Here is a 111,083-nt window from a genome sequence, read left to right as displayed (position 1 = left end):
AGACCGCCGGCTCCTTGCTCGCGGCGACCGAGACGTTGATCTGCTTGCCGGAGAGCGACATCGTCACCGGCACGCTCATCACGCCGGTGCCCTTGTCGGTCTTGCCGATCGCGCTTTCGATGCCGGCGCGATCGCTGCCGATGACATGCGTGGAGCCATTCACCACGACCTGCGGTGTGTAGACCTCGCGGTCACCCCGCATGCGTGAATAGGCACGCTGCCGTGCAGAGAAACGCGAATCCGCCAGCGTGTCCTTCCACCCAAGATAGTCCCAATAATCGATCGGCATGCTCAGCGCGATGATCGACGGGTCGCTGGAGAGATCGCCGATGATCTTGTCGGCGGGCGGGCAGGACGAGCAGCCCTGCGAGGTAAACAATTCGACAACGGCGCGGGGATCGGCGTGGGCGGGACGGATGACGGCGACGATTGCACAGATGCCGAGTGCTCCCGTCCAGAGGGCACCGGACCAACGTGAAATCAGATGAGAAGCCGTCATTGTTGTCATGTCGAACGCCGCACACCAAAGCTCGTGGGAGGGGGAATCTTACCGATTGATGGTCACCGCAGTCTTACGGGGCGCGACCTGCTCAACCATCCAGGAAACCGTGCCAAGCCGATTTTCCGCCGGATGGGCCCATCCAAAGCATGCCGCAAACGCGCGAAGGCGGCCTTGTGATAGGCCGCCTTCGTTTAACCTTCTACTCACGTAGCGGTGAGCCACCGTTCACAAATTCGCGCTTAGGCCGCGAGCTTGCGCAGCACGTAGTGCAGAATACCGCCGTTGCGGTAGTAGTCGAGCTCGTCCAGCGTATCGATGCGGCAGAGCAGCGAAACGCGCTGCAGCGAACCGTCGCCGGAGACGATCTCCGCGGTCAACTTCTGGCGCGGCTTGAGGTCGCCGACGAGGCCGCGCAGCGTGACCTTCTCGTCGCCCTTCAGGCCGAGCGAGGACCAGGAGGTGCCTTCCTCGAAGGTCAGCGGCAGCACGCCCATGCCGACCAGGTTGGAGCGATGGATGCGCTCGAAGCTCTGGCAGATCACGGCGCGCACGCCGAGCAGACGGGTGCCCTTCGCGGCCCAGTCGCGCGAGGAGCCGTTGCCGTATTCGGCGCCGGCGAACACCACCAGCGGCACCTGTTCCTGCTGGTACTTCATCGCAGCGTCATAGATCGACATCTGCTCGCCATCGGGCCAGTGCTTGGTGAGGCCGCCTTCCGGGATGTTGCCATCCGCGCCCTTCAGCATGAAGTTCTTGATGCGGATGTTGGCGAAGGTGCCGCGCATCATCACTTCGTGGTTGCCGCGACGCGTGCCGTACTGGTTGAAGTCGGCGGGGCGCACCTGGTGCTCGCTGAGATATTTGCCCGCGGGCGAGGTGAGCTTGATCGAACCGGCCGGCGAGATGTGGTCGGTGGTGATCTTGTCGCCGAACATGGCGAGGATGCGGGCCTCGACGATGTCGGTGACCGGCTCCGGCTCCTTCTTCATGCCTTCGAAATAGGGCGGGTTCTGCACATAGGTCGAAGACATGTTCCAGCGATAGGTCTCGCTCTCGGTGGTCTTGATCTTGCGCCAGTTGGTGTCGCCCTTGAACACGTCGGCATACTTCTTCTTGAAGATCGACGCGGTCACGAACTTCTTCATGAAGGCGTTGATCTCCTTCGTGGTCGGCCAGATGTCCTTGAGGTACACCGGCTTGCCGTCCTTGCCTTCGCCGAGCGGCTCGACGGCGAGGTTCTTCGTCACGCTGCCCGCGAGCGCGTGCGCGACGACCAGCGGCGGCGAGGCCAGATAGTTCGCCTGCACGTCCGGCGAGACGCGGCCTTCGAAATTGCGGTTACCGGACAGCACGGCGGCGGCGACGATGCCGTTGTCGTTGATCGACTTCGAGATCTCCTCCGGCAGCGGACCGGAATTGCCGATGCAGGTGGTGCAGCCGAAGCCGACCAGGTTGAAGCCGACCTTGTCGAGATCCTTCTGCAGGCCGGAATCGGCGAGATAGCCCGCGACCACCTGGCTGCCCGGGGCGAGCGAGGTCTTCACCCACGGTTTTGCCTTCAGGCCCTTCGCAGCGGCGTTGCGCGCGAGCAGGCCGGCGCCGATCAGAACGCTCGGATTCGAGGTGTTGGTGCAGGAGGTGATCGCCGCGATCACGACATCGCCGTGACCGATCTCGAAGTCCTTGCCCTCGACGGCAAAGCGCTTCTCCGGCTCCTCGGCCTTCTTGTACTCGCTGCTGAGCGCGACCGAGAAGCCTTCGGCGACCGAGGGCAGCGCGATGCGGCCTTCGGGACGCTTCGGGCCGGCCATCGACGGCACGACGTCGGCGAGGTCGAGCGTCAGCGTCTCCGTGAACACCGGATCGGCCGACTTGGCGGTGCGGAACAGGCCTTGCGCCTTGGCATAGGCCTGCACCAGCGCAACGCGCGGCGCCGCGCGGCCGGAGGTCTTGAGATAGTCGATCGCGGCGGCGTCGACCGGGAAGAAGCCGCAGGTCGCGCCATATTCGGGCGCCATGTTGGCGATTGTCGCCTTGTCGGCAACCGAGAGATTGTCGAGACCGGGGCCGAAGAACTCGACGAACTTGCCGACCACGCCGAGCTTGCGCAGCATCTGCGTCACGGTCAGCACGAGGTCGGTCGCGGTGACGCCTTCCTTCATTGCGCCCTTCAGCTTGAAGCCGACGACGTTGGGCAGCAGCATCGACAGCGGCTGGCCGAGCATGCAGGCTTCCGCCTCGATGCCGCCGACGCCCCAGCCGAGCACGGCGAGACCGTTGACCATGGTGGTGTGGGAGTCGGTGCCGACCAGCGAGTCAGGGTAGGCGACCTCGAAGGTGCCGGTCTTCTTGCCGACCGTCATCTTCTCCTTCTTGGTCCAGACCGTCTGGGAGAGATATTCGAGATTGACCTGGTGGCAGATGCCGGTGCCGGGCGGCACGACGGAGAAGTTCGAGAACGCCTTCTGGCCCCACTTCAGGAACTCGTAGCGTTCCTGGTTCTGCTTGTATTCCTCGGTGACGTTCTTGGCGAAGGCCTTGTTGTCGCCGAAGAAGTTCACGATCACGGAGTGGTCGATGACGAGGTCGACCGGCACCAGCGGATTGATCTTCTCGGCGTCACCACCGAGCTTCTGCATCGCATTACGCATCGCGGCGAGGTCAACGACGGCGGGCACGCCCGTAAAATCCTGCATCAGCACGCGGGCCGGGCGGAAGGCGATCTCATGCTCCAGCGACTTCTTGCGCAGCCACTTCGACACCGCGACGATGTCTTCCTTCTTGACCGAGCGGCCGTCCTCGTTGCGCAGGAGGTTCTCGAGCAGGACCTTCATCGAATAGGGAAGCTTGGAGATTCCCTTCAGACCATTCTTCTCGGCCGTGGGCAGGCTGTAATAGACATAGGTCTTGGCGCCGACCTTGAGGGTCTTTTTGCATTTGAAGCTGTCGAGCGAGGTCATGTAGGAAATCCCAATTGTTAGTTATACCCGGCAGGGTATTTTAACACCGTCAGCGTAGCAGGCTGGGTCGCTTGCAGGGGCAGGTTGAGTTGCTGCATCAAGTAGTTCCGGGCTTATAGAAGCTTTCTAACCGCGCCGCCACAGCCACAATCGTGCTGCAGCAATTGCCGAGCCAAAAATTCCCATGCGCTACCCCAAGATTTCCTGAGGCCTGGCTTTGAGCGGATTGGACCAAGGCAAGATGCAGCTGTCCGGACGCGGGGTCGCCTGCGTGCGCGGCGGCCGTGAGGTGTTCGCCGGGCTCGATTTCGCGGCCGTCTCCGGCGAGGCGGTGGCGGTGATGGGTCGCAACGGATCGGGCAAGACCTCGCTGCTGCGGCTGATCGCAGGCCTGCTCATTCCGGCCGGCGGCACGATCGTACTGGACGGGGGCGACGCCGAAATGACGCTGCCCGAGCAATGCCACTATCTCGGCCATCGCGACGCCCTGAAGCCGGCGCTGAGCGTTGAGGAAAACCTGGCATTCTGGGCCGATTTTCTCGGCGGCGAGCGTTTTGACGCCGCCGCTAGCCTCACGGCCGTCGGCCTCGACCATGCCGCCCATCTGCCCGCGGCCTTCCTGTCCGCCGGCCAGCGCCGCCGGCTCTCGCTGGCCCGGCTGCTGACCGTCCGGCGCCGGATCTGGCTGCTGGACGAGCCGACCACGGCCCTGGACGTGGCCGGCCAGGACATGTTCGGCGGCCTGATGCGCGAGCACCTCGCCCGCGGCGGCCTGATCATCGCGGCGACCCACGCGCCGCTGGGGATCGAATCGCGGGAGCTTAGGATCGGGGGTGCGACGTGAAACGAGCTGACCCTCAGCTTTCCAAGCGGCCGATTGCCGGCCTCTCCGTTCCCTCCCCCCTCTCGTCCGCCGCAAGGGCCGCCCGATGACCGCCCTGTCCGCCCTGATCCGCCGGGACATCAGGATCGCGCTCCGCGTCGGCGGCGGGGCGCTGATCGGGGTGCTGTTCTTCCTGACCGTGGTGGTGCTGATGCCGTTCGCGGTCGGGCCGGACCTGGCGCTGCTGTCGCGGCTGGGACCGGCGATCCTGTGGCTCGGCGCGCTGCTGGCGAGCCTGCTCACCCTCGACCGGTTGTTTATGGCCGACCACGAAGACGGCTCGCTCGACCTGATCACCATGAGCCGGACGCCGCTGGAACTGGCCTGCGCCGCCAAGGCGCTGGCGCATTGGCTGGCCGCCGGCCTGCCGCTGATTGTCGCAACCCCCGTGCTGGGCCTGTTGCTGAACCTCGACATGGTCGCAACCGGCGCGGTGGCCCTGACGCTCCTGGCGGGCACGCCGGCGCTGACGTTTACCGGCATGATCGGCGCGGGGCTGGCAGTGACGCTGCATCGCGGCGGACTGTTGATGGCCGTGCTGGTGCTGCCGCTGTCGATTCCCGTGCTGATCTTCGGCGTTGCGGCCTCGCAGGCCGCGATCGTTGGTCCCATGACGTTCGGGGCGCCGTTCTCGATCCTGTGCGCGCTGTCGCTGGTCAGCCTCGTGGTCGGGCCCTTTGCAGCCGCGGCGAGCCTGCGGCATGGACTGGACTGAAATGGGCTCGGCTGCCTTGACCCCGATCAACTTTCGCTGCCCGCTTTTATGCTGATTGCGTGAGCAGCCCCCGGTGATTATCAGGATACCATGTCGCTGATCGACCTCGCCAACCCCACGCGGTTCCTCGCGCTGACAGCGCGGGTGTTGCCATGGCTTGCGGGTGCGACCGTCATCCTGCTCGCCATCGGCCTCTATCAATCCGCTCTTGCGCCCGACGACTACCAGCAGGGCGCGACCGTCAAGATCATGTTCATCCACGTGCCCAATGCTTGGCTGTCGATGTTCGTCTGGGGCGTGATGAGCATCGCCTCGCTGGGCACGCTGGTGTGGCGGCATCCGCTCGCCGACGTCGCCGCGAAAGCGGCAGCTCCGATCGGCGCCAGCTTCACTTTCCTCGCGCTGCTGACGGGCTCGCTGTGGGGCCGGCCGATGTGGGGCACCTATTGGGAATGGGACGCGCGGCTGACTTCGGTGCTGATCCTGTTCCTGATGTATCTCGGCCTGATGGCGCTGTGGCGCGCGGTCGACGATCCCTCGCGCGCGGCGCGCGCCGCGGCGGTGCTGACGCTGGTCGGCGCGATCAATCTTCCGATCATCAAGTTCTCGGTCGACTGGTGGAACACGCTGCACCAGCCAGCGTCCGTGATGCGCATGGGCGGCTCGACGCTCGACAAATCCTTTCTGATCCCGCTGCTGCTGATGGCGATCGCCTTCACGCTGCTGTTCGTCACGCTGCATCTGGCGGCGATGCGCAACGAGATCCTGCGCCGCCGCGTCCGCTCGCTGCAGATGATGCAGGCGAGCCGCGTCGCGTTTTCGAGCGAAGTGGGCACCGGTTCGCGTCAGGAAAACGCGTCAACAGGGGCGGCGTGATCATGTCGCTCGGTCCCTACGCATCCTTCATCGTGACGTCCTATGCCGCTGCGGCGCTGGTGATCGTGATCCTGATCGGCTGGATCGTGCTCGACTATCGCAACCAGACCCGGCGCCTGCGCGAGCTCGACCGTAGCGGCGTCACCCGCCGCTCGGGCCGCAGCGCGATGGACGCGTCATGAGCAATCCATCGACCTCCGTCCCGCCGCAGCGCCGCACCTTCCTGGTGCTGCTGCCGCTGATCGCCTTCATTGGGCTGGCGCTGCTGTTCTGGTTCCGGCTCGGCAGCGGCGATCCCTCGCGCATTCCTTCGGCGCTGATCGGCCGGCCGGCACCGCAGACCGTGCTGTCGCAGCTGGAGGGATTGCAGGACAACGGCACGCAGGTGCCGGGGCTCGATCCCGCCGCGTTCAAGGGCAAGGTCAGCCTCGTCAATGTCTGGGCGTCCTGGTGCGTGCCTTGTCATGACGAAGCGCCGCTCCTGACCGAACTGGCAAAAGACAAGCGCTTCCAGCTCGTCGGCATCAACTACAAGGACGCAGCCGACAACGCGCGCCGCTTCCTCGGGCGCTACGGCAACCCGTTCAGCCGGGTCGGCGTCGACGCCAACGGCCGCGCCTCGATCGAATGGGGCGTCTACGGCGTGCCGGAGACGTTCGTCGTCGGACGCGAGGGCACCATCGTCTACAAGCTGGTCGGCCCGATCACGCCGGACAATCTGCAGAAGGTGCTGTTACCGCAGATGGAGAAAGCGCTGAAGTAACCACTGTCATTCCGGGGCGATGCGACAGCATCGAACCCGGAATCTCGAGGTTCCGGGTTCGGCTCTGCGAGCCGCCCCGGAACGACGTCAGCCCTTCCTCACATCCCCCGCGTCAGCCTCGCTCGCTTCCAGCGACGCCGGCTCGATCCCGTAGCGCTTGGTCAGCGGCATCTGGGCGATGGCGAAGATCATGGTGATCGGGGTGACGCCGAATACCTTGAAGTTCACCCAGAAATCCGTGCTCTGGGTGCGCCAGACGATCTCGTTCAGCACCGCCATGCCGGCGAAGAACAGCGCCCAGCGCAGCGTGAGGATGCGCCAGCCCTGCGGCGTCAGGTTGAACATCTGGTCGAACATCACGGCGATGAAGGAGCGGCCGAACAATAGCCCGCCGCCGAGGATCGCGGCGAACAGGCCGTAGATGATGGTCGGCTTGACCTTGATGAAGGTCTCGTCGTGCAGCACCAGGGTCAGCGTGCCGAACACCAGCACGATCACGCCGGTCACGATCGCCATGATCGGGATGTGGCGCGTCACCACGTAGGAGGCGGCCATCGCCGCGACGATCGCGACCATGAATGCGCCGGTCGCGGCGAACAAATTGAACTTCGCATTGACGAAGAAGAACACGAGCAGCGGACCGAGTTCGGTCGCAAGCTTGAACAGCGGATGCGGCTGGGTCTTGTCCATTACCTGACCTTTGTTGCTGTCATGCCCCGCCTTGTGCGCAATTGCGCACTGGGGCGGGGCATCCAGTACGCCGCGCCGCTCGTTGTAAGCCACAGGCGCCTCGGAATACTGGATCCCCCGCCTGCGCGGGGGATGACGAAAGAAACCTATGACTCGATTCCGGCGATGGCGCGGGCGAAATCGCGCGCGGTGAACGGCGCGAGATCGTCGACGCCTTCGCCGACGCCGATGAAATGCACCGGCAGTTTAAACTTCTCCGCGAGCGCCACCAGGATGCCGCCGCGGGCGGTGCCGTCGAGCTTGGTCATCACGAGGCCGGTGACCCCGGCGGTGCGATGGAAGGCCTCGACCTGCGACAGCGCGTTCTGGCCCACGGTGGCGTCGAGCACAAGCAGCACCGCATGCGGCGCAGTGTCATCCACCTTGCGGATCACGCGCACGACCTTCTCGAGCTCGTTCATCAGCTCGGCCTTGTTCTGCAGCCGGCCGGCGGTGTCGATCAGGAGCACGTCGATGTTCTGCTCCTTCGCCGCGGTGAGCGCATTGAAGGCAAGGCTGGCCGAATCCGAGCCTTGCGCGCCGGCGATGACCGGCGTCTTCGTCCGCTCGCCCCAGACCTTGAGCTGTTCGATCGCGGCTGCGCGAAACGTGTCGCCGGCGGCCAGCATCACCTTGCGGCCTTCGGAGGCGAATTTCTGCGAGAGTTTTCCGATGGTCGTGGTCTTGCCGGAGCCGTTGACGCCGACCACGAGAATGACGAACGGCTTCCTGGCCGCATCGATCTCGAGGGGCTTTGCCACCGGCGACAGCACCTTCTCGACCTCGGTCGCGACGACGTCCTTGACCTCGTCCGCTGAGATCGCCTTGTCGTAGCGCCCCGCGCCGACGGCATCCGCGATCCGCACTGCGACGGAGGTACCGAGGTCGGCGCGCAAGAGCACATCCTCGATGTCGTCGAGCATGGCGCGGTCGAGCTTGCGCTTGGTGACGAGGTCGGCGACCGCGGTCCCGAGCGAGGACGAGGTGCGCTTCAGCCCGTTGGACAGACGGCGCCACCAGCTCAGCTTGGGGGTTTCGGAGGTGGTATCGTTCATGGTGGCGTGTTAGCCGTTCCGGCTCGCAAACGAAAGCCTTGACCGAAAGCCTTGCAATTGCTCGATGTTCCCGAATTGACCGCCGACGAGATCCAGGCCCGCGTGCTCCATCGCGACGGGCTGATGCTGATCATCGACAAGCCGGCCGGCCTGCCGGTGCATCGCGGCCCCAAGGGCGGCGCCAATCTGGAGGATTCCTTCGACGCGCTCCGATTCGGCCTGCCGCGGCCGCCGGTGCTGGCCCACCGGCTGGACAAGGACACTTCCGGTTGTCTCGTGCTCGGGCGCCATCGCAAGGCGACCGCATCACTGGGCCTGCTGTTCAAGCACGGCAAGATCGGCAAAACTTACTGGACCGTGGTCGAGGGCGGCCCTGCCGAAGATGAGGGCACGATCGACATGCCGCTCGGCCGGCTCAATGCCGAACGCGGCTGGTGGCAGAAGCCCGACCCCGAGGGGCAGAAGGCGATCACCAACTGGAAAGTGATGGGCCGGGGCGACGGTTTCACCTGGCTTGCCATGGAACCGGTGACCGGGCGGACCCATCAATTGCGGGTGCATTCGGCCGAGAGCGGATGGCCGATCTTCGGCGATAACATTTACGGCAACGGCCCGCGCTTCGGCGAGCCGCGCCTGCATCTGCATTCCCGCGAGATCGTGGTGCCGATCTCCCGGAACAAGGAGCCGGTCCGCGTGGTGGCGCCCGCCCCGCCGCATATGCACGAGAAGCTCCGCGCCTGCGGGTGGAATGGGGAGTAGCGCTGTGCGTCTTTCATGGTGAGGAGCCGTGCTCGGCTACCGTGCCATGGTTTACGAAACGTTCAGTGCTCGCCTCTAATGATAACGGTTGCTTAGAACAAGCTTCCGTCAATCCGCTCAGGACGAGCCGCGCGTCATGCCCAAGGCCGAGCTATCGATCATCGACGAGGTCGAATCCGCACTTCGGATCGGCTCGCCGGAAAAGGGCCTGGAAACGGTGCGGCGCGTCACCGACCTGTTCCTGGCCTCCGCCGGCAGTTTCAGCGACGAGCAGATCGCGCTGTTCGACGACGTGCTCGAACGCCTGATCAGCACCATCGAGCTGCGCGCGATCGCCGACATGGGTGCACGCGTCGCGCTGGCCGAGATCAGCGCGCAGCTGGCGCCGATCGCGCAGGCGCCGCCGTCCGTGATCCGCCGCCTCGCCAACAATGACGAGATCCGCATCGCCGGTCCCGTGCTGCAGGAATCCGCACGCCTCGACGATGGCGAGCTGGTGAAGATCGCCTCCAGCAAGGGCGAGCCGCATCTGCTCGCGGTCGCCGGCCGCTGGTGGCTGAAGGAGATCGTCACCGACGCGCTGCTGGCGCGCCGCTATCCCAGCGTTAGCCGGCGCCTCGCCGCCAATCCCGGCGCGCGCGTCTCCGGAAATGGATTTGCGCTCATCGTCGGGCAGGCCGAAAGCGACCCCGAACTCGCCGTGAGCGTCGGCATCCGTGTCGACCTCCCGTCGGAGCTGCGCCGCCGGCTGCTGCGTTCGGCAACGGATGCAGTGCGCACGCGCCTGTTGTCGCGCGCGCCGCCGCATCTGTTCGAGGAGATCCAGAGCGCGATTGCCGCCGTCACCGTCGGCGTCGAGCGCGAGATGTCGGGCGTCCGCGATTTCGAAGGCGCCAAACGCGCCATCGCCCATCTCAAGGCTACCGGCCAGCTCAATGAGGCAACGCTGCTCGGCTTTGCCAAGCAGCGGCGCTATGAAGAGACCGCCGCTGCCCTGGCGGCGTTGTCCGGATCGACCGTCGAGGTGATTCGTCCGCTGATGCAGAGCCTGCGCGAGGACGGCCTCTTGGTGCCGTGCAAGGCGGCGCAGCTCAGCTGGGAAACCACAGCCGCCGTGCTCGAAAGCCGTTTTGCAACAGGTGCGATGAAGCCGGCCGACCTTGCCAAGGCGCAAGGCCATTACGCGCGCGTGACGCCGGAGAACGCAAGGCGGACGCTGCGGTTCTGGCAGGTCAGGGCGTCGTAAACGGTTCTGGGCGCGCTGCGGACCAAATATTCCGCTGTCGTCCTGGCGAAAGCCAGGACCCATTACCACCGGCCCTGGTTTTCCGGAGGCTAGTGGTTATCAATCGCGTACAACAACTACTCCCTGGGGTAATGGGTCCTGGCTTTCGCCAGGACGACGTCGGGGAGGCAGTTGTGGAATTGCAGCGATTTACGTCGTCAGCCGCTCGCCATCACTGCCGGCGATTCTGCGCGGCACGACACTTCCCACCCGCTCGCCTGCAATCGCCACCGGCAGATAGTGCTCCGTGCGACCCTGCCCCTCGCTCTCGATCAGCACATCGCGCGTCGCGCCGATCTCGGCTTGCAGCCGCTGTCGCAGCGCCGCCTCTCCCGCAGCACGCAAGCGCTTCGCGCGGTCCTTGATCACGCCACCCCCAACCTGCGGCATTCGTGCGGCGGGCGTGCCCGGGCGCGGGGAATAGGGGAAGACGTGCAGGAACGTCAGGCCGCATTCTTCGACCAGATCGAGCGAGCGCGCGAACATCTCCTCGGTCTCGGTCGGAAAGCCCGCGATGATGTCGGCGCCGAAGGCGATGTCCGGGCGCAGGCGGCGCACCTGGTTACAGAAGGCGATCGCATCCTGCCGCAGGTGCCGCCGCTTCATGCGCTTCAGAATCATGTCGTCGCCTGACTGCAGCGACAGGTGCAGATGCGGCATCAGGCGCGCATCATCGGCGATGGCGTCGAGCAGATCGCCATCGGCCTCGATCGAATCGATCGAGGAGATGCGCAGGCGCTTGAGTTCAGGCACATGCCGCAGGATCTGCTTCGTCAGCATGCCGAGCTTGGGCGCGCCGGGCAGGTCCGTGCCGTAGCTGGTGAGATCGACGCCGGTCAGCACGATCTCGGCATGGCCGCGCTCGGCCAGCACCCGCACCTGCTCGACCACCGCGCCCATCGGCACCGAGCGTGAATTGCCGCGGCCGAACGGAATGATGCAGAAGGTGCAGCGATGGTCGCAGCCGTTCTGCACCTGCACGAACACGCGCGGCAGGCCGCTGGCAAAGCCGTCGACGAGATGCGGCGCCATCTCCCTGATAGCCATGATGTCGCTGACGGCGATCTTTTCACTGGCACCGAGATCAAACGCCGCCCGCGCATCGCGCCAAGCTTCGCTGCGCATCTTGTCGCCATTGCCGACGACGCGATCGACCTCGGCCATATCGGCGAACATCTGGCTCTGCGTCTGCGCTGCGCAGCCGGTGACGACGATGCGCGCCTCGGGGCGCTCGCGCTTCAATTTGCGGATCGACTGACGCGCCTGCGCGACCGCCTCGTTGGTGACGGCGCAGCTGTTGATGACGACGGTATCGGAAAGCCCTGCGCCTTCCGCTTTGCTGCGCATCACCTCGGCCTCAAAAGCATTGAGGCGACAGCCAAAGGTGACGATCTCGACAGTCATTACCCGACCGGCGCGAACAGCGCCGGATCGAAATTGCCCTCATATTCGAAGGTCGCCGTCCCCGTCATCAGCACGTGGTCGTCGCGCTCGCGCCATTCGATGCTGAGCTTGCCGCCGGGCAGCGTAATCTCGACCTTGCGCTCGGCACGCTTCAGCCGCGCCGCGGCGACCGCCGTGGCGCAAGCGGCCGAGCCGCAGGCCCGGGTCAGGCCGGCACCGCGCTCCCAGGTCCGGATCGTGATATGCTCGCGATCGACGATATGGGCGAGCGTGATGTTGGCGCGCTCGGGGAAGATCGGATGATTTTCGAGCAGCGGACCGAAGCGGCCGAGATCGTAGGCGTTGACGTCGTCGACCCAGAACACCGCGTGCGGATTGCCCATGCTCACCGCTGACGGCGAATGCAGGATCGGATTGTCGATCGGACCGATCTGCAATTCGATATAGCGGGTGTCGCGAAACTCTTCCGCCAGCGGAATGTCCTGCCAGCCGAATTTGGGCGCGCCCATGTCCACCGTGTAGAGATCGGCCGCCGGACCCTGCCAGGCATTGAGCAGGCCCGCGGCGGTCTCGAACGTCGCCGTGGTCTGTCCGGTCTTCTCGAAGATGCGGCGGACCACGCAGCGCATGCCGTTGCCGCAGGCGCCGGCTTCCGAGCCGTCGTTGTTGTAGATGCTGATGAAGGCCTCGGTGCCGTCGAGCCGCGGCTTCTGCAGCACCATGAGCTGGTCATAAGACACGCCGCCGTGCGTGGACGCCACCGCGCGGGCGTCGTCCGGCGTCACCCGGCCTGCGGAATCGCGCATGTCGACAACGACGATCTCGTTGCCGATGCCGTTCATCTTGGCAAATGCGTGGTTGGCCAGCGCGCTCATGAAAATTCCCGAATTTCGCCTGCCTTATATGGCGATCCTTGCCCGCTTGGCCAGTGATTTGCCACCGCGAGCAGGACATCTGCCATGACGCATCTGTCATGGGACGAATTCGGCGCTCGCGTGTTAGAACGGCGCGGTTCGCGCGAACCGGGACGCGCGGCCGGGTTAAGGCCTTGGTGGCTAAGGTCTTGATGAATTAAGGCCCTGGCGAACCAGGGCCTTGGGGAGAAAAAAATGACCAGATTTCGTCGTCTTGTTCTGGCCGCGCTGATCCCGGCTGCGGCCTTGTCGCTTGGGCTATCAGGCGCTCTGGCGCAGTCCCCGAGCCCGGCACCGGCTGCCTCCGCGAGCCCTTCGCCTGCGCCATCGGCCTCGCCCTCCCCGGCCGCGAGCGCGTCGCCCGCACCCGTCGCCACGCCGTCGCCGGCGGCCAGCGCCTCGCCCTCACCGAGCCCGACGGCTCCACCGGCTGCGGCCGCCACCCCTGCCCCGGTGCAGACCGCCGATCCCTTCGGCCTCGAGACCATGCTCGAGCCGAAGAAGGTCGTGATGGTCAAGGGCACCGCCAATTGGGATTCCGCCTTCGACACACTCATCGACGCTTTCAAGGCGCTTAACACGCTGCTGGACAAGCAAGGCATCAAGCACGCCGGCAACTCGATGATCGTCTACACCTCGACTGACGACACCGGCTTCACCTTCCTCGCCGAGATCCCGGTCGAACAGGACCCGAAGAACCTGCCAAAGGACATGAGCATCGGCAAATCGCCGGAGGGCAAGGCGCTGAAATTCGTCCATCGCGGCTCCTACGACAACATGGACAACACCTATGAGGCGATCACCAATCACCTCGACGACAAGAGGCTGGAAGCCAAGGACACCTTCATCGAGGAATACCTCACCGATCCCCTGAAGACGGCCGAGGACAAGCTCGTGATCAATGTTTTCGTGCCGCTGAAGTGAGATTGATGAAAAAGCCTGCCGTACTCGCCGCCGTTTTCGCCACCGCCCTGCTCGCAGGGCCTGCACGCGCCGACGACTTCCCCTCCGCGATCTCGGTGAGCGGCGAAGCTTCCGTGTCCGCGGCGCCCGACCTCGCGCAGCTCGATGCCGGTGTCGCCAATGATGCCAAGACGGCAAAGGAAGCTTCCGACGCCAACAACGCCGCGATGGGCAAGGTGCTGCTGGCGCTGAAGGGCGCCGGCATCGCCGAGAAGGACTACCAGACCTCGCGGCTGTCGCTGCAGCCGCAATACGGCCAGAACAAAACCACCGGCGCCTCGCCCGTAACAGGCTTCCGCGCCTCCAACCGCGTCACCGTCAAGATCCGCGATGTGACCAAATTGGCCGGCATCATCGACACGCTGGTCAGCGCCGGCGCCAACGACATCGGCAACATTTCCTTCGAGGTGACGCAGGCATCAAAACTGCTCGACGATGCACGCGAGCAGGCGGTGGCCGATGCGCGCCGCAAGGCCGAGATTTACGCCAGGGCGACCGGCGTGACGCTGGGCGCGCCGCTCAGTGTGTCCGAGGGCGGCGCGCCGGTGCCGCTGTTCAAGGCACGAGTCGCAGCAGCGCCGATGGCCGCGCCTGCCGCCGTCGCACCGGGCGAGGAGACCCTGTCGGTGACGGTGAATGTGAGCTGGGCGATCAAGGCGGGGCAGTAACCTCTTTCGTAAGAGGCACATCGCCGCAACACCTAATCAATCATTCGCGCTGATATTAGTAAAAAGGAACCCCGCCGGCGTCTTGGTAAAGACGAAGATGAGCTCGCCGCAGAAGACGAAGTAACTGTCGTTCTTATAATCATCGCGATCGTAGACGGCCTTGCCGCGCTGGATACACGCGCGATTTTTTGCCGTGAACGAGGTCCGATAGGTCTTGGCGCCAAATTGCGCGGCGTCGCGAATTGCGTTGTCGTTCATGAACGGCAATCGTGTCATACCGGCGACGGCGGCGGAATCGTTTGCCTTCAGCGCCGCGCGAAACTTCTCGATGAAGCCATCGAATTCCTTCTGCAAGGCAGGAGAAGCGACGGCATTCTTCGCCTGGGCGACGGCTGGAGCGAGGTTCACAAGAGCGGTTGCAAGCACAATTCTCAGCAAAAATCCCACAGGCCGGCTCCATCCATCGATCAATCAAGGTCTTCCGACCGAAAGAAATTCATGGTGTTTTGTTGCGTCAGGGGCTTTCTGGTTCAACGGCGCAGAGCCGCACGCACTTGTCGCGATAGGAGCAAAGCGGACATTGCTTTCGTCGCATCACGCGCCGGGTTTATGGGGACACGACCTAAATCTCCACCACCTGCCCCGGCTTCATCGCCACGAACTTCTCCTGCGGAATCTTTGCCGCTTCGAGCGCCTCTACCAGCGCCTTGGCCGGCGCGTCGATTGCTTCGTCCGTCAACTGGAACGTGCCGTGATGATGTCCGAGCGCGGCCTCGGCGCCGCAATCGGCCAGTGCCTTCACGGCGTCCTCCGGGTTCATGTGCTGGTCGCGCATGAACCAGCGCGGCTCGTAGGCGCCGATGGGGAGGATCGCGAGGCGCAGCTTCCCGTGCTTCTCGGCGACGCGGCGGAAATGCCGACCGTCGCCATAGCCGGAATCGCAGACCACGTAGATTTTCCCGGCCGGCGTCTCCAATACAAAACTCGCCCACAGCGCCTTGTTGCGGTCGAACAGGCCGCGCGCGGTCCAGTGCCGGGTCGGCACCAGATGCACGGCGATGCCTTCGCCGAGCTCGACGCGGTCGTGCCAGTCGAACGCTTCCGCCCTGATCGTGGGATCGACGCCGCGCATCGTCACGTCGTTGCCGAGCGGGGTGACCACGCGCGGGGCAAAATTCTTGGTGAGCCGCGACAATGTCGCGATGTCGAGATGGTCGTAATGGCCGTGCGAGACCAGCACGACGTCGATCTTCGGCAGCTTCTCGAAGGCGATGCCGGGATCGTTGTGCCGCTTCGGTCCGGCCCAGCCGACCGGCGAGACCCGCGCGGACCAGACGGGATCGACGAGGATGTTGAGGCCGCCGGCCTGGATCAGCCAGCTGGCGTGGCCGACGAAGGAGAGCCGGACCTTGTCGCCGTCGACCCGCTCCGGCGGGGTGTCGGCATGCGGGCTCGGAACCCAGTCCGGCCAGGCCGCCCGCTGCCGCTTGCCGCTGAACTGCCAGCGCAGCACCTCACGAAGCGACTTTGGCGGCGCCCCGTCCGGATCGAAGAAGTGCAGGCCATTGAAATGGTCGGAGGCGGGGCCGTCATAGGTCTTCATGCTAGATATCCAGAGGGAGGGGACGCCGACCATACCTCCGGCTCCGGCAAGCAGTCCGAAAAGGCGGCGGCGGGTGACCGGCACGGGCGGGCTTCTAGGGATGGTCGGAGTGGTAAGACATCACCGCCTATATGGGCGGGGCCGGCGGAAAAGGAACCCATCGAAAAAAGGGGCATATTTTCAGAGCCTTGCCCTACCAGAGGCGGCCCGGCACCCTAACTTTCCTTGACTTTTGGGTGGGAGCGGCGTTTAACCCCGCCACTTTCTCGGAAAGGCTTTCTTTTCGACCCGCCGACCGGCCCTCGAGGCCGGAGGTCAACGCCCGACAGCGCTGTGCGCCCTCGGGCGCAAAGGTGTTTGGAACTACGTCTTGGGGCAATGCGCCAAGGCACATTCAGGGTCATCCCCCGCGAAGGCGGGGGATCCAGTATTCCAGAGGCGTCTCGGCTAGGGCCGAAAAGCTGCAGCATACTGGATGCCCCGCCTTCGCGGGGCATGACAGCGGTAAGTAACGGAGCGCTCTTCCCGTCGGGAAGACAGCAACAGGACAACGGCATTGTTCGACAATCTGTCGGAACGGCTTGGTGGCATTCTCGATCGTCTGACGGGGCGCGGTGCGCTGACCGAAAAGGACGTCGACGCCGCGATGCGCGAGGTGCGCCGCGCGCTGCTGGAGGCCGACGTTGCGCTCGAAGTCGTGCGCAGCTTCACCGAGCGCGTGCGCGAGCAGGCGATCGGCGCCACCGTCGTCAAGTCGGTGACCCCCGGCCAGATGGTGGTCAAGATCGTCCATGACGAGCTGATCAACACGCTCGGCGCCGAAGGCCAGACCATCGACGTCAATGCCGTGCCGCCGGTGCCGATCATGATGGTCGGCCTGCAGGGCTCCGGTAAGACCACCACCACCGCGAAGCTCGCCCGCCGCTTGGTCCAGCGCGACAAGCGCAAGGTGCTGATGGCCTCGCTCGACGTCTATCGCCCGGCGGCGATGGAGCAGCTGGCCGTGCTCGGCCGCGATCTCGACATTCCGACCCTGCCGATCGTGGCGGGCCAGCAGCCGCCGCAGATTGCAAAGCGCGCGCTCGAAGCCGGCAAGCTCGGCGGCTACGACATCGTGCTGCTCGACACTGCCGGCCGCACCACGCTCGACGAAGAGATGATGGCGGAGGCAGCGGCGATCAAAGCCGCAGCCAACCCGCATGAAGTGCTGCTGGTCGCAGACAGCCTCACCGGCCAGGATGCGGTGAACCTCGCGCGCTCGTTCGATCAGCGCGTCGGCCTCACCGGCATCGTGCTGACCCGCGTCGACGGCGACGGCCGCGGCGGCGCCGCGCTGTCGATGCGCGCCGTCACCGGCAAGCCGATCAAGCTGATCGGCACCGGCGAAAAGACCGATGCGCTGGAGGATTTCCACCCCGACCGTATCGCCGGCCGCATCCTCGGCATGGGTGACGTGGTGTCGCTGGTCGAGCGCGCCGCCGCCAACATCGACGCCGAGAAGGCCGCGCGCACCGCCGAGCGCATGCGCAAGGGTCAGTTCGACCTCAACGACATGCGCGAGCAGCTGCTGCAGATGTCCAACATGGGCGGCATCAGCGGGCTGATGGGCATGATGCCCGGCATCTCGAAGATGAAGAACCAGATCGCGGCGGCCGGCATCGACGACAAGATTTTGAAGCGCCAGGTCGCGATCATCGATTCCATGACGCGCGACGAGCGCCGTCACCCGGACCTGCTGAAAGCAAGCCGCAAGAAGCGCATTGCGGCCGGCAGCGGCCAGAGCGTCGAGCACGTCAACAAGCTGCTCAAGATGCACCGGAACATGGCCGACGTGATGAAGGCCATGGGCTCGGGCAAGCGCGGCCCGCTCGCCGGCATCGCGCAGGCGATGGGCTTTGGCGGCGGCATGAAGATGCCCTCGCCGGAAGAGATGAAGGCGATGCAGGAAAAGATGCAGGCCGGCGGCGGTGGCCTGCCGAATCTGCCGAAGGATCTGCCGCCCGGTCTTCGCACCGGTCTGCCGAACCTTCCCGGACTGACCGGGCTGAGCGGCAAGCCGACGCTGCCGGGCCTCGGCGGTTTCCCGGGCAAGAAGAAATGAGGAATTCGTCGCGGGGGATCGCACCGGTCCCGCGTGACGCGGAATACCAATCAACCGAACAAACTGTACTTTGCAAACCGTACTTCGAAGGAGAACTGAATGTCCGTCGTTATCCGCCTCGCCCGCGCAGGCACCAAGAAGCGTCCCGTCTATCACGTCGTCGTCGCCGACTCGCGCTTCCCTCGCGATGGCCGCTTCATCGAACGTCTCGGCTATTTCAACCCGCTGCTGCCGAAGGACAACGAGACCCGCCTCAAGCTCGACATGGACAAGGTGAAGTCCTGGCTTGCCAAGGGCGCGCAGCCGTCGGACCGCGTGATGCGTTTCCTCGATGCCGCCGGCGTCAAGAAGCGCGAAGCGCGCAACAACCCCGAGAAGGCCGTGCCGCGCAAGGAGCGCAAGGCGCAGGCCGAAGCCGCCGCCAAGGGCTAAGGCTAGATCATGTCGGCGCTGGTCTGCGTCGCGCGGATCGGCGCCGCGCATGGTGTGCGCGGTGCGGTCAAACTATGGACCTTCACCGAAGATCCCTTCGCCGTCAGGCGCTACGGTCCGCTTCTCGCTAAGGACGGCAAGCGTCAATTCGAGGTCGCGACGGCGCGCGAGGCGAAAGATCACCTGGTCGCGACGTTCAAGGGCGTCACGACCCGCGATGAGGCCGAGCGCCTCAACGGCATCGAACTCTATGTCCCGCGCGAAAAACTGCCCGCGACGGACGAGGACGAATATTACCACACCGATCTGATCGGGCTCGACGCCGTCACCACCGACGGCGACGCACTCGGCCGCGTGCTCGCGATCCATAATTTCGGCGCCGGCGACATCATCGAGATCGCGCCCCTCAAGGGCGCAACGATGCTGCTGCCGTTCTCGAATGCGGTGGTGCCGGAGGTCGATGTTGCGGGCGGGCGCGTGGTGATCGCGCTGCCGCAGGAGATCGAGGGCGAGGAGCGCGATGCTTCCTCCGCGAGTCGTCCCGGCCTAGTGCGCAAAGCGCACGGGAGCCGGGACCCATAACCACAGGGCGTGTTTTTTGGCTAAGCTGGCAACTCCAGTCGTCGCACAACTAAGTGCGGTGGCTATGGGTCCCGGATCTGCGCGCGCTTTTGGCGCGCTTGTCCGGGACGACGAGAACTGAGATCGAATGACCAACCCCTCACCCTGGCGCGCGACGGTGCTGACGCTGTTTCCGGAGATGTTTCCGGGGCCGCTCGGCGTGAGCCTGGCCGGCCGGGCGCTGGCCTCGGGACTGTGGGAGATCGAGGCGCGGGACATCCGGGCCTCCGCCACAGACCGCCACCGCAGCGTCGACGACACCCCCGCAGGCGGCGGGCCGGGCATGGTGCTGCGGGCGGATGTTTTGGCCGCCGCCATCGATGCCGCCGGGATCGGGCCTGAGCGGCCGCGCCTGCTGATGAGCCCCAGGGGTCGGCCATTGACCCAGGCCCGCGTCACCGAACTTGCACAGGGCCCCGGTCCACTGATCGTCTGCGGGCGGTTCGAGGGGATCGACCAGCGCGTGATCGACGCTCGGGGCCTGGAGGAGGTCTCGATCGGCGATTACGTGCTCTCCGGGGGCGAGATCGCAGCGTTGGCCCTGATCGACGCCTGCGTCCGGCTGCTACCGGGGGTGATGGGCAAAGAGGCCTCGGGAACCGAGGAGAGCTTTTCCGACGGCTTGCTCGAATACCCCCAATATACCCGCCCCCAGCTGTTCGAGGGGGTTCCGATCCCTGAGATCCTGACCTCCGGCGACCACGCCAAGGTCGCGGCCTGGCGGCGGGCTGAATCCGAGGCGCTGACGGCGGCCCGGCGGCCGGATTTATGGGCCCAAATCCCGCCCAAGGCCCCGAATCGGGCCGGACGCCAAAAAACGCCAAAAAACAAGACAGACGGGTGACAAACGCTCCGGCTTGCCTTATAGGAGCGGCCACATCCGCAATAGCTGGATAGACGAATTTCGCGCAGCCCCCGATCTGCGGCTGGGCGCGCCGATGGAGATTACCCCATGAACCTGATCCAACAGCTTGAAAAAGAGCAGTTCGAGAAGCTCTCCGCCACTAAGGAGATCCCGGAATTCGCTCCCGGCGACACCGTGATCGTCAACGTGAAGGTCGTCGAAGGCGACCGCACCCGCGTGCAGGCCTATGAGGGCGTCTGCATCGGCCGTTCCGGCGGTGGCCTCAACGAGAGCTTCACCGTCCGCAAGATCTCCTATGGCGAGGGCGTCGAGCGCGTGTTCCCGCTGCTCTCCCCGATGATCGACTCGATCAAGGTGGTGCGCCGCGGCAAGGTGCGTCGCGCCAAGCTCTATTACCTCCGCAACCTTCGCGGCAAGTCGGCTCGCATCGTCGAGAAGCAGGACCGTCAGGCTGCCGTCGGCGAGTAAGCCTTCGCCACCAGGCAAGCTTTTCAAAAGCGCGGGGCTCGGCTCCGCGCTTTTTTGTTGCGTCAGCCGTGCGCGTCAAACCTCTCGCGCTTCCAATTCGGCCTGCTATATAGCTTCTAGAATGTTTCCAGATCTGACCAGCCCCTCGTCCGTCCAGCGCATCGTCATCGACGATCGCTCGCGGCTGCCTGGACGATTCTTCGGACGCTTCGCGACCTCGGCAACGTCAGAGCTTACGCGCGCAGCCTAAAAGCTGCGCTGACGATTTTGTTGCCTGCGCGCGAGGCGCGCAATCCGCTTACACAACATTCCCGGAGCTCAAGCTCATGTCCAAGCCGACCACTCTGTACGACAAGATCTGGAACGACCATCTGGTGCACGAAGCCGACGACGGCACCTGCCTGCTCTATATCGACCGCCATCTGGTGCACGAGGTGACCTCGCCGCAGGCGTTCGAAGGCCTGCGCGCGACGGGGCGCAAGGTCCACGCGCCCGAGAAGACGCTTGCGGTCGTCGACCACAACGTGCCGACCACCGACCGCACCAAGCCGAACCCCGATCCTGAGAGCATCGAGCAGATCAAGGCGCTGGCCGAGAACGCCAAGGAATTCGGCATCGAATATTACAACGAGTTCGACAAGCGCCAGGGCATCGTCCACGTCATCGGCCCCGAGCAGGGCTTTACGCTGCCCGGCACAACCATCGTCTGCGGTGACAGCCACACCTCGACGCACGGCGCGTTCGGCGCGCTCGCGCACGGCATCGGCACCTCCGAGGTCGAGCACGTGCTGGCGACGCAGACGCTGATCCAGAAGAAGGCCAAGAACATGCGTGTCACCGTCGACGGCAAGTTGCCGGAGGGCGTGACGGGCAAGGACATCATCCTCGCCATCATCGGCGAGATCGGCACCGCGGGCGGTACCGGCTACGTGCTGGAATATGCGGGCGACGCGATCCGCGCGCTCTCGATGGAAGGCCGCATGACGGTCTGCAACATGTCGATCGAAGGCGGCGCGCGCGCCGGCCTCGTTGCGCCCGACCAGAAGGCTTACGACTTCCTGCGTGATCGCCCGAAGTCGCCGAAGGGCGCGGCCTGGGACGCTGCGATGCGCTATTGGGAAAAACTGCGCTCCGACGAAGGCGCGCATTTCGACCACGAGCTGCGCCTCGATGCTGCAAAACTGCCGCCGATCGTGACCTGGGGCACGTCTCCTGAGGACGTGATCTCGGTGACCGGCATCGTGCCCGACCCCGACAAGATCGCGGACGAGGCCAAGCGCATCTCCAAGCATCGCGCGCTGAAATATATGGGCCTGACCGCGGGCACGAAGATCACCGACATCAAGCTCGATCGCGTCTTCATCGGCTCCTGCACCAACGGCCGCATCGAGGATCTTCGCGCGGCAGCGAAGATTGCCGAAGGCAAGACCGTTTCAGCGAATGTCAACGCGATGGTCGTGCCGGGCTCCGGCATCGTGAAGGAGCAGGCCGAGGCTGAAGGTCTGGACAAGATCTTCATCAAGGCCGGCTTCGAATGGCGCGAGCCGGGCTGCTCGATGTGCCTCGCCATGAACCCGGACAAGCTGAAGCCGGAAGAGCGCTGCGCCTCGACCTCGAACCGCAACTTCGAGGGCCGCCAGGGTTTCAAGGGCCGCACGCATCTGGTGTCGCCGGCGATGGCGGCGGCCGCCGCGATCGCGGGTCACTTCGTCGACGTCCGGGACTGGCGCTGAGCCGGTTCCTGCAATTGTAGCGATCGCGGCAAACCGCCGTTAAGCGCCCACGACGACACTGCGTCCTCGCGACGGTTCGCGAGGACGCCCCATGGCCAACAAGCCTGAATATGTCGATCTGATCAGCGAGGCGACGCGCCAGCACCGCCGGCGCGCGACGCCGCTTCGCATCGTCGCCAAGCCCGAGATCGAGGAGACCTCGAAGCTCAGCCGCTGGCCGCCGGCGATGTTTCGGCAGTGGAAGCTCGAGACGCTGATGCGCTGGAAGTCGGCGTCGTGGAAGCTGAAGGATTGGCTTTAGCAACAGCGTCATTCCGGAGCGCCCGAAGGGCGAACTACGGTGCGCAATTGCGCACCTGAGAATCTCGAGATTCCGGGTCTGGCGCTTGCGCGCCATCCCGGAATGACGGTGCTAGTTCATATCACCAATAGCGGTACGGATAGTGCCAGCGGCAGATGCGGCGCGGGCCGTAATAGGTCCAGATGATCCGGCAGCGGCGCGGATAATGGTAGTAGGGATAGTAGCCGCCGTAATAATAGCGGCGGTGGAAGTGGCGATAGCCGTAATGGGGGCGATAGCCCCAGTGGCGGTGATAGCCGCCGTAGCGAATGCCTCCGCCGTGAAAGGCCGGCGCGGCGCGGAAGCCGCCGCCATGAAAGCCGCCGCCGCGGAAGCCGCCGATATGTCCGCCGCCACCACGGAAGCCACCGCCGCCGTGAAAATGTCCGCCGCCACCATGCCCGCCGCCGCCGTGCCGGACCTGCGTGACGAGGTCGTCGGCCGCAGCTTTCGTCGCGGGTGACGTCGCCGGATTGATCAAGGTGAGCGCTTCAGCGCGATGCGCCGTCCCAGCCGTCAGCATCAGCGTCGCGGCAGCCGCAATCCCGAGCAAGCGCATCGGGCTTGCCCTGAGACCCAAACTCCTCAGCATGGACTTCTCCCTGAATGTGGACAGCGGCATTGCGGCGCCGCGTCACGCGCCGCCGCTGTTCATTTGCAGTTGCTCCCGCGATTTAATTACGGACAGCGACGTGAACGCGCTATGAATGAATGAAATTGCTGAGGTCGCGTGACGACGTCACCACCACGGCCCGTAGCCGAACACGAAGGGTGCGGGCACGCCGTAGGGATAGGGACGATAGGTGACGGGCCGCGCGTAATAGCGTGGATCATGGCGAGCCGCAGGCCGCACGATGTCATGGGGGCGCGCGTGTCGTCGCGCATCGAAAACCGCGATCCCCGCCGAGGCCTCGGGCACCGTCACCCTTGATGCCGCGGACGCGCGAGACAGGCCGGCGGCAAGCGCGACGGCAACGACTAGATCAATCCATCTCGCCATGACGACCCTCACGAGGCCACCGCGCTGCTCGCGTCAGCCCCGGCGCCAGTAGCAGCTCATATGCGGCGTGATCACCGTGCCGCTGGGCCTGTGTTCCTGCACATAGGCGACGTTGCATTCGCGGACGGCATCGGGACCGGGATTGTAGCGCGGATAGACGCCATCAGGGGTGTAATAGGGCGTGACCCGCAGGCGCGCCGGGGGCCGCCTGCGCGGTGGAGGGACATCATCGGGCGAGACCGCCTGGGCCAGCCGGATCTCGGGCCCGGCCGTCTGGGCATTGGCCTCTGCGCCAACAAAAAAAGTCGAAAACAACCCCATGCACAGTAGAACCGGTACTGCTGTTCCCGCCCGCATCACGTCACCACTGACCCTTGCCAACCCCTTGATGCGCCGTACGCTCCTCGTTTTCGCGCGCGGCGTCAACGTCCCATCCTATAAAGCCGGATGCATCGCCGCGGAACAGGCGGTATGAGGGTCTCATGTGGACGGAATTGAAAGCGCCCTCGCTGGCCGAGATGGAAGCGACGGCCCATGACATCTTCGAGCGCCTGCCGGCGGAGTTTCGCAAGCTGTGCGAGGGCGTGATCCTCCGCGTCGACGACTTCCCGACCGATGAGGTCCTGGACGAGATGGAATGCGAGAGCGAGTTCGACCTGCTCGGCCTGTTCCAGGGCGTCGGCCTGCCCCAGCAGAGCCTTGGCGACGTGGCGCGGCTGCCCAACATGGTCTGGCTCTATCGCCGCCCGATCCTGGATTACTGGGCCGAACACGACGAAAGCCTCGGCCATATCGTCCGCCACGTCCTGATCCACGAGATCGGCCACCATTTCGGCCTCTCGGACGACGATATGGCCGCGATTGAGGCCAAGGCAGACTAGCTCTGCACTGCTTCACCTCTCCCCAGCGGGGAGAGGTCGATTTGCGTCAGCAAATCGGGTGAGGGGGCGCTGCCCCAAGTGACACCGTAAACCCTCACCCGGCGCTACGCGCCGACCTCTCCCAAGGGAGAGGTGGAATTCCGACGCCGCGCCAGACCCGCTAAACAGACTAGATCTGCCGATTTCGGCCTAGGATTCCCGGCCCGATCGCGATAAATAGCCGGTTCCCTGAACCACGTGCGGGAAAGCGCAACCATGGACAAGTTCACCACGCTGGAAGGCGTCGCGGCGCCGCTGAAGATCATCAATGTCGACACCGACATGATCATTCCGAAGCAGTACCTCAAGACCATCAAGCGCACCGGCCTTGGCAAGGGGCTCTTCTCCGAGCAGCGCTACAAGGACGACGGCAGCGAGAACCCCGATTTCGTCCTCAACCAGCCCGCCTATCGCAACGCGAAGGTGCTGGTCGCCGGCGACAATTTCGGCTGCGGCTCGAGCCGCGAGCACGCGCCCTGGGCGCTGCTCGATTTCGGCATCCGCTGCGTGATCTCGACCTCGTTCGGCGACATCTTCTACAACAACTGCTTCAAGAACGGCATTCTGCCGATCCGCGTTGCCCAAGAAGACCTCGACAAGCTGTTCGACGACGCCGAGCGCGGCGCCAACGCGACGCTGACGATCGACCTGCCGAACCAGGAGATCCGCGGCCCCGACGGCGGCAAGGTCAAGTTCGAGATCGACCCGTTCCGCAAGCACTGCCTGATCAACGGCCTCGACGACATCGGTCTCACGATGGAGAAGAAGGCCTCAATCGACACCTATGAAGACAAGCTCAAGCGCGAACGCGCCTGGGCCTGAGATCGCTCTTTGCTTCGAGCCCCGGTGCTGTCAGTGCCGGGGCTTTTTCTTTGTTCTGATTACCCCGTATAGCTGCACCCATGCTGCCCGAGATCGTCACATTCTGGCATGGCCCGATGGACGCACTGCGCCAGACCTGTCTGCGCTCGCAGCTCGCTGCCGGGCACAAGGTCACGGTCTACAGCTTCGACACCATTCCCGGCCTGCCCGCGGGCGTCGAGAATGCCGAGGCCGAAGCGATCCTGCCGCATGCGTTTTCGGAACGGTTGCGGCCGCCGCAGCCGGACGGCAGCTGGCGCGACTGGACCACGCTGCAGTTCAGCGACTTCTTCCGCATGAAGCTGATGGCGAAGGGCCTCGGCCTCTGGCTCGATGCCGACGTGCTGCTCTTGCGGCCGGTCGAGATCGATCCGGCAAAACCCTACTTCGCCTGGGAGCGGCCGCGCCAGCTCGGCAATTCCGTGATCTACCTGCCGCCGGAGCACGGCATCGTGCGCGCGTTCGAGGAGCTGATGGAGCAGGAGGAGCTGACGCCGAACTGGCTGTCGCTGCGCCATCGCATCACCTTCATGATGCGCCGCCTGCGCGGGGGCTCGAACCGGCTCTCGGATATTCGCGTCGCGATCTACGGGCCCGCGGCGCTCACCGCGCTCGCGCGCCGTTCCGGTGAATTGGAATGCGCACTGCCGAAGCAGTCGTTCTACGCCGTACATGCCGAGCCGAAATTGTTCTTCGACCCCTCGAGCTATCTCGGCCTCGTCACCAACCCCGAGATCATCGGCCTGCACATCTCGCCAAAAGGCCGCGGCGGCGAGAAGCCGATTCCGGGCAGCCTGTATGCGTGGGCGGCGGAGCGGTTTGGCTGAGCGACCATTCTCCGCCGTCGTCCCGGCGAAGGCCGGGACCCATAACCCCAGGACGCAGTTTGGCGAAGACTCGTCGTTCGGTACCACGACCATTCGCAATCGATAGATCACGCGGTATGGGTCCCGGCCTTCGCCGGGACGACGACGGTGGTTGTTCACGCTGCAGCGCGTCCGGGACGCGAGACGGGTTTCCTCGACCCATTCTCAATTTGATCCAGCGCAACGCGCTCCTGCACCATTGTGCCTAATCTGGCTGCAATTCCACGACCCCAAGAGGAGCCTGGCATGAGCACGGCAAGCAGGCCTTATCCCATCGTTCAGGATCTCATCGAGACCTTTGCGAACTGGCTGAAGCATCGCCGCGAGATGAACGAGATGCGGCAACTCGACCGCGCCGATTTCGACCGGATCGCGGCCGATCTCAGAATCGCGCCTGATGATCTCGAAGAGCTGGTCCGCCACGGCAGGCACGCCGCCGACGAGCTCCCGAAGATGCTGCAGCAGCTCGGCATCAGCGCGGAGCGGCTCGGGCAGGCGCAGCCCCTGCTGCTGCGCGACATGGAGCGGACCTGCTCGCTCTGCAATCACAAGGGAGAGTGCGACCGCGATCTCGCCGAGGGCACCGCCGCGGAGAACTATCACGGCTATTGCGCCAATGCCGCAACGCTGGAGTCGCTCGATCGCGCCGATCTCGCGCCGCGCTAGGAACGGGAGACGATTCTTTTCTCTTCCTGACTCGCACTTCCGTTTACCGAACGTTAGCGGCTCGCCAGACACAACCGAGAGATGTAGGCGCCGATGCGGGGCATTTCCCGTTCTGCGTTCGCAACAAGGTTCAGGCGAGTTCACTGGAGGACGGCGGCATGCGGCAGGCGAAATTTCTTCTCGGCGTTATCAGTGCATCAATCATAAGCCTTTCTTCGCCGAACCTGTCCGCGGAAGAACGACGCGAGGAGCCGCTCCGGGTTCAGGTCAGCGTGAGCGTGTTCTTTCCTGGCCCGACCGGCGACAGCGACGAAGCCGTGAAGCTCAGGGAACGTGCGCGGCGATCGATCTACGAGATGGCGGCCGGCGAATGCGCTCTGACGGATCAGGTTCTGACGAAGAACTGCAGGCTCGAATCCGTCAACGTCAACGTGAACGCCAATCGTCAGTCCAACGGACAGACCGAAGGCTACGCGGCGACCGGGAACTTCGCTTTGCGCGCGACCCCGAAATAGCTCAGTTGATCACCGCCAGGGTCGCGTCGCGACGGACCTCGTAGACGTAGCTCTGGAGCTTCGCGGACACGCCCGGGCGGTCCGGGCGGTCAACAAGCACGCAGGCAGCATAGTCCGGCGGCGCCTCGCGGTCGGTCGCCGAGACGCGGCCGATCGCCTTGGACGTCAGCCATCGGCAAAGCCGGCGCGTGAACGGCCGCATCCAGGGATCCCCGTCGGCCACCACGACCCCGATCAGCATCGAGCCGGGCGCGCTGCCCTTCCAGAATTGAACGCAGAATGCGCCGTTCCGGAGGACATGGAGCTGGCCGGGCCATCCGAAGTCGGACGATGAGATCGTCACGCAGGTATCCGTCACCACGTCGCGATCATCGAAATCGAGGTATTTTGCGGGGAGTCTGTTTCCCCAGCGGGTTTTCAGATAGCCGACGCCCAACCCTCCCTGCTGGCCGAACTCCGGCGGCTTCGCAGGATCGATCGCGAACGGAAAGGTGCTCGCGGCACCCTCTCGTCCGACCAGGAAGAATCCCCGCGCGTCGGAAAACCAGCTTGGCGCCCGCCTGTCTTCGACGAGCTTGCCGTCGATCTTCGTTGTCATGCGGGACGATTGGAGATCGAGGATCGTCGCCGCGTTCGGTCCGTACTTCTTCTCCATCTCCGCTGCGAAAGCGTTGTAATCGGCAGTCCGGACCGTCAGGGTCGTGGTGATCGCGTGCATCTGGTGCAGCTCCGATCGCGGGGCCCGCAGATCGAAGATGAACTCGCCCGCGGCGACCGCCACCGGCACGATTGCGATCACGATCACGACCAGCCATTTCAAGCGCGGCTGCATATTTTCCAAAACTTCCGAATCAAGTCTTTTGAATAGAGCGCACGCGTGCGGTCTCCGGCGACGTGCACGCTAGAGGCGAGACATTGCCGCATCCGGAAGAAGGCGGATCAAATTGCAGCTAAACCTTGCAGCTTGCGTCAATGCCCCGCCGGCGATCGGCCGGGCTCGGACGCGCACAGCCGCTGTTGCTGCGCGACATGGAGCGGGTCTGCTCGCTCTGCAATCACAAGGGAGAATGCGACCGCGATCTCGCTGAGGGCACCGCCGCGGAGAACTATCACGGCTACTGCGCCAACGCCGCGACGCTGGAATCGCTGGACCGCGCCGACGTCGCGCCCCCGCTGATCGAAAATTTGTTGTCCGGACGCGCGCAGCCGCTGCTGTTGCCGCGACATGGAGCGGTTCTGTCCCGCTCTGCGGTCACAAGGAATAGTGCGGCCGCGATCTTGCCAGCGCTACCGTCACCGAGAAAGACCCGACCATCTGCCGGACCGCTGATGGCGGCGGACAGCAGAGAGCTCCCACCTTGTGCGCACCTCGCCCGGGTGGCACCGGGCGTTAATAGTATGACTGTTTGCGCGGCGAGGATGCGGGAAAGCTCACCGCAATTATCCGTGCTTGATCTCGACTATTGGCTCTGTTTGGATCATTGCCGTTCGGGGATTTCGTATTTCGGATAATCATGGCAAATGAAGATGGATACCGTCGGTCATTGGGTGCTCGTCCGCAAGACGACATCGTGACCGCCCAGCGCAAGGGCATCGGGAATCGGCTATTGGCAGCATTGCCGCCGGCGGATCTCGGTTTGCTCACGCCCCACCTCCAGAAGGTCTCGTTCGAACCCGATGCCGTCCTGGTGCGATCGGGCGATGAGCTCGACCCGGTCTATTTTCCCCATAGCGGCGCAATCGCCTTCATGCTCGATATGCCGGACGGGCAGACGGTCGCGACCACCTTGATGGGACGGGAGGGCGCTTTGGCCTCGTTCTCCGTGCTCGGCCCGTCGCCTTCATCCGTGACCGCGATTGCCCGCATAGCCGGCACGGCATCGCTGATTTCCGCCGCCAGATTTCGCGCTGCCTATGCGCAAAGTGCGGCCATCAGGAATGTCGTGCAGGTCCACGCCCGCGCCGTGCTGTTGCAGCTCCAGCACGTCGCCGCCTGCAACGCACTGCACCGGGTGGACGGCCGCATGGCGCGGTGGCTCCTGCAGCTTCACGACCGCGTTCCCGAGGACCTGCTTCCAGTGACGCACGAGACGCTGGCGCAATTGGTTGGGGTGCGGCGGCCGACAGTGACCCTGACGATGAGCAAGCTACGTGAGGCCGGCGCCGTCCCCGCCGAGCGGCGTGGGTTTGTCGAGATCCATCGGGCGCGGCTCGAGAGGATCGCATGCGATTGCTATGGGCTCATGCAGCGCAAGATCGATCGGATGTATTGCCAGGAATTGGCGCCGCCGCGTCCCACCGATACGCCGTCCCGGGAACGCGCGATGACCGCTTGATCCTCCACCTGGACGGACAGGAGGCTTCCTCGTGGCGCGGAAAAGCGGATATCGCTTTTTAGAGTTAACGCCTCAGCCCTTCCCCATCGCCGCAATCGCATCCGCGATCTCGATCGTGCGCCGCGCCATGTCGGCGTGGAGCCGCTCGACCATCGCACCATCCAGACGGATCGCGCCGCGCGAGACGTTCTCCGGCAATTCGAACGCCGCAATGATTTTTCGCGCGCGCGCGACTTCCTCCTCGGGAGGGGTAAAGATCGCGTTGCAGGCGTCGATCTGCGAGGGATGGATCAGCGTCTTGCCGTCGAAGCCGAGGTCGCGCGCTTGCGCGCATTCGGTGGCGAAGCCGTCGGAATTGGCGATGTCGCTGTAGGGGCCGTCGAGGATTTCGAGGCCATGAGCGCGCGTCGCCAGGATGCAATGGGTGATCATCGGAATCATCGCGGCGCGGCCGGGCAGCATCCGGATGCGCGTCTCGCGCGAGATGTCGTTCGGACCGAACACGAAACCGGACAGGCGGCTCGATGGATCGCGGCCGGCGGCGGCCAGCTCCTCGGCATGCAGTACGGCCCGCGCGGTCTCGATCATGGCCCAGACTTTGACGGTGGGCGCGGCACCGAGCTCGGCGAGGCGGCGGCCGATGGTGTCGAGATCTTCGATGCTTGAAACTTTTGGAACCAGGATGCCGTCGGGCGAGGCCTTGGCCGCCATCGCGACGTCATCGGCCCACCAGGGCGTATCGAGGCCGTTGGTCCGGATCAGGACCTCGCGCTTGCCGAACCCCTTGGCCGCGATCGCGGCGGCGATCCCGTCGCGGGCCACCGCCTTGGCATCGGGCGCAACGGAATCCTCGAGGTCCAGGATCAGGCCGTCGGCGGCCAGATTCCGCGCCTTTTCCAGCGCGCGGGGGTTGGAGCCGGGCATGAACAGATGGCTGCGGCGCGGGCGGGTCATGCGATCGTTCCTTCCTGTTTCCTCGTCTCTCTTCTGACCGATGCCGATAGCATTTGGCCTGCCCATTCGAAAGGCTTGTTCGCTCCCGGGCTCTATGGTTAGGCATAGGCCATGACGACATTCCCAGAGCATTTGCTGGAAGGCTACAGGGCCTTCGCCACCCAGCGGCTGCCGACCGAGCAGACCCGCTACCGCGAGCTGTCGGTGAAGGGGCAGTCGCCGGAAGTGATGGTGATCGGCTGCTGCGACAGCCGCGTCTCGCCCGAGGTGATCTTCGATGTTGGTCCGGGCGAGCTGTTCGTCGTGCGCAACATCGCCAACCTGGTGCCGGTGTATCAACCCGACGGCAATGCGCATGGTGTCTCGGCCGCGCTGGAATATGCGGTGACGGTGCTGAAGGTGAAGCACATCGTCGTGCTCGGCCACGCGCAATGCGGCGGCATCCGCGCCTTCGTCGACAAGATCGAGCCGCTGACGCCGGGCGACTTCATCGGCAAATGGATGCAGATGTTCATCAAGCCCGGCGAGGTGGTCGAGCAGCGCCACCACGAGTCGATGGCGCAGTTCGTCGAGCGCATCGAGAAGGCCGCGGTGTTCCGCAGCCTTGAAAACCTGATGACGTTCCCGTTCGTGCGCAAGGCCGTGGATGCCGGCCAGATGCAGACCCACGGCGCCTATTTCGGCGTCGCGGAGGGATCGCTGTTCGTGCTGGACAAGGTTGCGAAGGAATTTCGCAACGCGCGCGGCGAGGCTTGAGCGGTTTCGTATACTGCCGCATCAAACGAGATCGTCGTCCCGGACAAGCGGAGCTCTTGGCAACGCGCAGCGTTGTCCAGAGCGGAGCGCAGATCCGGGACCCATAACCACAGGACGTTGTTTGGCAAAGACTCGTGGTTGCCAGCTCGCGCAACAACGCGGGCCTGTGACTATGGGTCCCGGATCTGCGCGCGCTTTGGGCGCGCTTGTCCGGGACGACGAGAGGGTTGTGATGGCCGAAGGAAGGCCTACGCCGCCTTCTTCTTCGCGGTGATCAGCTTGCGGTTGATCAGGACTTCCGCGATCTGGATGGCGTTGAGGGCTGCGCCCTTGCGCAAATTGTCGGACACGCACCAGAGCACGAGGCCGTTCTCCACCGTCGCGTCCTCGCGGATGCGGCTGATATAGGTGGCGTCCTCGCCGGCCGCTTCATACGGCGTGGCGTAGCCGCCGGGCTCCTGCTTGTCGATGACGAGGCAGCCGGGCGCCTTGCGCAGGATCTCGCGGGCTTCGTCCGCGCTGATCGGATTCTCGAACTCGATGTTGACGGCTTCGGAGTGGCCGACGAACACGGGCACGCGGACGCAGGTCGCGGAGAGCTTGATCTTGGGATCAAGGATCTTCTTGGTCTCCGCCATCATCTTCCACTCTTCCTTGGTGTAGCCGTCCTCCATGAAGACGTCGATGTGGGGGATGACGTTGAAGGCGATGCGCTTCGGAAACTTCTTCGCGACCAGCTCGTCATTGGTGTAGACGGCCTTGGTCTGCGAGAACAATTCGTCCATCGCGTCCTTGCCGGCGCCCGACACCGATTGATAGGTCGAGACCACGACGCGCTTGATCGTCGCCTTGTCGTGCAGCGGCTTCAGCGCGACGACGAGCTGCGCGGTCGAGCAGTTCGGATTGGCGATGATGTTCTTCTTCTTGAAGCCTGCGGTCGCGGCCGCGTTCACCTCCGGCACGATCAGCGGCACGTCCGGGTCCATGCGCCAGGCCGAGGAATTGTCGATCACGACCGCGCCGGCGGCGCCGATCTGCGGCGACCATTCCTTCGACACCGAGCCGCCCGCCGACATCAGGCAGATGTCGACGTCGGAGAAGTCGTAATGCTCGAGCGCTTTGACCTTCAGGGTGCGGTCGCCATAGGAGACCTCGACGCCGACGCTGCGGCGTGACGCCAGGGCCACGACCTCGTCCGCGGGGAATTTGCGCTCATCGAGGATGTTGAGCATTTCCCGTCCGACATTGCCGGTCGCGCCGACGACTGCGACTTTGTAACCCATCGTTCACTCTCCGATGAAAAAGCCCGTTCCTGAAGCTGACGCTTAAACAGGAAGAGCAGCGCTTCTATGCGAGAACCGGCCTCAAGACAACGTTGGACCATGCCCGAAGGCCGTGGATGCAGTCGCCTGAGGCCAGGACGGCCGTTAGCCCTACCCAGATCCATCTGACGCTCGCAGCCTTCGCCGACGAGGTGGTCGGCACGGTGGCACGCCTGTTCGCCTATGTGGGGGCGCTGCTTCTCTTTGCCATCCTGGGCCTCGCCGCCCTCGGCCAGCTGCCTTCCTTGCGCGACGATGAGCCCGCCGCAAAGCCCGGCTGGAGCATCGCCGACCGCTCGCATCCCGCCTTCGCCCTCAGCCGGCTCGATTCAGCTGAGAAAACAGCCACTTACACGATCCTCCGGCATCCCGAAGGCGGCCGCAAGGACGTGATGCGCTGGCCGAGCGAGGCGGACAAGCCGCTGGCCCAGCTCGAGATCTACCGGCAGGGCGGCGAATTCGACGTGGCGCGCCCGGCTGCGGCCGACCTCACGGTCCAGATGGGGCTGGGTGCGGACACTCCGCTCGAGCAGGCCGGCCTGATCGACACCAAATTCGGTCCGGTCGCCCTGTTCCGGCCGACCGGCACGGCGAAGGCAGCCTGCCTCTTCTACCTCAAGCGCAGCGAGGAGCCGGCGCTGCAGATCTCCGGCTTCTCCTGCCAGGGCGACACCCTGCCGGCCCGGCGCGCGGCAATCGCCTGCACGCTGAACCGGCTGACGCTGCTCACCTCCGGCAACGAGCCGAAGCTGGCGGAATTGTTCGCCCGTGCCGAGCTCAAGCGCCGGGGTTGCGAGCCCCAGGGATCGCCGGACTGGCTGCTCGGCGCTGCGAACGCGCAATTGCGCGGGGCGCTTTGACCTGCATCAAGGATCTGCATCAAGCTCAAGTGGCTGGTAATCATGCAACTTTTGCCGGCACGCCCGATTATTCCGCCCTGGTGTGACCCAATAGACCTAGTTGCAGCCGCCCCGGCCGGGCTAGTATGGGGCGAAATCGACTGGCGGCTTGCCGCCTGAAGGGGACGTGATGAGCTCGAATTTCTCTGCGGCGAACAAACTGGCGACGTTGCTTGCGGCGGGCGCCGCGATTGCCATGGTCTTCGCGACGCCGGCTGCGGCCGACACCAAGACCAAGCGCTATGACGATCGCGGCCGGCCCTATTACGGCCCGAGCGGCCCCAACGCGGTCTATCAGCAGGGCCGCACCCGCATCTATGTGAGCAAGCGCTCCTGGCTCGACGGCGGCACCGAGGTCAATCCGGGCGACCGCAAGTTCACCGATTACGCCTTCCCACCGGAGATCGGCTATCCGACCTTCGCACGCGAGAACAACAACCGGCCGATCGATCGCCAGCCGCTCTCCACGCCGGCCGACGTCGGCGGCTATCCGCGGAATTTCCCGCTGTACTGAGCGGATCAGCAGCGAATCAAAATGGCCGGGCTCACGCCCGGCCATTTTTGTTTTTGCGATGTGTTCGCTTTATGTATTGGCTGCCGGGTCGTAACGCCGGCAAAATTCCTCGATCGCTTCCGAGCGGAAATCGGCCATGCGCTCGAAGATGAGCGCATCCGGCCAATCCCACCAGGCGATGCGGCGCAGGCTTGCCGCGATGGAATCATCAAAGCGCTTGCGGATGGGGCGCGCGGGAACGCCGCCGACGATGGTGTAGGGCTCGACATCGCGGCTGACGACTGCGCCTGCGGCGATCACCGCGCCGTCGCCGACCTTCACGCCCGGCAGCAGGATGGCGGCGTGGCCGATCCAGACATCATTGCCGACGATGACGCGGTCGCCGCGGCGATCGGCGAAGAAGTCGCGGTCACGCGTCGCGTCCGCCTCGTAATATTCGGGGACATAGGTGAAGCGATGCTGGGACGGACGGCCCATCGGATGGTTGGGCGCACCGATCCGCACCGAATTGGCGATCGCGGTGAACTTGCCGATGGCCGCATCGGCGACGTCGCAATTCTCGCCGAGATAGGAGTAGTCGCCGAGCGCGGCATATTCGATGCGGGTGTTGGCGAGGATTTCGCAACGCCGCCCGATCTGCGCCTCGCGCCGGCGCACCGTTTCATGGATGATGGTTTCCGCGATCTTGCGGCGGGGCGAATCCATGAGACGGTTTCCAATGATGTCGTAGCCCGGGTGAGCGAAGCGATACCCGGGAACACTGCATGCAAAGGTCCCGGATATCGCTGCGCTCATCCGGGCTACGATTGCGGTGCTTACCGCTACGCGTGCAGCTTCTGCAATTCCTTCAGGATCGCTTCGCCCATCTGCGTGGTCGAGGCGGCCGTAGTGCCTTCCGACTTGATGTCGGCGGTGCGCAGGCCGCTGGCGAGCACCGCGGCAATCGCGGCGTCGACCTTGTCGGCGAGATCGCCCATGTCGAAGGAGTAGCGCAGCGCCATGCCGAAGGACGAGATCATCGCGATCGGGTTGGCGAGGCCCTTGCCGGCAATGTCGGGCGCCGAGCCGTGCACCGGTTCGTACAGCGCCTTGCGCTTCTTGGTCTTGACGTCGACCTCGCCGAGCGAGGCCGAGGGCAGCATGCCGAGCGAGCCGGTCAGCATCGCCGCGATGTCGGACAGCATGTCGCCGAACAGATTGTCGGTGACGATGACGTCGAACTGCTTCGGCCATTTCACCAGCATCATGCCGCCGGAATCGGCGAGCTGATGCTCGAGCGTGACGTCGGGATATTCGCGCTTGTGGACCTGGGTCATGACCTCGTTCCAGAGCACGCCCGACTTCATGACGTTGCGCTTCTCCATCGACGTCACCTTGTTCTTGCGCTTCCTGGCAAGCTCGAAGGCGACGCGGCCGATGCGCTCGATCTCATAGGTGTCGTAGACCTGGGTATCGATGGCGCGCTTCTGGCCGTTGCCGAGATCGGTGATGGTCTTGGGCTCGCCGAAATAGACGCCGCCGGTGAGCTCGCGCACGATGACGATGTCGAGGCCCTCGACCGCCTCGCGCTTCAGGCTCGAGGCATCCGCCAGCGCCGGGTAGCACACCGCGGGGCGGAGGTTGGCGAACAGAGCGAGATCCTTGCGCAGGCGCAGCAGGCCGGCTTCCGGGCGCACCTCGTAAGGCACCGCGTCCCACTTCGGGCCGCCGACGGCGCCGAAGATGATCGCATCGGCCGCAAGCGCCTTGGCCATGTCGCCCTCGGAGATCGACACCTTGTGGGCGTCATAGGCGGAGCCGCCGACGAGGCCGGTGTCGGTCTCGAACTTGGCGATCCCGGCCGAATTGAGCCAATCAATCAGCCGCTTCACTTCGCCCATCACCTCGGGGCCGATACCGTCGCCGGGGAGCAGCAGCAATTTGTGGGTCGCCATGGTCGTTTCCTCTCAATAACAGCTCGTCATTCCGGGACGCGCCTTCTTAGGCGCGGGCCCGGAATCCATACTCCCGATCGTGGTTATGGATTCCGGGCTCGCGCTTTGCGCGCCCCGGAATGACGGTCGGCCGGAGTGCTAGAGCGGCGTTGCGCGCTTGGCAAGACACCATTGCCGCGCCGCGGCTGTGCAAGACCGGCGGGGCCTGCCACAGTGCGGGCTGCCGGAGTATCCCTTGCACGCCCCTGATCGCCCCCAGCTAGATGTACATCCTGCGCGGCTGATCCTGACCCTGTCGCTGGCGGCGACGGTCGGGCTCGGCATCGGCCGTTTTGCCTATGCGCTGGTGCTGCCGGACATGCGGGAGGATCTCGGCTGGTCCTACTCGGCGGCCGGTTTCATGAACACGATCAACGCCGTCGGCTACCTCGTGGGCGCGCTGGTGGCGTCCCGGCTGATCCGGCGCGTCGGCTGGTCGGCCGCGATCCGCGGCGGAACCCTCGCCTGCGTCGCCGCGCTCGCAACTTGCGCGCTGACCGGCAATTTCGTCGCGCTGAGCCTGGCCCGCCTCGTGCTGGGCCTGGGTGCTGCGGCCGGCTTCGTCGCCGGCGGCGCGCTGGCCGCGGCGATCGCGCAGTCGCGCCCCGAACGGGCCAATTTCCTGCTCAGCCTGTTCTATGCCGGCCCCGGCATCGGCATTCTCGCCTCCGGGCTGATCGCCCCGTTCACGCTGCAATATTTCGGGCCGGGCTCGTGGTGGCTGGTGTGGTGGGCGCTGACACTGCTGTCCGTTGCGATGACGATCCCGCTGTTCCTGATCCGCATCGAGAGCCGGGTGCGGTTCTCGGAAGGCAGCCACGCCGCCTTCGCGATTCTGCCCGTACTGATCTATCTGGCCGGCTACTTCCTGTTCGGCGCGGGCTACATCGCCTACATGACCTTCATGATCGCCTATGTGCGCGACGGCGGCGGCGGCGCCGCGGCACAGGCAGCGTTCTGGAGCCTGATCGGCCTGTCCGCCTTCGTCACGCCCTGGGCCTGGCGCGGCGTGCTGGCGCTCGACCGCGGCGGTCTCGCCACAGCGATTATCCTCGGCACCAACGCGCTTGGCGCGGCCCTGCCGATATTCGGACATTCGCCGGCCTGGCTCGCGGTGTCGGCAGTGGTGTTCGGCGTCGCCTTCTTCGCCGTGGTCGGCTCGACCACCGCCTTCGTGCGCTTCAACTATCCGCCCGAGGTTTGGCCAACGGCGATCGCGGCGATGACGATCTCGTTCGGCGTCGGCCAGACGCTCGGGCCGATCGTGGTCGGCGCGATCACGGATGCGCTGGGGAGCCTGAGTTACGCGCTCAATGTCTCGGCGGCGCTGCTGGCGCTCGGGGCGGTGGCGGCGCTGTGTCAAAGGAAGGTGCGGCCGAAGGCCTAGCCGTCATTCCGGGGCGTGCGTAGCGCGAACCCGGAATCCAGAGATTGCGGCGCGAGATTCCGGGTTCTCGCTTCGCGAGCCCCGGAATGACTGCCTCAATCAGCTCCCACTGAACGAATTGTACCCCTGGTCTTCCCAGTAGCCGCCCTTGTAGTCGTTGGTGACTTCCATCGAGACCACGTATTTCGGGTTCTTGAAGCCGAGTTTTGTCGGCACGCGGATCTTCATCGGGAAGCCGTAGGCGCGTGGCAGAATTTCGTTGGCGTATTTGAACGTCATCTGCGTCTGCGGATGCAGCGCGCTGCGCATGTCGAGCGGCGAGTTGTAGCCGTCCTTATCGGCGCACTGGAACCAGACATATTTCGCGCGCGTGTCGGCGCCGATCAGCTTGAGGAAATCGCGGAGCGGCGTGCCGGTCCAGCTGCCGATCGCGCTCCAGCCCTCGACGCAGATGTGACGGGTGATCTGCGTCACCTGCGGCAGCTTGTAGAGCTCGTCCAGCGTCCAGGACTTCTTGTTGTCGACGAGCCCGCGCACTTCGAGCTTCCAGTCTTTGCCGTCGACGTCGGGCGCATCGTCGAGATCGTAATAAGCGTTGAACGGGAACGGTTTTGTGATCGCGCTCTCGGGGAAGGTCGGCGCCAGCGCGTCCGGATTGAAGATGAAGGCCTGCACCGCGTCGTTGAATTTCGAGACCTGCGCCAGCAGCGTATCGGCCGAGGACGAGTCCACAACGTCGCAGCCGGTCAGCAGCGTCAGCGCCCCCAGGCTGGCGCCGCCCGCAATGAAGCGGCGACGGGTAAAATCCGGCATCGTCTTGATGGCGTCCTTGATGAGCAACCGCTTGTCGACGCCGGGGATCAGGAATGAGCGCTTGGCCATAGCTATTCTCCCTTATCGCCCGATGATCATCGCGCGCAGGCTCTTCGGCACCAGCAGCGCGAGCAGGACATGAATGACGAGGAAGGCGCAGATCGCGGCCATGCAGAAGAAGTGCACGTAGCGCGCGGTCGGATAGTCGCCGAACAGCATGACGAGATAATAGAGCTGCACCGGCTTCCACATGCCGAGGCCGGAGAGCACGATCAGCACGCCGACCACGATGATGCCGGCATAGAGCAGCCGCTGCACGTAATTGTAGACGGTGAGGTCGTCATGGCCGAGCTTGAAGGTCAGGGCAGCCCTGACGTCGTGGAGCACGCCGGATGGCGTGATCGGCAGCAGCTTCTTGCGGAAGCGGCCGGTGGCGATGCCGGTGACGAGATAGGCGAGGCCGTTGATCATCAACAGCCACATCGCCGCAAAGTGCCAGAGCAGGCCGCCGCCGAGCCAGCCGCCGAGCGTGTACTCGCGCGGGAAGCTGAAGCCGAACAGCGGCGAGGCGTTGTAGATCTGCCAGCCCGACAGGATCATCAGGATCATGGCGAGCGCGTTGATCCAATGCATGACGCGGACCCAGGCCGGCTGGATCATTTTGGCCGGAGTGGCGCTGACCTGCTCGTCGGTGACTGTGAGGCTCGACATGGTGGTTCCGTCCTGGCGATCGTGTGACAGCAATTATACGCCGGTGCGTGAGCTTTCGTTACGCCCCTGCGGCCATCGAATCGATGCCCGCAGGCTATGGCGGTCACAAAAAAGCGAGCCGGGCACCCCCGGCTCGCCGTCTCAAAGCACCCTGTCCGGGGGATGAAACAGGGGTGCGCGGTGTTACGTCGCCGGCATCAGCACGGTGTCGACCACATGGATGACGCCGTTCGACTGGTTGACGTTGGTGATCGTCACCATCGAGGTGCCGCCCTTGGCGTCGACGATCCAGGTCTTGCCGTCCATCTTCTTCACCGTCAGCTCCTCGCCCTCGGCGGTCTTCAGCTTCTTGCCGTCGGTGAGGTCGGAGGCCTCGAGCTTGCCGGGCACGACATGGTAGGTGAGGATCTTCGTCAGCGTCGCCTTGTTCTCGGGCTTGACCAAATTGTCGACGGTGCCGGCCGGCAGCTTGCCGAAGGCGGCGTTGGTCGGCGCGAACACCGTGAACGGGCCCTTGCTTTCCAGCGTCGGCACCAGGCCCGCGGCCTTCACCGCCGCCACCAGCGTGGTGTGATCCTTCGAGTTGACCGCGTTCTGGACGATGTTCTTGGACGGGAACATCGCGGCGCCGCCGACCATGACGGTCTTCTCCTCGGCACGCACAGGCGCGACGACGGTCGCGGTGATGGCGAGGGCGCTGAAGGCGGCGGCAGCGAGATAGGCAATGCGCTTCGACATGGAGAGTCTCCCGATTGAATTGAGACCGGCACTCGCCGGTGCTTGAGTTGGGGCAACAACGGTGCTTGCGACCTCTTGGCGTGAAGCAGCAGCGCCGTCGTTGGACCGAATTACGGGAGGGTTTGCGATGCGGTTTCGGGGAAAAATTCTTTGTGATGGGTGAAACTATGCGGGGGGATGTTCGTGGGGGGCTTCCACCGTCGTCCTGGCGAAAGCCAGGACCCATTACCCCAGGGAGAAGTTGCAGCGCGACGCTGGCAACTCCAAGTCTTCGCCAAACTGCTCCCTGGGGTAATGGGTCCTGGATCTGCGCTCCGCTTCGCTGCGCTTGTCCAGGACGACGAGTCGGAAAGTTTCGTCCCTCAATCCCTGCTCAGTGGCGTCTGGATGAACCCGCGATTATGCGTCGGGCTGATCAGCAGCTCGTTGATGCAAACGCGCGGCGGCATGCTGGCGATGAAAGCGATGGTGCGCCCCAAGTCCTCGGGCTGCAGCATCCTGGCCTGCTCCCCTTCACTCGGCACCACCGGGCGCAGTTTGAGGATCGGAGTTGCCACCTCGCCCGGCATCAGGCAGCAGGCGCGCAGGCCGTTGACGCATTCGTCCATGTTGAAGGAATGGGTCAGTGCCAGGACCGCATGCTTGGTAGTGGTGTAGGCAGGGCCCGGCATCTTCGAGACGTGGCGGCCAGCCCAGGACGAGACGTTGATGATCGAGCCGTCCTGCTGCTTGCGCATCGTCGGCAGGACCGCGCGCATGCAATAGAGCACACCGTTGAGATTGACCTGGACCAGCTTATCCCAGCCCTCCTGTTCCATGTCCTTCCAGCTGCGCTTGGGAACATTGATGCCGGCATTGTTCACGAGCAGGTCGATGCGGCCGTGCTTGGCGACGATCTGATCGGCCGCCTTCTGGGCCTGCGCGGCGTCGGATACGTCGAGTACAATGGCCTCGGCAGCCCCACCCGCCTCCGTGATCTTGGCAACCACGGTATCCAGGGCGTCCTTGCGGCGACCGGACACCACCACCGTCCAGCCGTCGGCCGCAAGCGCCTCGGCGCCGGCCTCCCCGATCCCGCTGCCGCCGCCCGTCACCCAGGCCACGCGTTTCCCATTTTTTGACATGCAAACTGTCTCCGTTGCTTCATCGGGGCGGTTTTTGCTAATCCAGCCCTCGGTTTTGACCGGCCGTGTCCTACAAGCCTTGCGGTCCAGGAAATCTTGCATGAACCAAGCTGCCAACGCCAACCTGTTTTCCCGTCTGTTCGACGGCCTGGACGATCCCAAACGCCTCGCAATCGAGACGCATGACGGCGCCCATATCAGCTATGGCGATCTGATCGCGCGCGCCGGGCAGATGGCGAACGTGTTGGTCGCCCGCGGCGTGAAGCCCGGCGACCGCGTCGCGGTGCAGGTCGAGAAATCCGTCGCCAATATCGTGCTCTATCTCGCCACGGTGCGGGCCGGCGCGGTCTATCTGCCGCTGAACACGGCCTATACGCTGAACGAGCTCGATTACTTCATCGGTGATGCCGAGCCGTCGCTGGTGGTCTGCGATCCCGCCAAGGCGGAAGGTCTCGCGCCGATCGCCGCCAAGGTGAAGGCCAAGGTCGAGACGCTCGGGCCCGACGGCAAGGGCTCGCTGACGGAGGCCGCCGACAAGGCGAGCAGCGAGTTCACGACCGTTTCGCGCACGAGCGATGATCTCGCCGCGATCCTCTACACCTCGGGCACGACCGGCCGCTCCAAGGGCGCGATGCTCACCCACGACAATCTCGCGTCGAACTCGCTCTCGCTCGTCGGCTACTGGCGCTTCACCGACAAGGACGTCCTGATCCACGCGCTGCCGATCTACCACACCCACGGCCTGTTCGTGGCGACCAACGTGACGCTGTTCGCCCGCGCGTCGATGATCTTCCTGCCGAAGCTCGATCCGGACCTGATCATCAAGCTGATGGCGCGCGCCACGGTGCTGATGGGCGTGCCGACCTTCTACACCCGCCTGCTGCAGAACCCCGCCCTGTCGCGCGAGACCACGAAACACATGCGGCTGTTCATCTCGGGCTCGGCGCCGCTGCTCGCCGACACCCATCGCGAATGGTCGGCGCGCACGGGCCATGCCGTGCTCGAGCGCTACGGCATGACCGAAACCAACATGAACACGTCGAACCCTTACGACGGCGAGCGCGTGCCCGGCGCGGTCGGCTTCCCCCTTCCCGGCGTCTCGGTGCGCGTCACCGAACCCGAGACCGGCAAGGAGCTGCCGCGCGAAGAAATCGGCATGATCGAGGTGAAGGGCCCGAACGTATTCAAGGGCTACTGGCGCATGCCGGAGAAGACCAAGTCTGAATTCCGGCCCGACGGCTTCTTCATCACCGGCGACCTCGGCAAGATCGACGACAAGGGCTACGTCCACATTCTCGGCCGCGGTAAGGATCTCGTGATCTCCGGTGGCTTCAACGTCTACCCCAAGGAGATCGAGAGCGAGATCGACGCCATGCCGGGCGTGGTCGAATCCGCCGTGATCGGCGTGCCACACGCCGATTTCGGCGAGGGCGTCACCGCGGTTCTGGTCTGCAACGAGGGCGCCGACGTCAGCGAAGCCTCGGTGCTGAAGGCGCTCGACGGCCGGCTCGCCAAATTCAAGATGCCCAAGCGCGTCTTCGTCGTCGACGAGCTGCCGCGCAACACGATGGGCAAGGTGCAGAAGAACGTGCTGCGCGATACGTACAAGGATATTTACGCGAAGAAATAGACGTCGCGCAGCTCCAAACCGCGTCACGCACTCACTGTCGTCCTGGCGAAAGCCAGGACCCATTACCCCAGGGAGAAGTTGCAGCGCAAAGCTGGCAACCACGAGTCTTCGTCAAACTACTCCCTGGGGTAATGGGTCCTGGATCGGCGCTCGCTGCGCGAGCTTGTCCAGGACGACGCTGGAGTTGATATCGAGCACGTTATCTCGCCTCGTCATTGCGAGGAGTCATCACGCAGTACGCTGTCATGCCCCGCGACCCGGCTACGCCAAGGCTTCGCCGGGGTAGAGGTCCAGGGGCGCCGAAGCTTTAGCGTAGGCGGCAGGCGGGGCATCCAGTACGCCGCGGCCTCTCGGCTCAATTACTGCTGTCTCTGGAATACTGGATCGCCCGCCTTCGCGGGCGATGACAGCGGAGTGGGTGGCGCGGACTTCGCCTCAAGCCATCACTGTCCGCCTACCAAGCTCATGACAAACCTGCTGCCCACGATAAACAAATAACACCCGAACGCGGCCTCCAGCGTCCGTTTCGACATCGCATGCGCGGCTCTGACGCCGAACGGCGCCGTGACGAGGCTCATCGGCATCACCAGCACGGCGCCGATCAGCGAGACGTAACCGAGCGCGAACGGGATTTGCAGCGCTGCGACGGCGGGATAGGTCGTCGCCGCAGGCCAGCCGGCATAGATGTAGCCGAGCGCGCCGGGGATCGAGATCAGCACCGCGAGCGCTGACGAGGTCGCGACCGCCTGGTGGATCGGACGGCTATAGAAGGTCATCAGCAGGTTCGAGAACAGGCCGCCGCCGATGCCCATCAGCGTCGACAAAATGCCGACGCAGAAGCCGTAGACGCGCATCAACGGACCCTTCGGCAGATCGTCACCGAACGTCCAGCCTTCGCGCGCAAGGATGAGCCGCGCCGACGCGGAATAGGCGACGGCGACGAACACGATCTTGAACAGCCGTTCCGGCGCAACGCGCGCGACCATGCTGCCGGCGACGACGCCGATCGCGATCGGCAGCCACCAGACGCGCAGGATCGTCATATCGACCGCGCCGCGCTTGTAGTGCGCCTGGAACGAGCGGATCGAGGTCGGGATGATCACGGCGAGCGAGGTGCCGACGCAGAGCGGCATGCGCACCTCCAGCGGCACGCCGGCGATGCGGAAGCATTCGTAGAACACCGGCACGAGAATCGCGCCGCCGCCGATGCCGAACACGCCGGCCAGAAATCCCGAGAGCGCGCCGGTTGCGATCAGCAGCAGCGCGAGCTCGACGACGTCAAAAATCTCGAGGCCGTTCATCAGCGGCGATCCGCCGCCAGCTCTTGCGGATGCGCGATGGACGTCAGGCTGACATGGGTGGGCATGGATAAGTCCCGGAGTACTCGGATTCGGTCAAGCTAGACCCTTCCATTTTTCGGCGCTATCTCTGGCAGATGGGATAGTCCCTTGCGAATTACGGAAGGATGGCGATGGACCAGCTTGCGGCGATGGCGACCTTCGTGCGGGCCGTGGACGCCGGCAGCCTGTCGGCGGCGGCGCGATCATTGCCGAGCTCGCTGACCTCGGTGAGCCGGCAGATTTCCGCGCTCGAGCGGCATTTCGGCACGCGCCTCTTGATGCGGACGACGCGACAGCTCGCACTCACCGAGGATGGGCGCATGCTCTACGAGCGCGCCAAATCGATCCTGGGCGAGCTGAAGGAAATCGAAGAGGGGCTGGCCGGCAATCGCCGCGAGCCGTCGGGACGACTGCGCGTCAGCGCGCCGACTTTGATGGGACGCCTGCTGATCGCGCCGCTGCTCGGCGATTTCCTGCGCGCCTACCCATCACTCGCCGTGGACCTGCTGCTGGTCGATCGCAATGTCGATTTGATCGAGGAGGACGTCCACCTGGCGCTTCGAGTCGGGCGCATGCCGGATTCGCAGCTGGTGATGCGAAAGCTCGCGGAGGTGCAGATGATTCACTGTGCCTCGCCCGATTATCTCGCACGCCGCGGCGAACCAGATACGCCTGCCGACCTGGCGCAGCATGATTGCCTGGTGTTTTCGGACGCGCCGGGCGCGGCAACCTGGCGATTCGGCCGCGAGGCAAAGGGCGGAATGCGAGTCCGCATCTCGGGGCGGCTCTGGGTCAACAACCTCGATGCGCTCGCCGCGGCCGCCGAGAACGGCGCAGGCATCGTCCGCGTGCCGTCATGGCAGGTGGAGAAGCAGTTGGCCGAAGGACGCCTGCGGCGCCTGCTGCGCGCGCACGAGCCGGCGCCGGCGCCGCTGCATGCGCTGTATCAGCCGTCGCGGCTCGGCTCGACGAAGATTCGCGCCTTCATCGATTTCCTGGTCGAGCGGTGGCGCGGGAGCGATCCGCTCAGCCGGTGATCGCTGTGGCGGGGTGGAATGCAGGGTGCGCATATCCGGGCCGGATCAAATCAGATGGCGAGGAGGAGCGTTGGCGCCCGGGTGAATTAGCGCTGGCGAGGCCTTTGGCCGATCTCTGCCCGGATTGGACGGCATGGTCCGTTTAGAGGTGTTCCAATAGCAATTTCAACGCGCCTCGACCTCTTTGGAAGAGGTGAATCTTTATTCGCTTGTTTGTTGGCGGACCGACGCCCTGGTATACCAAGCCTCTGATTGGCCTTGTTTCATCAAGGCTGTAGAGCTGAACCCAGGTTCGATTTATGGCGAATTGGTGATTGCGCAGGCGAAATCGACTCCGTAAATAGAGCCGACCTTTCGCGATCCCCGCGCGCGCCCTCAAGGGCCGCCATACAACATCAAAGCCCATGACCGCACGGATCGAACGACCGCTTTCACCACACATGCAAGTCTACCGCTGGACGCTGACGATGGCTCTGTCCATCGTCCATCGCGCCACCGGTATCGCCCTTTACGTCGGAACCCTGCTGCTGGCCTGGTGGCTGATCGCAGCGGCCTCGGGCCCTGCCGCCTATGCCTATGTCCAGGCTTTCTCGGGCAGCATCATCGGCCGGCTGATCGTGTTCGGCTACACCTGGGCGCTGATGCACCATATGCTGAGCGGCATCCGGCATTTCGTCTGGGACCTCGGCTACGGCTTCAAGGCCAATGAGCGCGAAGCGCTGACCTGGGGCGCCCTGATCGGCGGCATCGCGTTGACGGTGCTGATCTGGATCATCGCCTATGCGACCGGAGGCGGACGATGAGCGCGAGCGATACGCCCAAGCGCAGCATGCGCACCCCGCTCGGCCGCGTCCGCAATCTCGGCGCCGCGCATTCCGGCACCGGCGACTTCTGGCGCCAGCGCGTCACTGCGGTGGCGATGGTGTTGCTGATGATCCCGGTGGTCGTCGTCATCATGATGCTGCTCGGCCGCAACCAGGCCGGCGCCAAGCAGATCCTCGGCTCGCTGCCGGTCGCCATCATCATGGTCCTCTTCATCGTCGCCAGCGCCTGGCACATGAAGATCGGCATGCAGGTCGTGATCGAGGACTACGTCCATAACGAGAAGCTGAAGCTTACCGCGATCATGCTCAACAATTTCTTCTCGATCGCGGTCGCGCTCGCCTCGATCTACGCGATTCTCCAACTGTCATCCGGAGTGTAACCCATGGCCAACGAGACGAATGGCAAGGGCAACGGCGCTCCCGCCACCAACGGCAAGGCCTATCCGATCGAAGACCACACCTATGACGTCGTCGTGGTCGGTGCCGGCGGCGCGGGCCTGCGCGCCGTGGTCGGCTGCAGCGAGGCCGGTCTTCGCACCGCCTGCATCACCAAGGTGTTTCCGACCCGCTCGCACACGGTCGCTGCGCAGGGCGGCATCTCGGCCTCGCTCGGCAACATGCACAAGGACGACTGGCGCTGGCACATGTACGACACCGTGAAGGGGTCGGACTGGCTCGGTGACCAGGACGCGATCGAATACATGGTGCGCAACGCGCCCGACGCGGTCTACGAGCTCGAGCATTGGGGCGTGCCGTTCTCGCGCACCGAGGACGGCAAGATCTACCAGCGCCCGTTCGGCGGCATGACCATGGACTACGGCAAGGGCCAGGCGCAGCGCACCTGCGCCGCCGCCGACCGCACCGGCCATGCCATGCTGCACACGATGTACGGCCAGTCGCTGCGTCACGCGGCCGAGTTCTTCATCGAGTTCTTCGCCATCGACCTGATCATGGACGACCAGGGCACCTGCCGCGGCGTCATCGCGCTCAAGCTCGACGACGGCACACTGCACCGCTTCCGCGCCCAGACCGTGATTCTCGCCACCGGCGGCTACGGCCGCGCCTACGCCTCCTGCACCTCGGCGCACACTTGCACCGGCGACGGCGGCGGCATGGTGCTGCGCGCCGGCCTGCCGCTGCAGGACATGGAGTTCGTGCAATTCCACCCGACCGGCATCTACGGCTCGGGCTGTCTCGTCACCGAAGGCGCGCGCGGCGAAGGCGGCTATCTCGTCAACTCCGAGGGCGAGCGCTTCATGGAGCGCTACGCGCCGTCGGCGAAGGACCTCGCCTCGCGCGACGTCGTCTCGCGTGCGATGACCATCGAGATCCGCGAAGGCCGCGGCGTCGGCAAGAAGAAGGACCACATCTTCCTGCATCTCGACCATCTCGATCCCGCGGTGCTCGCCGAGCGCCTGCCGGGCATCTCCGAATCCGCCAAGATCTTCGCCAATGTCGACGTGACTCGCGAGCCGATCCCGATCGTACCGACCGTGCACTACAACATGGGCGGCATCCCCACGAATTATCACGGCGAAGTGCTGACCAAGAAGGACGGCGACGACAACGCGGTGATCCCCGGCCTGATGGCGATCGGCGAAGCCGCCTGCGTCTCCGTGCACGGTGCCAACCGCCTCGGCTCCAACTCGCTGATCGATCTCGTCGTGTTCGGCCGCGCCGCCGCGCTCCGCCTCGCCGAGAAGCTCACGGCCAACGCCGAGCAGCCGGAGCTGCCGGCGAATTCGGCCGAGATGGCGCTCGGCCGCCTCGACCATTTCCGCTATGCTTCCGGCGGTACCCCGACCGCGAAGCTGCGCGAAGGCATGCAGCACGTGATGCAGAACAACTGCGCCGTGTTCCGCACCGGCGAGGTCCTGAGCGAAGGCCAGAACCTGATCCAGAAGGTCCACAGCGGCATCACCGACATTGCCGTGTCCGACCGCTCGCTGGTGTGGAATTCGGACCTCGTCGAGACGCTGGAGTTCGACAATCTGATCTCGCAGGCGGTGGTGACGATGAACTCGGCCGCCAACCGCACCGAGAGCCGCGGCGCGCACGCCCGCGAGGACTTCTCCGAGCGCGACGACAAGAACTGGATGAAGCACACGCTGGCCTGGCTGGACGATGCCGGCAAGGTCAAGATCGAGTACCGCCCGGTTCACAACTACACCATGACCAACGACGTGCAGTACATCCCGCCCAAGGCGCGCGTGTATTGATCGAACAATCATTCCGGGGCGACGCGCAGCATCGAACTATGGTGCGCAATTGCGCACCTGAGAATCTCGAGATTCCGGGTCTGGTCCTTCGGACCATCCCGGAATGACGAAAGGTTAGAGCAATGGTTGAATTCGCACTTCCGAAGAACTCCAAGATCACTGGCGGCAAGACCTGGCCGAAGCCCGCGGGCGCGACCGAGCTGCGCGAGTTCAAGGTCTATCGCTGGAATCCGGACGACGGCAAGAATCCGAGCGTCGACACCTATTACGTCGACACCAATGATTGCGGTCCGATGGTGCTGGACGGCCTGATCTGGATCAAGAACCACATCGATCCGTCGCTGACCTTCCGCCGCTCCTGCCGCGAAGGCGTCTGCGGCTCCTGCGCCATGAACATCGACGGCCAGAACACGCTGGCCTGCACGCGCTCGATGCACGACGTCAAGGACGGCGCGGTGAAGATCAATCCGCTGCCGCACCAGCCGGTGGTGAAGGACCTCGTCCCCGACCTCACCAATTTCTACGCGCAGTACGCCTCGGTCGAGCCGTGGCTGAAGACGACCTCGCCGACGCCGCAGAAGGAATGGCGCCAGAGCCACGAGGATCGCGAGAAGCTCGACGGCCTCTACGAGTGCATCCTCTGCGCCTGCTGCTCGACCTCCTGCCCGAGCTATTGGTGGAACAGTGAGCGCTATCTCGGTCCCGCCGCGCTGCTCCAGGCCAACCGCTGGGTCTCCGATTCGCGCGACGAGGCGACCGGCGAACGTCTCGACAATCTCGAGGATCCGTTTCGGCTCTATCGCTGCCACACCATCATGAACTGCGCCAAGGCCTGCCCGAAGGGGTTGAACCCGGCCGAAGCCATCGCCGAGCTGAAGCTCAAGATGGTCGAGCGTCAGGTCTAGCATCGTTCATGCTACGGCCCCCGGCCACCGCGGCCGGGGCATGCCACGATCGGCGTCAGTTTGAGTAGAATTTGCCGCAACGCGCATGGCGGGCGATTCGACGGAATACAACCCAAGATTATAGCGACAAGCTGCTTCCTTCCTGGCGGGAAATTCAAGTAAGCTCTCCGGTCTGGGACCGGAGCGACCGTGCAGGGAGCGCAACGCAATTCGCTGAGACTTTTGCAGTGGATGATGGTTGCATCCCTGACGCTGCCGATTGCGCTGTTCGCGATCGCCTCCACGATCTCCTACACCTCGACCAAGGACATCGCCGACCGCGAGATCGAGCGCACGCTCGATGTCGCCCATGAGCATGCGCTCAAGGTGTTCGAGACCATCGACCGCAGCCTGTCCGAGCTCAACGAGGTCGTGCGCGGCCTTCCCGACGAGATCATCCGCGCGCGCGAAGCGGCGCTGCACCGCCGGCTGAAGCGGCTGACCGATTCGCTGCCGCAGCTCAAATCGGCCTGGATCTTCGACGCGGATGGAAAAGCACTGGTCAACAGCCTGGTTTCGCCGCCGCCGGAGCTGCGCTTCGCGGACCGCGACTATTTCTACGCCCATGTCGACCAGACCATCGGCACCTTCATCGGCATGCCGCTGACGCCGCGTCCGCCCTATCAGGGCGCGCGCTTCTTCGGCATGAGCCGCCGCCGCGATACCGACGACGGCAGCTTCATCGGCGTGATCCAGGCCTCCGTGCTGCCGGAATATTTCGAGAGCTTCTACGCCAGGATCGGGTCGGATCCCGGCAGCTTCTTCGCAATGGGTCGCACCGACGGCGTGGTGCTGGCGCATTTCCCGCGGCTCGACCGTGACCTCCGCCTCGATCCGGGCGGCCCGGTCGGCCGCGAGATCGCCGCGCACCCGACGCGCGGGCTCATGACCATCGCCTGGCCCTCGGACGGGATCGAGCGCCGCATCGGCTACAGGCGCGTCGCCGAGTATCCGATCTATGTCAGCGCAGGGCTCGAGACCGCGGCGATCCGCGCGCGCTGGTTCGCGACCATAGGCCAGCATCTGGTGTTCGGCATTCCCGCCACGGCGCTGCTGTTCCTGCTGCTCGCATTCGCGTTCCGGCGGACCCAGCATCTGCAGATGGAAGCCGCAAAGCGGCGCGAGGCCGAGGAGGCGCTCAAGCACAGCCAGCGCCTGGAGGCGCTCGGCCAGCTCACCGGCGGCGTCGCCCACGACTTCAACAACCTCCTGACCGTGATCCGCGCCTCGGTCGATCTGTTGAACCGCCCGCAGCTGAGCGAAGAGCGACGTCAGCGCTACATCACGGCGATTGCGGACGCGGTGGCGCGCGCGGCCAAGCTGACCTCGCAGCTGCTCGCCTTTGCGCGGCGCCAGACCCTGAAGCCGGAAGTGTTCGACGTCGGCGAGCGGTTGCAGTCGCTGCACGACATGCTCGCCACGCTGCTTGGCCCCGCCATCGAGATCGCGATGCGGCTGCCGGCGGAGCCGTGCCTCGTCAATGCCGATGCCAGCCAGTTCGAGACCGCGCTGATCAACATGGCGACCAATGCGCGCGATGCCATGCAGGGCAAGGGCAGGATCAGCTTCACCGTCAAGGCGGCGACCACCATTCCCGACACGCTGGCGCAGGTCTCGCACAGCCATATCCCGGGAAGCCTAGGCTTTGTCGGCGTCATCGTCAGCGACACCGGCGTAGGCATTCCCGCCGCGCGGCTCGGGCGGATCTTCGAGCCGTTCTTCACCACCAAGCAGGTCGGCCACGGCACCGGCCTTGGCCTGTCCCAGGTGTTCGGTTTCGCCCGGCAATCCGGCGGCGAGGTGACCGTCACGAGCGAAGTCGGCCAGGGCAGCACCTTCTCGCTCTATCTCCCGCGCGTGCCCGCGGACCTCTTGCCGCAGCGGCAGGCGCCGAACACCGCGCCTGCGGTGGCCGGCAGCGGCATGTCGGTGCTGCTGGTCGAGGACAATATCGAGCTCGCCAATTTCGCCGCCGACGGCCTCACCGCGCTCGGCTACAGCATCACGCTGGTCGACAATGCCGCCGATGCGCTTGCCGAGCTTGTCGTGGACGCGGATCGTTTCGACGTTGTGTTCTCCGACATCGTGATGCCCGGGATGACCGGGCTCGATCTGGCGCGGGCGATCCGCGATCGCGGCATCGGCGTGCCGGTCGTGCTGACCACCGGCTACAGCCAGGCCCTGTCCCAGGAAAGCAGCCTCGGTTTCGATCTCGTGCAAAAGCCCTATACGATCGAAGAGCTGTCGCGCGTGCTCCACCGGGCTGCGCGGCCGCGGCGGGTGCGCGACGGTGCCGCCGAATAGGCTATTCGGGAACCGACGGGAACCGGCTGATTTTTCTCGCGTTATCCGGCCATGCAAAAGCCAGCCGGGAAGCGCGACCAGGGCAAGACGCCACCCATTGTCGAGATCAAAGGCGAGAACGGCGAGGAGGTCGCTCCGCCGCCCGAGGTGCTGGAACCCGATCCCGAGCTGTCGCCCGAAGAGGCCGAGCAGGCCCGCAAGGACTATCTGCTGACGCGGTTCTGGATCAGCGCGCGCGGCTTCTGGGGCCGCAACGGCGACCGTCTCGCCTGGCCGTTCTCGATCGGCCTCGGCGTGCTGATCATCCTCACCGTCTGCTTCCAATACGGCATCAATGTCTGGAATCGCGCGATCTTCGATGCCATCGAGCAGCGCGACGCGACGAGCGTCTTCCATCTCACCGCGATATTCTTCCCGCTCGCGATCGGCAGCATCGTGCTCGGCGTGGTGCAGGTGTTCGCGCGCATGAGCATCCAGCGGCGCTGGCGGGCCTGGCTCACGGGCAGCGTGCTGACACGCTGGCTCGCCAACGGACGCTACTACCAGCTCAACCTCGTCGGCGGCGACCACGAGAATCCGGAATACCGGATCGCAGAGGACTTACGCATTGCGACCGACGCGCCGGTCGATTTCCTCGCCGGCGTCACCTCGGCGCTGCTGTCGGCCGCGACCTTCATCGTCGTGCTCTGGACCATCGGCGGCGCGCTCACCATCACGCTCGGCGGCTCGTCGGTGACCATTCCCGGCTTCCTGGTGATCGCCGCGGTGCTCTACGCCGCGATCGCATCCGGATCGATCACGGTGATCGGCCGGCGCTTCGTGCAGGTCTCGGAAGACAAGAACCAGGCCGAGGCCGATTTCCGCTACACCCTGACGCGCGTGCGCGAGAACGGCGAAAGCATCGCGCTGCTCGGTGGCGAGGAGGAGGAGCGCGACGGCCTCGACCGCAACTTCGCCAGCGTCTTGCGGCAATGGGCACGGCTCGCCGGGCAACACATGCGCACCACGCTGGTGTCGCAAGGGTCGGGCCTCGTTGCACCGGTCGTGCCGCTCCTGCTCTGCGCGCCAAAATTCCTCGACGGCAGCATGACGCTGGGGCAGGTGATGCAGGCGGCCTCCGCCTTCACCATCGTGCAGAGCGCGTTCGGCTGGCTGGTCGACAATTATCCGCGGCTCGCCGACTGGAATGCCTGCGCGCGCCGCATCGCCTCGCTGATGATGTCGCTCGACGGCCTCGAACGCGCCGAGCAGGGCGACGGCCTCGGCCGCATCCAGCGCGGCGAGACGCACAACGAGGCGATGCTGGAGCTGCGTGATCTCTCGGTCACGCTCGATGACGGCACTGCGGTGGTCGGCGAGACCGAGGTGGTGATTGAGCCGGGCGAGCGGCTGCTGGTCGCCGGCGAGTCCGGCACCGGCAAGAGCACGCTGGTGCGCGCAATTGCGGGGCTATGGCCGTGGGGCGACGGCAGCGTCAACTTCCATCCCGACCGGCGGCTGTTCATGCTGCCGCAGCGGCCCTACGTACCCACCGGATCGCTGCGCCGCGCCGTCGCCTATCCCGGAGCCGCAGAGGACTGGACCGTCGGGGAGATCGGGGAAGCCCTGCACAAGGTCGGCCTCGACCATCTCAAGGAGAAGATCGAGGAGGAGGGGCCGTGGGACCAGACGCTGTCGGGCGGCGAGAAGCAGCGCCTCGCCTTCGCGCGGCTGCTGCTGCACAAGCCCGACATCGTCGTGCTCGATGAATCGACCTCGGCGCTCGACGAGAAGAGCCAGGACAAGATGATGAAAATGGTCATCGACGAGCTGCCGAAGGCGACCATCGTCAGCGTCGCGCATCGCGTCGAGCTGGAAGCCTTTCACAGCCGCAAGATCGTGCTGGAGCGCCGCAAGGGCGGCGCCAAGCTCGTCAGCGACGTCGACCTGATCCCGCGCAAGGGCCGGCGCAGGCTGCTCGGCCGCTTCCTGCGGCAGCGCAAGGCGCCGAAGAAGGCGGCGTGAGGCACTCTCCGTCGTCCCGGGCAAGCGCGCCAAAAGCGCGCGCGGATCCGGGACCCATAGCCACAGGATTGAGTTTGGCGAAGACTCGGAGTTGCCAACTCGCACCCAACCACGCCCTGTGGTTATGGGTCCCGGATCTGCGCTTACGCTTGTCCGGGACGACAGCGAAATTGTGGCCCCCCGCAAAACCGGCTATGCATGCGCCGCTTGCCACGAGGACCTGCTGCTTGACGCCCGACAACGCCCCATCGACCGCGCCGTTCGGCGCGTTTGCGCCGAACGCGGCGCAGGCCGCGATCATCAGCCTCGCGACGCGATCGGGGCTGAAGCGCGGCGCATTCCGGCCCTGGCTGTCGCGGCTGGTCAATCTGCTCCGCGGCGGACCGGTCGATGTGCAGTATCAGGGCGCCTCGTTCCGCTTCTATCACCAGGGCAGCGCGACCGAGCGCGGTGCGCTGTTCAATCCCGACTACAATCTCGACGAGCTCGACTTCCTGCGCCAGCACACGCCTGCGGGCGGCGTGTTCGTCGATGTCGGCGCCAATGTCGGCACGTTTGCACTGGTGATGGCGCGGCAGGTCGGCACCCAAGGCAAGGTGGTCGCGATCGAGCCACATCCGCTGACCTTTGGACGGTTATCCTTCAACCATGCCGCATCGAAGGCGACGCAGGTGCGGCTGGTTCAGGCCGCGGCGGGCGACAGCGACGGCGAGCTGATGATCGAGAGCGGCGGCGGCAATCTCGGCGCCACGCATGTCGTGACCGGCGCGGCCAGCGCTGACGCCATCAAGGTGCCGTCGCTGCGCTTGATGCGCATTCTCGACGAGGCCGGCGTCGGCCAAGTCGATTCGCTCAAGATCGACGTCGAGGGTTTTGAGGACCGCGTGCTGATCGGCTTCTTCCGCGACGCACCGCAATCGCTGTGGCCGCGCGCGGTCGTGATCGAACACCTGTCACAAAACGAATGGCAGCAGGATTGTATTGCCGACATGGTCGCACGCGGCTTTGCGATTGCGCGCAAGACGCGAAGCAATACGTTCCTGTCACGCTGACGGACGAACAACGGAGGTTTACGATGATCGACCATCTCGGATTCTCGGTCTCCGATTACGAGCGCGCCAAGCAGTTCTATACCAAGGCGCTGGCGCCGCTCGGCTACGGCCTGATCATGGAGGTCACGGCGGAGCAGACCGGCCACGCGGCGGCCGCAGGTTTCGGCGCCGACGGCAAGCCGGACTTCTGGATCGGCGGCGAAGGCGCCATGAACAAGCCGGTGCATGTCGCGATCGCGGCCAAGGACCGCGCCACGGTCGACGCGTTCTACAAGGCGGCGATCGCGGCCGGCGGCCGCGACAACGGTCCGCCGGGTATCCGCCCGCATTATCACGCGAACTATTATGGCGCGTTCGTGCTCGATCCCGATGGCCACAACATCGAGGCCGTCTGTCATCTGCCCGAATAGGGCGCTTCGAGGCGATGCGACAGGGAACATCGGCACGGCATCGTCGTTATCGTTCTCTGGACAACGATCTCGATGATGCCGATGCCGATCGAACCGCCCGAAATTCCACCGGCAACACCGGGGACTCCCACCGAACCGCCACCGGGAATTCCACCCGGCAATCCGCAACCCGACATCACGCCGCCGGTGCGTGAGCCCGGCGAATCACCACGGCCCGACGAATTGCCGGGTAGCGTGCCTGAAGAGATTCCATCGCGCGGGCCGGGCGGTCCGCTCACGCCCAATCCTGCGACTGACGCAACACCGCCGCGAAAGCACATGTGAGGCGACGCACCATGTGTGAGGCGATTGCAAGGAGCGTCTGAATGCGCAATGAACGTCGCCATAGTGAGATGATTTGCGTGCAGAAATAAATCGGGCCGCGACCGCTTCGCCTGCCACAATCCGGCCTAACGCGTAGCTGTTCATCCCACCACTTCGTCAAAGAACCTTCCGGGGAAGTTCACCACCATGACCAACCTTCGTTTCGTGCTGCTTGCGACGACGGCTCTCACCGCGATGCAATTGGCCAACACCGCATCGCATGCGCAAAGCGCTTCGCCGCTCGTGGTCGCGCAGGCCCAGCCGCAAGAGACGGGCCCTGACGGAAAACCGAAGCAGCCGCCGAAGGGCCCGCCAGCGGCCGCGCCGCCTGCCGCGCCCGCGCGCCCGGCCGCACCGCCGCCCGCCGCTGCACCGCCTCACCCGCCTGCTGCGCCGCCGCCGGCAGCCGCACCGGCGCGCCCTGCAGCGCCGCCACCGCCGCCGCCTCCTCCTGCGGCCCGCCCGGCTCCGCCGCCGCCACCACCGCCGCCTGCCGCTCCGAAGCCTGCTGCACCGCCTCCGGCTGCGGCCCCGCAGCAGCACGCCCCGACACCGCCGCCGCCAACGCCGCCTGCAGCACGACCGGCGCCCACGCCGCCGGCACCGCCTCCCGCCGCAGCTCCGCAGCACGCGCCGACGACTCCGCCTCCTGCGGCGCGTCCGGCTGCGCCGCCTCCGCCGCCGCCCGCAGCGGCTCCTGCGGGGCGGCCCACGCCCGCGCCCACGGCGACACCAACACCCACGGCGCCCGCTCCCGCAGCGCCGACGGCCCGCCCGGGCTCGCCTGCGCCGGCAGCCACTCCCGCTCCGACAGCGACACCCGCACCGGCGACGACACCTGCGCCAACCGCGACGCCGGCTCCGGGCAGCACGCCCGGCGCACCGCCGGCTGGCCGCCCCGGCGCACCGCCGCCCGGCGCACGTCCCGGCTCGCCTCCGGCGGCCGGAACGCCGGCGCCCGGTGCTGCGCCCGCTCCAACGGCAACGCCGGCCCCCGGTGGCACTGCGACGCCGCTGCCCGGACGTCCGGGATCGGCGACCCCGGCTCCCGGCACGACCCCAGCTCCCGGCGCGGCCCCTGCCCCGACGGCGACGCCAACTCCCGGCCAACAGGGTGGAACGCCTCCTGCCGGCGCGCCCGCTGCCGGAACTCCGGCTGCGCCGCCCCAGGCCGGCACCCTGCCGCCCCGGCCCGCGGCGCCTGCCGGCGCTGCAGCTCCGACGGTCGTCCCCGGCTCGCCCGCGGCAGCACCGCCGCCGAACCGGGCGCAGTACGCACCGCCGACGGTCGCACCGGCCTTCCGCGCCGCGCCGACGGTCGCTGCACCCTTGCCGCCGCCACCCCGCCCGCCGCAGCGTGACCTGACGCCGCTGGCGATCGGTGCCGGCGTCGTGGCCGGTGCCGTGATCGGCGCGACCATCGCCGACCTCCACAACCAGCGGCGCGAGGTCGTCGAAGGCGGCCGCACCATCTACAACGAGCCCGACCGCATCATCATCCGCGATCCCGGCGGGCAGGCCTATGTCCGCGGCAACGATCTCTATCGCTTCCGTTACGGCGCCCGCGACATCCGCACCGACACCGTCGGCGGCGAAACCCGCACCGTCGTGATCCGTCCCGATGGCAGCGAGGTGATCACCGTGGTCGGTCCGGACGGTTCGCTGCTGCGACGAATCCGCAGGGACCCCGGCGGGCGCGAGATCGTCATCATCGACAACAGCTACCGCGATCCGCGCTCGGTCGGCGGTTTCTATGTCGACGTGCCGCCGCCGGTCGTGAACATTCCCTACGATCGCTACATCGTCGACGCGCAGGAGGCGTCGCCGGACGTGATCTACGCGACCATGCAGGCACCGCCGGTGCAGCGGATCGATCGGCGCTACTCGCTCGACGAGATCCGCTACAGCCCGAATGTTCGCATGCAGATGCCGAGCATCGACGTCAACACGATCAACTTCGAGACGGGATCGTGGACCATCCCGCCGGACCAGGCGGCCCGGCTGCAGGTGATCGCCGACGGCCTCAACCAGGCGATCCAGCGCAACCCGCGCGAGGTGTTCCTGATCGAGGGCCACACCGACGCGGTCGGCAACGAGGTCGACAATCTGTCGCTGTCGGACCGCCGTGCGCAGGCCGCGGCCGAATTGCTGACGCAGCAGTTCAATGTGCCGGCGGAGAACCTGACGTCGCAGGGCTATGGCGAGCAGTACCTGAAGGAGCAGACGCAGGGACCGAGCCTGATCAACCGGCGCGTCACCATCCGCCGCATCACGCCGCTGCTCAACGGCGGCCAGGCCTCGCTGCCGCCGCCCCCGCCCGGCACCGCGCCGCCGCGGTAACGGCACGCACAAACGCAAATGGCCGGGAGCGATCCCGGCCATTTTTGTTTTCGGTGTTTGCCCATGTAGCCCGGATGGAGCGCAGCGCAATCCGGGAATCTATCGGCTCGGCGAAAAGGTCCCGGATTTCGCTGCGCTCCATCCGGGCTACGAAGGTCTCAGCCCTTGTCGCTCTCGAGCTTGAAGATCTGCGAGCCTTCGCTGCCCGACAGTAAACCGGTCTTCGAATAGAGACCGAGCTTCGTCCGCGTGTCGGCGATGTCGAGATTGCGCATGGTGAGCTGGCCGATGCGGTCGGCCGGCGTGAAGGCGGCGTCCTCGACCTTCTCCATGCTGAGCCGTTCCGGCGCATAAGTGAGGTTCGGGCTCTCGGTGTTGAGGATCGAATAGTCGTTGCCGCGGCGCAGCTCCAGCGTGACCTCGCCGGTGACGGCGCGCGCGACCCAGCGCTGTGCGGTCTCGCGCAGCATCAGGGCCTGCGAATCGAACCAGCGGCCCTGATAGAGCAGGCGTCCCAGGCGCATGCCGCTGATGCGGTACTGCTCGATGGTGTCCTCGTTGTGGATGCCGGTGACGAGACGCTCATAGGCGATGTGCAAGAGCGCCATGCCGGGCGCCTCGTAGATGCCGCGGCTCTTGGCCTCGATGATGCGGTTCTCGATCTGGTCGCTCATGCCGAGACCATGACGGCCGCCGATCGCGTTGGCTTCGAGGAACAGCGCGACCGGATCAGAGAAGGTCTGGCCGTTCAGTGCCGTGGGCTGGCCTTCCTCGAACCGCACCACGACCTTCTCGGCCTTCACCGCGCAATCGTCGCGCCAGAACGGCACGCCCATGATCGGGTTGACGATCTTGATGCCACTGTCGAGGCTTTCAAGATCCTTCGCCTCGTGGGTGGCGCCGAGCAGATTGCTGTCGGTCGAATACGCCTTCTCGGCGCTCATCTTGTAAGCAAAGCCCTGCGCGGTCATGAACGCCGACATCTCGGCGCGGCCGCCGAGCTCGTCGATGAACTGCTGGTCGAGCCAGGGCTTGTAGATCTTCAGGCCCGGATTGGTGAGCAGGCCGTAGCGGTAGAAGCGCTCGATGTCGTTGCCCTTGAAGGTCGAGCCGTCGCCCCAGATGTTGACGCCGTCTTCCTTCATCGCTGCAACCAGCATCGTGCCGGTGACGGCGCGCCCGAGCGGCGTGGTGTTGAAATAGGTGATGCCGCCGGTCGAGATGTGGAAGGCGCCGGACTGGATCGCGGCGATGCCTTCATGGACCAGCTGCGTGCGGCAATCGACGAGGCGCGCCTTCTCGGCGCCGAACTCCATCGCCTTGCGCGGGATCTCGTTGTAGTCGGCCTCATCGGGCTGGCCGAGATTGGCGGTGTAGGCGTAGCAGCGCGCGCCCTTCTGCTTCATCCAGAGCAGCGCCGCGCTGGTGTCGAGACCGCCCGAAAAAGCGATGCCGACTTTCTCACCCTTGGGCAGGCTTTTCAGGATCGTGGTCATGGGGCTTCCAATCGGGTCTCAAAGGGTCTGATGTCGGGGCGAACTTGACCGCGCGAATATCAAATTTCGCGGGGCTGGGCACGCATTTAATGGCTCAAATCGACGGCGCGGGGCCGGTCTTGCCGCCAAACAGGCGCTGGCGGAGCCGGTAACCGGGCAAGGCCAGCCGGGTCAGCGCGGCGTCCACCGCCTCGTCCGAAAACCGGGTCCGCGGCCAGCGGTAGATCAGTGCGTAGGCGAACCAGATCACGACGAAGGTCACGAGGCCGGCGATCGAGACATCGGTAAAGAAATGCCCGCCGAAGGCCATGCGCAGCCCTGACGTCACGACGCCGAAAATAACCGCGCCGGCATAAGCCAGCGGCCGCCATGCCGGCGGGGCCAGCGCGGCAGGGGCCAGTGTCCAGAACGCGGTCGCGCCCTCGCCCGAGAAGAACGAGCAATTGCGCGCGCAGCCGCCGCGCGGATCCCACCACGGCACGAATTGCTGGTCGCCGGCGAACTCCGTCACCACCACCGGGCGCGGCCGGCCCCAATAGGTCTTGAAGGTGAGATTGGTGAGGATGCCGGCCGACAGGATGATCGTCACCAGCAGGAACGCGATCGCGCGCCCCGACACCATCAGCGGCCGGTCGGGCCGGATCATCTTGACCACTAACGCCACCAGCGAGGGCAGCACAAACGCCCAGGCGATCCACATCGCCGCGTCCCGCGCGATGGCGGCCCAGTCGTTCAGCTTGAGCGGAAACGTCTTCGTCTCAGGATCGAAGAACAGCGACGCCAGCTTGAGATCGAGCTCGGGATAGAGGCCGAAAACGACGCCAATCACGAGCCACAGCGCCAGGGCGATGAAGAGTCCAGTCCGGTTCATGGCGCGCGGTTTAGCGGAGTGGGGCGGGGATGGGAACCCTTGCGACCGTCATTCCGGGGCGGTGCGCAGCACCGAACCCGGAATCTCGAGATTCCGGGTCTGGTCCTTCGGACCATCCCGGAATGACAGCTCAAACTATCTCGCATCCGGCCGCGAATTCGCCGGCAATGGCGGAGGCGGCTGGCGCGGGGGCGGCGGGTTGCGCCAGGCGCCGGCGTTGCGGCCGGCGATCAGCCAGTAGACGACGCCGGCAACGATGCCGGCCCCTGTCATGATTTCCAGGTGACGCCGCACGATGCCTTCGAACTGCAGCGTGTCGGAGTGGAAGGGAACGAGGCCGAGATAGCAGGCGAGCCCGACAAGGCCGCCGCCGACGGCATAGGCGAGCGCGCCGCGGATGTAGAGCGCTTCGGTGATCGCGACGATCACCGCCGCCGGCACCAGCGCGAAGCCCGAGACGAAGATAAAGCCGAAGCCAAGCAGGATATCGATCGCGCCCTGGTCGACGGGACCTGCGCCGAGATCTGCGAATTCCGGAAACAGCAGCGCGACCACCACGATCATGCCGCCGACGAAGCAGGCGGCGAGGAAGCCGATGAAGATGACGATGAGGCGGCCGATCAGGGGCATCTGAGGGACCTGTTGAGTGTCATCGTCATTCCGGAGCGGTGCGCAGCACCGAATCCGGAATCTCGAGATTCCGGGTTCGCGCTACGCGCGCCCCGGAATGACGGCTCATAAACGCAGATGGCCGGGTCAAGCCCGGCCATGACGAGAGTACGCAAGGCACGCATTCATCAATCCGTCATCGCCATGGCGCGCAGCGCCTGGCGTTCGCGCGCCGAGAGTTTTTCGGTCTCCGACTTGAGCTGGCCGCAGGCGGCGAGGATGTCGCGGCCACGCGGGGTGCGCACCGGCGAGGAATAACCGGCGTTGAAGATGTATTCGGAGAATTTCTCGATCTGGTCCCAGTCCGAGCATTCATAGGCGGTGCCGGGCCAGGGATTGAACGGGATCAGGTTGATCTTGGCCGGAATGCCCTTGAGCATCTTCACCAGCAGTCTTGCATCGTCGAGCGAATCGTTGACGCCCTTGAGCATCACATATTCGAAGGTGATGCGGCGCGCGTTCGAGGCGCCCGGATAGTCGCGGCAGGCCTGCAACAGCTCCTTGATCGGATATTTGCGGTTGAGCGGCACCAGCTCGTTGCGCAGCTCGTCGCGCACGGCGTGCAGCGAGATCGCAAGCATGACGCCGATCTCCTCGCCGGCGCGCACGATGTTCGGCACCACGCCCGAGGTCGACAGCGTGATGCGGCGGCGGGAGATGCCGATGCCTTCATTGTCGCCGACGATCAGCAGCGCATCGCGCACCGCGTCGAAATTGTAGAGCGGCTCGCCCATGCCCATCATCACGATGTTGGTAACGCGGCGCGTGCCGTCCTCGCGATCGGCCCAGTCGTTCAGGCGATCGCGCGCGACCATCACCTGGCCTACGATCTCGCCGGCGGTGAGGTTGCGCACCAGGCGCTGCGTGCCGGTGTGGCAGAAGGCGCAATTGAGCGTGCAGCCGACCTGCGAGGAGACGCAGAGCGTGCCGCGGTCGGTCTCGGGGATATAGACGCACTCGACTTCATGCGCCTTCTCGACATTGTCGCCGCTCGGCAGCCGCAGCAGCCATTTGCGGGTGCCGTCGTTGGAGATCTGCTCGGCCACGACTTCGGGACGGTCGACGGTGAAATGCTGGGCGAGATCGGCGCGGATGCCCTTCGAGATCGAGGTCATCTCGTCAAAACTCTGGGCGCCGCGGAAATAGATCCAGTGCCACAGCTGCTGCACGCGCATCTTGCGCTGCCCCGGCGCGACCCCGATGTCGCCGAGGCGATCGGCAAGCTCGGTGCGCGACAGGCCGATCAGCGACGGTTTTGCCGGCGGCACATAGGTTTCGAGTGGAGTCTTCTCCACCAATGTTGCGTTGTGCGGCTCGGTCGTCGGTTGCATTGAATGGACCTGATGGCTTTGGTCGTTCCGGGGCGACGCGAAGCGTTGAACCCGGAACCTCGAGATTCCGGGTCTGGTCCTTCGGACCATCCCGGATTGACGGAAAAACTTGGAACCGCCCCTATATAGCAACCGGAACCGCCGATTGCGACCTTATCGGCCGCAGCCTTAACGCCGGCAATCTTAACGCCTGCAGTCTTGCGCGATCTTGTCGAGCGCCTGGGCGAGACCCTTCAGCGAAAACGTGTCGGTCGTCTCCGTTCCCTTGGCCGAGACGCCCTTGACCACGAGATCGGCGGATTTGCGCATGGCTTCGACCATCCGCTCCTCCTCGGCCGCGTTCTTGATCCAGAGGCCGTCGCCCTGCGTATACATCGCAAAGGCGGCGCCGCCGACCTCGACCGAGGATTCCGAGCCCGGCTTCAGCGCGTAGCCGATCATGACCGAGACTTCGTTGTTCACCTTTTCCGCCGGCCGGGTCGAGACGAAGGCATAGGCGGGATCGCGCGGCCGATTCGGCGGGTTGGTCTTCGACGACGAAGGCTTTGCCAGCGCGAAACAGACCTTCTTGCCGTTGGGCGTCGCCGAATAGGCGCCCCAGGTGCCGAACTGGCCGATCAGGGTCGGCTCCGCGCCACCGGCAACCGCCGCAGCCGGGGCCGCCGGCTTGCTCTCGGGCTTTGCTGCCGTCTTTGCCGCCGGCGCAGCCGCTTTCGGTGCATTCTTCGCCGCCGGTTGCGCCGTCTGCGCCCGCGCGAGATCGGCGATCCCGCACGTCGTCATGCCGACCATCAAAACAAAAGATAGCACCCGCCACATGCTGGAGTGGTTCCCTCAATATTGTGACTGGAAGATGGCTCGGCCGCGCTTTGTCCCCGCAGCAGGGATAACCGGGAAAGTTCAATTTGGGAAGGCAGTTAGGGGACGTGGCGACGATCAGGTCCTGGATCGCGCGGCGCGCTGGGCGACCCATTGCGCGTCGGTCCAGCCGAGCAGGTCCTCGGCACCGGAACTGCGCAAATGCGCGCCGCCGTCGATCACCACCATCTCGCCATTGATGTAGGCGGCGCGGTCGGAGACGAGGAAGCTCGCGAGATCGGCGAGTTCGCTATGCTCCCCGGTGCGCCCCATTGGGTTGCGCGCGGTCCAGCCTTCGTCGCGACCTTCGGGGCGGAGCTGCCCCGATGCGCCCGCGGTCGGGAACGGCCCCGGCGCGATCGCGACGGTGCGGATGCCCTTCGGACCCCACTCGACCGCGAGGCTTTTGGTCATCGCCAGCACCGCCGATTTCGCCATCGCCGAGGGAACCGTGAAGGCGCGGCCGGTGATGGTCGAGGTCGAGAGGATCGAGAGCACCACGCCGCCATGCTTGCCCTCGATCCAGCGCCGGCCGGCGGCGAGCGAGCAATACATCGCGCCATGCAGCGTCGGCGCCAGGATCGCATCCGCGGCGCGGAAGGAGAGATGCTCGCTCTGCGCGATGAAGGTGGCGGCGGCATTGTTGACGAGGATGTCCAGCGGCGCCTCGCGCCAGATCGCGTCCATCATGCCGTCGACGGCCGCACCGTCGCGGATATCGCAGGCGATCGTTGCGACCTTGCCGCCGGTCTCTGCGCGCATCTCGCCCGCCGTGGCCTCGAGCCGGTCGAGCTTGCGGCCGCAGATCACAAGCTCGGCGCCGAGCGCGAGGAAACGGCGTCCCATCGCAGCGCCGAGGCCCGATCCGCCACCGGTGACGAGGATGCGCTTGCCCCCAAGCAGACCCGTTTCAAACATCGTTTGAATCCTTTCTCATCGAACGCCATCGCGACGAAGCAAAGACTCTCATCTCTCGTCGTCCTGGCGAAAGCCAGGACCCATTACCACCACGAGAAGTTTGACGAAGATAATCCGCCACGCGGCAAATGCGCTGGCAGCCTGCGCCCAACTTCGAGATGGGGTAATGGGTCCTGGCTTTCGCCAGGACGACGTCGGGGAGAGACCAGAGCGCAACCGACAAAGAATCCGGATTGTCGCCACTGCCTAAATCCGGCAAAACCGACCCAACCAAAATTCCACTCGAAACGCCCCAAGGTGCTGCCATGAAAGCCATCCTCTGCTCGCAATATTGCCAGCCCGACGATCTCGTGCTGGCCGAAGTGCCGGATCCGGTGGCGGGCCCCGGCGAAGCCGTGATCGCGATCAAGGCGGCGGCGCTGAACTTCTTCGACATCCTGATGATCCAGGGCAAGTACCAGATCAAGCCGCCGTTCCCGTTCTCGCCCGCCGCGGAAGTCGCCGGCGTGATCGAGAGCATCGGCCCCGGCGTGACTGACCTGAAGGTCGGCGATCGCGTCGTCGCCTCCTGCGGCCACAACGGCGCGCGCGAGAAGATCGCGCTGCCGGCGGCCTCGATCGTCAAGATCCCCGACAATCTCGATTACGACCGCGCGGCCGGCATCATCATCATCTACGGCACCGCGCTGCATGCGCTGGAGGATCGCGCGAGCCCGAAGCCGGGCGAGACGCTCGCGGTGCTCGGCGCCGCCGGCGGCACCGGCCTTGCCGCCTGCGAGCTCGGCAAGCTGATGGGCCTGAAGGTGATCGCCTGCGCCTCGTCCGACGAGAAGCTCGAATTCGCAAAGGCGCATGGCGCCGAGCTGACGCTGAACTACGGCAAGGAAGATTTGAAGGAAGGCCTGCGCAAGCTGACGGGCGGCAAGGGCGTCGACATCATCTTCGATCCCGTGGGTGGTGCCTACGCCGAGCAGGCGCTGCGCTCGATCGCCTGGGAAGGCCGCTTCCTCGTGATCGGCTTTGCCGCCGGCGACATCCCGAAGATGCCGCTGAACCTCGCGCTCTTGAAGGGCTGCGATATCCGCGGCGTGTTCTGGGGCGCCTGGACGAGACTCAACCCGGCGAAGAACCGCGCCAATCTCGAGAAGCTCGTGAAGTGGACCGCGGAAGGAAAGATTTCATCGCATGTCGACCGCACCTTCCCGCTGGCGCAGACCGCCGATGCGCTGAAGGTGCTGGCGGGACGCCAGGCCATGGGCAAGGTGATCCTGCATCCGTGAGGATGTTCTGGCGATGCCATCGCACAAGCACGCTCGCCACACACTCAACCGTCATCGCCCGGCTTGACCGGGCGATCCAGTATTCCAGAGAGGCCAGTGGTTTAGCCGAGAAGCCGCGGCGTACTGGATGCCCCGCCTTCGCGGGGCATGACAGCGGTGGACGTCGCGGGGCAACGTCAACGACCGCAGCATCGCGATGTCGTACCGCCGCACCCTCAGTAAAATCCCCCGTCAACCATTACCGCCAAAATTGCGGTGCATTCCCCTGCGCCGCCGTAATCAAACCCAAATATCTCCAGATTCGCGCAAACCGCCGTCGTTTTTTGGGCTGAATCGGACGGCGATTTACCGGTTCCAGTTTGCGGGGCGCTTCTGGACAACAACAAGAAGACTGAAGCCGGGACTGCCCCTGCGTTGCGTCAGTAATGGGGAGCATCACACCATGGAGACGACGGCCTACCGTCCGTCGAAGGAGTCGCGCGCGCTCGATTCCGATCGATCTGCATCACATTCGTCCACCGCGGACTACATCCGTGCGCGCGCCAGGCGCGCCGAGCTTCCACAGGACGATCCAATTCCACTGTTTCTGTCCGACCCGCGCGGAGCACCGGAGCCACGGGAATATGCGTCGCTGGCACTGCGCCCCAGAACCAGGGTCGCGCCTCTTGTCGCTGCCGGGCTTGCGATATCCGCCGCGGCGATCGTAGCCGTGCTGTTTCAGTCCGACCTGCGCGGCCTCATCGCCGACTATGCCGGCAGCGCAACAGGCGCAGCTCAGGCCAATCTGCCGACCGCACCCCAGGCCCCGCTCAAGGATCCGGCCCGCGTGACCAACGCGATGCTGGCGAGCGCCGACAAGAAAGAGCTTCCGGTGGCTTCGACGCCAAGCCGCGAAGCGATCGCGACCGCCTACCAGACTGCGCTGCAAGCCCAAAGCCAAGTTGAAGTGCCGGCGCCCGTCGCGGCACAGCCTGCACCGCCCGAGCCTGCCAGGACGCTCGATGCAGATACGCTGGCGGGGTTGATGTCGCGCGCGAAAAGCCTGATCGGCGTGGGCGATATCGCCGCCGCACGCCTGCTGCTCGAACGCGCCGCCAATGCGAAAGACGCAACGGCCGCGCTGCTGCTGGCGCAGACCTACGATCCGGCAGTGCTCGGCACCAGCGATGCGCGGAGGGTCACTGCCGACGCGGCAGCCGCACGCGACTGGTACCAGCGCGCGGCCAGCCTCGGATCAGCGGAGGCGCGCAAGCGCCTCGCCCAGCTCTCGAACTAGACCACTTCAGGGGACATCATGCGCAACGTTCTGAAAATGGCGCTTGCCGCCATCGCGACCATCTGTGCCTTCGCGGCCCATGCCGAGCAGGGCGAATACGATCCGGCCAAGGTCTCCGACAGCCTGAAGGCCATCTTCCAGTTCGGCTCGAGCTCGACCAAGCAGTCGCTGAATGCGAACACCGTCACACTGATCACGGGCACGATCGGCGGCACCTATGTGCAGTTCGGCGCCGATCTCGCCTCGGTGCTCGACGACGGCAACAAGATCCGCGTGCTGCCGATCGTCGGCCGCGGCTCGGTGCAAAGCGTCGCCGACATCCTGTTCCTGCAGGGCGTCGATCTCGGCATCGTGCGCGCCGACACGCTCGACTATCTCGAGCGCAAGGGTTTTGCCAAGGACATCAAGAAGCAGTTCACCTATGTGACCAAGCTCTACAACGAAGAGATGCAGGTGATCGCGCCGAAGTCGATCGCCACGCTGAGGGATCTCGAAGGCAAGACGGTCAGCGTCGACCTGCCGAACGGCGGCACCTTCGTCACCGCGCTCACCGTGTTCGAGCGGCTCGGGATCAAGGCGAAATTCGTCTATGTCGAGCAGCGCATCGCGATGGAGAAGCTGAAGGCCGGCGAGATCGACGCCGTCATCGTGGTCGGGGGCAAGCCGTACAAGTCGGTCTCGACCTTCGGCAATGACGGCCGCTTCCATCTCGCGAAGGTGGACTATGCCAAGCCGCTGCAGAGCGATTATCTGCCGGCGACGCTGACCACGAAGGACTATCCGAACCTGATCAAGGAGGGCGAGAGCGTCGACACGATCGCCGTGCCTGCGGTGCTCGCGGCCTATAATTGGGCGCCCAACACCGAGCGCTATCGCAAGCTCCAGCTGTTCGTGGACGCATTCTTCACGAAATTCCCCGCGCTGCAGAACCCGCCCTTCCATCCCAAGTGGAAGGAGGTCTCGCTCGCGGCGCCGCTGTCCGGCTGGAACAGATTGCCGGTGGCGCAGCAATGGCTCGACAAGCATGGCGTCGAGCCAGTGACGCGCCAGCGCTTCGAGGCGTTCCTGAAGCAGAGTCCCTCGGCAGCGAACGTGTCCGATGCGGACAGGGAAACGCTGTTCAAGCAATTCCAGGCGTGGGACGCGGAGAAAGCGCGGGCGGAAAAGAAGTAGCCCCTCCCCGATGTCGTCCTGGCGAAAGCCAGGACCCATTACCACCGAGAGGCGTTTGGCGAAGACACGGAGTGAGCACCGCCCGCAACCATTACCACGCGGGGTAATGGGTCCTGGCTTTCGCCAGGACGACACGGAGGATGTGGCTACGGGGTGCCGTCAACAAACGGCTATTGCGCCGCCTCCCCCTCCTCCACACCGCGCTTCAGCGCGGCGCGGGCGGCTTCGCGGTGCTCGGCCGTGATGTGGGTGGCGACCATGCGGATGGCGGTGGCGAGCACGGCGGCGTCATCGGCGAACCCGAGGATCGGCATCACATCAGCGACGAAGTCGAACGGCAGGATGAAATAGGCGATCGCCCCCAGCAGCGACGCCTGGACATGGCGCGGCGTCTGCCGGTCGAAGGCGCAGTAATAGGCCGCCAGGAGATCCTCGGCGAATGGCAGTTGCGCGGCGACGCGCTTCAGCTTGCGCCAGAAGCGGCGGCGGACGCTCTCACGATCCTCCGCGAGCCGATCGGCCGGCTCGAAGCCGACGCTGTGCTCGGCAGCCATGCTCCAAAACTCCCCGTTCAGCCAGGAGCGGCGGATCGCCGCATGTCCCGCTGATCACAAGATGGGGATGCGGCCGGGCGCTGCAAGATGTCAGCCAGGTGTCAGCTAACCCGTCAGCTAACCCGTCAGCTTGGCGATGGCGTTCATCGCCTTGGCGAGCTCGATGTCGCGCGCCGTGACGCCGCCGGCATCATGGGTCGACAGCACCACCTCCACGGTCTTGTAGACGTTACGCCATTCTGGGTGATGGTCCATTTTCTCGGCGACCAGTGCCGCGCGGGTCATGAAGCCGAACGCCTCGTTGAAATCCTTGAAGACAAAGGTTTTCGCGATCGCGTCGCGCCCGCCGACCTCGCTCCAGCCCGGGATACCACCCAGTGCCTGCTTGCGTGCTTCCGCCGCCAGCCGTTCTGCCATGATCGTCTCCATGCTTCAGGGGAACTTTACCCTAACACCGTGCTTACGGTCCGGGTTCACGAGGGGGATTTTCCTCCATCCGCTAACCATGACGGAGATGTAACCCCGCCGGACAAGAAATTTGCTACAATTGCGGGCCTAAATCGCCGGCCGAGATGAAGCTGAGCCTGAAACGCCTGTTTGGGAGATCGATGACCGGGGGTATGGACTTGGCCGAAGCGCCCACTCCGCCTTCGCCGCGATCAGCGGCGCGGAAGACGGCGCTCGTGTCCCTCGCGCTGGTGCTTGCGATCATCGGCGCGCTGGTCGGCGGCTATTATTTCGCGATGCGTCCGGTGACGCTGAAGGTTGCGGTCGGCCCCGCCAATAGCGACGACGTCAAGGTCGTGCAGACGCTGACGCAGGCCTTCTCACAGAACAAGAGCTATGTGCGGCTGCGCCCGATCCAGACCGATGGCGCCACCGCCAGCGCCGAGGCGCTCGCGGAGGGCAAGGTCGATCTTGCCATCGTGCGCGGCGACGTCGATGTGCCGAAGAACGCGCAGGCGGTCGCGACCCTGCGCAAGAACGTCGTGGTGCTGTGGTCGGTCCAGGGCAAGGGCAAGAAGAAGGGCGCCAAGATCACCAAGATCGCGCAGCTTGCCGGCCATCGCGTCGGCGTGGTCGGCCGCACCCAGGCCAACGTCAATCTGCTCAAGGTGATCCTGCAGCAATACGGCGTCGATCCCGCCAAGGTCGAGATCATCCAGTTCCCGGCCAACGAAGCCGCCGAGGCGATCAAGTCCCAGAAGGCCGATGTCTATCTCGCGGCCGGTCCCGTCAACAGCAAGATCACGGCGGACGCCATCGCCGCCTCCACCAAGGATTTCGGCACGCCGACCTTCCTCGCGATCGACTCGGCGGATGCGATCGCGCAGAATCATCCGGTCTATGAAGCCTCCGAGATTCCCGCCGGCACCTATGGCGGCTCGCCCGATCGTCCCGATGACGAGGTCAAGACCATCAGCTTCTCGCATCACATCGTGGCGCGCAAAGGCGTATCCGAAACCACCATCGCGGCGTTCACGCGCCAGCTGTTCGCCGTGCGGCAGCAACTGGTGACGGAATTCCCGCTGGCGGCCAAGATCGAAACGCCCGACACCGACAAGGACGCCGTGATCCCGGTGCATCCGGGCGCGGCCGCCTTCGTCGACGGCGAGGAGAAGACCTTCCTCGACAAATACAGTGATTACATCTGGTGGAGCCTGATGGCGCTCTCCGCCATGGGCTCGATCGGTGCCTGGTTTGCGGGTTACCTCAAGAAGGACGAGCGCGACAACAACAGCCATCTGCGCGAACGCCTGCTCGACATGATCGCCGCGGCGCGCAAGAGCGAGACGGCGGAAGAGCTCGACCAGATGCAGACCGAGGCCGACGAGATCCTGCGCGACACGCTGCACTGCTTCGATCACGGCGCAATCGAGGAAGGCGGGCTCACGGCCTTCAACATCGCACTCGACCAGTTCCACGCCGCCGTCGCCGACCGCAAGGCGGTGCTGATGAGCCTGCCGCAAAACCTGCAACGCGCGGGCGCGCAGTTCAGGGCCGCCGGCAACGCGTAAAGGCTTGCCCGCGTTATTGCTGCGTCACATTGCCTCAATATAGACCTTACCGTCATTCCGGAGCGCGCGAAGCGCGAATCCGGAATCTCGAGATTCCGGGTCCGGTCCTTCGGACCGTCCCGGAATGACGGCGCTAGATGCGCCTAATACAACCGGCGAATCCACCATGAACATCAAATTCTCCCGCCGCCGTTTCCTCGCGACCGGCGCCGGCGCGCTCGGCGCCGTCGCAATGCCCTATCTGTCGCGCGCAGCCGACCGGCCGGCGGTGACGCATGGCGTGCAGTCGGGCGACGTCACCGTCGACGGCGGCGTGGTGTGGGCGCGCGCCGACCGTCCAGCGCAGATGCTGGTCGAAGTGGCGACGACCGAGTCCTTCAAGGATGCCCGCGCACTGCCGCCGATCGCGGCGCTGCCCGAAAGCGACTTCACCGCAAAGATGCTGATCGAGAACCTGCCGGGCGGACAGGACATCTTCTATCGGGTTCGCTTCCGCGATCTCTCACACAGCGCGATCGAAGGCGAGCCGGTGACCGGCCGCTTCCGCACCGCGCCGGCGGACCGCCGCGACGTCAGCTTCGTCTGGGGCGGCGACGTCGCAGGCCAGGGCTGGGGCATCAACCCTGACGACGGCGGCATGTTCACCTTCTCCGCGATGCGCAAGCACCGGCCGGATTTCTTCCTGCACTCGGGCGACACGATCTACGCCGACGGTCCCATCCAGTCCGAAGTAAAACTCGCCGACGGCAAGATCTGGAGGAACGTCACGATTCCCGAGAAGGCCAAGGTTGCCGAGACGCTGGACGAGTACCGCGCTGCGCACAAATACAATCTCACCGACGACAATCTCCGTGCCTTCAATGCCGAGGTGCCGATCTTCGTGCAGTGGGACGACCACGAGGTGACCAACAACTGGTCGCTGTCGAAGGAGCTGCCGGCCGCCTACAAGGTGCGCGACATCTCGCTGCTCGCCGCCCGCGCCGGTCGCGCTTTCCACGAGATGTACCCGATGCGCGAGAGCATCGTTGAGCCCGGCCGCGTCTATCGCCAGATCTCCTATGGCCCGCATCTCGACGTGTTCGTGCTCGACGAGCGCAGCTATCGCGGCCCGAACGGCGCCAATCTCGAGACCGCTTACGGCCCGGCGAGTTACTTCCTCGGGCCGGACCAGATCGCCTGGCTCAAGCGCGGCCTCCTGAATTCGCGCGCGACATGGAAGGTGATCGCCTCGGACATGCCGATCAGCCTGATCGTCTCGGACACGCCGAAAGGCGGCTCGGAAGCCATTGCGCAGGGCGACGGCCCGGTGCGCGGCCGCGAGTTCGAGATCGCCGACATCCTCCGCTTCATCAAGATGGCGCCGATCAGCAACACGGTGTGGCTGACGGCGGACGTGCATTACGCGGCCGCGTACTATTACGATCCGAACAGGGCGCAATTCCAGGAGTTCGAGCCGTTTTGGGAATTCGTCTCGGGCCCGCTGCACGCTGGCACTTTCGGACCCAACGCGCTCGACAACACGTTTGGGCCCGAAGTGCGCTTCGTCAAGGCGCCCGGTGCCGACAAGCAGAATCTGCCGCCGTCAGCCGGCATGCAGTTCTTCGGTCACGTCAAGATCGATGGCGCCTCCGGCCAGATGACGGTGACCTTGCGCGACCGCGCCGACATCGCACTGTGGTCGACCACGCTCGATCCCAGGCAGGCCTGACGCTATTCCATGGCACCTATCTGAAGCGCCGCCTCGAGCGCGTCGCTCGAGCACGGCTTCTGCAAGCGCGGCTGGCCGGCGAATTCGGACGGTATCCGCGCGTCGGCATCGTGGCCGGTGACGAAGACGAACGGGATCTTGAGCGCGACCAGCCGCTCGGCGATCGCAAAGCTCGTCTCGCGGATCAGCTCGACATCGAGCAGTGCGAAGTCGGGGGCGCGCTTCGCGATCGCCTCCAGCGCCTGCGTCACCGAGCCGACGGTCCGCACGCTCGTCACACCGAATCCGATGAGGCGATCCTCGAAATCGATCGCAATGATCGGATCGTCCTCGACGATCAGAATATCAGCAGGCCGGCCTGAGCCATTGGAGAATGCGGGTGCCATGATCACATCTTCTGCGTGAGGTTTTGTCGGATCAGGACTGCCGCGACACGATGCCTGCGCCCAGCGCACCGGAGGGTTCCTGGAACGAAACCCACCACATCGCCGTTCCCCAGTCTGTCCACTTGTGCACACAGCAGATGGACGGAACTCGCTAATGTCGAGAGGAGGACAGGGGGTTCACGATGGATGCGCGCATCGACAAGACGAGCGAGGTCGAGAGCCGACCGGCCAACAATCTGCTGCGGCGCTTGAGCCAGGCGGACTATGCGCTGCTCGCACCCTATGTGACCGTCGAAGACTCCGCGGCAGGCGAACTGCTCTACAATCCCGGCGACGACGTTCAGGTCGTCCATTTCCCCTGCGGTCCGGCGCTCGCAACCTTTCTGGTGCCCAATGAGGACGGCCGGGATGTCGAGACCATCCTGGTCGGCCGCGAGGGCGCGGTAGGCGGCATCGTCAGCGAAGGATTCCTGCCGGCCTACACTCGCATCTGCGTCAAATTTGGCGGTCCCTTTGCGCGCATTCATGTCGGCAAGCTCGAGGCAGCCAAGCTGCGCTCGGCGTCGCTGCGCAACATATTTGTGCGCTACGCCGACTGCATGCTGGCGCAGATCTTCCAGTCCACCGCCTGCAACGCCATTCACTCGATCGAGCAGCGCACGGCGAAATGGATTCTGGCGGCGATGGAGCGGACCGGCGACGAGAGCAGCGTGCCGCTGACGCATGAGCAGCTTGCAACGCTGCTCGGGGTCGGGCGCAGCTATGCGAGCCGCGTGCTCCAGTCGTTCAGGGCCGAAGGCGTGCTCGACACAAGGCGCGGATCGATCCTGGTCCGCAACCGCGATGGCCTGCGGCTGCGGGCTTGCCGGTGCAACGACGCCGTGAAGATGCACTTCGAGGAAGTGCTGCGCGGGGTGTATCCGACCGAGGAGCGGGAGGCCGGGTAGAGGCGCAATCTTGCTTCTTCCTTCTCCCCTTGCGGGAGAAGGTGGCGCGAAGCGCCGGATGAGGGGTTCTCTCCACGAGTTCGTCCGCCGAGAGAGACCCCTCACCCCAATGAGCTTGTGGCTAATGGCGGAGCTGCCCTCTCCCGCAGGGGGAGAGGGCACAGTAACGCGCGGCGCGCTTTTCTGAACGTCGCCGTGCTATACTCTTCCCCGCATGAGCGGGGCACTCCTTCACACGGTCTTCGACATTGCGGCGTGGCTGGCGGCGGCGGCCGCGCTGTCCTGGCTGTCGCGACGGGGATTGCAGTTTCCGGCGCAATCCTTCGAGCTGCCCTATATCGCCGCGCTGGTGTTCGGCGCCGGCGTTGGCGCCTATCTGTTCGGGTCCGCCAATCTGTGGTTGTCGGGTCAGAGCGGCATTGCGCGCTCGGTCGAGGGCGCGCTGGCCGGTGGCATCGTGGCGATCGAGCTCTACAAATGGTCCGCAGGGATCACGGTCCGAACCGGCGCCCGGTTTGCGCTGCCGCTGGCGCTCGGCATCGCGATCGGCCGGCTCGGCTGCTATTTCGCGGGCCTCGACGACTTCACCTACGGCACGCCGACGGCGCTGCCCTTCGGCCATGACTTCGGCGACGGCGTTCTCCGCCATCCCGTGCAGCTCTACGAGAGCGCGGCCATGGCCCTATTCGCGCTTGTCTATGTGCTGGCGGTCTTGAACCGGAACGCATTCACGATCACCAATGGTTTCTACCTGGTGCTCGCCTGTTACGGAGCGCAACGCTTCCTGTGGGAATTCCTCAAGCCTTACGGCACGCTGATCGGCCCCTTCACCCTGTTTCACCTGCTGTCGCTGTCCATCCTGCTCTATGCCGCCGTCATGCTGGCGACGGCGCCCAAAGCGAGACCCGTGCATGAACGCGCCGTTGCGTAAGTCGCGTCCCTACATCTTCTGGGGCCAGACCCAATCCCTCTGCGAGACCTGCCTGAAGCTGGTGCCGACCAAGATACAGATCCAGGGCAACGAGGTCTGGTACGAAAAGCGCTGCAAGGAGCATGGCGTGCAGTCGACGCTGGTGTCGACGGACGCCGCCTATTGGCGCCTGTGCAAGGATTTCATCAAGCCGGGCGACCGGCCGCTGCAATTCCAGCAGCGCACCGAATTCGGCTGTCCCTATGATTGCGGCCTCTGTCCCGACCACGAGCAGCATTCCTGCCTGGCGCTGATCGAGATCACCGAGCACTGCAACCTCACCTGCCCGGTCTGCTTCGCCGAATCTTCGCCCGCACGAACGAAATTCACGCCGCTCGCGACGGTCGAGAAGATGCTCGACGCGCTGGTCGCGAGCGAAGGCGAGCCCGACCTCGTACAGATTTCCGGCGGCGAGCCGACGCTGCATCCTGATTTCTTCGAGATCCTGGACGCCGTGCGCGCCCGCCCGATCCGCCACGTCATGATCAACACCAACGGCCTGCGCATCGCCCGCGAAAAGGACTTTGTGGCGCGGCTCGCCGAGAACAGGCGCGGGCTGGAGGTCTATCTCCAGTTCGATTCGCTTCAGCGCGATGCGCTGATCAATCTGCGCGGCGCGGATTTACGAAAAATCCGCCAGCAGGCGCTGGAGAATCTCGAGCATTTTGGCGTCTCGACCACGCTGGTCGCGACCATCAAGCGCGGCGTCAACGATGCCGAGATCGGCGACATCGTTCGCCACGCCCTGACCTGGAAATGCGTGCGCGGCGTCACGTTGCAGCCGGTGCAGGATGCCGGCCGCAACGAGCATTTCGACAAGACCACCGACCGCATCATGCTGTCGGAGATCCGCAAGCGCGTGGTCGAGACCGGCGTGTTCGGCGACAAGGACATGATCCCGCTGCCCTGCAACCCCGAAAGCATCTCGATCGGCTATGGCCTGCGCAATGGCGAGAAGGTGCTGCCGCTGACCTCGCTGATCCCGCAGGAGCAACTGGTTGCGGTGATGCCCAACACCATCAGCCCGGAAAAATATCCGATGCTGCGGGAAAAATTCATCGACCTGTTCTCGCTGTCGTCGGGCCCGCTCAACACCTCCGAGCGCGTCTGCGAACTCTTGTGCTGCCTGCCGAGCTTTCAGGTGCCGGAAGGGCTCTCTTACGAGAACGTTTTCCGCGTCACCATCGTGCAGTTTCTCGACCGCTTCAATTTCTGCGTCGGCAACGTCAAGCGCAGCTGCATCCATTTCGTGACGGAGCAGGGCGCGATCATTCCGTTCGACACCTACAACCTGTTCTACCGCAATGGAAAGATCGACAGCATCCGCGCGGCGCTGGCCGGGCAGACCTATCGCGAGGTGAGGCAGGGCGAAGGGGTGCCGCGGTGAGCGATGCCGGCACTCCACCTCCGCCTGATCGATCTCAGCCGCAGGCGCCCTGGATAGATTCGCCCAGTGGATGTCTAACATTGTTTCTCGTCATTGCAGGAATTGTCTTGCTCCTGCCTGGGCTTTGCACGGGAGTCTTGTTTTACTCTGAACTCAAAAAGCCGAACGCCACCTCCGATCCTTTTGTGATTGTTGTTTTGGGCATCCCCCTCGTGGGAGCCGCACTTGCCGTTCTGGGCGTTGTGATTGGAATAAAAAGCTTTGCGCGCCGCCGTTAACACGGGATCTCCACCTTGAGCGATACGCCACGGCCTAACCTCCCCCCCATTCCAACGGCCCATCAGGCGCGCAGCGGCTGCCTGACTGCGCTCATGGTGGTCTCAGGCATCATCCTGCTGCTGCCGGGCCTCTGCGCAGTCCTGTTCGGCGGAATCTCGATATCCGAGAGCGGCCGGATCGAGTCCGACATCGCCCCGCTGGTCTTTCTGGGCGTGGTCGTCGGCATCGGAGGCGTTGTCCTGATCTGGGCGGCGATCAAGGGGCGAAAGGCCCCCGCCCACCCCGGAACCCAGCCTTAAGCCCCGGGAATTCCCGGACAAAATTCAGTCAACCAAGGGCCAAAGAACACATTGTTTTTTGGCGGTTTTTGCATATATTGCGCCGCAAACGCGTAGGGTGCCCGGTCGAGCTGACCGGGCTTCCTTTTTGGGCGAAGCAGGCCCCGTTTTCCACGTTTCCAGCGTTGTCCGTGAAGAGGTCCCGGTCTGGCCGGCGAGATCGCGCTTAACCCATTGTTCGACCGCAAAGAAGCTCACACATGAACCTTCGTAACGTCGCCATCATCGCCCACGTCGACCACGGCAAGACGACCCTGGTCGACAAACTTCTCCAGCAGTCCGGCACGTTCCGCGAGAACCAGAAGGTGACCGATCGCGCCATGGACTCCAACGACCTGGAGCGTGAGCGCGGCATCACCATCCTGGCCAAGGCGGCCTCGGTGCAGTGGAAGGACACCCGCATCAACATCGTCGACACCCCCGGCCACGCCGATTTCGGCGGCGAGGTCGAGCGCATCCTGAACATGGTGGATGGCGCCCTGGTGCTGGTCGACGCAGCCGAAGGCCCGCTGCCGCAGACCAAATTCGTGGTCTCCAAGGCGCTCAAGGTCGGCCTCAAGCCGATCGTCGTCATCAACAAGGTCGACCGCCCCGACGCGCGCCCGACCGAGGTCATCAACGAGGTGTTCGACCTGTTCGCGGCGCTCGATGCCAGCGAGGAGCAGCTCGACTTCCCGATCCTGTACGGGTCGGCCAAGCAAGGCTGGATGGCCGATAGCCCTGAAGGCCCGCAAGACAAGGGCATGGAGCCGCTGTTCGACCTGGTCCTGCGCCACGTCGCGCCGCCGAAGGTCGAGGAAGGCCCGTTCAAGATGATCGGCACGATCCTCGAGGCCAACCCCTATCTCGGCCGCATCATCACCGGCCGCATCTCGTCCGGCACGCTGAAGCCGAACCAGCAGGTCAAGGTGCTGAACGCCGACGGCAAGCTGGTCGAGTCCGGGCGCATCACCAAGATCCTGGCCTTCCGCGGTCTCGAGCGCACCCCGCTCGAGGAAGCTGAAGCCGGCGACATCGTCGCGATTGCGGGCCTGACCAAGGGCACCGTCGCCGACACCTTCTGCGATCCGACCGTCGAAGTGCCGCTGCCGGCACAGCCGATCGATCCGCCGACCGTGTCGATGTCGTTCATCGTCAACAACTCCCCGCTCGCCGGCACCGAAGGCGACAAGGTGACGAGCCGCATGATCCGCGACCGTCTCTTGCGCGAAGCCGAGGGCAATGTCGCGCTGCGCGTCGTCGAAGCCGCCGACAAGGACGCGATGGAAGTGTCGGGCCGCGGCGAACTGCAGCTCGCGATCCTGATCGAGACCATGCGCCGCGAAGGTTTTGAGCTCTCGGTGTCGCGCCCGCGCGTCGTGTTCCAGAAGGACGAAGCGACCGGCGCCACCATGGAGCCGATCGAGGAAGTCGTGATCGACGTCGACGAGGAGCATTCCGGCGTCGTCGTGCAGAAGATGAGCGAGCGCAAGTCCGAGCTGATCGAGATGAAGCCGTCCGGCGGCAACCGTCAGCGCCTGGTGTTCTACGCGCCGACCCGCGGCCTGATCGGCTATCAGGGCGAGCTGCTCACCGACACCCGCGGCACCGCGATCATGAACCGCCTGTTCCACGGCTATGCGCCGTACAAGGGCGAGATCCAGGGCCGCCGCAACGGCGTCCTGATCTCCAACGACCAGGGCGAAGCGGTGGCCTACGCCATGTTCAAGCTGGAAGACCGCGGCCCGATGATGATCGAGCCGGGCTGGAAGGTCTACAAGGGCATGATCGTCGGCGAGCACACCCGCGACAACGATCTCGAGATCAACGTGCTCAAGGGTAAGCAGCTTACCAACATCCGCACGACCTCGAAGGACGAAGCCGTGCGCCTGACCCCGCCGATCCGCATGACCCTGGAAAAGGCGCTCGCCTATATCGAGGACGACGAGCTCGTCGAGGTCACCCCGAAGTCGATCCGCCTGCGCAAGAAGCACCTCGATCCGAACGAGCGCAAGCGCGCGGAAAAGGCCAAGGAAGCGGTGGCGTAAGGCCACCGCTCTCGCTCGCTGTCATTCCCCGCGAAGGCGGGGAATCCAGTACGCCGCGGCTTCTCGGCTCTACAACGACCGTCTCTGGAATACTGGTCGCCCGGTCATGCCGAGCGATGACAGTTGTGCGCGTGGCGGCTTCAGCACTCTTCACGAACGTGCTAGAGCCCGCCCATGACCTCCCTGCCCTCCTCCGTCGACGTCGCGATCATCGGCGCCGGTGCCGCCGGCCTCGGCGCAGCGCATGCGCTGCACGGCTCCGGTCTCTCGGTAATCGTGCTGGAGGCTCGCGACCGGCTCGGCGGCCGGGCCTGGACCGTCCAGGCCTCGCCTGACGTGACCTTCGACGTCGGCTGCGGCTGGCTGCATTCGGCGGACAAAAACTCCTTCGTCGAAATCGCCAAACAGCTCGGTTTCGAACTCAACAAGGACCTGCCGCCCTGGCGCGAGCGCGCCTTCGGCAATGCCTTTCCGCAAAGCGAGCGCGACGATTTCATGCGCGCGATGGATGCGTTCTATGAACGTCTCTGGCAGGCGGCACAGAAGGGCAAGGACGAGCCCGCGAGCCTGAGTCTGGAGCCGGGCAATCGCTGGAATCCGATGATCGACGCGATCTCGACCTATATCAACGGCTGCGAACTGAAGGACATGTCCACGCTGGACTGGGACGCCTATGAGGACACGAACCTCAATTGGCGCGTCCGTCGCGGCTATGGCTCGCTTGTTACGGCCTATGGTGCGCCCTGCCCGGTGGCGCTGAACTGCAGCGTCACGCTGATCGATCATTCGGGCAAGCGCATCCGCATCGAGACGTCGCGGGGCACACTGGATGCCAGCAAGGTGATCGTCACCGTCCCGACAAATCTGATCGCCGATGAGGCGATCCGCTTCTCGCCGCCACTCCCCGCCAAGGTCGATGCCGCGGCCGGCCTGCCGCTCGGCGTCGACGACAAGGTGACGCTGGCGCTGAGTGATGCCGAAGCTTTTCCAAAAGAAGGCAATTTGCGCGGCGCCACCATGCGCACGGAGATGGGCACTTACCACATCCGCCCGTTCGGCCAGCCCTGCATCGAAGGCTTTTTCGGCGGCAGCTTTGCGCGCGACCTTGAAGACGCCGGCGAAGGCGCCATCGCCGCGCACAGCATCGACGAGATCGCGGGCTTCCTCGGCAACGATATCCGCCGCAAGCTGAAGCCGCTGTACGAGTCGCGCTGGGCCCGTGATCCCTATGCGCGAGGATCCTATTCGCATGCGCTGCCAGGGCATGCGGGCGATCGTGCCGTACTGGCTGCGCCGGTGGATGGGCGATTGTTCTTCGCAGGCGAAGCGACGTCGCCCACCTTCTTCACGACGGCGCATGGCGCGCGGGATAGTGGCGAGCGGGCGGCGAAGGAAGTGCTGGCGGCAATGGATAAGCACTGACTGAACGCCGTCGATGCGGCGTCATACTCCAGCGTCGTCCCGGCGAAGGCCGGGACCCATACCGCGTGATTTCTCAATGAACCACGGTGCTCGTACCGCGGATTGATCCCTTTACTTCCAGTCTTCGCCAAACTGCGCCCTGTGGTTATGGGTCCCGGCCTCCGCCGGGACGACACCGAATTTGCGGGTGCCGCTACGCTCGCAATGACGAACTACTCGATCACCCGCGCCCGCAAATCCGCATCAGGCACGAAGCAGGCATCATACTTCCCGAAGATGCGATAGCGGTTGCGCGCGATGAGGTTGTAGACGGGGTCCCGCAGCGGCTTTGGCACGACGAACAATGCGCGCACCCAGCCCCAGCCGGGGAGCTGTGACAACACCGTCAGCGCAGCATCCGACTTCATGAACACTTCGCCGCCATGGACCACCGCGTTGGTATCAGGATCATCCGGATCGATGCCGAACGTGCGCGCCAAGCGCGCCCCGTAATCCGACTGGATCGGCGTGAAGCGAAATCGCTTCGCCGTATCGCGCCTGGCGACGAAGCGCACCCAGCGTGAGCAGAAGATGCAGACGCCGTCGAACAGGATGACGTCATCGTCCGGCCATTTGCTCATCAGCTTCTCTTCTTGACGCGTTTTCTTCACGCGACCCGGAATCCACTTCGCGCGAAAACGCTATCGGTTATCCAGCATAAGCAGTGCCACCAGCATCAGTACGATGGCTGGTCCGGTCTTCACCAGCGCGCCGAGCGGCTCGATCCAGAGGTCGGGCGTGAGAATCGCCGCGCCGAACATGTAGCCGAGCGAGGCCAAAATGCCCGCGACCAAGCCTACGGCCGCCGTGCGGCGGAAGGCAATCAGCACGCCGATGCTCATGTCCATCAGGCTGGTGCCGATGGTGATGGGATCGACCAGCGCGGGCGGAAAGTTGTGCGTGCTCAAGATGCCGGCGGCGGCGCGATGGGACACGAACAGCGCGATGAAGCCGGAGACGATCCAGAACGCGACCAGGCTCGCGAAGATCAGCGCCTTCGCAAGGAACAGCCGCGCGAACCATTTGTCCTGGATGGTGGCGGGGTGGCGTCCGATCGTCTCAGCCAGCGTCTTCGGCGTGATGCCTGTCGCAGCGATCCAGGCGGACGGATCGCCCATCACGCCGCGGCGGAGCTCGGCAATGGCAGTGGAGCGCATCGGCGGCATCCAGCCGAGATAACTGGCGAAATCGCCGATCTTTGCCCCGAGGCCGAGCATGAAGGTCGGCATTGGGAGGCGCGGCCAGCCGGCTGTGCCGAATGCGAGGCGAAACTGCTTGATGACGCCAGCCATGGTAGCCGGCTCAACCTGCATCAGGTCCCAAGCCACGGCTTCGACGGAGGCATCGTCGATGTCGCGCGCGGCCAGCCAGGCGATGGTGGCCGAGATATCCTCGACCGCAACGGGCTGAAATGGCGTCGCCATCTCCTTTTCCGGCGGGTCCAGCGGAAAGGCAGCGAGCGCGCGGAGCATCGCACTGCCGCCATAGGCGGACGGTGCGACCACGAAGCCGGGGCGCAGGATGGCATAGGGAATGCCTGATGCCGCGATCAGCCGTTCGGCCTCGCGCTTGGTCGTCGCAAAGGCCGTCCGATCGGCATCAGCGGTGCCGGGAATCGAGATGTGGACCAGCCGGACCGCACGGCCGCTGCCGGCGACGGCCTGAAGCAGCCGCGCGACGAAATCGCGATGCACGGCGCCCGTGTTGCGACCCGGACCATCCTGGAGCACGCCGAGGCAGTTCACGACGAGATCGACGGAATGCTCGCTCAGGAGCCGTTTCAGCGCCGCCGCATCGAGCGAGAGGATCGGCAATTCGAGATCCAGCGCGCTCATCCTCTGCGCCGGCGACAGGCTGCGGGCGACACCGATCACGCGAAAACCCCGCGCACGCAGATCATCGGTGACGAAGCGGCCGATCAGGCCGGAGGCGCCGAGCACCAAGATGGTTTTTCGGGTCATCGCGTCCCTCAAAACGGCTTTGCGACCATCAGCCAGAGGATCAGCATCGTCGCACCGAAGCCGGGGAAGCCGAACGCGAACCAGCGGCGGAATAGCACGAAATAGCGTTCCGGCAGCGCCGTGCGCTGATCGGCAGCCTTGCGCGCGAGATCGCGCATCTCGATCTGCATGAAGACGACCGGCACCCAGAACAAGCCGGCAATGGCATAGAGCGCGAGTGAGGCCAGCAGCCAGCGCTCCGTGATCGACGTCGCGGAGAGCATCATCAGCACGCCGCCGCTGACCGGCTGGAGAACCACGGCCGACAGCGTGAAGATCGCATCCGCGATCACCACGACCGAAGCGGTGCGTGCGACGAACTCCGCATCCTGCGTGCGATGCGCCATCAGCATGAAGAAGGCGATGCCGGTCCCGGTGCCGAGAATGACGATGGCGCCGAGCACATGGAAGAATTTGACCAGGAAATACAGCGTCATGGTTTCTTGGTCGCCATTGGTTTCGGCTGGTTCAGCGTACGTTCGAGTTCGATGCCAGCGGCTTTCACGCCGGCTTCGGTCTCGATCATCCAGTGCCCCTCGGTGCCGACCGCCGGCAATGCGCGGAAATCGACTTTGCCGCCGGCGCTGCGAAAGGCATCCGCCAACGATTTCGAGAATGCCGGCGCAAAATAGCTGTCATTGCTTGCGACGAACCATGTGACGGGAATCCGCGCCGCCTTGCCGAATTCGGTCGCCGCCGCCAGAAGCGCATCTGGCGCACAGATCCGGCTCGGCTCGTCATTGGCGTGGCCGCCGCGCCCGGGCGCAAACGCGATGATGGCGGAAATCGCCTTTGGATCGGCATTGGCAAACGCCAGCGCGCCCCATCCACCGGCGGAATGGCCGATCACGATCGCGGCATCCTTGCGGATGAAATCCTGCTTGCGCAAATGGTCCAGCGCGAGCGAGATTTCTTCGGCCGTCGCGCGGCCGGAGTGCAGATAGTCCGCCTCGTCGCAACCACCCTGGTCCTCGACATAGCGCCCGCCGGTCGCACCATGGCCGAGCCGCTCCGGCACCAGCACGGCAAATCCGCGCGAGACGAGGAACGCTGCGAGCACGCGATACTCCGGTTGCGGCATCTGCGCACGACGCAACGTGTTCTGCGTCGAAGCGTGCGCGATGACCGCAAGCCGGAACGGACCGGCGCCAGCGGGCCGAAACAGCAGCGCGTGCGCAGCGATGCCGGCGTCCGGCGAGGGCACACGCCACTCCTGCCGACGAAATGGCTCGCCTTCCGCACCCGATGCACCGAACGTGACCTGAGCGCACAGGGGCGACGCGGTCACCAGGGCCAGCAGAGGCAGAAGCGCAAGGATGTTGAAGAGCCGCATGAATGGCCAAAGGCGAGCACGGACAGCGACTGCCAGACTAGTAGGAACGAATCATTCCGGGCGGACTTTCTGCGCTGCCATTGCCGTTCATTGGTTGCCGCGACGCAGTTTTGCACCGACGCGTGGCAGGGGGCTGCCGTTCAAGGCAGCGGCTTGTCCTCTTTCGGTACAACATGGCCATAATACTGATGCAGAAAGTCCACAGGTTAACCGATAATTAACGATAGGTCTTGCCGCCGGCGCGGCGACTTGATTTGATCGCGTCCATGAGCACAACCCTGATCGAGGTCCGGCCGGCCAAAGCCGCAGATGCAACTGCGGTGGCGTCGACCCATGACGAAGCCTGGCGTTCGGCCTATCAGGGCATCATTCCCGGCGCCGAGCTGGAGAAGCTGATCAACCGCCGCGGTCCGCAATGGTGGGACAGCGCGATTCGCAAGGGCAGCCGCGTCAGTGTGCTGGTGTTCGGCGACAAGATCGCGGGCTATGCCAATTACGGCCGCAACCGCGCGCGCAGCCTGCACTTCGACGGCGAGATCTACGAGCTCTATCTGCGTCCCGAGTTTCAGGGCCTCGGCTTCGGCCGCAGGCTGTTCGCCGCCGCCCGCCGCGACCTGATGCAGAGCGGCCTGAAGAGCATGGTGGTGTGGGCGCTCTCGGACAACGATCCGGCAACCGAGTTCTACCGTGCGTTGGGCGGCCGCATGGTGGCGCGCTCCTCGGAGCGGTTCGGGCCGAAGTCGCTCGACAAGGTTGCCTTCGCTTGGACCAATTGAGCTGCTGAAGTCCGGCCGGCAGCGCTTTCCTTCCTTCGATACCGCCCGCCGCTTGCGCCGGTGATCGCTGGATTCATTATTTCAAAAAAACACGATGGATTGGCGGGCCAAGCCCGCGTATGACAGCGCCAAAATCGCTGCCGGGCGCGATTTAACCTCGGCAACAACGGAGCCTTGAATGCGTATCGATGCGGTCTCGATCGGAAAAAACGTCCCCCACGACGTCAACGTCATCATCGAAGTCCCCGTGGGCGGCGAACCGATCAAGTACGAGATGGACAAGGAGGCCGGCACGCTGGTGGTCGACCGCTTCCTGTACACGCCGATGCGTTACCCCGGTAACTACGGCTTCATCCCGCACACGCTGTCCGACGACGGCGACCCCTGCGACGTGCTGATCATCAACACCCGCGCCATCATCCCCGGCGCCGTCATGAGCGTGCGCCCGGTCGGCGTGCTGTTCATGGAGGACGAAGCCGGCGGCGACGAGAAGATCCTGGCGGTGCCGTCGTCGAAGCTGACGCAGCGCTACGACAAGGTGAAGTCGTACTCCGACCTGCCCGACATCACGCTGCAGCAGATCCAGCACTTCTTCGAGCACTACAAGGATCTCGAGAAGGGCAAGTGGGTGAAGATCCTGCGCTGGGGCGGCCCGGAGGAGGCGCACAAGCTGATCCTCGAGGGCATCGAGCGCGAGAAGAAGAAGAGGGGCTGATCGTCATTCCGGGGCGATGCGTCAGCATCGAACTACGGTGCGCAATTGCGCACCTGAGAATCTCGAGGTTCCGGGTTCGCACTTCGTGCGCCCCGGAACGACGATCGGCTACACCGCCGGCTTCGGCAGCCCTGCAATCGCGCACGCAGCGCGCAGCGTATTCACCAGGAGACACGCCACCGTCATCTGGCCGACACCACCCGGCACCGGCGTGATGGCACCGGCCACGCCAAGCGCTTCCTGATAGGCGACATCACCGACGAGGCGCGTCTTGCCGTCCTCCTTCGGGATGCGATTGATGCCGACATCGATCACGGTCGCGCCCGGCTTCAGCCAGTCCGCGCGCACCATCTCAGGCTTGCCGACGGCGGCATAGACGAGGTCGGCGCGCTTGACGAGCCCGGGCAGATCGCGCGAGCGCGAATGCGCGATCGTCACCGTGGCGTTCTCGTTCAGCAGCAATTGCACCAGCGGGCGGCCAACCAGGTTGGAGCGACCGAGCACGATGGCATTCATGCCTTCGAGCGAAGCATGCACGCTTTTGGTCAAAATGATGCAACCGAGCGGCGTGCAGGGCGACAGCGCCTCGAGGCCGCCGGCGAGCCGGCCGGCATTGCTCGGATGCAGGCCGTCGACATCCTTGGCGGGATCGATGGCGTTGATGACGGCCTCGGTGTTCAGCCCCTTTGGCAGCGGCAATTGCACGAGAATGCCGTGCACGGCGGGATCGCGGTTGAGCTTTGCGACGAGCGCCAGCAGATCTGCTTGCGACACGTCGGCCGGCAGCCTGTGCTCGAACGAGGCCATGCCGGCGGCTTGCGTCTGGGTGTGCTTGGAGCGGACATAGACCTCGCTGGCGGCGTCGTTGCCGACCAGCACCACCGCAAGGCCCGGCACCAGATTGTGCTCGCGCTTGACCCGGGCAACCTCGTCGGCGACGCGGGCGCGGAGTTCCGCGGCGATGACTTTTCCATCAATGATCTTGGCGGTCATGTCAGTTCCTCAGTCTGTCGATTTGTCTGCCGCTTTGGCTTGGACGAGCTGGCGCAGGGCTTCACCCAGCCGCACCGGATCGCCGTCGACCGCGATCTGCTTCAGCCGCGACGTGGCTCCGGATAGCAGTTTTACGCTGGCTTTGGACACCCCGAGCGATTTCGCGAGCAGGAGCAAAACGGCCTTGTTGGCCTCGCCGCCATCGGCAATGGCGCGCACCCGCACCTTGAGCACGTTGCGCCCGTCGGCCAATTGCTCGATCCCGTCGATGTCGTCGCGGCCGCCGCGCGGCGTCACCCGCAGCGCGATGCTGATTCCCGAGGCCGAGTAACGCCAGGGTTCCTTGCCAGCCTCTTTCGCGACCAAGGCGCTCCAGCCTGCTCAGATCACGTTCGGGTAGATGTAGTACAGGATCACCCGCTCGATGAACATGATGATCAGGATCAGGATGATCGGCGAGATGTCGAGGCCGCCTAGGCTGGGCAGGAAATTGCGAATCGGCGCCAGCAGCGGCTCGGTGATCCGGTACAGGAACTCCGCCACCGCTGACACGAATTGGTTGCGCGTGTTCACGACGTTGAAGGCGATCAGCCAGGACAGGATCGCGGAGGCGATCAGCAGCCAGACGTAGAGGTCGAGCACGATGATGACGATGTCGAGAACGGCACGCATGGCTTATGAGGCCTCTGGCTTTTGGGAAATTTCTGGCTTCGGTCGGGAGTGACGCCTTTTGCTAGATATCGGTTCCCCCCGGCCCAAACAAGGGAAGTTCGGGCACCGAAATGGCTAAAACCGGGTTACGCCCGTCCTTGACTTGACCTTGGCAGGGACTTAAATGGCGCCCGGTTGTCGGCCGCGTTTACCAGAGCGGCCAGCAAAGGGGCCATAGCTCAGCTGGGAGAGCGCGTCGTTCGCAATGACGAGGTCGGCGGTTCGATCCCGCCTGGCTCCACCAGCCTTCGCTCGCTTCGCGAGCTTCGGCTAGGCAAGCCAGCCCTGCTCTCTCGTAGCGAAGTGAGCGAAGGCTGTCCCGCCATAGCCCGAAGGGCGACGGCGGACTTTTCCCCCAGATCGCCCCCTACCTCCCCGTAAACCGCGGCGGCCGTTTCTCCATGAAGCTCGCGACCCCCTCCCTGAAATCACTCCCGTTCAGCGCCACCATCATCTCCCTGTTGGCTTCGATCGTCGCTTCCGCCAGCGTCTGGAACGGGACCTCGTAGAGCTGGCGCTTGATCACGGCCATCGCACTCGGCGAGACGAAATCGGCGAGGTCGCGCGCATAGGCGTAGGTCTCCTCGCGCAGCTTGTCGGGCGAGCAGAGCCGGTTCACCAGTCCGATCCGCAGCGATTCCTCGCTCGAAACGCGGCGCGCCGAAAGCAACAGGTCCATCGCATTGGCGTGGCCGACGATGCGCGGCAGCATCCAGCTGATGCCGTGCTCGGCGATCAGGCCGCGCCGCGCGAACGCCGTTGTGAACACGGTGTTGTCGGCGGCAAAGCGCAGGTCGCAATAGAGCGCATGGACGAGACCGATGCCGGCGGTCGCGCCGTTGAGCATGGCGATGACGGGCTTCTTGATCGACGGATAGAAGCCGTAGCGCGTCTGCCAGTCGGGCCGGCGATTCATGTCGAACGGCGGCAGGTTCGAGGCGCGTCTGACGTCATCGGGATCGAGCCCCTTCAGCGCATCCATGTCAGCGCCGGCGCAGAAGGCGCGGCCCGCGCCGGTGAGCACGATGACGCGGACGTTGTCGTCGGCGCTTGACGCTTCCATCGCATGACGCACGTCGCGCTCCATGATCGGCGTCCAGGCATTCATGCGATCGGGGCGATTGAGCGTGATGGTCGCGATCTTGTCGCTCACCTCATAGAGAATGTGTTCATAGGCCACGGCGCTCTCCCTTGATCTGCCGGCACGCGTTTGCGCGCGCTCGTTAGGAACGAGCCTAGCATATCCAGGGATGAGAGAAGAACTTGCGCCAAGGACCTGCGCGAAGGCGGCGCAGGTTACTCGGCGGCTTGCGCCAGCACCGGCCGGCGCGCCAGCCAGCCGTCGATGAAATGGTCGAGCCAGGCGCGTTCCGCCGCGTCATACACGGCACGATCCGCAAAGTGATGATGCCGCTCGCGCGCGCCGGGTGCGCTCAGGCCGTCATAGCCGCGCGTGGTCCAGCAATGCATCATCGCGTAGGTCACGTCAGGATGAAACTGCACGCCGAAGGCATTGCCGGCGCGATAGGCCTGAATCGGAAAGTCATCGCCTTCCGCCAGCAGATCGGCACCGACGGGCAACGTGAACCCCTCGCGGTGCCAGTGATAGACCTGCGCCGGCCAGTGCGGGCATAGCGCGTGTCCCGCCGCCGTCGGGCGAATCGGGTAATAGCCGATCTGGGTCAGCGCCTCCGCATGCGGCGCGACGCGGGCCCCGAGCTGCATCGCCAGCATCTGCGCGCCCAGGCAGATGCCGAGGAACGGCCGCTGTTCGCGAAGCGGAATTTCGATCCAGTCGATCTCGCGGCGAATGTAGTCGTCGGGATCGTTGGCGCTCATCGGACCACCGAAGAACACGGCGCCGGCATGCTGATCGAGGGTTTCGGGCAGGGGATCGCCGAAGCGGGGACGGCGGATGTCCAGGCGATGGCCGAGCGCGCGCAGCGCATTGCCGACGCGGCCGGGTGTCGAGGATTCCTGGTGCAGGACGATCAGAACCGGCAACCGGTTTTCGGAGGCGGCGGCGCTCGGCACCCTCCTTCGGAAGGGCACCAATTCTGCGCCACCAAACCTGTCCGTCCGGAACGACATGGCCTCTGCGAGTGCTATCAGTTCAGACCGCCAGCATAGCTAAGCGATGGTTAACATCGTGTGAGTTTGCGCACACACGCCACACCGTCGAAGCAAGCTCCGGGCCACTACGGTCGCTTCAGGCTGTCTTCAAAGCGTTTTCGAGCGAAGTGGATACCGGTTCGCGTAAAGAAAACGCGTCAAAACAAGAAATCTAGAGTCCAGTTCCGATTTCATCGGAACGGGGCTCTAGTGCCTCTGCCGCTGGAACCGGCTGGTGGCGTACAGGATGAAGCTGCGCGGAAAGAACCGCAGCGCGAACGGCACAATCTTGATGCCGAGCCCCGGAAGCACTGCCCGTTTGTTGGCCATCAGGCCCTGATAGGCCTGCCTGGCAACATCGGGAGCCGAAACGTTGAGAAGCGCCGTATTGTGCCCGGACCCGACACCGGCACGGGCCTGGAATTCGGTGGGCACCGGACCCGGACAAAGCACGGTGACACGAACGCCGCGCGGCGCGAGCTCTGCCCGCAGTGCCTCGGTGAGGGAAATCACATAGGCCTTGGAGGCGTAGTAGACGGCCATTCCGGGGCCGGGCAGAAAGCCGGCGACCGATCCGACATTCAAAAGTCCACCCTTGTTCCTGATGAGCTGATCGGCAAAGCGCAGCGACAGATCGGTCAATGCCCGCACGTTGACATCGACGATGCCGACCTGATCGGCGCGATCGCACTCGATGGCATCGCCGAACACACCGAAGCCGGCATTGTTGACGAGATGATCGAGCTCGACGCCTTCGGCTTTGAGCGCTGCGGCGATCTTATCGCCGGCGCCAGCGTCCTGAAGATCGCACGTGATTACGATCGGCTTCTTGCCGCCCTTGGCGGCGAGCTCACTCGCGAGCGCCTCCAGCCGGTCTGCCCGTCGCGCCGTCAGCGCGAGGCGGTGTCCATTGGCGGCAAATACACGCGCCAGCTCCGTGCCTATGCCCGCCGAGGCACCGGTGATCAACGTTACCCGCTCAGTCACGATCGATGTCTCTTGAATTGAAGTTTTTTGGTCCCGCAATGGCGGAACGAGAGCATAGGCTGTGCGCGACAGGCAAGCGTCGCCAGCCGCATGGCCGCTTGAGCGGACATCAGGGAAAGCAGAAAACCCGGAAATTTACGGGCAAATATGGGTGAACATCATCCACATTAAAGTTTCGTCATGTGATCAGCACAACCGGCCGCCAGCCGGTTTGCGCGGATCAACCGCCGACGGCGCTGTCCTGCACCTGCCCACCGGCATGCTCCGCAACGGCATGCTTGAGCTCGATCCGGTCGCGCTGGGAAATCCCGAGCAGGTCGGAGGCGCGCCAGACGACGTTGTCCTCGAACTCCGAGACCTGGCCGTCGGCATAAACCAGCTCCCACATCATCTGCACGATGCGCTTGCGGCCCACTTCATCGAGCGAGCGCATGATGACACTGGTGAAATGATAGAGATCGACGGCCTCGCCCTCGACCTCGGTCGCATCGGCGATCAGGCGATCGGCCTTGCCGCGATCGAGCCCGAAATGGCTCTCGATCAGGCCGTGCAGCTTGCGCTGCTCGGCAGCGCTCGGCTGGCCGTCCAGCGAGACCACGTGGACCAGCAACGCAGTGGCCGCGAGCCGATAGTCGCTGTCGCCGAATGCGCGGTCCTGAGCCTGGGGGGCAACAATGTCGGCGATGAATTGGCGCAGGCCGTCGAGCATAAGGTCCTACCGAAATCGATGCCGCCGCGGGGTGCGGCGGCTACCGGCATTATATGAGCGGGAAACTCAACCGGCGCAACGTGCGTCAGTTCGGCGCGCGCATTACGTTTCTGCAATCTGGGCGGGCTGATGGCCGACTCCACCGATGTCGTCCTGGCGAAAGCCAGGACCCATACCGCGGAATCTATCGAGTGTACGCGGTAGAAGTACCGAACCACGAGTCTTCGCCAAACAACTCCCTGGGGTAATGGGTCCTGGCTTTCGCCAGGACGACATCAACTATTACGGTATCTCGTACACCACCATCTTGTCGGCGATGCCGCGTAGCGCGGCCTGTTTCTGGATCGGCTTGATCTCGCGCTGCTGGAGCAGTTCGGCGACCGCCGGCGCATCCGCCACTGGCCCGGTGATGTGGATCTCCCGCGCGGTCGACAGGCTCTGCACGCGCGCGGCGATGTTGACGGTCTGGCCGAAATAATCCTGCCGCTCGTTGAGCATCACCGCGAGGCACGGCCCCTCGTGGATGCCGATCTTGACGATGAGGTCGGTGGTGCCGCGCTGCTTGTTGAGCTCGTCCATCGCCGCGCGCATCCGCAGGCCAGCGACGATCGCATGCTCGGGACGGATGAAGGTCGCCATCACGGCATCGCCGATGGTCTTCACCACCGCGCCCTTCTCCGAGGAGATGATTTCGAGCAGCGCATGGAAATGCGCGCGCACGAGGTCGAAGGCGGCGAGATCGCCGACGCGCTCGTAGAGCGCGGTCGAGCCCTTCAGATCGGTGAACAGGAAAGTCAGCGAGGTGATCTGGAGCCGCTGGTCGAGACTGAGATTATCCGCCTTGAACACGTCGCGAAACGTCTGGTTCGACAGCATCCGCTTGGCGGTGAGGAACGGCTTGCGCTTGCCAATGAGATGATGGAGTGCCTCGGCCGCGATGAACACCGACGGCAGCACGCGCACGCCGGCTTGGTTCTCCAGCGACAATCGCAGCGGACCCGGCCGCATGGTCGTGGTCCCCGTCGGCGCCTGCACCTTGTTGTACATGATGGCGAGCTGCTGGCGGTCCTTGGTCGGCTCGCCCTGGACGTCGATGAAATGGGCGGCGTGCGTCACCGGCTCGAAGATGATGACGAAGTCGTTTGGCAATTGCAGCGACATGGTCGCCTTCTCGCCGGCCGGCAGCTCCATCGTATCCAGCGTCACCTCGTTGGCGAGCGTCGCAAACGATTCCTTGTTGAAGTCGACGCCGGAGCTCCAGAACACCTGCTTGAAATATTCCCACACCGGAAGCGTGTCGGGATCGTGCGCCGCAATGCGCCGCACGCGCGGGTTCACGGTGAAGGAGACCTCGACCTGGTCATCGACCGAGGCCTTGTAGCCGCAGGCGCAGAGCGCGCAGTGGTAATCATCGGGCTTGAGTGCCTTTAAGGTCGAGTGCGCCCCGAGCACGCCGCCGCAGCCCGGACACAGCACGTTCCAGCCGAGATCGAACAGCCCGAGCCGCGCCGAATGCAGGAAGGCAGAGATCACGCGCTCCTCGTCGAGACTGTGCTGCGTGGAGAAATCAAGCACATTGACGCGGTTGAGCTCGTGATCCTCGCCATGCTCGATAAGATCTGCAATCGCATCGACCACCTTCGCATCGGCGGTCTGCTTCAGAACGGAAAACTGGGCCTGGATGTCGCTCATGGCGGGGCTCTATCTCTGTTGAATCACGCCATCGGTAGGACGAGCGCCTGTCATCGACGCGTGATGCGGAACATGGGTGAGTGATCCGGCTGGGTCGTGACGACGCCATGCGGAATCACGGGAGTCGTGTCGGCCAATTCGACCCGGAAGGCGCCGATCAGCCGAGCCAGCGCCAGCACGGATTCGGCCTGCGCAAACGGCGCGCCGATGCACACGCGCGGGCCCGCGCCGAACGGCAGATAGGCGAAGCGGTCGGGCGGCTCTTTCGACATGAAGCGTTTGGGAATGAACGCGTTTGGTTGATCCCACAGCTTTTCGTGCCGGTGCAGCAACCACGGCGCGATCATGATGACGTCGCCCTTGCCGATCTCGACGCCGGCGGCATTGTCCTTTTCGCGCGCGGCCCGCGCGACCAGGAACGCGGACGGATAAAGCCGCATCGTCTCATCGATTACGGCGCGGGTGAATTTCTGGCGGTCGATATCGGCCATGCTGTCGAGATGCTCGCCCCGCGTCTCGGAGGCGACTTCCTCCTGCGTCTCCGGATCGAGCGCGAGCAGATAGAGCGCCCAGAACAGCGCCGTCGCCGTGGTCTCGTGCCCCGCGAGAATCATGGTCGCGACCTCGTCGATGAGCTGCGCGTCGGAAAAGCCCTTGCCCGTTTCGGGATCGCGCGCCTCGTCCATGAGATCGAACAGATCGCGCGGCGGCGCACCGTCCTTCTTGCCCATCTTGCGCCGCTCGGCGATCAGCATCGAAACGAATTCGGTCCAGCGCTTGCGGAAGCGGGCGCGGGCACGATCCATCGGGGTCGGCCAGGACACCGGCAGCAGCATGTCGAGGAAATACGGACGTCCGAGCCGCTCGCCATATTCCATGACGAAATTGCGCAAGGTCGCGCCGTGCCGGTCCATGCCGAACGAGAACATCGTGCGCCCGGCGATCTCGAGCGTCATGCGCTGCATGATCTCGCGCAGGTCGACCGGCTCGCTCGTGCGCGCATCGAGCTTGGCGATGGTCTCGTCGAGCACCGCGGTCATGTGCGGGACGAGATTTGCGGTCGCGCGCGGCGTGAACGCCGGCGCGAGCGTGCGGCGCTGAAAGGTCCAGGAGTGCCCTTCCGCGATCAGAAGACCTTCGCCGAGCACCGGACGCAGCATGCGGATGGCGGCCGGCGTGCGCGTGTAATTCTCGTAATTGGTGAGCAGGACATGCCGGATCGCGTCCGGCTGGTTCAGGATGAAACTGTTGCGGAAGAGGAAGCGGCCCTTGATGACGTCTTCCTCATAGGCGCGCTGCGCCCAGGTCGCGATCATGTTCTGCCGGATCACCGCGAGCTTACCAAGGAACGACATGTCGTCCGGCGCACGCGGCGGCGCCGGGGGGACGATGGGCCGACGTACGCTGGCGATATTCATGGCTCGCTCCCGCAGATCTGGCGCAGATGAATAGCTAGTAAGTCAGCTCGGCAATCGCAATCCTGTTCTCGGCGGCCGGCCAGAGGCGTGCCACAATCCGTTCTTCGCCGAACTGGGCCACGATGTTACGCCCGATCTCTGCGGCCGGAAGCCGCAATGTTGCTGCCGCATCGGTGGGCACGCCTGGTTTGACGTCGGCGGGCTCCTTGCCGTCGAACAGCACCACGTCCCGCGGCAGGCCGAAATAGCCGCGCGGACGCGACATGATCACGACAGCGCCGGCGTCCTTGTCCGCCGGCCCGAGCGGGCGCGCGGGCCGGAGGTGCACGACGTCGGACGAGCGCGGGAAGGGCGAACGATAGATGTGCGTGGTCGGCGCATCCGGCGCCGCCAGGACGAATTCGAGCGACCAGGTCGGATCGACCTGCGCCGGCCCCCAGCGGCCGTCGGCGCCGGTCTTGGCGCTGTGCACGGCACTGCCCTTGCGCTCACCGGTATCAGGATCGACGCGGAAGATCTCGACGGTTGCACCCGTGACCGGGCGATTGGTCGACACACCGCCGGGCGTGCCGGTGACGAGTCCACTTAGCAAGACGCTCTGTGCCGGCACGATTGCGATGCGCGTGGGCTCGCGGCCGGCGATGAACTTGTAGATCTCGCGGAAGGCGCGCGGGTGGAACGCCACCTCGCGGTGGTCGAGCGCGCCGAGCACGAGATTAGTGGCACCCTTCAGCTCGGGCCCCTCGGCCGTGACATTGGTCGGCGTTCCCGGCTTGCCGATGAAGCGGCCGTCGCTCTGCGCATATTTGTCCATGCCGTCGCTGCGCAGCGTGAGGAAGGCAACACCCGGCGTCACCTCGCTCTCGCCCTCGTTCAGGCCGCGCAGGAACGCGCCGCGGCCGTTGAACTCGTTGTTGGGCTGGTCGTCGGTCGCGAACACGCCGTGATTGGGCGTGCCGCACAGCACGGCGTGGCTGACATCGCCGGCGCCGCCGCTTCTGATCACATTGCGGATCGCATTGCCGCCGCGCGAGCTGCCGACCAGGGCCACGCGCGGAACTCCGGTCCGGCGCTTCAGTTCAGTGATGGCCGCGGCGAGCTCGCGGCGCTGGTCCTCGGTCGAGGAGCGGTTCGCCTGCTCGACCTTGTCGTCGCTGCGCGCCAGCGGATCGGTGAAATTGATCGCCATCATGCGATCGCGCGCGATGCCGTTGGATTCCATCCGCCACAGCGTCGTCATCCAGAGCGCGTCGTAATCGCCATTGCCGTGGACAAACAGGATCGGCGGCACGTCAGCGTTTTGCGCTGCGGGCGCCGTCTGGGCCAGCGCGCCCGTCCGCAAGCTCGCAGCCGCGAAAGGCAAGGTGCCCGCTCCCAGCAGGATCGTCCGTCGCGACAGCCTCATCTGTTCCTCCCCGGCAAAACCATCTTTGCACCGCTTATACCGGCCTAACCACTGGACAGCGAAGGACTTTCGCGGGCATCACTGACTTTGCCGGAATCACCCGAAGACCACTCCAAGCCCACTTCTGCCAGCCCATATGGAAGGGGATATGACCGAGCAGCCGAACCGTCAGAAATTCGCCGGCGAGGGCATCGCCGCCCCCCTGCGGTTCACCGTATTCCGGCGCATCTGGCTCGCCAGCCTGCTCTCCAATCTCGGTCTCTTGATCCAGGGCGTGGGCGCGGCCTGGGCGATGACGCAGATGGCGGCCTCGGCGGACAAGGTGGCGCTGGTGCAGACCGCACTTATGCTGCCGATCATGCTGATCTCGATGCCGGCCGGCGCCATCGCCGACATGTATGACCGCCGCACCGTCACCCTGGTCTCGCTCGCGATCGCGCTGACCGGCGCGAGCGCGCTGACGATCCTGGCCGGCCTCAAGCTGATCACGCCGGAAACGCTGCTCGCCTTCTGCTTCGTCGTCGGCAGCGGCAACGCGCTGTTCGGGCCGGCCTGGCAATCCTCGGTCAGCGAGCAGGTGCCGCCGGAAGCCCTGCCGTCCGCGGTCGCGCTGAACGGCATCAGCTACAATATCGCGCGCAGCTTCGGCCCCGCAGTCGGCGGCGTCATCGTCGCCGCGCTCGGCGCAGTGGCGGCGTTTGCCTGCAATGCAATCCTCTACCTGCCGCTGCTGGTGGTGCTGCTGCTCTGGCGCCGCTCGGTGGAGCCGTCGCGCCTGCCGCGGGAAAAACTCAACCGCGCCATGGTGTCGGGCTTCCGCTACATCACCAATTCGCCGCCAATCAAGATCGTGCTGCTGCGCACGCTGGTGATGGGCCTGATCGGCGGGGCCATCATGGCGCTGATGCCGCTGGTGGCGCGCGACCTCCTGCATGGCGGCGCGCAGACTTACGGCATCATGCTCGGCGCGTTCGGCATGGGCGCGGTGGTCGGCGCGCTCAACATCCACGAATTGCGCAAGCGCATGAGCGGCGAGGCCGCGATCCGCGCCTGCACCATCTCGATGGCGTTTGCGATGGCCGCCCTCGCCGTGAGCACCGAGCCGGTGCTGACGGCCACCGCGCTGGTGCTCGCCGGCGCGGTCTGGATGGCGGCGGTGGCGCTGTTCAATATCGGCGTGCAGCTGTCGGCGCCGCGCTGGGTCGCGGGCCGCTCGCTGGCGGCGTTCCAGGCCTCGATCTCCGGCGGCATCGCGATCGGCGCCTGGGGCTGGGGCCATCTCACCGACTATGCCGGCGTCGAGGTCGCGCTGCTCGTTGCCGCCGGCCTGATGCTGCTCTCGCCGCTGCTCGGAATCTGGCTCACCATGCCGCGCGTCGGCGCCCGCAACGAGGATGCCGAGGTGCTCGCCGATCCCGAGGTGAGGCTGTCGCTCACCGGCCGCAGCGGACCGCTGGTGGTCGAGATCGAGTATCGCGTCGCCCAGGAGAACGCGCGCGCCTTCCACAATGTGATGCAGGACGTGCAGCTCTCGAGGCAGCGCAACGGCGCCTATGGCTGGTCGATCGCGCGCGACATCGCCGACCCCGAATTGTGGACCGAGCGCTATCACTGCCCAACCTGGTTCGACTACTTGCGCCAGCGCAACCGCTCGACCCTGTCCGAACGCGCGCTGCATCAGCAGGCGATCGATTTCCACATCGGCCCCGATCCGGTGCGCGTCCGCCGCATGCTGGAGCGCCCGTTCGGCTCAGTACGCTGGAAGGACGAGACACCGGACCGCGCGGGCGGCGAGGTGCTGCCGGTGGTCGCAACCGCGGCGGGGAGCAGCACGTAGGTGAGTTCGTAGCCCGGATGGAGCGCAGCGCAATCCGGGGCAGTCTCGCCGCAGGGAGAGAATCCCGGATATCGCTGCGCTCATCCGGGCTACGGGGATCACTACTGCCCGTGATCCGTCAGCACCTTGTCACAGGCCTTGCTGAGGCGGGTGCGGTTCTGCTTCAGGCAGGCGAGCACGGCGCCGTCGCCATTGTTCATCACGGCGCGGCAGAAGCGGCTGACATCGCGCGCGCAGGCGTCATGTCCGGGCTGCTGTTGCGCGGAGGCGGCGGATGCGCACAAGAGCAGGGAAACAACAAAAAGAAATCTGGTCATCGCGTAATGCCTCTTACCCGGAAGAATGTGCGGGCGAAGCTAGTGCGACGATCCCTCAGCCGCAACGGCTTTATTGGCAGGCTGCATGACACCGCCTGCGTGGCCCCGGCTCGACGCCGGGGCGCATCGCGAGGGGAGCTCTTAAATCGCAACGCTTGCGGCGCTGCGCGTTACTGTTTGTCCTGCGCGTCAGCGACCTTGCGTGAGGCGCCCTTGGCGAGGTCCTTGTCCATCACCGCGCGGCAGCCGGCGCTCAGATCGGAGCGATGCTTGATCATGCACGCCGTGATCTTCGGGATGTTGGGAATCTCCGACGAGCACAGGCGGAAGGCATCGCCGGTGCACATCTGCTGCGCTTCGGCCGTGAAGGCGAAGCTCGAGGTCGTCGAGACGACCGAGATGATGGCGGCAAAGCCCAGCGCCAGGCCGGTGTCGCGGATCTTGCTACTCAGGGATTTGGTAGTGCAGGACTTGGCAGTGAACGACGTGGTCATTTGAAGCTCCCATTGGCGCCGCCGCTGCGGGCCCGTTGTTAATGGGAACTACGATGCTCCAGCAAAACCGTTTCCACTGTGATGACGGTCACGAGAGCCCCTCCCTCTGTGACTTCGGTCACTTTGGCGCACCTTGCTGAAATTCCTCCGCATCCGCTGTCGTGTTGGTGTCACGTTAACTGTTCCTTCGCATTAATGGCTCGTCGCGCGGGAAATTCCGCCGGTTTGGTTGCGTAATTGGAAAGAGTAGCGATGCGTAATGCGTTGGGCCTGATGCTGGCCAGTGTAGTTGCGGCGGTCGTGATCGCCGCCGGCGGTTGGTTTTATTATTCCGCAAGCGCCGATCAGGGCGCCCCCAAGACAGTTGCCGCCCGTGCCGCCGATCCATTGCCGGCACAGGCGAAAATCGCCGCCAAGGACGACGTCACGACCACCGCGACGATCGCGGCCAAGCCAACGGCCGTTGCCCAGGCACCCGCGCCTGCGCCCGCCCCGGTCGCGCCAGTTCAGCCGAGGCAGGCCTGCGCCAATCCGAACGCGTTGGGCGTGTCTCGCGTGGTCGAGATCGACACGACAGGCGGTCCGGGCTTCGGCTTCGAGCACTTCAAGCAGTTCGACTTCCTGACCGAGAAGGAGGTCGTGCTGACCTTCGACGACGGTCCGTGGCCGGTCAACACGCCCGCGGTGCTGAAGGCGCTCGCGGATGAATGCACCAAGGGCCTGTTCTTCTCGGTCGGCAAGCACGCGACCTACCATCCGGAGATCCTGCGCCAGGTGCTGGCCCAGGGCCACACGGTCGGCACGCACACCTGGTCGCATGTCAACCTGAACAGCAAGAAGATGTCCGAGCAACAGGTCAAGGACGAGGTCGAGAAAGGCTTCAGCGCAGTGCGGTTCGCGCTCGGCACCAACCCGGCACCGTTCTTCCGCTTCCCGCAGCTTCAGCACAATCCGGCGATGGTGACCTATTTCGGCACCCGCAACGTCGCGATGTTCTCGACCGACATCGACTCCTTCGACTTCAGGAAGGGAGCGACGCCGGAGAAGATCGTCGAGACCGTGATGACGAGGCTCGACAAGCTCGGCAAGGGCATCATCCTGATGCACGACTTCCAGAAGCACACCGGCGAAGCCCTGCCGGCGCTGCTGGCGCGGCTCAAGGCTGGCGGCTACAAGATCGTGCAGATGAAGGCCAAGACGACCTTCCAGACGCTGCCGGAATATGACGAGGCGCTCCTGAAGGATCTGAAAGTGCCGACCGCGGGCACGAACACGCGCCCGATCTCGAGCGTGGTGCAGACGGTCTCGCAGTAAGCTCGATCGAAACGCTTCAAAACGAATCATGGCCGGGCTTTTGCCCGGCCATTTGCTTTTTTGGAGCGAGCGACCGCTTACCAGTAGATGCCGTGACGATGCAGCTCGCTGATGATGCGACGCTCAGTCCAACTGCGCCTGTGCTTCGGCTTCTCCGCCCTTGCGGTCCTCGCGGGCTTGGTCGTCGTCGACGGCGCTGGAGTCGTCGTAGTCGTGGTGGGAGCGGTCACCGCAGCCGGCGCGGGAGCCGGAATCGCCGGCGGACGATCGACATATTTCGGAGCCTCGCTGGCGGGTGCGACGTCACTGACCTGTGCCGTGGCGCCGGTTGTCGCCGCGGCTGGCGGAGACGAGGTCCGCTCGGGTGTCGCGGCCAGCGACAGGCTGCGGTCGCCGGCCTGGGCAGATGCGGAAGCCAGCACCATGGCGGCGACCAGAATGATCTTGCGCACGTGAAATCCCCCCGTGTTTGCGTGACGCGGACACTAGGGGAGGCGGGGTGCAAGGTTATGTGGCAGACGTCACGCAGCTGGCGCCGCAAGCGAATGCCGAGGTGTGGTCGGCAAACACGCTGATAGCAATCTGAGGGATCAAGGCGCTGGTGCCGCAAGAGGGATTCGAACCCCCGACCCCGTCATTACGAATGACGTGCTCTACCGACTGAGCTATTGCGGCGAACCCTGCCGGAACCCGGGCGATGCCGGTCCCGATACGCGCGCCCCTGATATCGGGCATGGCCCGAATTGGCAAGGACAAGCGGGGTCTGAAATGCGCCTCACGCGCCCCAGCGGGACCAGAATCCGCGCCAGCCGCCGGCCTGGGCCTTTGCATGGGCCTTGGGCGTGCCGATTTGTTCCGTAAATTCATCGCTCGGCCCCTCGTCATCAATCCCGGGATCATCCGGCGCGCGGACGATCGGGATGACGGCGGGAATCGGGCCGGGGGCGGGCTTGCCGAGGTCCGCGCGGGTCCGGAACACCGGCGTTGCCGCCGGCGGTGATGATTCGGCGGGCTCGGGGGCCGGATTGACCGGCTCGGCCGGGGCCGGCGCCAGCTCGTCCTTGACGGTTTCCTTGACGGCCTCCTTGGCCGTTTCCTTGCTCTCAGGGGGTGAATTGTCCTGGGCGGCCGGCGCCGGGGCTGGTGCAGCCACGGCCGGTTCCGCCGGGCTCTCGCTCGGGCTTGCCGTCACCCGCTTGGGCGGCGGGGCGGCCAGCATGGCTTCCTCGAAGGCCGAGGATTCGATCGTGGTCCCCTTGTCCGAGGGCAGGCTCGCGACCGGCGTCTGCCACTGGAAGGCGTCGAGCCGGCCGGTGACCGGGGAGACCGGGCGCCAGCGGTCGCTGACATAGCCGTCCGCGGTCCAGGCCGGATCGTGGCGGGCGCGCACCGCGCGCAGGGTCCAGGCACGGGCACGGCCGCTATCGCCATGCTCGGCGCGCTCGATCTCGGCCATCAGCAGCGCCACGCGCTGGGTCGGATCGTTGAGATAGGGCGCGAGCACCTGGCGGGCGCGGGCGAACTCGGAGGCGTCGATCGCGGCGCGCGCAATCGCGAGCTGGCCCTCGACATGGCCCGGCTTGTCGGCCGGCGTCTTGGCCGCGAGCGTCTCGGCCCGCTGCAGGCGCTGCCGCGCGGAATCGCCGAGCTTCACATGCGCATAGGCTTCCGCGAGATCGGGATGCGGATTGGCGAGCCAGGCGGTCTCGACCAGCTTCATGGCGCGGCGCACCTGATGCGCCTCGCTCTCGAATTTTGCGGCGAGCACCGCGGCAGGGACCAGGGTCGGCGCGAGCTTGATCGCCTCCATCACGCTTTCGCGCGCGACATCGCGGTCCATCTTTTCCAATTCCAGCGCGCGCGCGGTGAGCAGCACGCCGCGCTGGCGGCGATAGGCCGGCTTGTCGATCAGGCCGGCGGACAGATTCGAATCGAGGGTCGCGAGCGCGCCGCTCCAGTCGCCGCGCGCGCAGCGGAAGCCCAGCACAGCATGCGAGGCCCAGGTCGAGGACGGCGACAGCTTGATCGCTTCCTCCGCGATCATCACGGCGCCGACGGCATCGTCGGAGCGCTGCGCCTCGATGAACAGGCCGCGCAGGCCGAGCAGGCGCGTATCCTCGCGCTCGGCCATGGCGCGGAAGACGCGCTGGGCCTCGTCACGATTGCCTTCGAGCTGAGCCGATTGCGCATGCAGCAGCAGCGCAAGCGGATCGCTCGGCGCGTGCCGCCGCGCCGCTTCGGCGTGCCGGCGGGCGAGCGCGGTGTCGCCATGACCGATCGCGAGCAGACCATGGGTGATGGCGTGGCGGCCGCGCGCATGACGCTTTTCGTGACGGCGGCGGCGCATGCGGCCCGGCATACGCCAGAGCATCGTCAGGATGCTCCAGAGGAGCACGACTGCGACCGCAAAAAGACCAAGCAAGAGCACGAACACCGGAATGCTTGGTGAGGCCCGAAAACCGCCCCAGGTCAGCACGACATTGCCGGGCTGGTCGGCAACCCAGGCCGCGCCGGCGCCGGCGAGCGCAATCAGGACAAGGAAAAGGACGATGCGAAGCATGGCGATCCCTATTACGCGCTGATTGTTGCGCGAATCTTATTGAGCAGATTTGGCGAGATCCGCCATGGCATCGTCGGCGAATTTGCGGGACGCGGCGAGCGCGGCGTCGCGGGCGTCGGCCTTGTCGAGCCAGGCCTGCGCCGGCGCCCGATCGGCCTCGGGCAGCGTCTTCAGCTCGCGCCGCGCCTCCACGAAATCGTTGCGGAGCGCCGCCGCCGTCACCCGGGCGACGATGGCGCCGCGATCGTTGCCGACGCCGTCGGTGCGCTCGATGCGCACGAGTTTCGATGCTCCCGCCTGAAGACGCTCGACGATGCCGGCACCCGCGGCCGGGGCTTCCGCCGGCGGCGACAATTTCGGCACGATGTTGAGCAGCTCGCGGCTGAGCGCGACCGGCGTCGGGATGCCCGACGATGCAAACGTATCGAGCGGCTTCAGCATGTCGGGCTTGGCGGCGAGCGAACGCGCCGCGGACAGCTGCGACTGATAGGGATCGCCATGGCGCACGGCGACATCGAGCAGGGTCGCCGCCACCACAAAGCGCAGCGGCTTGTCATCCACCGCTTTTGCATCGGCGATCTTCTCGCCCTGCTGCGCGAGCTCGGCGCGTTCGGTCTTGCTGGCGCGCTCGAGCTGCGCGATGCGGTCGGTGAGAGCGGCGATATCGGACGCAGCGGGGCGCGGCGCGGATTTGGTATCATTCAGCGCGCTCGCGGTCTTGTCGGACTGCGCGCGCAGATTGGCGATGTCGCTGCGTAGCGAGCTCGCCGACTTCTCCAGCGCGTCGATCCGCGCGGCCATGGCCGGATCGGCGACGGGCTTGCCGGCCTTGGCCTCGACAGCCGCGACGCGACCGCTGAGCGCATCGACCGTCGCGCTCGTCACTTGCGGCGCGGCCGGCGGCGCCTGCACCGCGGGCCAGCCCAGCATCCAGCCAACTGCGATCACGATTGCTGCGGCCACCGCACCGGAGAACGGTGCGACGACCCAAGGGGAAATCGGCCGCGAGGCGGAATCGGGCGCAATGGAAGGCTGCTCCTCGGCTGACTCGGGTTGAGGCTCGGACTTGGTCTCCTCGACCTTTTCCTGCTCATGCGCGGCCTGCTCGGTCGCCGGCGGAGCCTCGGGCTCGCCCGCCACGTCCTGCGGCTGGGTCGAGACTTCCGTTGCCTCCAGATCGATGGTGGGCGGGGTGCGCTTGGCGCGACCGGTGTCGGGAGCCAATCCTGCGTCTTCAGGCTTGTCGTCGGCCATCGTGACGGTTCCTCACACTTCCATAACCTTGCACAGATCCTGGCATAGATCCTTTTGGGCCGGACCCGATTACGTCGGATTCGGCCCGACCTCTTACGCCAAACGGGTACGCAAAGCACGCTCCAAGGTGTCAAATAAGGCACTTTCGTCCGGCGTCGCGGCCACCAGAACCTGCGACGCGCCGGCATCGCGCAACACGCCGGCGACCGTCTCGGACAGGCAGCATTGCGGGATCGCCAGCGCCGAAATTTCGACGCCTTCATCCCGGGCTGCGTCCAGGAAGGCCCGGGCGCTGCGCCGGGAGTAGTGCAGCACCGCCTCGACCCCGTGGGCGGCAAAACCCTCGCAGACCGTGCGCGGCAGATGCTTGACCGGCGCCATGCGATACGTGGTCTGCGTCACCACGCTGAATCCTTCCGCACCGAGCTCACCGCCGAGATCGCGCGACAGATCCGCGCCGGCAAGATAAAGCAGCGTGCTTTTTTTCTTCAGCACCTTGTCGCGCGCACTTTGCACGACCTTGTCGCGCAAGGCTGCGGCATCGCCGCCGGCGACGATGACCCTGCCGAAACCGGCGTCGCGCGCGGCAGACGCGGTGTGCTCGCCGACAGCGAACAGAGGCAGCTCCAAAAGGCCGAGGTTCTTTGAGCCAAGATCCTGCAATTGCGGAGTGACGGCGCGGATCGCATTGGCCGACGTGACGATGATGGCGCCATAGCCCGCTTCACTCTCGTCATGGAAGGCGACCGGCTCGAACTTGAGCACCGGCGCGAGCAGCACCACATGCCCCCGCGCGCGCAGATTTTCCGCCGTCGCCTCATTGTCGGGATGCGGCCGTGTGACAAGAATGGACATCGCGTGTGTTCCCGAACCGCGTGACGGTGACGCTTTCGCCGGAATGGCCGCGCGTGACGATTGCGCAAGCCGACCCCGGAATGCTACCGGACTTACCAGAACTCTGCTTTACGGATGAGTGCAAGGGCGCAAATTGGATAACGATTCGCCAATGCTGGTATTGGGCATCGAAACCACCTGCGACGAGACCGCCGCGGCGGTGATCGAGCGTGCGCCCGGCGGCAGCGGCAAGATCCTGTCCAACATCGTGCGGTCGCAGGTCGAGGAGCATGCCCGCTTCGGCGGCGTGGTGCCGGAGATCGCCGCGCGCGCGCATGTCGACGTGCTCGACGGGATCATCGACCGCGCCATGCACGAGGCCGGCATCGACTATGCCCAGCTCGACGGCGTCGCCGCGGCCGCAGGGCCCGGGCTGATCGGCGGCGTCATCGTCGGACTCACCACCGCGAAGGCGATCGCGATGGTGCATGACACGCCGCTGGTCGCGGTGAACCATCTGGAAGCGCACGCGCTGACGCCGCGCCTCACCGACGGAATCGATTTTCCCTACTGCCTCTTCCTCGCCTCGGGCGGCCATACCCAGATCGTGGCGGTCACCGGCGTCGGCCAGTATGTGCGGCTCGGCACCACCGTTGACGATGCCATCGGCGAAGCCTTCGACAAGGTCGCGAAGATGCTGGGCCTGCCTTATCCCGGCGGCCCGCAGGTCGAACGCGCGGCGGAAAACGGCGATGCCACGCGGTTTGCGTTCCCGCGGCCGATGCAGGGGCGTCCCGATGCCAATTTCTCGCTGTCCGGATTGAAGACGGCAGTCCGCACCGAAGCGAGCCGGCTCACTGAGATCACGGCGCAGGACATCAACGATCTCTGCGCGAGCTTCCAGGCCGCGGTGCTGGATTCGACCGCCGACCGGCTCAGCGTTGGCCTCAAGCTTTTCCGCGAGCAGTTCGGCGCGCCCCGCGCGCTCGTGGCCGCCGGCGGCGTCGCGGCCAATCAGGCCATCCGCGGTGCGCTGCATGACGTGGCGCGGCAGGCCGGGACGCAATTGATCATGCCGCCGCCGGCGCTCTGCACCGACAATGGCGCGATGATCGCCTGGGCCGGCGCCGAGCGCCTCGCGCTGGGCATGACCGACACGATGGAGGCGCAGCCGCGCGCACGCTGGCTGCTCGACGCCAATGCGACCGCGCCGGCCGGCTACGGCAAGACGCGGGCGGGATACTGACGATGACCGCATTCCAATCCGTTGCGGTGATCGGAGCGGGCGCCTGGGGAACGGCGCTGGCGACGGTGGCGGCGCGCGCAGGGCGGAGCGTCACGCTTTGGGCACGCAACGCGGAGCATGCGACGCGGATTGCATCGACCCGCGACAATCCGCGGCTGCCGGGCGTGCGGATCGCGCCGGAGATCGTGGTGACGAGCGATCTCGCGGAGGCGTCGCGCGCGGAGATGCTGCTGATCGCGACGCCGGCGCAGCACCTGCGCGGCGCGGTCAACATGCTGGCCTCGCACATCACGAAGCCGGTACCGGTCGTCGCCTGCGCCAAGGGCATCGAGCACGGCACCCACAAGTTCATGACAGACGTGATCGCGGAGGCTGCGCCGCATGCGGAGCCGGCGATCCTGTCGGGTCCGAGCTTTGCCGACGACGTCGCGCGCGGCCTGCCGACGGCGGTGACATTGGCGGCGAAGGACGAGGTGCTGGCGAGCAGTCTGGTGCAGGCGCTGGGCTCACCGACATTCCGCCCCTATCACTCCACCGACATCCGCGGCGTCGAGATCGGCGGCGCCGCCAAGAACGTGCTGGCGATCGCCGTCGGCATTGCGGTCGGGCGCAAGCTCGGCGCCTCGGCCCAGGCGGCGCTGACGACCCGCGGCTTTGCCGAGCTGACGCGCCTCGGCCGCGCGCTCGGCGCGCGCAGCGAGACGCTCACCGGCCTGTCCGGCCTCGGTGATCTGATCCTCACCTGCGCGAGCCCGCAATCGCGCAACTTTGCGCTCGGCCTCGCCCTCGGGCGCGGCGAGCAGCCGTCCGCCGGCAAGCTTGCCGAAGGCGAATTCACCGCGCCGGTGCTGATCGAACTCGCGGCTTCGCAAAACATCGAGATGCCGGTATCAGAAGCGGTCGCGTCGATCCTGAGCGGCCGCAGCACGATCGACGCCGCGATCTCGGGGCTGTTGACGCGTCCCTTCAAGGCAGAGGAATGAGCATGGCGTACTGGCTGGTGAAATCCGAACCGTCGGTGTGGTCCTGGGACCAGCAGGTGGCGAAGGGCGCCAAGGGCGAGGCCTGGACCGGCGTGCGCAATTACACCGCGCGCCAGAACCTCGTGAACATGAAGAAGGGCGACAAGGCGTTCTTCTATCATTCCAACGAGGGCAAGGAGATCGTCGGCATCGTCGAGATCATCAAGGAGGCCTACCCTGATCCGACCGACAAGACCGAAAAATTCGTCTGCGTCGACATCAAGGCCGACAAGCCCCTGAAGACGCCGGTGACGATGGTCGCGGTCAAGGCCGAGAAGAAGCTCGCCGACATGGCCTTGGTGAAATATTCGCGCCTCTCGGTGCAGCCGGTGACGGCCGAGGAATGGAAGCTCGTCTGCAAGATGGGCGGGCTATAATCAACCACGAATCGTAGTGCCGTAGCCCGGATGAGCGCAGCGACATCCGGGATGGTCTGATCCCGGATGTCGCTGCGCTCATCCGGGCTACGATGGCAGAGCTTGCGTCTCCGGCAGAGTAAACACCTCGCAAGGCTTAGCAATGCCGCGTAACGCATGCTCACCGAGCGCGATCAGCGGCATCTCCGTCTCGGCTGCGAGTGCGCCCGATACCAGCACCGTCCGGCCGAGCGGCTTGCACAAGCCTTCCAGCCGGCTGGCGAGATTGACGGCAGGACCGATCGCCGTGAAGTCGAGCCGGTTGGCGGCGCCGATATTGCCCCAGAGCATTTCGCCGAGATGGAGCGCGGCGCCGAACGCGAGCGGCGGCAGCCCTTGCGCGCGGCGCTCGGCGTTGAGATAGGCCATCCCGGCTTCGGCCGCACTTGCCGCGCGGAGAGCCGCTTCGCAGGCGCGGCGCGGGGATACCTCGACCACCGGAAAGATCGCGAGCACGCCGTCGCCGATGAATTTCAGCACCTCGCCGCCGAAGGCATGAACCGCACCGGCGATGCGGTCGAACCAGGCGTCGAGTGCCGCGATGACCTGGGCCGGCGGCGTGGTTTCCGAGAGGATCGTGAAATTGCGCAGGTCCGCATAGAGCAGCGCGGCCTGGATGGTCTCGCCGAGATCGCGCCGCAGGGGCGCCGCCAGCACCCGCTCCGCGCTGCGCTTGCCGAGGTAGGCATCCAGCGTCGCCCGCAACGTGGCGCGCGCGGCGAGCACGGCAAGAGGTGTCGCCGCGAAGCGTGCAGCCTGGCGCAATCGCTCGATTTCATCCGCGGTGAACGGACGCGGTCCGATCCAGCCGAGCAACGGCCCGCCGGGCCGTCCAACGACATCTTCGTGCACCTCGCCGCCCTCGACCTCGCGCAGCCAGCGCCGACCGCCATCGTTGGGCGGGTCGGGCGCAAGGCCGCCCGGCGCGAAGCCGAGCGCTTCGATGACGCTGCCACTCTCGGCGCGCCACAGCCAGGTCCGCTTCGCGATCAGCGGATGCGGCACCTCCAGCGTCAGCGCGCCTGCCGCAAGCGGCATGCCATCGGCGATCAGATGCGCGCCGAGTTCCGCGAGCAGGCGGTCCGCCCCGGGGCAATCCGAGGCGGCATCGACGAGCCAGGCGAGGGTCGGGGACAGATGCATGGCCCGATGATGGCGAAGCAGGGCCGTCTTTGTCACGGGCAATCCTTGACGGAGCCGTGCGGCGCCGCCATGTCCCATCGTCAGACCAGGGATGATCGCCGATGACCGAATCCTTCGTAGTGCAACGCGAGACCCAGATCGCGGCCCCTCGCGCCACCGTCTTCGCCTATCTCACCGACCCCGAGAAGATCCTGAGCTGGATGGGCGCAGACGCGACCACGGAACCGCATCCCGGCGGGCTCTATCTGCTCAAGAGTGTCGGCCCGCGCGGCGCCGCCGCCCGCGGCGCCTTCCGCGAGGTCGTGCCGGTGCATCGCCTGGCCTACACGTTCGGCTGGGAGGGCGGCCAGGAAGTGCCGCCCGGCTCGAGCCTGATCGAGATCGACCTGATCGAACGCGACGGCGGCACGCTGCTGCGCATGACCCATAGCGGGCTACCGAATGCGGACCAGGCGGCAGCACATGCAAAGGGATGGGCGCACTATCTGGAACGGCTCACGATCGCAGCGACTGGCGGCGATCCCGGTCCGGACAGAGGCGTTTCAAACAAGTCGTAGCGTCTGAGAGGTCAGACCGCCGCGGTCGCCACCACCTGCGCCAGCAGCTGCTCGCGCCGCGCCTGCGAGCGCTGGCCCTTCATGGTCGCGGCGAAACGCTCGAGGATGCCGTCCTCGAAGGCGGTGACGATGGTGTCGTGGACATAGCTCTTGCGGCAGATCGCCGGCGTGTTCGAGAGCTGGTCGGCCGCGGCGCGGATCGCGTCCAGCACCTGCTTCTTGCGGCCGCGCTGGCTGGTCGCTGGCGTGATCCGCGATAAGGATTCGACGACCACGGCGGACGCCATCAGCGTGCGAAAATCCTTCAGCGATATCTTGATGCCCGCGATCTCGCGCAGGAACGCATTCACCTGCGTGGTGTTGACCGCACGTACGATGCCGTAGGCATCGCGGTACTGGAACATGCGCTTGCCGGGAACACTGCGCAGAATGCCGATGGCGCGCACCAGCTTGGCCGCGTCGCACTCCTTCCGCACCGCCTTGCCGCCCTTGGCCTTGAACGTCAGCACGAAGCAGTCGTCTTCCAGCGTGACGTTGGACTTCAGCAGCGTGGTCGCGCCGCGGGTGCCATTCAGACGCGCATAGGATTCATTGCCGGGGCGGATCGCGGTGCGGGCGATCAGCTCGATCACGGCCGAGAGCGCGAACTCGCGCGTCGGCTCGTCGCCCGACAGGAACGCCGACACCTTGCGCCGGATCTTCGGCAGCGCGCCGACGAGCTTCTCCAGGCGATGCGCCTTGCGGTGCTCGCGGACCTTCTCCCAATCGGCGTGATAGCGATATTGCAGCCGGCCCGCGGCATCACGACCCACGGCCTGGAGATGTGAGCTCGGATCGGCGGAGTAGCGCACTTCGCGGTAGGCCGGCGGCACCGCCATGGCGTGCAGCCGGCGGATGGTGCGGGCGTCGCGGATATGCGCGCCGTTGGGGCGGACGAAGGAATAGCCCTTGCCGCGCTTGATGCGGCGGATGGTCAGCTCGTTCTGGTCACCGAGCCGCAGGCCCAGTTCCCTGGCAAGCGCCTCGACCGTCCTCGCGGGCGCCGTGTCGAAGACTTTTTTCGGGCTGGCACGCCTGAAAGGGGCCGGTTTGGGCCATTGTCCGAGGGCCTTGGCCAGAGCAATGGCTGCAGGATCGGCGGAAGCGGGCCGTGTCGTCCCGAGATTCTGCTGATCCATCATAGTGTTAAGCCTTTAGCCCTGTCTGTTACCGTTCAATGCCGCTGTTCTGATTTTTGTTCCGAGGGGTCTCTTTGGACCCGGGTTGGCCATTTAGGGTGTTCCGAACCGTATTGCGAGTCCCGAATCAGTGAAAGACGGTTCCTAAATACCTTCGGCCAGCGCATAGGGCCCTGCACGGGCCTGTTCCGGAGGTTTGGGTAAGACCGAAAGGCGCCTGTCGGCGTGTTTCAGATTTGCGACAGCCAACCTTGCTGACCTTGATCCTCCGCATGGTCGGCGGCTCGCCGAAGGTCCAGCTTGTGCTCCTTGTCGGGTCCGGTTAGCCCGACGCATAATCAGTCAAATGATGATGTCGGCATGCCTGAGCTTGCCGCATGTGGAGGGAAATATGTCCGAGAAGATCTATGACGTGCCGGCGGAATGGACGAAACGCGCCTGGGTCGACCAGGCCAAGTACAAGGACATGTACGCGCGCTCGATCTCGGACCCGAACGGCTTCTGGGCCGAACAGGCCAAGCGCATCGACTGGATGAAGGCGCCCACCAAAATCGAGAACGTCTCCTTCGCGCCCGGCAACATCTCGATCAAATGGTTCGAGGACGGCGTCCTCAACGTCGCCCACAACTGCATCGACCGACATCTCCACACGCGCGCCAACCAGACCGCGATCATCTGGGAAGGCGACGATCCCTCGCAGTCCCGCCACATCACCTACAAGGAGCTGCACGACGAGGTCTGCCGGATGGCCAACATCCTGCGGACCCGCAACGTCAAGAAGGGCGACCGCGTCACCATCTATCTTCCAATGATCCCCGAGGCCGCCTATGCGATGCTGGCCTGCGCGCGGATCGGCGCGATCCATTCCGTGGTGTTCGCGGGCTTCTCGCCCGACAGCCTCGCCCAGCGCATCAACGACTGCCAATCCAAGGTGATCATCACCGCGGACGAAGGCCTGCGCGGCGGCAAGAAGGTGCCGCTGAAGGCCAATGTCGATACGGCGCTCACTAAAGCCGACGGCGTCGACTGGGTCGTCGTGGTCAAGCGCACCGGCGGCAAGATCGACATGAACCCGACGCGTGACCTCTGGTATCACGAAGCGGCGGCGATGGTGACCACCGAATGCCCGGTCGAGCACATGCACGCCGAGGACCCGCTGTTCATCCTCTATACGTCGGGCTCGACCGGCCAGCCCAAGGGCGTGCTGCACACCACGGGCGGCTATCTCGTCTATGCCGCGATGACGCATCAATACGTCTTCGACTATCACGACGGCGACGTCTACTGGTGCACCGCCGACGTCGGCTGGGTCACCGGCCACAGCTACATCCTCTACGGGCCGCTCGCCAACGGCGCGACCACGCTGATGTTCGAGGGCGTGCCGAACTATCCCGACAATTCCAGGTTCTGGAACGTCATCGACAAGCACAAGGTCAACACCTTCTACACCGCGCCGACCGCGATCCGTGCGCTGATGCAGGGCGGCGACGAGCCGGTCAAGAAGACCTCGCGCGCGTCGCTGCGCCTGCTCGGCTCGGTCGGCGAGCCCATCAATCCGGAAGCCTGGGAGTGGTATCACCGCGTCGTCGGCGAGGACCGCTGCCCGATCGTCGACACCTGGTGGCAGACCGAGACCGGCGGCATTTTGATCACACCGCTGCCAGGCGCGACCAAGCTCAAGCCAGGCTCGGCGACGCTGCCGTTCTTCGGCGTGGTGCCGGAGATCGTCGATGCCGACGGCAAGGTGCTGGACGGCGAGACCACCGGCAATCTCTGCCTGACCAAATCCTGGCCGGGCATGATGCGCACGGTCTATGGCGACCACGCCCGCTTCGAGCAGACCTATTTCTCGACCTACAAGGGCAAGTATTTTACGGGCGACGGCTGCCGCCGCGATGCCGACGGCTATTACTGGATCACCGGCCGCGTCGACGACGTGATCAACGTCAGCGGTCACCGCATGGGCACCGCGGAAGTCGAGAGCGCGCTGGTCGCACATGAGAAGGTGTCGGAGGCCGCCGTGGTCGGCTTCCCGCACGACATCAAGGGCCAGGGCATCTACGCCTATGTCACCCTGATGGCCGGCGTGCAGCCGACCGAGGATCTGCGGAAAGAACTCGTGACCTGGGTGCGCAAGGAGATCGGCCCGATCGCCTCGCCCGACCAGATCCAGTTCGCGCCGGGCCTGCCCAAGACCCGCTCCGGCAAGATCATGCGCCGCATCCTGCGCAAGATCGCCGAGGACGAGCCGGGTAGCTTAGGGGACACCTCGACGCTCGCCGATCCCGCCGTGGTCGACGATCTCGTGAAGAACCGGCAGAACAAGAAGTCGGCGTAGGCTCACAACACATCGTCATTCCGGGGCGGTCCGCAGGACCGAACCCGGAATCTCGAGATTCCGGGTCGCGCTGTCGCGCGCCCGGAATGACGGCCGTTCACATCCTCACGCTCTCGTCAGGGCACGCGGCGGCGTGGCCGCGTCTTTCCCGCCGAGTGTTGTTTTCAGGTCATTTACTTTATTTCGAACATTTCCTTTGTTCCCCCTGCTGGCTGGCCCTCGGCGGCCGCGCGCGGAAACCATCCGGTTAATGGGCGCGGTTAATACTGTATGGGCGAGCGGGCTATTGCCGGGTTTGCGTAGATTTGGACGAC

111 protein-coding genes, 2 tRNA genes and 2 pseudogenes (1 of these 115 only partly in view) are annotated in these 111,083 nt (G+C 65.2%); 62 read left to right on the top strand and 53 right to left on the bottom strand.

Translation table 11 applies throughout. The features are described 5' to 3' along the window. Both JQ592_RS24165 and acnA read right to left on the bottom strand, forming a co-directional pair. Nucleotides 1–508 carry the 5' portion of a DUF1223 domain-containing protein gene (locus tag JQ592_RS24165; RefSeq protein WP_211405270.1) on the bottom strand. It extends 269 nt beyond the left edge of the window, so only the first 508 of its 777 coding nucleotides appear in the window; it begins with the start codon at nt 506–508; the stop codon falls past the left edge of the window. Between the two features lie 233 nt (nt 509–741). Beyond that, nucleotides 742–3,462, bottom strand: a complete 2,721-nt coding sequence (gene acnA, locus JQ592_RS24160; protein ID WP_211405269.1) for an aconitate hydratase AcnA — start codon at nt 3,460–3,462, stop codon at nt 742–744. Nucleotides 3,463–3,703: 241 nt separating this feature from the next. Between acnA and ccmA the strand changes: the two genes are divergently transcribed. The 5 genes from ccmA (at nt 3,704) to JQ592_RS24135 (ending at nt 6,699) form a co-directional block, all read left to right on the top strand. Continuing rightward, on the top strand, nt 3,704–4,306 hold the full coding sequence (gene ccmA, locus JQ592_RS24155) for a heme ABC exporter ATP-binding protein CcmA (protein ID WP_211405284.1): 603 nt from the start codon (nt 3,704–3,706) through the stop codon (nt 4,304–4,306). An 85-nt stretch (nt 4,307–4,391) separates the two neighbouring features. Next, on the top strand, nt 4,392–5,060 hold the full coding sequence (gene ccmB, locus JQ592_RS24150) for a heme exporter protein CcmB (RefSeq protein WP_130362890.1): 669 nt from the start codon (nt 4,392–4,394) through the stop codon (nt 5,058–5,060). Nucleotides 5,061–5,150: 90 nt separating this feature from the next. Next, on the top strand, nt 5,151–5,936 hold the full coding sequence (locus tag JQ592_RS24145; RefSeq protein ID WP_211405268.1) for a heme ABC transporter permease: 786 nt from the start codon (nt 5,151–5,153) through the stop codon (nt 5,934–5,936). Further along, the gene (gene ccmD, locus JQ592_RS24140; RefSeq protein WP_211405267.1) at nt 5,933–6,118 is read left to right on the top strand and encodes a heme exporter protein CcmD; all 186 of its coding nucleotides are present in this window, start codon (nt 5,933–5,935) and stop codon (nt 6,116–6,118) included. The genes JQ592_RS24145 and ccmD overlap by 4 nt, the downstream gene beginning before the upstream one ends. Then, a complete protein-coding gene (locus JQ592_RS24135) occupies nt 6,115–6,699 on the top strand; it encodes a DsbE family thiol:disulfide interchange protein (RefSeq protein ID WP_211405266.1) in 585 nt (194 codons plus the stop codon). The genes ccmD and JQ592_RS24135 overlap by 4 nt, the downstream gene beginning before the upstream one ends. A gap of 87 nt (nt 6,700–6,786) precedes the next feature. Here the strand turns inward: JQ592_RS24135 and JQ592_RS24130 are convergent, their stop codons facing one another. Both JQ592_RS24130 and ftsY read right to left on the bottom strand, forming a co-directional pair. Then, nucleotides 6,787–7,389 carry a septation protein A gene (locus JQ592_RS24130; RefSeq protein WP_211405265.1) on the bottom strand — a complete coding sequence of 201 codons (603 nt, stop codon included), beginning with the start codon at nt 7,387–7,389 and terminating at the stop codon, nt 6,787–6,789. 146 nt (nt 7,390–7,535) lie between these two features. Beyond that, nucleotides 7,536–8,483, bottom strand: coding sequence for a signal recognition particle-docking protein FtsY (gene ftsY, locus JQ592_RS24125; protein WP_211405264.1), 948 nt, complete (start codon nt 8,481–8,483; stop codon nt 7,536–7,538). A 57-nt stretch (nt 8,484–8,540) separates the two neighbouring features. Here ftsY and JQ592_RS24120 point away from each other — a divergent pair, with 57 nt between their 5' ends. Together JQ592_RS24120 and JQ592_RS24115 are read left to right on the top strand one after the other, a co-directional pair. Beyond that, nucleotides 8,541–9,242 (top strand): RluA family pseudouridine synthase, encoded by a 702-nt coding sequence (locus JQ592_RS24120; protein WP_211405283.1) that lies wholly within the window; start codon nt 8,541–8,543, stop codon nt 9,240–9,242. Nucleotides 9,243–9,378: 136 nt separating this feature from the next. Beyond that, nucleotides 9,379–10,488 (top strand): DUF2336 domain-containing protein, encoded by a 1,110-nt coding sequence (locus tag JQ592_RS24115; protein WP_211405263.1) that lies wholly within the window; start codon nt 9,379–9,381, stop codon nt 10,486–10,488. A 189-nt stretch (nt 10,489–10,677) separates the two neighbouring features. Here JQ592_RS24115 and mtaB read toward each other — a convergent pair whose 3' ends face one another. Together mtaB and dapF are read right to left on the bottom strand one after the other, a co-directional pair. After that, nucleotides 10,678–11,931: a tRNA (N(6)-L-threonylcarbamoyladenosine(37)-C(2))-methylthiotransferase MtaB gene (gene mtaB, locus JQ592_RS24110; RefSeq protein WP_211405262.1), complete on the bottom strand. Its 1,254-nt coding sequence runs from the start codon at nt 11,929–11,931 to the stop codon at nt 10,678–10,680. Further along, nucleotides 11,931–12,806, bottom strand: coding sequence for a diaminopimelate epimerase (gene dapF / locus JQ592_RS24105; RefSeq protein ID WP_211405261.1), 876 nt, complete (start codon nt 12,804–12,806; stop codon nt 11,931–11,933). The genes mtaB and dapF overlap by 1 nt, the downstream gene beginning before the upstream one ends. Nucleotides 12,807–13,040: 234 nt before the next feature. Here dapF and JQ592_RS24100 point away from each other — a divergent pair, with 234 nt between their 5' ends. Both JQ592_RS24100 and JQ592_RS24095 read left to right on the top strand, forming a co-directional pair. After that, nucleotides 13,041–13,769: a GyrI-like domain-containing protein gene (locus JQ592_RS24100; protein ID WP_211405260.1), complete on the top strand. Its 729-nt coding sequence runs from the start codon at nt 13,041–13,043 to the stop codon at nt 13,767–13,769. 5 nt (nt 13,770–13,774) lie between these two features. Beyond that, nucleotides 13,775–14,476 (top strand): SIMPL domain-containing protein, encoded by a 702-nt coding sequence (locus JQ592_RS24095; RefSeq protein WP_211405259.1) that lies wholly within the window; start codon nt 13,775–13,777, stop codon nt 14,474–14,476. 36 nt (nt 14,477–14,512) lie between these two features. On the opposite strand, the gene JQ592_RS24090 is transcribed toward JQ592_RS24095, so the two are convergent. Together JQ592_RS24090 and JQ592_RS24085 are read right to left on the bottom strand one after the other, a co-directional pair. Further along, nucleotides 14,513–14,923 carry a hypothetical protein gene (locus JQ592_RS24090; protein ID WP_349630487.1) on the bottom strand — a complete coding sequence of 137 codons (411 nt, stop codon included), beginning with the start codon at nt 14,921–14,923 and terminating at the stop codon, nt 14,513–14,515. A gap of 175 nt (nt 14,924–15,098) precedes the next feature. Then, nucleotides 15,099–16,163, bottom strand: a complete 1,065-nt coding sequence (locus tag JQ592_RS24085; RefSeq protein WP_211405258.1) for an MBL fold metallo-hydrolase — start codon at nt 16,161–16,163, stop codon at nt 15,099–15,101. A 472-nt stretch (nt 16,164–16,635) separates the two neighbouring features. Between JQ592_RS24085 and ffh the strand changes: the two genes are divergently transcribed. From ffh to JQ592_RS24050, 7 genes are all read left to right on the top strand, one after another. Beyond that, a complete protein-coding gene (gene ffh / locus JQ592_RS24080) occupies nt 16,636–18,180 on the top strand; it encodes a signal recognition particle protein (RefSeq protein ID WP_130362900.1) in 1,545 nt (514 codons plus the stop codon). A 99-nt stretch (nt 18,181–18,279) separates the two neighbouring features. Further along, the gene (gene rpsP / locus JQ592_RS24075; RefSeq protein WP_018643926.1) at nt 18,280–18,612 is read left to right on the top strand and encodes a 30S ribosomal protein S16; all 333 of its coding nucleotides are present in this window, start codon (nt 18,280–18,282) and stop codon (nt 18,610–18,612) included. Between the two features lie 9 nt (nt 18,613–18,621). Next, on the top strand, nt 18,622–19,194 hold the full coding sequence (gene rimM / locus JQ592_RS24070; protein ID WP_211405257.1) for a ribosome maturation factor RimM: 573 nt from the start codon (nt 18,622–18,624) through the stop codon (nt 19,192–19,194). A 127-nt stretch (nt 19,195–19,321) separates the two neighbouring features. Then, nucleotides 19,322–20,077 carry a tRNA (guanosine(37)-N1)-methyltransferase TrmD gene (gene trmD / locus JQ592_RS24065; protein ID WP_211405256.1) on the top strand — a complete coding sequence of 252 codons (756 nt, stop codon included), beginning with the start codon at nt 19,322–19,324 and terminating at the stop codon, nt 20,075–20,077. 108 nt (nt 20,078–20,185) lie between these two features. Then, nucleotides 20,186–20,566, top strand: coding sequence for a 50S ribosomal protein L19 (gene rplS / locus JQ592_RS24060; RefSeq protein WP_018643929.1), 381 nt, complete (start codon nt 20,186–20,188; stop codon nt 20,564–20,566). 326 nt (nt 20,567–20,892) lie between these two features. Continuing rightward, complete coding sequence (gene leuC, locus JQ592_RS24055; RefSeq protein WP_211405255.1) at nt 20,893–22,299, top strand: 3-isopropylmalate dehydratase large subunit; 1,407 nt, start codon at nt 20,893–20,895, stop codon at nt 22,297–22,299. A 91-nt stretch (nt 22,300–22,390) separates the two neighbouring features. Continuing rightward, a complete protein-coding gene (locus tag JQ592_RS24050) occupies nt 22,391–22,600 on the top strand; it encodes a hypothetical protein (RefSeq protein WP_211405254.1) in 210 nt (69 codons plus the stop codon). A 121-nt stretch (nt 22,601–22,721) separates the two neighbouring features. On the opposite strand, the gene JQ592_RS24045 is transcribed toward JQ592_RS24050, so the two are convergent. The 3 genes from JQ592_RS24045 to JQ592_RS24035 form a co-directional block, all read right to left on the bottom strand. Next, nucleotides 22,722–23,231, bottom strand: a complete 510-nt coding sequence (locus JQ592_RS24045) for a hypothetical protein (RefSeq protein ID WP_211405253.1) — start codon at nt 23,229–23,231, stop codon at nt 22,722–22,724. Between the two features lie 147 nt (nt 23,232–23,378). Next, nucleotides 23,379–23,639, bottom strand: a complete 261-nt coding sequence (locus tag JQ592_RS24040; protein WP_211405252.1) for a hypothetical protein — start codon at nt 23,637–23,639, stop codon at nt 23,379–23,381. A 33-nt stretch (nt 23,640–23,672) separates the two neighbouring features. After that, nucleotides 23,673–23,960 (bottom strand): hypothetical protein, encoded by a 288-nt coding sequence (locus JQ592_RS24035; RefSeq protein ID WP_211405281.1) that lies wholly within the window; start codon nt 23,958–23,960, stop codon nt 23,673–23,675. A 161-nt stretch (nt 23,961–24,121) separates the two neighbouring features. Here JQ592_RS24035 and JQ592_RS24030 point away from each other — a divergent pair, with 161 nt between their 5' ends. The 5 genes from JQ592_RS24030 to JQ592_RS24010 all read left to right on the top strand — a co-directional run bounded on the left by JQ592_RS24030 (nt 24,122) and on the right by JQ592_RS24010 (nt 27,467). Continuing rightward, nucleotides 24,122–24,520, top strand: coding sequence for a metallopeptidase family protein (locus tag JQ592_RS24030; protein WP_211405251.1), 399 nt, complete (start codon nt 24,122–24,124; stop codon nt 24,518–24,520). Between the two features lie 255 nt (nt 24,521–24,775). Further along, nucleotides 24,776–25,381, top strand: coding sequence for a 3-isopropylmalate dehydratase small subunit (gene leuD, locus JQ592_RS24025; protein WP_018459795.1), 606 nt, complete (start codon nt 24,776–24,778; stop codon nt 25,379–25,381). 80 nt (nt 25,382–25,461) lie between these two features. Further along, complete coding sequence (locus JQ592_RS24020; protein ID WP_211405250.1) at nt 25,462–26,247, top strand: hypothetical protein; 786 nt, start codon at nt 25,462–25,464, stop codon at nt 26,245–26,247. 285 nt (nt 26,248–26,532) lie between these two features. Next, nucleotides 26,533–26,952, top strand: a complete 420-nt coding sequence (locus JQ592_RS24015; protein ID WP_211405249.1) for a DUF6455 family protein — start codon at nt 26,533–26,535, stop codon at nt 26,950–26,952. A 158-nt stretch (nt 26,953–27,110) separates the two neighbouring features. After that, on the top strand, nt 27,111–27,467 hold the full coding sequence (locus JQ592_RS24010; protein ID WP_211405248.1) for a hypothetical protein: 357 nt from the start codon (nt 27,111–27,113) through the stop codon (nt 27,465–27,467). A 1-nt stretch (nt 27,468) separates the two neighbouring features. On the opposite strand, the gene JQ592_RS24005 is transcribed toward JQ592_RS24010, so the two are convergent. After that, nucleotides 27,469–28,299 carry a hypothetical protein gene (locus tag JQ592_RS24005; RefSeq protein ID WP_211405247.1) on the bottom strand — a complete coding sequence of 277 codons (831 nt, stop codon included), beginning with the start codon at nt 28,297–28,299 and terminating at the stop codon, nt 27,469–27,471. A gap of 161 nt (nt 28,300–28,460) precedes the next feature. Between JQ592_RS24005 and JQ592_RS38345 the strand changes: the two are divergent. Together JQ592_RS38345 and JQ592_RS24000 are read left to right on the top strand one after the other, a co-directional pair. Then, nucleotides 28,461–28,637 (top strand): annotated as a pseudogene (locus JQ592_RS38345) (DUF6455 family protein); the annotation flags it as partial. A gap of 401 nt (nt 28,638–29,038) precedes the next feature. After that, nucleotides 29,039–29,803 carry a Crp/Fnr family transcriptional regulator gene (locus tag JQ592_RS24000; protein WP_211405246.1) on the top strand — a complete coding sequence of 255 codons (765 nt, stop codon included), beginning with the start codon at nt 29,039–29,041 and terminating at the stop codon, nt 29,801–29,803. Between the two features lie 72 nt (nt 29,804–29,875). On the opposite strand, the gene JQ592_RS23995 is transcribed toward JQ592_RS24000, so the two are convergent. Next, nucleotides 29,876–30,757: an HpcH/HpaI aldolase/citrate lyase family protein gene (locus tag JQ592_RS23995; protein WP_211405245.1), complete on the bottom strand. Its 882-nt coding sequence runs from the start codon at nt 30,755–30,757 to the stop codon at nt 29,876–29,878. A gap of 111 nt (nt 30,758–30,868) precedes the next feature. On the opposite strand from JQ592_RS23995, the gene JQ592_RS23990 reads away from it, so the two are divergent. Further along, nucleotides 30,869–31,513, top strand: a complete 645-nt coding sequence (locus JQ592_RS23990) for a carbonic anhydrase (protein ID WP_211405244.1) — start codon at nt 30,869–30,871, stop codon at nt 31,511–31,513. 248 nt (nt 31,514–31,761) lie between these two features. On the opposite strand, the gene JQ592_RS23985 is transcribed toward JQ592_RS23990, so the two are convergent. Next, a complete protein-coding gene (locus tag JQ592_RS23985; protein WP_211405243.1) occupies nt 31,762–32,796 on the bottom strand; it encodes an aspartate-semialdehyde dehydrogenase in 1,035 nt (344 codons plus the stop codon). A 116-nt stretch (nt 32,797–32,912) separates the two neighbouring features. Between JQ592_RS23985 and JQ592_RS23980 the strand changes: the two genes are divergently transcribed. Together JQ592_RS23980 and JQ592_RS23975 are read left to right on the top strand one after the other, a co-directional pair. Then, the gene (locus tag JQ592_RS23980) at nt 32,913–33,695 is read left to right on the top strand and encodes a hypothetical protein (RefSeq protein WP_211405242.1); all 783 of its coding nucleotides are present in this window, start codon (nt 32,913–32,915) and stop codon (nt 33,693–33,695) included. Nucleotides 33,696–33,864: 169 nt separating this feature from the next. Further along, a complete protein-coding gene (locus JQ592_RS23975; RefSeq protein WP_211405241.1) occupies nt 33,865–34,248 on the top strand; it encodes a hypothetical protein in 384 nt (127 codons plus the stop codon). Nucleotides 34,249–34,317: 69 nt separating this feature from the next. Here JQ592_RS23975 and JQ592_RS23970 read toward each other — a convergent pair whose 3' ends face one another. Further along, nucleotides 34,318–34,953 carry a DapH/DapD/GlmU-related protein gene (locus JQ592_RS23970; RefSeq protein WP_211405240.1) on the bottom strand — a complete coding sequence of 212 codons (636 nt, stop codon included), beginning with the start codon at nt 34,951–34,953 and terminating at the stop codon, nt 34,318–34,320. 116 nt (nt 34,954–35,069) lie between these two features. Then, entirely contained in the window at nt 35,070–36,182 is a 1,113-nt protein-coding gene (gene leuB, locus JQ592_RS23965; protein ID WP_018645157.1) for a 3-isopropylmalate dehydrogenase, read from the bottom strand. Between the two features lie 235 nt (nt 36,183–36,417). On the opposite strand from leuB, the gene JQ592_RS23960 reads away from it, so the two are divergent. Then, nucleotides 36,418–37,608, top strand: coding sequence for a YbfB/YjiJ family MFS transporter (locus JQ592_RS23960; RefSeq protein WP_211405239.1), 1,191 nt, complete (start codon nt 36,418–36,420; stop codon nt 37,606–37,608). 99 nt (nt 37,609–37,707) lie between these two features. Here JQ592_RS23960 and JQ592_RS23955 read toward each other — a convergent pair whose 3' ends face one another. From JQ592_RS23955 to JQ592_RS23940, 4 genes are all read right to left on the bottom strand, one after another. After that, nucleotides 37,708–38,490 carry a molybdopterin-binding protein gene (locus JQ592_RS23955; RefSeq protein ID WP_211405238.1) on the bottom strand — a complete coding sequence of 261 codons (783 nt, stop codon included), beginning with the start codon at nt 38,488–38,490 and terminating at the stop codon, nt 37,708–37,710. A 12-nt stretch (nt 38,491–38,502) separates the two neighbouring features. Next, nucleotides 38,503–39,132 carry a cytochrome b/b6 domain-containing protein gene (locus tag JQ592_RS23950; RefSeq protein WP_211405237.1) on the bottom strand — a complete coding sequence of 210 codons (630 nt, stop codon included), beginning with the start codon at nt 39,130–39,132 and terminating at the stop codon, nt 38,503–38,505. A gap of 183 nt (nt 39,133–39,315) precedes the next feature. Further along, on the bottom strand, nt 39,316–39,870 hold the full coding sequence (locus JQ592_RS23945; RefSeq protein ID WP_211405236.1) for a fasciclin domain-containing protein: 555 nt from the start codon (nt 39,868–39,870) through the stop codon (nt 39,316–39,318). Between the two features lie 362 nt (nt 39,871–40,232). Further along, nucleotides 40,233–40,994, bottom strand: coding sequence for an SDR family oxidoreductase (locus JQ592_RS23940; protein WP_211405280.1), 762 nt, complete (start codon nt 40,992–40,994; stop codon nt 40,233–40,235). 100 nt (nt 40,995–41,094) lie between these two features. On the opposite strand from JQ592_RS23940, the gene JQ592_RS23935 reads away from it, so the two are divergent. Further along, nucleotides 41,095–42,624, top strand: a complete 1,530-nt coding sequence (locus JQ592_RS23935; RefSeq protein ID WP_211405235.1) for a malonate--CoA ligase — start codon at nt 41,095–41,097, stop codon at nt 42,622–42,624. A 443-nt stretch (nt 42,625–43,067) separates the two neighbouring features. Here the strand turns inward: JQ592_RS23935 and JQ592_RS23930 are convergent, their stop codons facing one another. Beyond that, nucleotides 43,068–43,925 (bottom strand): sulfite exporter TauE/SafE family protein, encoded by an 858-nt coding sequence (locus JQ592_RS23930; RefSeq protein WP_433996434.1) that lies wholly within the window; start codon nt 43,923–43,925, stop codon nt 43,068–43,070. Between the two features lie 164 nt (nt 43,926–44,089). On the opposite strand from JQ592_RS23930, the pseudogene JQ592_RS38340 reads away from it, so the two are divergent. The 12 genes and pseudogenes from JQ592_RS38340 to JQ592_RS23880 form a co-directional block, all read left to right on the top strand. Further along, nucleotides 44,090–44,224, top strand: a pseudogene (locus tag JQ592_RS38340) (LysR family transcriptional regulator); the annotation flags it as partial. 60 nt (nt 44,225–44,284) lie between these two features. Further along, the gene (locus JQ592_RS23925; protein WP_246820643.1) at nt 44,285–45,001 is read left to right on the top strand and encodes a substrate binding domain-containing protein; all 717 of its coding nucleotides are present in this window, start codon (nt 44,285–44,287) and stop codon (nt 44,999–45,001) included. 404 nt (nt 45,002–45,405) lie between these two features. Further along, nucleotides 45,406–45,804, top strand: a complete 399-nt coding sequence (gene sdhC / locus JQ592_RS23920; RefSeq protein WP_211405233.1) for a succinate dehydrogenase, cytochrome b556 subunit — start codon at nt 45,406–45,408, stop codon at nt 45,802–45,804. Beyond that, nucleotides 45,801–46,205 (top strand): succinate dehydrogenase, hydrophobic membrane anchor protein, encoded by a 405-nt coding sequence (sdhD, locus tag JQ592_RS23915; protein WP_211405232.1) that lies wholly within the window; start codon nt 45,801–45,803, stop codon nt 46,203–46,205. Before sdhC ends, sdhD begins: the two co-directional genes overlap by 4 nt. Nucleotides 46,206–46,208: 3 nt before the next feature. Beyond that, the gene (gene sdhA / locus JQ592_RS23910) at nt 46,209–48,044 is read left to right on the top strand and encodes a succinate dehydrogenase flavoprotein subunit (RefSeq protein ID WP_211405231.1); all 1,836 of its coding nucleotides are present in this window, start codon (nt 46,209–46,211) and stop codon (nt 48,042–48,044) included. A 122-nt stretch (nt 48,045–48,166) separates the two neighbouring features. After that, complete coding sequence (locus JQ592_RS23905; protein WP_211405230.1) at nt 48,167–48,949, top strand: succinate dehydrogenase iron-sulfur subunit; 783 nt, start codon at nt 48,167–48,169, stop codon at nt 48,947–48,949. A 189-nt stretch (nt 48,950–49,138) separates the two neighbouring features. Beyond that, nucleotides 49,139–51,292 carry a hybrid sensor histidine kinase/response regulator gene (locus JQ592_RS23900; protein WP_211405229.1) on the top strand — a complete coding sequence of 718 codons (2,154 nt, stop codon included), beginning with the start codon at nt 49,139–49,141 and terminating at the stop codon, nt 51,290–51,292. A 51-nt stretch (nt 51,293–51,343) separates the two neighbouring features. Beyond that, a complete protein-coding gene (locus JQ592_RS23895; RefSeq protein WP_211405228.1) occupies nt 51,344–53,296 on the top strand; it encodes an ABC transporter ATP-binding protein/permease in 1,953 nt (650 codons plus the stop codon). A gap of 227 nt (nt 53,297–53,523) precedes the next feature. Continuing rightward, nucleotides 53,524–54,348 carry an FkbM family methyltransferase gene (locus JQ592_RS23890; protein WP_211405227.1) on the top strand — a complete coding sequence of 275 codons (825 nt, stop codon included), beginning with the start codon at nt 53,524–53,526 and terminating at the stop codon, nt 54,346–54,348. Nucleotides 54,349–54,371: 23 nt separating this feature from the next. Further along, a complete protein-coding gene (locus JQ592_RS23885; protein WP_211405226.1) occupies nt 54,372–54,758 on the top strand; it encodes a VOC family protein in 387 nt (128 codons plus the stop codon). An 81-nt stretch (nt 54,759–54,839) separates the two neighbouring features. Continuing rightward, the gene (locus JQ592_RS38335) at nt 54,840–55,082 is read left to right on the top strand and encodes a hypothetical protein (RefSeq protein WP_246820642.1); all 243 of its coding nucleotides are present in this window, start codon (nt 54,840–54,842) and stop codon (nt 55,080–55,082) included. Nucleotides 55,083–55,268: 186 nt separating this feature from the next. Beyond that, nucleotides 55,269–57,461, top strand: a complete 2,193-nt coding sequence (locus JQ592_RS23880) for an OmpA family protein (protein ID WP_211405225.1) — start codon at nt 55,269–55,271, stop codon at nt 57,459–57,461. A gap of 158 nt (nt 57,462–57,619) precedes the next feature. Here the strand turns inward: JQ592_RS23880 and argG are convergent, their stop codons facing one another. The 6 genes from argG to JQ592_RS23850 form a co-directional block, all read right to left on the bottom strand. Next, nucleotides 57,620–58,957: an argininosuccinate synthase gene (gene argG / locus JQ592_RS23875; RefSeq protein ID WP_211405224.1), complete on the bottom strand. Its 1,338-nt coding sequence runs from the start codon at nt 58,955–58,957 to the stop codon at nt 57,620–57,622. A gap of 94 nt (nt 58,958–59,051) precedes the next feature. Next, nucleotides 59,052–59,828, bottom strand: a complete 777-nt coding sequence (locus tag JQ592_RS23870; protein WP_211405223.1) for a phosphatase PAP2 family protein — start codon at nt 59,826–59,828, stop codon at nt 59,052–59,054. A gap of 135 nt (nt 59,829–59,963) precedes the next feature. Continuing rightward, nucleotides 59,964–60,458 (bottom strand): hypothetical protein, encoded by a 495-nt coding sequence (locus JQ592_RS23865; RefSeq protein ID WP_211405222.1) that lies wholly within the window; start codon nt 60,456–60,458, stop codon nt 59,964–59,966. Nucleotides 60,459–60,625: 167 nt separating this feature from the next. Then, nucleotides 60,626–61,828, bottom strand: coding sequence for a 23S rRNA (adenine(2503)-C(2))-methyltransferase RlmN (rlmN, locus tag JQ592_RS23860; protein WP_211405221.1), 1,203 nt, complete (start codon nt 61,826–61,828; stop codon nt 60,626–60,628). Between the two features lie 183 nt (nt 61,829–62,011). Further along, nucleotides 62,012–62,647: an invasion associated locus B family protein gene (locus tag JQ592_RS23855; protein WP_211405220.1), complete on the bottom strand. Its 636-nt coding sequence runs from the start codon at nt 62,645–62,647 to the stop codon at nt 62,012–62,014. A 117-nt stretch (nt 62,648–62,764) separates the two neighbouring features. Continuing rightward, nucleotides 62,765–63,604: an SDR family oxidoreductase gene (locus JQ592_RS23850; RefSeq protein ID WP_211405219.1), complete on the bottom strand. Its 840-nt coding sequence runs from the start codon at nt 63,602–63,604 to the stop codon at nt 62,765–62,767. Between the two features lie 305 nt (nt 63,605–63,909). Between JQ592_RS23850 and JQ592_RS23845 the strand changes: the two genes are divergently transcribed. The 3 genes from JQ592_RS23845 (at nt 63,910) to JQ592_RS23835 (ending at nt 67,333) form a co-directional block, all read left to right on the top strand. Further along, nucleotides 63,910–64,884 carry an NADPH:quinone oxidoreductase family protein gene (locus JQ592_RS23845; RefSeq protein WP_061880125.1) on the top strand — a complete coding sequence of 325 codons (975 nt, stop codon included), beginning with the start codon at nt 63,910–63,912 and terminating at the stop codon, nt 64,882–64,884. Between the two features lie 442 nt (nt 64,885–65,326). After that, nucleotides 65,327–66,160, top strand: coding sequence for a hypothetical protein (locus tag JQ592_RS23840; protein ID WP_211405278.1), 834 nt, complete (start codon nt 65,327–65,329; stop codon nt 66,158–66,160). 18 nt (nt 66,161–66,178) lie between these two features. Continuing rightward, nucleotides 66,179–67,333 (top strand): TAXI family TRAP transporter solute-binding subunit, encoded by a 1,155-nt coding sequence (locus JQ592_RS23835; protein ID WP_211405218.1) that lies wholly within the window; start codon nt 66,179–66,181, stop codon nt 67,331–67,333. 170 nt (nt 67,334–67,503) lie between these two features. Here the strand turns inward: JQ592_RS23835 and JQ592_RS23830 are convergent, their stop codons facing one another. After that, nucleotides 67,504–67,887 (bottom strand): YkvA family protein, encoded by a 384-nt coding sequence (locus JQ592_RS23830; protein ID WP_211405217.1) that lies wholly within the window; start codon nt 67,885–67,887, stop codon nt 67,504–67,506. Nucleotides 67,888–68,004: 117 nt separating this feature from the next. After that, the gene (locus JQ592_RS23825) at nt 68,005–68,304 is read right to left on the bottom strand and encodes a 4a-hydroxytetrahydrobiopterin dehydratase (protein ID WP_211405216.1); all 300 of its coding nucleotides are present in this window, start codon (nt 68,302–68,304) and stop codon (nt 68,005–68,007) included. 155 nt (nt 68,305–68,459) lie between these two features. Between JQ592_RS23825 and JQ592_RS23820 the strand changes: the two genes are divergently transcribed. After that, nucleotides 68,460–69,905: a TAXI family TRAP transporter solute-binding subunit gene (locus JQ592_RS23820; RefSeq protein ID WP_211405215.1), complete on the top strand. Its 1,446-nt coding sequence runs from the start codon at nt 68,460–68,462 to the stop codon at nt 69,903–69,905. Between the two features lie 166 nt (nt 69,906–70,071). Then, nucleotides 70,072–71,613, top strand: coding sequence for an alkaline phosphatase D family protein (locus tag JQ592_RS23815; protein ID WP_211405214.1), 1,542 nt, complete (start codon nt 70,072–70,074; stop codon nt 71,611–71,613). Between the two features lie 2 nt (nt 71,614–71,615). Here JQ592_RS23815 and JQ592_RS23810 read toward each other — a convergent pair whose 3' ends face one another. Further along, nucleotides 71,616–71,999 (bottom strand): response regulator, encoded by a 384-nt coding sequence (locus JQ592_RS23810; RefSeq protein WP_211405213.1) that lies wholly within the window; start codon nt 71,997–71,999, stop codon nt 71,616–71,618. Nucleotides 72,000–72,181: 182 nt separating this feature from the next. Between JQ592_RS23810 and JQ592_RS23805 the strand changes: the two genes are divergently transcribed. The 7 genes from JQ592_RS23805 (at nt 72,182) to JQ592_RS23775 (ending at nt 79,369) form a co-directional block, all read left to right on the top strand. Then, complete coding sequence (locus JQ592_RS23805; RefSeq protein WP_211405212.1) at nt 72,182–72,946, top strand: Crp/Fnr family transcriptional regulator; 765 nt, start codon at nt 72,182–72,184, stop codon at nt 72,944–72,946. A 214-nt stretch (nt 72,947–73,160) separates the two neighbouring features. After that, nucleotides 73,161–73,877, top strand: coding sequence for a prolipoprotein diacylglyceryl transferase (locus JQ592_RS23800; RefSeq protein WP_211405211.1), 717 nt, complete (start codon nt 73,161–73,163; stop codon nt 73,875–73,877). Beyond that, nucleotides 73,858–75,303 (top strand): radical SAM protein, encoded by a 1,446-nt coding sequence (locus JQ592_RS23795; protein ID WP_211405210.1) that lies wholly within the window; start codon nt 73,858–73,860, stop codon nt 75,301–75,303. The genes JQ592_RS23800 and JQ592_RS23795 overlap by 20 nt, the downstream gene beginning before the upstream one ends. Nucleotides 75,304–75,383: 80 nt before the next feature. Then, on the top strand, nt 75,384–75,581 hold the full coding sequence (locus JQ592_RS23790; protein ID WP_211405209.1) for a hypothetical protein: 198 nt from the start codon (nt 75,384–75,386) through the stop codon (nt 75,579–75,581). 15 nt (nt 75,582–75,596) lie between these two features. After that, nucleotides 75,597–75,881 (top strand): hypothetical protein, encoded by a 285-nt coding sequence (locus tag JQ592_RS23785; RefSeq protein ID WP_211405208.1) that lies wholly within the window; start codon nt 75,597–75,599, stop codon nt 75,879–75,881. Nucleotides 75,882–76,120: 239 nt separating this feature from the next. Then, entirely contained in the window at nt 76,121–77,947 is a 1,827-nt protein-coding gene (typA, locus tag JQ592_RS23780; protein ID WP_211405207.1) for a translational GTPase TypA, read from the top strand. Between the two features lie 174 nt (nt 77,948–78,121). Beyond that, nucleotides 78,122–79,369, top strand: coding sequence for a flavin monoamine oxidase family protein (locus tag JQ592_RS23775; protein WP_211405206.1), 1,248 nt, complete (start codon nt 78,122–78,124; stop codon nt 79,367–79,369). Between the two features lie 212 nt (nt 79,370–79,581). Here the strand turns inward: JQ592_RS23775 and JQ592_RS23770 are convergent, their stop codons facing one another. The 4 genes from JQ592_RS23770 to JQ592_RS23755 are packed head-to-tail and all read right to left on the bottom strand — an operon-like array spanning nt 79,582 to nt 82,741. Continuing rightward, complete coding sequence (locus JQ592_RS23770; protein WP_211405205.1) at nt 79,582–79,989, bottom strand: thiol-disulfide oxidoreductase DCC family protein; 408 nt, start codon at nt 79,987–79,989, stop codon at nt 79,582–79,584. A gap of 60 nt (nt 79,990–80,049) precedes the next feature. Next, nucleotides 80,050–81,369, bottom strand: a complete 1,320-nt coding sequence (locus JQ592_RS23765; RefSeq protein ID WP_211405204.1) for an SDR family oxidoreductase — start codon at nt 81,367–81,369, stop codon at nt 80,050–80,052. An 8-nt stretch (nt 81,370–81,377) separates the two neighbouring features. Then, nucleotides 81,378–81,845 (bottom strand): DUF2269 family protein, encoded by a 468-nt coding sequence (locus JQ592_RS23760; RefSeq protein WP_211405203.1) that lies wholly within the window; start codon nt 81,843–81,845, stop codon nt 81,378–81,380. Beyond that, complete coding sequence (locus JQ592_RS23755) at nt 81,842–82,741, bottom strand: alpha/beta hydrolase family protein (protein ID WP_211405202.1); 900 nt, start codon at nt 82,739–82,741, stop codon at nt 81,842–81,844. Before JQ592_RS23755 ends, JQ592_RS23760 begins: the two co-directional genes overlap by 4 nt. A gap of 266 nt (nt 82,742–83,007) precedes the next feature. Here JQ592_RS23755 and JQ592_RS23750 point away from each other — a divergent pair, with 266 nt between their 5' ends. Both JQ592_RS23750 and ppa read left to right on the top strand, forming a co-directional pair. Then, a complete protein-coding gene (locus JQ592_RS23750) occupies nt 83,008–83,517 on the top strand; it encodes a GNAT family N-acetyltransferase (RefSeq protein WP_008136728.1) in 510 nt (169 codons plus the stop codon). 178 nt (nt 83,518–83,695) lie between these two features. Further along, entirely contained in the window at nt 83,696–84,232 is a 537-nt protein-coding gene (gene ppa, locus JQ592_RS23745; RefSeq protein ID WP_211405201.1) for an inorganic diphosphatase, read from the top strand. A 108-nt stretch (nt 84,233–84,340) separates the two neighbouring features. Here the strand turns inward: ppa and folD are convergent, their stop codons facing one another. The 3 genes from folD to JQ592_RS23730 are packed head-to-tail and all read right to left on the bottom strand — an operon-like array spanning nt 84,341 to nt 85,897. Then, complete coding sequence (gene folD, locus JQ592_RS23740; RefSeq protein WP_211405200.1) at nt 84,341–85,225, bottom strand: bifunctional methylenetetrahydrofolate dehydrogenase/methenyltetrahydrofolate cyclohydrolase FolD; 885 nt, start codon at nt 85,223–85,225, stop codon at nt 84,341–84,343. Nucleotides 85,226–85,234: 9 nt separating this feature from the next. After that, nucleotides 85,235–85,591: a DUF167 domain-containing protein gene (locus JQ592_RS23735; protein ID WP_211405199.1), complete on the bottom strand. Its 357-nt coding sequence runs from the start codon at nt 85,589–85,591 to the stop codon at nt 85,235–85,237. 15 nt (nt 85,592–85,606) lie between these two features. Beyond that, nucleotides 85,607–85,897: a YggT family protein gene (locus JQ592_RS23730; protein ID WP_018645113.1), complete on the bottom strand. Its 291-nt coding sequence runs from the start codon at nt 85,895–85,897 to the stop codon at nt 85,607–85,609. Nucleotides 85,898–86,104: 207 nt separating this feature from the next. Between JQ592_RS23730 and JQ592_RS23725 the strand changes: the two genes are divergently transcribed. Further along, nucleotides 86,105–86,180, top strand: a tRNA-Ala gene (locus JQ592_RS23725). A gap of 123 nt (nt 86,181–86,303) precedes the next feature. Here the strand turns inward: JQ592_RS23725 and JQ592_RS23720 are convergent. The 7 genes from JQ592_RS23720 to JQ592_RS23690 all read right to left on the bottom strand — a co-directional run bounded on the left by JQ592_RS23720 (nt 86,304) and on the right by JQ592_RS23690 (nt 94,259). Next, nucleotides 86,304–87,116 carry an enoyl-CoA hydratase gene (locus JQ592_RS23720; protein ID WP_211405198.1) on the bottom strand — a complete coding sequence of 271 codons (813 nt, stop codon included), beginning with the start codon at nt 87,114–87,116 and terminating at the stop codon, nt 86,304–86,306. Nucleotides 87,117–87,232: 116 nt separating this feature from the next. Beyond that, nucleotides 87,233–88,027: a glutamine amidotransferase gene (locus tag JQ592_RS23715; RefSeq protein WP_211405197.1), complete on the bottom strand. Its 795-nt coding sequence runs from the start codon at nt 88,025–88,027 to the stop codon at nt 87,233–87,235. 228 nt (nt 88,028–88,255) lie between these two features. Further along, on the bottom strand, nt 88,256–89,035 hold the full coding sequence (locus JQ592_RS23710; protein WP_211405277.1) for an SDR family NAD(P)-dependent oxidoreductase: 780 nt from the start codon (nt 89,033–89,035) through the stop codon (nt 88,256–88,258). A gap of 220 nt (nt 89,036–89,255) precedes the next feature. Further along, nucleotides 89,256–89,744, bottom strand: a complete 489-nt coding sequence (locus JQ592_RS23705) for a TerB family tellurite resistance protein (protein WP_211405196.1) — start codon at nt 89,742–89,744, stop codon at nt 89,256–89,258. 282 nt (nt 89,745–90,026) lie between these two features. Continuing rightward, nucleotides 90,027–91,436 carry an adenylate/guanylate cyclase domain-containing protein gene (locus JQ592_RS23700; RefSeq protein WP_211405195.1) on the bottom strand — a complete coding sequence of 470 codons (1,410 nt, stop codon included), beginning with the start codon at nt 91,434–91,436 and terminating at the stop codon, nt 90,027–90,029. Nucleotides 91,437–91,486: 50 nt separating this feature from the next. Beyond that, nucleotides 91,487–92,854 (bottom strand): cytochrome P450, encoded by a 1,368-nt coding sequence (locus JQ592_RS23695; protein WP_211405194.1) that lies wholly within the window; start codon nt 92,852–92,854, stop codon nt 91,487–91,489. 34 nt (nt 92,855–92,888) lie between these two features. After that, nucleotides 92,889–94,259, bottom strand: a complete 1,371-nt coding sequence (locus JQ592_RS23690; protein WP_211405193.1) for a hydrolase — start codon at nt 94,257–94,259, stop codon at nt 92,889–92,891. Between the two features lie 148 nt (nt 94,260–94,407). On the opposite strand from JQ592_RS23690, the gene JQ592_RS23685 reads away from it, so the two are divergent. Beyond that, a complete protein-coding gene (locus tag JQ592_RS23685) occupies nt 94,408–96,096 on the top strand; it encodes an MFS transporter (protein ID WP_211405192.1) in 1,689 nt (562 codons plus the stop codon). A gap of 101 nt (nt 96,097–96,197) precedes the next feature. On the opposite strand, the gene JQ592_RS23680 is transcribed toward JQ592_RS23685, so the two are convergent. Further along, nucleotides 96,198–96,413 (bottom strand): cysteine rich repeat-containing protein, encoded by a 216-nt coding sequence (locus JQ592_RS23680; RefSeq protein WP_211405191.1) that lies wholly within the window; start codon nt 96,411–96,413, stop codon nt 96,198–96,200. Between the two features lie 170 nt (nt 96,414–96,583). Further along, on the bottom strand, nt 96,584–96,907 hold the full coding sequence (locus tag JQ592_RS23675; RefSeq protein ID WP_211405190.1) for a hypothetical protein: 324 nt from the start codon (nt 96,905–96,907) through the stop codon (nt 96,584–96,586). 252 nt (nt 96,908–97,159) lie between these two features. Between JQ592_RS23675 and JQ592_RS23670 the strand changes: the two genes are divergently transcribed. Then, nucleotides 97,160–98,221: a polysaccharide deacetylase family protein gene (locus JQ592_RS23670; protein WP_211405189.1), complete on the top strand. Its 1,062-nt coding sequence runs from the start codon at nt 97,160–97,162 to the stop codon at nt 98,219–98,221. 77 nt (nt 98,222–98,298) lie between these two features. On the opposite strand, the gene JQ592_RS23665 is transcribed toward JQ592_RS23670, so the two are convergent. The 5 genes from JQ592_RS23665 to JQ592_RS23645 all read right to left on the bottom strand — a co-directional run bounded on the left by JQ592_RS23665 (nt 98,299) and on the right by JQ592_RS23645 (nt 102,890). Further along, entirely contained in the window at nt 98,299–98,673 is a 375-nt protein-coding gene (locus JQ592_RS23665; protein WP_211405188.1) for a hypothetical protein, read from the bottom strand. A gap of 147 nt (nt 98,674–98,820) precedes the next feature. Next, nucleotides 98,821–98,896: transfer RNA gene (locus tag JQ592_RS23660), tRNA-Thr, on the bottom strand. 100 nt (nt 98,897–98,996) lie between these two features. Next, the gene (locus tag JQ592_RS23655; RefSeq protein WP_211405187.1) at nt 98,997–100,781 is read right to left on the bottom strand and encodes a heme biosynthesis HemY N-terminal domain-containing protein; all 1,785 of its coding nucleotides are present in this window, start codon (nt 100,779–100,781) and stop codon (nt 98,997–98,999) included. Nucleotides 100,782–100,817: 36 nt separating this feature from the next. Then, nucleotides 100,818–102,035: a COG4223 family protein gene (locus JQ592_RS23650; RefSeq protein WP_211405186.1), complete on the bottom strand. Its 1,218-nt coding sequence runs from the start codon at nt 102,033–102,035 to the stop codon at nt 100,818–100,820. A gap of 93 nt (nt 102,036–102,128) precedes the next feature. Then, nucleotides 102,129–102,890 (bottom strand): uroporphyrinogen-III synthase, encoded by a 762-nt coding sequence (locus JQ592_RS23645; RefSeq protein ID WP_211405185.1) that lies wholly within the window; start codon nt 102,888–102,890, stop codon nt 102,129–102,131. 151 nt (nt 102,891–103,041) lie between these two features. On the opposite strand from JQ592_RS23645, the gene tsaD reads away from it, so the two are divergent. The 3 genes from tsaD to JQ592_RS23630 are packed head-to-tail and all read left to right on the top strand — an operon-like array spanning nt 103,042 to nt 105,514. Further along, the gene (tsaD, locus tag JQ592_RS23640) at nt 103,042–104,115 is read left to right on the top strand and encodes a tRNA (adenosine(37)-N6)-threonylcarbamoyltransferase complex transferase subunit TsaD (RefSeq protein ID WP_211405184.1); all 1,074 of its coding nucleotides are present in this window, start codon (nt 103,042–103,044) and stop codon (nt 104,113–104,115) included. A 2-nt stretch (nt 104,116–104,117) separates the two neighbouring features. After that, nucleotides 104,118–105,098 carry an NAD(P)H-dependent glycerol-3-phosphate dehydrogenase gene (locus JQ592_RS23635; protein WP_211405183.1) on the top strand — a complete coding sequence of 327 codons (981 nt, stop codon included), beginning with the start codon at nt 104,118–104,120 and terminating at the stop codon, nt 105,096–105,098. Nucleotides 105,099–105,100: 2 nt separating this feature from the next. Next, the gene (locus JQ592_RS23630; RefSeq protein ID WP_211405182.1) at nt 105,101–105,514 is read left to right on the top strand and encodes an EVE domain-containing protein; all 414 of its coding nucleotides are present in this window, start codon (nt 105,101–105,103) and stop codon (nt 105,512–105,514) included. 87 nt (nt 105,515–105,601) lie between these two features. Here the strand turns inward: JQ592_RS23630 and JQ592_RS23625 are convergent, their stop codons facing one another. After that, nucleotides 105,602–106,696, bottom strand: coding sequence for an adenylate/guanylate cyclase domain-containing protein (locus JQ592_RS23625; protein ID WP_211405276.1), 1,095 nt, complete (start codon nt 106,694–106,696; stop codon nt 105,602–105,604). A 101-nt stretch (nt 106,697–106,797) separates the two neighbouring features. On the opposite strand from JQ592_RS23625, the gene JQ592_RS23620 reads away from it, so the two are divergent. Beyond that, a complete protein-coding gene (locus JQ592_RS23620) occupies nt 106,798–107,253 on the top strand; it encodes an SRPBCC family protein (RefSeq protein WP_211405181.1) in 456 nt (151 codons plus the stop codon). An 11-nt stretch (nt 107,254–107,264) separates the two neighbouring features. Here JQ592_RS23620 and JQ592_RS23615 read toward each other — a convergent pair whose 3' ends face one another. Continuing rightward, nucleotides 107,265–108,434, bottom strand: a complete 1,170-nt coding sequence (locus tag JQ592_RS23615) for a DNA topoisomerase IB (RefSeq protein ID WP_211405180.1) — start codon at nt 108,432–108,434, stop codon at nt 107,265–107,267. 388 nt (nt 108,435–108,822) lie between these two features. On the opposite strand from JQ592_RS23615, the gene acs reads away from it, so the two are divergent. Beyond that, nucleotides 108,823–110,769: an acetate--CoA ligase gene (gene acs / locus JQ592_RS23610; protein ID WP_211405179.1), complete on the top strand. Its 1,947-nt coding sequence runs from the start codon at nt 108,823–108,825 to the stop codon at nt 110,767–110,769. Nucleotides 110,770–111,083 lie beyond the last annotated feature (314 nt).

Source organism: Bradyrhizobium iriomotense, assembly GCF_018129405.1.
GTDB classification, from domain to species: Bacteria; Pseudomonadota; Alphaproteobacteria; order Rhizobiales; family Xanthobacteraceae; genus Bradyrhizobium; species Bradyrhizobium iriomotense_B.
This window is presented reverse-complemented; position numbering and strand designations above follow the sequence as displayed.

Bases quoted from the DNA above. Each gene is read 5' to 3' on its own strand.
- acnA (WP_211405269.1), bottom strand. From the start codon at position 3,462: ATGACCTCGCTCGACAGCTTCAAATGCAAAAAGACCCTCAAGGTCGGC.
- ccmA (WP_211405284.1), top strand. From the start codon at position 3,704: ATGCAGCTGTCCGGACGCGGGGTCGCCTGCGTGCGCGGCGGCCGTGAG.
- ccmB (WP_130362890.1), top strand. From the start codon at position 4,392: ATGACCGCCCTGTCCGCCCTGATCCGCCGGGACATCAGGATCGCGCTC.
- JQ592_RS24145 (WP_211405268.1), top strand. From the start codon at position 5,151: ATGTCGCTGATCGACCTCGCCAACCCCACGCGGTTCCTCGCGCTGACA.
- JQ592_RS24135 (WP_211405266.1), top strand. From the start codon at position 6,115: ATGAGCAATCCATCGACCTCCGTCCCGCCGCAGCGCCGCACCTTCCTG.
- JQ592_RS24130 (WP_211405265.1), bottom strand. From the start codon at position 7,389: ATGGACAAGACCCAGCCGCATCCGCTGTTCAAGCTTGCGACCGAACTC.
- ftsY (WP_211405264.1), bottom strand. From the start codon at position 8,483: ATGAACGATACCACCTCCGAAACCCCCAAGCTGAGCTGGTGGCGCCGT.
- JQ592_RS24115 (WP_211405263.1), top strand. From the start codon at position 9,379: ATGCCCAAGGCCGAGCTATCGATCATCGACGAGGTCGAATCCGCACTT.
- mtaB (WP_211405262.1), bottom strand. From the start codon at position 11,931: ATGACTGTCGAGATCGTCACCTTTGGCTGTCGCCTCAATGCTTTTGAG.
- dapF (WP_211405261.1), bottom strand. From the start codon at position 12,806: ATGAGCGCGCTGGCCAACCACGCATTTGCCAAGATGAACGGCATCGGC.
- JQ592_RS24100 (WP_211405260.1), top strand. From the start codon at position 13,041: ATGACCAGATTTCGTCGTCTTGTTCTGGCCGCGCTGATCCCGGCTGCG.
- JQ592_RS24095 (WP_211405259.1), top strand. From the start codon at position 13,775: ATGAAAAAGCCTGCCGTACTCGCCGCCGTTTTCGCCACCGCCCTGCTC.
- rpsP (WP_018643926.1), top strand. From the start codon at position 18,280: ATGTCCGTCGTTATCCGCCTCGCCCGCGCAGGCACCAAGAAGCGTCCC.
- rimM (WP_211405257.1), top strand. From the start codon at position 18,622: ATGTCGGCGCTGGTCTGCGTCGCGCGGATCGGCGCCGCGCATGGTGTG.
- trmD (WP_211405256.1), top strand. From the start codon at position 19,322: ATGACCAACCCCTCACCCTGGCGCGCGACGGTGCTGACGCTGTTTCCG.
- rplS (WP_018643929.1), top strand. From the start codon at position 20,186: ATGAACCTGATCCAACAGCTTGAAAAAGAGCAGTTCGAGAAGCTCTCC.
- leuC (WP_211405255.1), top strand. From the start codon at position 20,893: ATGTCCAAGCCGACCACTCTGTACGACAAGATCTGGAACGACCATCTG.
- JQ592_RS24050 (WP_211405254.1), top strand. From the start codon at position 22,391: ATGGCCAACAAGCCTGAATATGTCGATCTGATCAGCGAGGCGACGCGC.
- JQ592_RS24045 (WP_211405253.1), bottom strand. From the start codon at position 23,231: ATGCTGAGGAGTTTGGGTCTCAGGGCAAGCCCGATGCGCTTGCTCGGG.
- JQ592_RS24040 (WP_211405252.1), bottom strand. From the start codon at position 23,639: ATGGCGAGATGGATTGATCTAGTCGTTGCCGTCGCGCTTGCCGCCGGC.
- JQ592_RS24035 (WP_211405281.1), bottom strand. From the start codon at position 23,960: ATGGGGTTGTTTTCGACTTTTTTTGTTGGCGCAGAGGCCAATGCCCAG.
- JQ592_RS24030 (WP_211405251.1), top strand. From the start codon at position 24,122: ATGTGGACGGAATTGAAAGCGCCCTCGCTGGCCGAGATGGAAGCGACG.
- leuD (WP_018459795.1), top strand. From the start codon at position 24,776: ATGGACAAGTTCACCACGCTGGAAGGCGTCGCGGCGCCGCTGAAGATC.
- JQ592_RS24020 (WP_211405250.1), top strand. From the start codon at position 25,462: ATGCTGCCCGAGATCGTCACATTCTGGCATGGCCCGATGGACGCACTG.
- JQ592_RS24015 (WP_211405249.1), top strand. From the start codon at position 26,533: ATGAGCACGGCAAGCAGGCCTTATCCCATCGTTCAGGATCTCATCGAG.
- JQ592_RS24010 (WP_211405248.1), top strand. From the start codon at position 27,111: ATGCGGCAGGCGAAATTTCTTCTCGGCGTTATCAGTGCATCAATCATA.
- JQ592_RS24005 (WP_211405247.1), bottom strand. From the start codon at position 28,299: ATGCAGCCGCGCTTGAAATGGCTGGTCGTGATCGTGATCGCAATCGTG.
- JQ592_RS23995 (WP_211405245.1), bottom strand. From the start codon at position 30,757: ATGACCCGCCCGCGCCGCAGCCATCTGTTCATGCCCGGCTCCAACCCC.
- JQ592_RS23990 (WP_211405244.1), top strand. From the start codon at position 30,869: ATGACGACATTCCCAGAGCATTTGCTGGAAGGCTACAGGGCCTTCGCC.
- JQ592_RS23985 (WP_211405243.1), bottom strand. From the start codon at position 32,796: ATGGGTTACAAAGTCGCAGTCGTCGGCGCGACCGGCAATGTCGGACGG.
- JQ592_RS23980 (WP_211405242.1), top strand. From the start codon at position 32,913: ATGCAGTCGCCTGAGGCCAGGACGGCCGTTAGCCCTACCCAGATCCAT.
- JQ592_RS23975 (WP_211405241.1), top strand. From the start codon at position 33,865: ATGAGCTCGAATTTCTCTGCGGCGAACAAACTGGCGACGTTGCTTGCG.
- JQ592_RS23970 (WP_211405240.1), bottom strand. From the start codon at position 34,953: ATGGATTCGCCCCGCCGCAAGATCGCGGAAACCATCATCCATGAAACG.
- leuB (WP_018645157.1), bottom strand. From the start codon at position 36,182: ATGGCGACCCACAAATTGCTGCTGCTCCCCGGCGACGGTATCGGCCCC.
- JQ592_RS23955 (WP_211405238.1), bottom strand. From the start codon at position 38,490: ATGGCCAAGCGCTCATTCCTGATCCCCGGCGTCGACAAGCGGTTGCTC.
- JQ592_RS23950 (WP_211405237.1), bottom strand. From the start codon at position 39,132: ATGTCGAGCCTCACAGTCACCGACGAGCAGGTCAGCGCCACTCCGGCC.
- JQ592_RS23945 (WP_211405236.1), bottom strand. From the start codon at position 39,870: ATGTCGAAGCGCATTGCCTATCTCGCTGCCGCCGCCTTCAGCGCCCTC.
- JQ592_RS23940 (WP_211405280.1), bottom strand. From the start codon at position 40,994: ATGTCAAAAAATGGGAAACGCGTGGCCTGGGTGACGGGCGGCGGCAGC.
- JQ592_RS23935 (WP_211405235.1), top strand. From the start codon at position 41,095: ATGAACCAAGCTGCCAACGCCAACCTGTTTTCCCGTCTGTTCGACGGC.
- JQ592_RS23930 (WP_433996434.1), bottom strand. From the start codon at position 43,925: ATGAACGGCCTCGAGATTTTTGACGTCGTCGAGCTCGCGCTGCTGCTG.
- JQ592_RS23925 (WP_246820643.1), top strand. From the start codon at position 44,285: ATGCTCTACGAGCGCGCCAAATCGATCCTGGGCGAGCTGAAGGAAATC.
- sdhC (WP_211405233.1), top strand. From the start codon at position 45,406: ATGACCGCACGGATCGAACGACCGCTTTCACCACACATGCAAGTCTAC.
- sdhD (WP_211405232.1), top strand. From the start codon at position 45,801: ATGAGCGCGAGCGATACGCCCAAGCGCAGCATGCGCACCCCGCTCGGC.
- sdhA (WP_211405231.1), top strand. From the start codon at position 46,209: ATGGCCAACGAGACGAATGGCAAGGGCAACGGCGCTCCCGCCACCAAC.
- JQ592_RS23905 (WP_211405230.1), top strand. From the start codon at position 48,167: ATGGTTGAATTCGCACTTCCGAAGAACTCCAAGATCACTGGCGGCAAG.
- JQ592_RS23895 (WP_211405228.1), top strand. From the start codon at position 51,344: ATGCAAAAGCCAGCCGGGAAGCGCGACCAGGGCAAGACGCCACCCATT.
- JQ592_RS23885 (WP_211405226.1), top strand. From the start codon at position 54,372: ATGATCGACCATCTCGGATTCTCGGTCTCCGATTACGAGCGCGCCAAG.
- JQ592_RS38335 (WP_246820642.1), top strand. From the start codon at position 54,840: ATGCCGATCGAACCGCCCGAAATTCCACCGGCAACACCGGGGACTCCC.
- JQ592_RS23880 (WP_211405225.1), top strand. From the start codon at position 55,269: ATGACCAACCTTCGTTTCGTGCTGCTTGCGACGACGGCTCTCACCGCG.
- argG (WP_211405224.1), bottom strand. From the start codon at position 58,957: ATGACCACGATCCTGAAAAGCCTGCCCAAGGGTGAGAAAGTCGGCATC.
- JQ592_RS23870 (WP_211405223.1), bottom strand. From the start codon at position 59,828: ATGAACCGGACTGGACTCTTCATCGCCCTGGCGCTGTGGCTCGTGATT.
- JQ592_RS23865 (WP_211405222.1), bottom strand. From the start codon at position 60,458: ATGCCCCTGATCGGCCGCCTCATCGTCATCTTCATCGGCTTCCTCGCC.
- rlmN (WP_211405221.1), bottom strand. From the start codon at position 61,828: ATGCAACCGACGACCGAGCCGCACAACGCAACATTGGTGGAGAAGACT.
- JQ592_RS23855 (WP_211405220.1), bottom strand. From the start codon at position 62,647: ATGTGGCGGGTGCTATCTTTTGTTTTGATGGTCGGCATGACGACGTGC.
- JQ592_RS23850 (WP_211405219.1), bottom strand. From the start codon at position 63,604: ATGTTTGAAACGGGTCTGCTTGGGGGCAAGCGCATCCTCGTCACCGGT.
- JQ592_RS23845 (WP_061880125.1), top strand. From the start codon at position 63,910: ATGAAAGCCATCCTCTGCTCGCAATATTGCCAGCCCGACGATCTCGTG.
- JQ592_RS23840 (WP_211405278.1), top strand. From the start codon at position 65,327: ATGGAGACGACGGCCTACCGTCCGTCGAAGGAGTCGCGCGCGCTCGAT.
- JQ592_RS23835 (WP_211405218.1), top strand. From the start codon at position 66,179: ATGCGCAACGTTCTGAAAATGGCGCTTGCCGCCATCGCGACCATCTGT.
- JQ592_RS23830 (WP_211405217.1), bottom strand. From the start codon at position 67,887: ATGGCTGCCGAGCACAGCGTCGGCTTCGAGCCGGCCGATCGGCTCGCG.
- JQ592_RS23825 (WP_211405216.1), bottom strand. From the start codon at position 68,304: ATGGCAGAACGGCTGGCGGCGGAAGCACGCAAGCAGGCACTGGGTGGT.
- JQ592_RS23820 (WP_211405215.1), top strand. From the start codon at position 68,460: ATGAAGCTGAGCCTGAAACGCCTGTTTGGGAGATCGATGACCGGGGGT.
- JQ592_RS23815 (WP_211405214.1), top strand. From the start codon at position 70,072: ATGAACATCAAATTCTCCCGCCGCCGTTTCCTCGCGACCGGCGCCGGC.
- JQ592_RS23810 (WP_211405213.1), bottom strand. From the start codon at position 71,999: ATGGCACCCGCATTCTCCAATGGCTCAGGCCGGCCTGCTGATATTCTG.
- JQ592_RS23805 (WP_211405212.1), top strand. From the start codon at position 72,182: ATGGATGCGCGCATCGACAAGACGAGCGAGGTCGAGAGCCGACCGGCC.
- JQ592_RS23800 (WP_211405211.1), top strand. From the start codon at position 73,161: ATGAGCGGGGCACTCCTTCACACGGTCTTCGACATTGCGGCGTGGCTG.
- JQ592_RS23795 (WP_211405210.1), top strand. From the start codon at position 73,858: ATGAACGCGCCGTTGCGTAAGTCGCGTCCCTACATCTTCTGGGGCCAG.
- typA (WP_211405207.1), top strand. From the start codon at position 76,121: ATGAACCTTCGTAACGTCGCCATCATCGCCCACGTCGACCACGGCAAG.
- JQ592_RS23775 (WP_211405206.1), top strand. From the start codon at position 78,122: ATGACCTCCCTGCCCTCCTCCGTCGACGTCGCGATCATCGGCGCCGGT.
- JQ592_RS23770 (WP_211405205.1), bottom strand. From the start codon at position 79,989: ATGAGCAAATGGCCGGACGATGACGTCATCCTGTTCGACGGCGTCTGC.
- JQ592_RS23765 (WP_211405204.1), bottom strand. From the start codon at position 81,369: ATGACCCGAAAAACCATCTTGGTGCTCGGCGCCTCCGGCCTGATCGGC.
- JQ592_RS23760 (WP_211405203.1), bottom strand. From the start codon at position 81,845: ATGACGCTGTATTTCCTGGTCAAATTCTTCCATGTGCTCGGCGCCATC.
- JQ592_RS23755 (WP_211405202.1), bottom strand. From the start codon at position 82,741: ATGCGGCTCTTCAACATCCTTGCGCTTCTGCCTCTGCTGGCCCTGGTG.
- JQ592_RS23750 (WP_008136728.1), top strand. From the start codon at position 83,008: ATGAGCACAACCCTGATCGAGGTCCGGCCGGCCAAAGCCGCAGATGCA.
- ppa (WP_211405201.1), top strand. From the start codon at position 83,696: ATGCGTATCGATGCGGTCTCGATCGGAAAAAACGTCCCCCACGACGTC.
- folD (WP_211405200.1), bottom strand. From the start codon at position 85,225: ATGACCGCCAAGATCATTGATGGAAAAGTCATCGCCGCGGAACTCCGC.
- JQ592_RS23730 (WP_018645113.1), bottom strand. From the start codon at position 85,897: ATGCGTGCCGTTCTCGACATCGTCATCATCGTGCTCGACCTCTACGTC.
- JQ592_RS23715 (WP_211405197.1), bottom strand. From the start codon at position 88,027: ATGTCGTTCCGGACGGACAGGTTTGGTGGCGCAGAATTGGTGCCCTTC.
- JQ592_RS23705 (WP_211405196.1), bottom strand. From the start codon at position 89,744: ATGCTCGACGGCCTGCGCCAATTCATCGCCGACATTGTTGCCCCCCAG.
- JQ592_RS23700 (WP_211405195.1), bottom strand. From the start codon at position 91,436: ATGAGCGACATCCAGGCCCAGTTTTCCGTTCTGAAGCAGACCGCCGAT.
- JQ592_RS23695 (WP_211405194.1), bottom strand. From the start codon at position 92,854: ATGAATATCGCCAGCGTACGTCGGCCCATCGTCCCCCCGGCGCCGCCG.
- JQ592_RS23690 (WP_211405193.1), bottom strand. From the start codon at position 94,259: ATGAGGCTGTCGCGACGGACGATCCTGCTGGGAGCGGGCACCTTGCCT.
- JQ592_RS23685 (WP_211405192.1), top strand. From the start codon at position 94,408: ATGACCGAGCAGCCGAACCGTCAGAAATTCGCCGGCGAGGGCATCGCC.
- JQ592_RS23680 (WP_211405191.1), bottom strand. From the start codon at position 96,413: ATGACCAGATTTCTTTTTGTTGTTTCCCTGCTCTTGTGCGCATCCGCC.
- JQ592_RS23675 (WP_211405190.1), bottom strand. From the start codon at position 96,907: ATGACCACGTCGTTCACTGCCAAGTCCTGCACTACCAAATCCCTGAGT.
- JQ592_RS23670 (WP_211405189.1), top strand. From the start codon at position 97,160: ATGCGTAATGCGTTGGGCCTGATGCTGGCCAGTGTAGTTGCGGCGGTC.
- JQ592_RS23655 (WP_211405187.1), bottom strand. From the start codon at position 100,781: ATGCTTCGCATCGTCCTTTTCCTTGTCCTGATTGCGCTCGCCGGCGCC.
- JQ592_RS23650 (WP_211405186.1), bottom strand. From the start codon at position 102,035: ATGGCCGACGACAAGCCTGAAGACGCAGGATTGGCTCCCGACACCGGT.
- JQ592_RS23645 (WP_211405185.1), bottom strand. From the start codon at position 102,890: ATGTCCATTCTTGTCACACGGCCGCATCCCGACAATGAGGCGACGGCG.
- tsaD (WP_211405184.1), top strand. From the start codon at position 103,042: ATGCTGGTATTGGGCATCGAAACCACCTGCGACGAGACCGCCGCGGCG.
- JQ592_RS23635 (WP_211405183.1), top strand. From the start codon at position 104,118: ATGACCGCATTCCAATCCGTTGCGGTGATCGGAGCGGGCGCCTGGGGA.
- JQ592_RS23630 (WP_211405182.1), top strand. From the start codon at position 105,101: ATGGCGTACTGGCTGGTGAAATCCGAACCGTCGGTGTGGTCCTGGGAC.
- JQ592_RS23625 (WP_211405276.1), bottom strand. From the start codon at position 106,696: ATGCATCTGTCCCCGACCCTCGCCTGGCTCGTCGATGCCGCCTCGGAT.
- JQ592_RS23620 (WP_211405181.1), top strand. From the start codon at position 106,798: ATGACCGAATCCTTCGTAGTGCAACGCGAGACCCAGATCGCGGCCCCT.
- JQ592_RS23615 (WP_211405180.1), bottom strand. From the start codon at position 108,434: ATGATGGATCAGCAGAATCTCGGGACGACACGGCCCGCTTCCGCCGAT.
- acs (WP_211405179.1), top strand. From the start codon at position 108,823: ATGTCCGAGAAGATCTATGACGTGCCGGCGGAATGGACGAAACGCGCC.